This window comes from Salmonella sp. SAL00653 (assembly GCF_046552515.1).
GTDB lineage: Bacteria > Pseudomonadota > Gammaproteobacteria > Enterobacterales > Enterobacteriaceae > Salmonella > Salmonella enterica.
Window position 1 is genome coordinate 1 of record NZ_JBGDTY010000021.1, and the last position, 82,380, is coordinate 82,380.

90 protein-coding genes and 4 pseudogenes are annotated in these 82,380 nt (G+C 52.4%); 28 read left to right on the forward strand and 66 right to left on the reverse strand.

Annotated features, from left to right (window positions below; all coding sequences use genetic code 11):
- From ACLJRU_RS20620 to ACLJRU_RS20680, 13 genes are all read right to left on the reverse strand, one after another.
- On the reverse strand, window positions 1–578 hold a 578-nt coding region (locus ACLJRU_RS20620; protein WP_410957044.1), incomplete at its 3' end, for a prophage tail fiber N-terminal domain-containing protein.
- A gap of 53 nt (window positions 579–631) precedes the next feature.
- Complete coding sequence (locus ACLJRU_RS20625; RefSeq protein WP_000178849.1) at window positions 632–874, reverse strand: hypothetical protein; 243 nt, start codon at window positions 872–874, stop codon at window positions 632–634.
- Window positions 875–912: 38 nt separating this feature from the next.
- A complete protein-coding gene (locus ACLJRU_RS20630; protein ID WP_023234884.1) occupies window positions 913–4,275 on the reverse strand; it encodes a host specificity protein J in 3,363 nt (1,120 codons plus the stop codon).
- Window positions 4,276–4,337: 62 nt separating this feature from the next.
- Window positions 4,338–4,985 (reverse strand): tail assembly protein, encoded by a 648-nt coding sequence (locus tag ACLJRU_RS20635; protein ID WP_023236538.1) that lies wholly within the window; start codon window positions 4,983–4,985, stop codon window positions 4,338–4,340.
- Entirely contained in the window at window positions 4,883–5,620 is a 738-nt protein-coding gene (locus ACLJRU_RS20640; protein ID WP_000662740.1) for a C40 family peptidase, read from the reverse strand. Before ACLJRU_RS20640 ends, ACLJRU_RS20635 begins: the two co-directional genes overlap by 103 nt.
- Window positions 5,621–5,626: 6 nt before the next feature.
- On the reverse strand, window positions 5,627–6,325 hold the full coding sequence (locus tag ACLJRU_RS20645) for a phage minor tail protein L (RefSeq protein WP_001539790.1): 699 nt from the start codon (window positions 6,323–6,325) through the stop codon (window positions 5,627–5,629).
- Window positions 6,326–6,334: 9 nt separating this feature from the next.
- Window positions 6,335–6,664: a phage tail protein gene (locus tag ACLJRU_RS20650; protein WP_000447370.1), complete on the reverse strand. Its 330-nt coding sequence runs from the start codon at window positions 6,662–6,664 to the stop codon at window positions 6,335–6,337.
- Window positions 6,665–6,666: 2 nt separating this feature from the next.
- Window positions 6,667–9,708, reverse strand: coding sequence for a phage tail tape measure protein (locus ACLJRU_RS20655; RefSeq protein ID WP_001539789.1), 3,042 nt, complete (start codon window positions 9,706–9,708; stop codon window positions 6,667–6,669).
- Window positions 9,680–10,018: a phage tail assembly protein T gene (locus ACLJRU_RS20660; RefSeq protein ID WP_077905885.1), complete on the reverse strand. Its 339-nt coding sequence runs from the start codon at window positions 10,016–10,018 to the stop codon at window positions 9,680–9,682. Before ACLJRU_RS20660 ends, ACLJRU_RS20655 begins: the two co-directional genes overlap by 29 nt.
- Complete coding sequence (gene gpG, locus ACLJRU_RS20665; RefSeq protein WP_000479607.1) at window positions 10,015–10,410, reverse strand: phage tail assembly chaperone G; 396 nt, start codon at window positions 10,408–10,410, stop codon at window positions 10,015–10,017. Before gpG ends, ACLJRU_RS20660 begins: the two co-directional genes overlap by 4 nt.
- A 50-nt stretch (window positions 10,411–10,460) precedes the next feature.
- Entirely contained in the window at window positions 10,461–11,207 is a 747-nt protein-coding gene (locus ACLJRU_RS20670; RefSeq protein ID WP_000971954.1) for a phage tail tube protein, read from the reverse strand.
- Window positions 11,208–11,214: 7 nt separating this feature from the next.
- Complete coding sequence (locus ACLJRU_RS20675) at window positions 11,215–11,616, reverse strand: phage minor tail U family protein (RefSeq protein WP_000033885.1); 402 nt, start codon at window positions 11,614–11,616, stop codon at window positions 11,215–11,217.
- On the reverse strand, window positions 11,613–12,191 hold the full coding sequence (locus tag ACLJRU_RS20680) for a phage tail protein (protein WP_000677089.1): 579 nt from the start codon (window positions 12,189–12,191) through the stop codon (window positions 11,613–11,615). Before ACLJRU_RS20680 ends, ACLJRU_RS20675 begins: the two co-directional genes overlap by 4 nt.
- 105 nt (window positions 12,192–12,296) lie before the next feature.
- Between ACLJRU_RS20680 and ACLJRU_RS20685 the strand changes: the two genes are divergently transcribed.
- Entirely contained in the window at window positions 12,297–13,427 is a 1,131-nt protein-coding gene (locus ACLJRU_RS20685) for an RNA-guided endonuclease InsQ/TnpB family protein (RefSeq protein WP_001539782.1), read from the forward strand.
- 32 nt (window positions 13,428–13,459) lie between these two features.
- Here ACLJRU_RS20685 and ACLJRU_RS20690 read toward each other — a convergent pair whose 3' ends face one another.
- The 26 genes and pseudogenes from ACLJRU_RS20690 to ACLJRU_RS20815 all read right to left on the reverse strand — a co-directional run.
- The gene (locus ACLJRU_RS20690; RefSeq protein ID WP_001539781.1) at window positions 13,460–13,843 is read right to left on the reverse strand and encodes a head-tail joining protein; all 384 of its coding nucleotides are present in this window, start codon (window positions 13,841–13,843) and stop codon (window positions 13,460–13,462) included.
- A gap of 10 nt (window positions 13,844–13,853) precedes the next feature.
- Window positions 13,854–14,213 carry a DNA-packaging protein FI gene (locus ACLJRU_RS20695; RefSeq protein ID WP_001539780.1) on the reverse strand — a complete coding sequence of 120 codons (360 nt, stop codon included), beginning with the start codon at window positions 14,211–14,213 and terminating at the stop codon, window positions 13,854–13,856.
- Between the two features lie 57 nt (window positions 14,214–14,270).
- Window positions 14,271–15,299, reverse strand: coding sequence for a major capsid protein (locus tag ACLJRU_RS20700; RefSeq protein WP_000522566.1), 1,029 nt, complete (start codon window positions 15,297–15,299; stop codon window positions 14,271–14,273).
- Between the two features lie 54 nt (window positions 15,300–15,353).
- Window positions 15,354–15,701, reverse strand: a complete 348-nt coding sequence (locus ACLJRU_RS20705; RefSeq protein WP_001539777.1) for a head decoration protein — start codon at window positions 15,699–15,701, stop codon at window positions 15,354–15,356.
- Between the two features lie 12 nt (window positions 15,702–15,713).
- Window positions 15,714–17,210, reverse strand: coding sequence for a S49 family peptidase (locus tag ACLJRU_RS20710; RefSeq protein ID WP_006669512.1), 1,497 nt, complete (start codon window positions 17,208–17,210; stop codon window positions 15,714–15,716).
- Window positions 17,200–18,780, reverse strand: a complete 1,581-nt coding sequence (locus ACLJRU_RS20715) for a phage portal protein (RefSeq protein WP_000831820.1) — start codon at window positions 18,778–18,780, stop codon at window positions 17,200–17,202. Before ACLJRU_RS20715 ends, ACLJRU_RS20710 begins: the two co-directional genes overlap by 11 nt.
- Window positions 18,777–18,980 (reverse strand): phage head-tail joining protein, encoded by a 204-nt coding sequence (locus ACLJRU_RS20720; protein WP_000201415.1) that lies wholly within the window; start codon window positions 18,978–18,980, stop codon window positions 18,777–18,779. The genes ACLJRU_RS20715 and ACLJRU_RS20720 overlap by 4 nt, the downstream gene beginning before the upstream one ends.
- Complete coding sequence (locus ACLJRU_RS20725) at window positions 18,964–20,895, reverse strand: phage terminase large subunit family protein (RefSeq protein ID WP_001539769.1); 1,932 nt, start codon at window positions 20,893–20,895, stop codon at window positions 18,964–18,966. The genes ACLJRU_RS20720 and ACLJRU_RS20725 overlap by 17 nt, the downstream gene beginning before the upstream one ends.
- A complete protein-coding gene (locus ACLJRU_RS20730; protein WP_001102154.1) occupies window positions 20,867–21,412 on the reverse strand; it encodes a terminase small subunit in 546 nt (181 codons plus the stop codon). Before ACLJRU_RS20730 ends, ACLJRU_RS20725 begins: the two co-directional genes overlap by 29 nt.
- Before the next feature lie 258 nt (window positions 21,413–21,670).
- Window positions 21,671–22,174 carry a hypothetical protein gene (locus tag ACLJRU_RS20735; RefSeq protein WP_023234883.1) on the reverse strand — a complete coding sequence of 168 codons (504 nt, stop codon included), beginning with the start codon at window positions 22,172–22,174 and terminating at the stop codon, window positions 21,671–21,673.
- A gap of 102 nt (window positions 22,175–22,276) precedes the next feature.
- On the reverse strand, window positions 22,277–22,819 hold the full coding sequence (locus tag ACLJRU_RS20740; protein WP_001539764.1) for a DUF2514 family protein: 543 nt from the start codon (window positions 22,817–22,819) through the stop codon (window positions 22,277–22,279).
- Complete coding sequence (locus ACLJRU_RS20745; RefSeq protein WP_001539762.1) at window positions 22,816–23,430, reverse strand: glycoside hydrolase family 19 protein; 615 nt, start codon at window positions 23,428–23,430, stop codon at window positions 22,816–22,818. The genes ACLJRU_RS20740 and ACLJRU_RS20745 overlap by 4 nt, the downstream gene beginning before the upstream one ends.
- Window positions 23,430–23,711: a phage holin family protein gene (locus tag ACLJRU_RS20750; RefSeq protein ID WP_000226307.1), complete on the reverse strand. Its 282-nt coding sequence runs from the start codon at window positions 23,709–23,711 to the stop codon at window positions 23,430–23,432. The genes ACLJRU_RS20745 and ACLJRU_RS20750 overlap by 1 nt, the downstream gene beginning before the upstream one ends.
- Window positions 23,698–24,087 (reverse strand): phage holin family protein, encoded by a 390-nt coding sequence (locus tag ACLJRU_RS20755; protein WP_001294873.1) that lies wholly within the window; start codon window positions 24,085–24,087, stop codon window positions 23,698–23,700. Before ACLJRU_RS20755 ends, ACLJRU_RS20750 begins: the two co-directional genes overlap by 14 nt.
- 109 nt (window positions 24,088–24,196) lie before the next feature.
- Window positions 24,197–24,508, reverse strand: a pseudogene (locus tag ACLJRU_RS20760) (site-specific DNA-methyltransferase); the annotation flags it as partial.
- A gap of 79 nt (window positions 24,509–24,587) precedes the next feature.
- The gene (locus tag ACLJRU_RS20765; protein WP_001539755.1) at window positions 24,588–25,007 is read right to left on the reverse strand and encodes a hypothetical protein; all 420 of its coding nucleotides are present in this window, start codon (window positions 25,005–25,007) and stop codon (window positions 24,588–24,590) included.
- A 225-nt stretch (window positions 25,008–25,232) separates the two neighbouring features.
- Window positions 25,233–25,811: a DUF1133 family protein gene (locus ACLJRU_RS20770; RefSeq protein WP_001539753.1), complete on the reverse strand. Its 579-nt coding sequence runs from the start codon at window positions 25,809–25,811 to the stop codon at window positions 25,233–25,235.
- 14 nt (window positions 25,812–25,825) lie between these two features.
- Window positions 25,826–26,815, reverse strand: a complete 990-nt coding sequence (locus ACLJRU_RS20775) for a DUF968 domain-containing protein (RefSeq protein ID WP_001539752.1) — start codon at window positions 26,813–26,815, stop codon at window positions 25,826–25,828.
- Window positions 26,816–26,822: 7 nt separating this feature from the next.
- Window positions 26,823–27,683 carry a KilA-N domain-containing protein gene (locus ACLJRU_RS20780; protein WP_001539751.1) on the reverse strand — a complete coding sequence of 287 codons (861 nt, stop codon included), beginning with the start codon at window positions 27,681–27,683 and terminating at the stop codon, window positions 26,823–26,825.
- A 16-nt stretch (window positions 27,684–27,699) separates the two neighbouring features.
- Entirely contained in the window at window positions 27,700–28,089 is a 390-nt protein-coding gene (locus tag ACLJRU_RS20785) for a RusA family crossover junction endodeoxyribonuclease (protein WP_001539749.1), read from the reverse strand.
- Entirely contained in the window at window positions 28,086–28,739 is a 654-nt protein-coding gene (locus ACLJRU_RS20790; RefSeq protein WP_001539748.1) for a phage N-6-adenine-methyltransferase, read from the reverse strand. The genes ACLJRU_RS20785 and ACLJRU_RS20790 overlap by 4 nt, the downstream gene beginning before the upstream one ends.
- A complete protein-coding gene (locus ACLJRU_RS20795) occupies window positions 28,739–29,221 on the reverse strand; it encodes a PerC family transcriptional regulator (protein ID WP_023234881.1) in 483 nt (160 codons plus the stop codon). The genes ACLJRU_RS20790 and ACLJRU_RS20795 overlap by 1 nt, the downstream gene beginning before the upstream one ends.
- Window position 29,222: 1 nt before the next feature.
- A complete protein-coding gene (locus ACLJRU_RS20800; RefSeq protein ID WP_001539747.1) occupies window positions 29,223–30,041 on the reverse strand; it encodes a helix-turn-helix domain-containing protein in 819 nt (272 codons plus the stop codon).
- Window positions 30,038–30,262: a hypothetical protein gene (locus tag ACLJRU_RS20805; protein ID WP_000620702.1), complete on the reverse strand. Its 225-nt coding sequence runs from the start codon at window positions 30,260–30,262 to the stop codon at window positions 30,038–30,040. Before ACLJRU_RS20805 ends, ACLJRU_RS20800 begins: the two co-directional genes overlap by 4 nt.
- Window positions 30,259–30,944: pseudogene (locus ACLJRU_RS20810) on the reverse strand (Rha family transcriptional regulator); the annotation flags it as partial. The gene ACLJRU_RS20805 and the pseudogene ACLJRU_RS20810, both read right to left, overlap by 4 nt.
- A gap of 175 nt (window positions 30,945–31,119) precedes the next feature.
- Window positions 31,120–31,749: pseudogene (locus ACLJRU_RS20815) on the reverse strand (Rha family transcriptional regulator); the annotation flags it as partial.
- 123 nt (window positions 31,750–31,872) lie between these two features.
- Between ACLJRU_RS20815 and ACLJRU_RS20820 the strand changes: the two are divergent.
- The gene (locus ACLJRU_RS20820; protein WP_108429764.1) at window positions 31,873–32,103 is read left to right on the forward strand and encodes a type II toxin-antitoxin system RelE/ParE family toxin; all 231 of its coding nucleotides are present in this window, start codon (window positions 31,873–31,875) and stop codon (window positions 32,101–32,103) included.
- On the forward strand, window positions 32,093–32,401 hold the full coding sequence (locus tag ACLJRU_RS20825) for a helix-turn-helix domain-containing protein (RefSeq protein WP_000147078.1): 309 nt from the start codon (window positions 32,093–32,095) through the stop codon (window positions 32,399–32,401). The genes ACLJRU_RS20820 and ACLJRU_RS20825 overlap by 11 nt, the downstream gene beginning before the upstream one ends.
- A gap of 18 nt (window positions 32,402–32,419) precedes the next feature.
- Here the strand turns inward: ACLJRU_RS20825 and ACLJRU_RS20830 are convergent, their stop codons facing one another.
- The 3 genes from ACLJRU_RS20830 to ACLJRU_RS20840 all read right to left on the reverse strand — a co-directional run bounded on the left by ACLJRU_RS20830 (window position 32,420) and on the right by ACLJRU_RS20840 (window position 33,543).
- Window positions 32,420–32,596: a DUF4222 domain-containing protein gene (locus ACLJRU_RS20830; RefSeq protein ID WP_001525520.1), complete on the reverse strand. Its 177-nt coding sequence runs from the start codon at window positions 32,594–32,596 to the stop codon at window positions 32,420–32,422.
- Between the two features lie 139 nt (window positions 32,597–32,735).
- Window positions 32,736–33,290 carry a YmfL family putative regulatory protein gene (locus ACLJRU_RS20835; RefSeq protein WP_000509731.1) on the reverse strand — a complete coding sequence of 185 codons (555 nt, stop codon included), beginning with the start codon at window positions 33,288–33,290 and terminating at the stop codon, window positions 32,736–32,738.
- 28 nt (window positions 33,291–33,318) lie between these two features.
- The gene (locus ACLJRU_RS20840; protein ID WP_001191666.1) at window positions 33,319–33,543 is read right to left on the reverse strand and encodes a helix-turn-helix domain-containing protein; all 225 of its coding nucleotides are present in this window, start codon (window positions 33,541–33,543) and stop codon (window positions 33,319–33,321) included.
- Between the two features lie 97 nt (window positions 33,544–33,640).
- Here ACLJRU_RS20840 and ACLJRU_RS20845 point away from each other — a divergent pair, with 97 nt between their 5' ends.
- On the forward strand, window positions 33,641–34,336 hold the full coding sequence (locus ACLJRU_RS20845) for an XRE family transcriptional regulator (RefSeq protein ID WP_001020640.1): 696 nt from the start codon (window positions 33,641–33,643) through the stop codon (window positions 34,334–34,336).
- 334 nt (window positions 34,337–34,670) lie between these two features.
- Here the strand turns inward: ACLJRU_RS20845 and ACLJRU_RS20850 are convergent, their stop codons facing one another.
- A complete protein-coding gene (locus ACLJRU_RS20850) occupies window positions 34,671–34,868 on the reverse strand; it encodes a hypothetical protein (protein ID WP_001624554.1) in 198 nt (65 codons plus the stop codon).
- Between the two features lie 557 nt (window positions 34,869–35,425).
- On the opposite strand from ACLJRU_RS20850, the gene ACLJRU_RS20855 reads away from it, so the two are divergent.
- From ACLJRU_RS20855 to ACLJRU_RS20875, 5 genes and pseudogenes are all read left to right on the forward strand, one after another.
- Window positions 35,426–35,782, forward strand: a complete 357-nt coding sequence (locus ACLJRU_RS20855) for a hypothetical protein (protein ID WP_001539742.1) — start codon at window positions 35,426–35,428, stop codon at window positions 35,780–35,782.
- 57 nt (window positions 35,783–35,839) lie between these two features.
- Window positions 35,840–36,667, forward strand: coding sequence for a YfdQ family protein (locus tag ACLJRU_RS20860; protein WP_023234876.1), 828 nt, complete (start codon window positions 35,840–35,842; stop codon window positions 36,665–36,667).
- Between the two features lie 136 nt (window positions 36,668–36,803).
- The gene (locus ACLJRU_RS20865) at window positions 36,804–36,962 is read left to right on the forward strand and encodes a hypothetical protein (RefSeq protein WP_000008355.1); all 159 of its coding nucleotides are present in this window, start codon (window positions 36,804–36,806) and stop codon (window positions 36,960–36,962) included.
- A gap of 68 nt (window positions 36,963–37,030) precedes the next feature.
- Window positions 37,031–37,276 carry an excisionase gene (locus tag ACLJRU_RS20870; RefSeq protein WP_000939947.1) on the forward strand — a complete coding sequence of 82 codons (246 nt, stop codon included), beginning with the start codon at window positions 37,031–37,033 and terminating at the stop codon, window positions 37,274–37,276.
- Window positions 37,257–38,384: pseudogene (locus ACLJRU_RS20875) on the forward strand (site-specific integrase). The gene ACLJRU_RS20870 and the pseudogene ACLJRU_RS20875 overlap by 20 nt, the downstream one beginning before the upstream one ends.
- A 111-nt stretch (window positions 38,385–38,495) precedes the next feature.
- Here ACLJRU_RS20875 and icd read toward each other — a convergent pair.
- Window positions 38,496–39,746 carry an NADP-dependent isocitrate dehydrogenase gene (gene icd / locus ACLJRU_RS20880; protein WP_023234874.1) on the reverse strand — a complete coding sequence of 417 codons (1,251 nt, stop codon included), beginning with the start codon at window positions 39,744–39,746 and terminating at the stop codon, window positions 38,496–38,498.
- Window positions 39,747–39,917: 171 nt separating this feature from the next.
- Between icd and ACLJRU_RS20885 the strand changes: the two genes are divergently transcribed.
- The 9 genes from ACLJRU_RS20885 to ACLJRU_RS20925 all read left to right on the forward strand — a co-directional run bounded on the left by ACLJRU_RS20885 (window position 39,918) and on the right by ACLJRU_RS20925 (window position 48,023).
- Window positions 39,918–40,499 (forward strand): 23S rRNA pseudouridine(2457) synthase RluE, encoded by a 582-nt coding sequence (locus tag ACLJRU_RS20885; RefSeq protein ID WP_023234873.1) that lies wholly within the window; start codon window positions 39,918–39,920, stop codon window positions 40,497–40,499.
- Window positions 40,496–40,825, forward strand: coding sequence for a lysozyme inhibitor LprI family protein (locus ACLJRU_RS20890; RefSeq protein WP_000825957.1), 330 nt, complete (start codon window positions 40,496–40,498; stop codon window positions 40,823–40,825). Before ACLJRU_RS20885 ends, ACLJRU_RS20890 begins: the two co-directional genes overlap by 4 nt.
- Before the next feature lie 11 nt (window positions 40,826–40,836).
- On the forward strand, window positions 40,837–41,298 hold the full coding sequence (locus ACLJRU_RS20895) for an NUDIX hydrolase (RefSeq protein ID WP_000476069.1): 462 nt from the start codon (window positions 40,837–40,839) through the stop codon (window positions 41,296–41,298).
- 53 nt (window positions 41,299–41,351) lie between these two features.
- Window positions 41,352–42,458: a tRNA 2-thiouridine(34) synthase MnmA gene (gene mnmA, locus ACLJRU_RS20900; protein ID WP_000004540.1), complete on the forward strand. Its 1,107-nt coding sequence runs from the start codon at window positions 41,352–41,354 to the stop codon at window positions 42,456–42,458.
- Window positions 42,459–42,544: 86 nt separating this feature from the next.
- Complete coding sequence (gene hflD / locus ACLJRU_RS20905) at window positions 42,545–43,186, forward strand: high frequency lysogenization protein HflD (RefSeq protein WP_023236528.1); 642 nt, start codon at window positions 42,545–42,547, stop codon at window positions 43,184–43,186.
- 3 nt (window positions 43,187–43,189) lie between these two features.
- On the forward strand, window positions 43,190–44,560 hold the full coding sequence (gene purB / locus ACLJRU_RS20910) for an adenylosuccinate lyase (protein ID WP_000423763.1): 1,371 nt from the start codon (window positions 43,190–43,192) through the stop codon (window positions 44,558–44,560).
- A 126-nt stretch (window positions 44,561–44,686) separates the two neighbouring features.
- A complete protein-coding gene (gene phoP / locus ACLJRU_RS20915) occupies window positions 44,687–45,358 on the forward strand; it encodes a two-component system response regulator PhoP (RefSeq protein ID WP_023234872.1) in 672 nt (223 codons plus the stop codon).
- Entirely contained in the window at window positions 45,358–46,821 is a 1,464-nt protein-coding gene (gene phoQ, locus ACLJRU_RS20920) for a two-component system sensor histidine kinase PhoQ (RefSeq protein ID WP_023234871.1), read from the forward strand. The genes phoP and phoQ overlap by 1 nt, the downstream gene beginning before the upstream one ends.
- 80 nt (window positions 46,822–46,901) lie before the next feature.
- Entirely contained in the window at window positions 46,902–48,023 is a 1,122-nt protein-coding gene (locus tag ACLJRU_RS20925) for a cupin domain-containing protein (RefSeq protein ID WP_023234870.1), read from the forward strand.
- A 39-nt stretch (window positions 48,024–48,062) separates the two neighbouring features.
- On the opposite strand, the gene ACLJRU_RS20930 is transcribed toward ACLJRU_RS20925, so the two are convergent.
- Window positions 48,063–49,397, reverse strand: coding sequence for a hypothetical protein (locus tag ACLJRU_RS20930; RefSeq protein ID WP_011264257.1), 1,335 nt, complete (start codon window positions 49,395–49,397; stop codon window positions 48,063–48,065).
- A gap of 3 nt (window positions 49,398–49,400) precedes the next feature.
- Complete coding sequence (gene pepT, locus ACLJRU_RS20935; protein WP_023234869.1) at window positions 49,401–50,630, reverse strand: peptidase T; 1,230 nt, start codon at window positions 50,628–50,630, stop codon at window positions 49,401–49,403.
- 250 nt (window positions 50,631–50,880) lie between these two features.
- Between pepT and potA the strand changes: the two genes are divergently transcribed.
- From potA to potD, 6 genes are all read left to right on the forward strand, one after another.
- Window positions 50,881–52,017 carry a spermidine/putrescine ABC transporter ATP-binding protein PotA gene (potA, locus tag ACLJRU_RS20940; RefSeq protein WP_000531607.1) on the forward strand — a complete coding sequence of 379 codons (1,137 nt, stop codon included), beginning with the start codon at window positions 50,881–50,883 and terminating at the stop codon, window positions 52,015–52,017.
- A complete protein-coding gene (potB, locus tag ACLJRU_RS20945) occupies window positions 52,001–52,864 on the forward strand; it encodes a spermidine/putrescine ABC transporter permease PotB (protein ID WP_001539726.1) in 864 nt (287 codons plus the stop codon). Before potA ends, potB begins: the two co-directional genes overlap by 17 nt.
- A gap of 328 nt (window positions 52,865–53,192) precedes the next feature.
- Window positions 53,193–54,203, forward strand: coding sequence for an SPI-2 type III secretion system effector SifA (gene sifA / locus ACLJRU_RS20950; RefSeq protein WP_023234867.1), 1,011 nt, complete (start codon window positions 53,193–53,195; stop codon window positions 54,201–54,203).
- A gap of 90 nt (window positions 54,204–54,293) precedes the next feature.
- On the forward strand, window positions 54,294–54,464 hold the full coding sequence (locus ACLJRU_RS20955) for a hypothetical protein (RefSeq protein ID WP_153810775.1): 171 nt from the start codon (window positions 54,294–54,296) through the stop codon (window positions 54,462–54,464).
- A gap of 55 nt (window positions 54,465–54,519) precedes the next feature.
- The gene (potC, locus tag ACLJRU_RS20960) at window positions 54,520–55,299 is read left to right on the forward strand and encodes a spermidine/putrescine ABC transporter permease PotC (RefSeq protein ID WP_000580299.1); all 780 of its coding nucleotides are present in this window, start codon (window positions 54,520–54,522) and stop codon (window positions 55,297–55,299) included.
- Window positions 55,300–55,323: 24 nt separating this feature from the next.
- Window positions 55,324–56,370, forward strand: a complete 1,047-nt coding sequence (gene potD / locus ACLJRU_RS20965; protein WP_000759329.1) for a spermidine/putrescine ABC transporter substrate-binding protein PotD — start codon at window positions 55,324–55,326, stop codon at window positions 56,368–56,370.
- Between the two features lie 81 nt (window positions 56,371–56,451).
- On the opposite strand, the gene cobB is transcribed toward potD, so the two are convergent.
- The 5 genes from cobB to lolC are packed head-to-tail and all read right to left on the reverse strand — an operon-like array spanning window position 56,452 to window position 61,369.
- On the reverse strand, window positions 56,452–57,273 hold the full coding sequence (cobB, locus tag ACLJRU_RS20970) for a Sir2 family NAD+-dependent deacetylase (protein ID WP_001191855.1): 822 nt from the start codon (window positions 57,271–57,273) through the stop codon (window positions 56,452–56,454).
- Window positions 57,274–57,291: 18 nt separating this feature from the next.
- Entirely contained in the window at window positions 57,292–58,203 is a 912-nt protein-coding gene (gene nagK, locus ACLJRU_RS20975) for an N-acetylglucosamine kinase (protein WP_000291242.1), read from the reverse strand.
- A gap of 28 nt (window positions 58,204–58,231) precedes the next feature.
- Entirely contained in the window at window positions 58,232–59,476 is a 1,245-nt protein-coding gene (gene lolE / locus ACLJRU_RS20980) for a lipoprotein-releasing ABC transporter permease subunit LolE (RefSeq protein ID WP_000168091.1), read from the reverse strand.
- Window positions 59,476–60,177, reverse strand: a complete 702-nt coding sequence (gene lolD / locus ACLJRU_RS20985) for a lipoprotein-releasing ABC transporter ATP-binding protein LolD (protein ID WP_001539722.1) — start codon at window positions 60,175–60,177, stop codon at window positions 59,476–59,478. The genes lolE and lolD overlap by 1 nt, the downstream gene beginning before the upstream one ends.
- The gene (gene lolC / locus ACLJRU_RS20990; RefSeq protein ID WP_001518787.1) at window positions 60,170–61,369 is read right to left on the reverse strand and encodes a lipoprotein-releasing ABC transporter permease subunit LolC; all 1,200 of its coding nucleotides are present in this window, start codon (window positions 61,367–61,369) and stop codon (window positions 60,170–60,172) included. Before lolC ends, lolD begins: the two co-directional genes overlap by 8 nt.
- A 337-nt stretch (window positions 61,370–61,706) precedes the next feature.
- On the opposite strand from lolC, the gene mfd reads away from it, so the two are divergent.
- Together mfd and ACLJRU_RS21000 are read left to right on the forward strand one after the other, a co-directional pair.
- Complete coding sequence (gene mfd, locus ACLJRU_RS20995) at window positions 61,707–65,153, forward strand: transcription-repair coupling factor (protein WP_001114323.1); 3,447 nt, start codon at window positions 61,707–61,709, stop codon at window positions 65,151–65,153.
- 147 nt (window positions 65,154–65,300) lie between these two features.
- On the forward strand, window positions 65,301–66,266 hold the full coding sequence (locus tag ACLJRU_RS21000; protein ID WP_000482970.1) for a L,D-transpeptidase family protein: 966 nt from the start codon (window positions 65,301–65,303) through the stop codon (window positions 66,264–66,266).
- A gap of 96 nt (window positions 66,267–66,362) precedes the next feature.
- Here the strand turns inward: ACLJRU_RS21000 and bhsA are convergent, their stop codons facing one another.
- Window positions 66,363–66,620 (reverse strand): multiple stress resistance protein BhsA, encoded by a 258-nt coding sequence (gene bhsA, locus ACLJRU_RS21005; protein ID WP_000800134.1) that lies wholly within the window; start codon window positions 66,618–66,620, stop codon window positions 66,363–66,365.
- 241 nt (window positions 66,621–66,861) lie between these two features.
- On the opposite strand from bhsA, the gene comR reads away from it, so the two are divergent.
- Window positions 66,862–67,497 carry a TetR family copper-responsive transcriptional repressor ComR gene (gene comR, locus ACLJRU_RS21010; protein WP_000205985.1) on the forward strand — a complete coding sequence of 212 codons (636 nt, stop codon included), beginning with the start codon at window positions 66,862–66,864 and terminating at the stop codon, window positions 67,495–67,497.
- A gap of 73 nt (window positions 67,498–67,570) precedes the next feature.
- Here comR and ACLJRU_RS21015 read toward each other — a convergent pair whose 3' ends face one another.
- The 8 genes from ACLJRU_RS21015 to hinT form a co-directional block, all read right to left on the reverse strand.
- Window positions 67,571–68,110: a glycine zipper 2TM domain-containing protein gene (locus ACLJRU_RS21015; protein WP_001043452.1), complete on the reverse strand. Its 540-nt coding sequence runs from the start codon at window positions 68,108–68,110 to the stop codon at window positions 67,571–67,573.
- A gap of 178 nt (window positions 68,111–68,288) precedes the next feature.
- Window positions 68,289–69,593, reverse strand: a complete 1,305-nt coding sequence (gene ndh, locus ACLJRU_RS21020) for an NADH-quinone dehydrogenase (protein ID WP_000211053.1) — start codon at window positions 69,591–69,593, stop codon at window positions 68,289–68,291.
- Window positions 69,594–69,846: 253 nt separating this feature from the next.
- Window positions 69,847–70,389, reverse strand: a complete 543-nt coding sequence (gene ycfP / locus ACLJRU_RS21025; RefSeq protein WP_000587945.1) for an alpha/beta hydrolase YcfP — start codon at window positions 70,387–70,389, stop codon at window positions 69,847–69,849.
- A gap of 24 nt (window positions 70,390–70,413) precedes the next feature.
- Complete coding sequence (nagZ, locus tag ACLJRU_RS21030; RefSeq protein WP_000529340.1) at window positions 70,414–71,439, reverse strand: beta-N-acetylhexosaminidase; 1,026 nt, start codon at window positions 71,437–71,439, stop codon at window positions 70,414–70,416.
- A 10-nt stretch (window positions 71,440–71,449) separates the two neighbouring features.
- The gene (gene thiK / locus ACLJRU_RS21035; protein WP_001257334.1) at window positions 71,450–72,274 is read right to left on the reverse strand and encodes a thiamine kinase; all 825 of its coding nucleotides are present in this window, start codon (window positions 72,272–72,274) and stop codon (window positions 71,450–71,452) included.
- Window positions 72,255–72,884, reverse strand: a complete 630-nt coding sequence (gene lpoB / locus ACLJRU_RS21040; protein ID WP_000164362.1) for a penicillin-binding protein activator LpoB — start codon at window positions 72,882–72,884, stop codon at window positions 72,255–72,257. The genes thiK and lpoB overlap by 20 nt, the downstream gene beginning before the upstream one ends.
- Before the next feature lie 13 nt (window positions 72,885–72,897).
- Window positions 72,898–73,272: a YcfL family protein gene (locus tag ACLJRU_RS21045; protein ID WP_000589563.1), complete on the reverse strand. Its 375-nt coding sequence runs from the start codon at window positions 73,270–73,272 to the stop codon at window positions 72,898–72,900.
- A gap of 2 nt (window positions 73,273–73,274) precedes the next feature.
- Complete coding sequence (gene hinT, locus ACLJRU_RS21050; RefSeq protein ID WP_023236523.1) at window positions 73,275–73,634, reverse strand: purine nucleoside phosphoramidase; 360 nt, start codon at window positions 73,632–73,634, stop codon at window positions 73,275–73,277.
- Window positions 73,635–73,975: 341 nt separating this feature from the next.
- On the opposite strand from hinT, the gene fhuE reads away from it, so the two are divergent.
- Window positions 73,976–76,150: a ferric-rhodotorulic acid/ferric-coprogen receptor FhuE gene (gene fhuE / locus ACLJRU_RS21055; RefSeq protein ID WP_001539713.1), complete on the forward strand. Its 2,175-nt coding sequence runs from the start codon at window positions 73,976–73,978 to the stop codon at window positions 76,148–76,150.
- Window positions 76,151–76,235: 85 nt separating this feature from the next.
- Here fhuE and ptsG read toward each other — a convergent pair whose 3' ends face one another.
- From ptsG to pabC, 6 genes are all read right to left on the reverse strand, one after another.
- Window positions 76,236–77,669, reverse strand: a complete 1,434-nt coding sequence (gene ptsG, locus ACLJRU_RS21060; RefSeq protein ID WP_000475705.1) for a PTS glucose transporter subunit IIBC — start codon at window positions 77,667–77,669, stop codon at window positions 76,236–76,238.
- Between the two features lie 294 nt (window positions 77,670–77,963).
- Window positions 77,964–78,761, reverse strand: a complete 798-nt coding sequence (locus tag ACLJRU_RS21065) for a metal-dependent hydrolase (RefSeq protein ID WP_000480268.1) — start codon at window positions 78,759–78,761, stop codon at window positions 77,964–77,966.
- Window positions 78,762–78,771: 10 nt separating this feature from the next.
- On the reverse strand, window positions 78,772–79,776 hold the full coding sequence (holB, locus tag ACLJRU_RS21070; protein WP_000872451.1) for a DNA polymerase III subunit delta': 1,005 nt from the start codon (window positions 79,774–79,776) through the stop codon (window positions 78,772–78,774).
- Window positions 79,773–80,414 (reverse strand): dTMP kinase, encoded by a 642-nt coding sequence (gene tmk / locus ACLJRU_RS21075; RefSeq protein WP_000535396.1) that lies wholly within the window; start codon window positions 80,412–80,414, stop codon window positions 79,773–79,775. The genes holB and tmk overlap by 4 nt, the downstream gene beginning before the upstream one ends.
- The gene (gene yceG, locus ACLJRU_RS21080; protein ID WP_001525192.1) at window positions 80,404–81,426 is read right to left on the reverse strand and encodes a cell division protein YceG; all 1,023 of its coding nucleotides are present in this window, start codon (window positions 81,424–81,426) and stop codon (window positions 80,404–80,406) included. The genes tmk and yceG overlap by 11 nt, the downstream gene beginning before the upstream one ends.
- A gap of 2 nt (window positions 81,427–81,428) precedes the next feature.
- On the reverse strand, window positions 81,429–82,238 hold the full coding sequence (gene pabC, locus ACLJRU_RS21085) for an aminodeoxychorismate lyase (RefSeq protein WP_001539711.1): 810 nt from the start codon (window positions 82,236–82,238) through the stop codon (window positions 81,429–81,431).
- Between the last annotated feature and the right edge of the window lie 142 nt (window positions 82,239–82,380).

Sequence of the window (82,380 nt, forward strand, 5' to 3'; positions counted from 1 at the left end):
GCTGTGTCAGCCGACGCCGCGCTGGCTGATGCCTCCCCGGCTTTTGTGGTCGCCGTACCTGCGCTGCTCTCCGCAGACGCTGCGGATGAGGCCGCCTGTGTGGCTGATGCGTCTGCCGCTCCGGCTGCACTAGCTGCTGCCGTGGCGCTTTCCGCTGCCTGACCTGCTGATGTCTGCGCCTGTTCAGATGCCTGCCCTGCGGTAGTGGCATTCCGCGACGCCTCCGATGCCTGGCGGGCAACTTCCTCCACCATCGCTTCAAAACGCCGCAGCGCCTCCGGGCGGACGTCGTCTTCCGTCATGGCCCCCAGAAAATCATTCAGGGTGCCCGGCTTTGAATCATCGTAGACCGTAATAACTCCGGCATGTGACGGGGGATACCCTTCCACCAGGAGTGTGACAGTGTACTGCCCCTGATCCACATCCATGCTGTAACGCCCGGCTTCATCCGGATTTTCCGATGCCACCGTATTCACGACCACCGTCGTACTGGTCCGGCTGGCTTTCAGCTGAATGGTGCAGTTCTGTACCGGCGTTCCCGTACCATCTTTCAGTACGCCGGAAATAAGTACTGGCATATTACCTCCATAAAAAAGCCCGCCCGCAGGCAGGCTTCAGATTCATTCACGTCTCAGCACTGATTATCCGGGTCACGTAAATATGCCGGCAGCGAACACTGGACGCTCCGCGTGATTGTTTTTCCCTTTGCCTCGCGGTGCTGTTTCTGCCCACGGTCGGTGCCGGTATAAATCCGGGTCTGGTTTTCAATATTGCTGTTGCCGCTTCCTCTTCCGTTATCGGCAACGGCAGCAGTGGAAAATAAAACGGACAGGGAAAGCCCTGCCGCCAGAGAAATTACGCGCGACATAGTCATATTTGTTCCTCGTTAAACGAAAGGGACCGGAAATCCGGTCAGTTTGTGAAGTTGCTCCCCGACCGGGAAACCATCACCAGCGGCCAGACGGAAGCAGACGTGGTGTACTGCCCACGGACCCTCAGAGAGACGCTGATATCCACGACAGGTGAAGTGGTGTAGACCGAAAAGACAACGGTCTGATACATGGCCGGAAGCCCTGCGGTATACGGCATAACCTCCCCCGTTTTCACCTGGCCGTTAATATTTATCGTGACTGTGATGGCACCGGAGCCACCGTTACGCTCACAGTTAGCCATCACCGTGATGGTTTTCCCTATCTGATAGGTGGCGCTGTCGGTATACCGTGTTGAGGTGCTGCGTTCGTCGTTCGTCGCCCTGATGCTCACGCCCTGCATGACTTTTGAGCCGCAGATATCACCGACAAACTCTCTCGCTTCTATCACGCCAGAAAACTTACCGGAGGTGGCATTGATTTCTCCCGTAAACGAGCCAGACACAGCGTTAATATGCCCGCTGATATCCGCATTTTTCGCAGTCAGCTTTCCATCCGGCGTCAGGGAAAATGCCGGAGGATTCCCGCCACTGGTAATGGTCGGCGCGCTCAGATATTTCAGAAACACCTCGTTCATGATTATCTGGTCGCCCTGCATGACGAATCCGGGCGTCTCGTTTCCGTTTGCCGGGTTAATATAAGCAATGCGATCCGCCGCCACCAGGAACTGGCTTATCTTCCCGTCAGGCGTGTCTTCCATGCTCAGTCCAAGTCCGGCCACATAATATTTGCCGTCTTTGGTCTGCTCTATTTTGACGCCCCACATGGCGTTCCATTTATCGTTAGCGTCCTGCCACTCCTTCGAAAACTGCTGCAGTTTGCTGGCGTTATCCTCCGTCAGTTCTACTTTTTCCAGCAGCTCCTTACCCAGGTGACTTTCAGTTATCTGCCCTTTGAAAAAATCCAGATAGCCTGCGGCATCGTTGCTGGCCTGCCCGGTCGCCTCCACGAATGCGGATTTACCGACCTGATTTACCGCCCGGATATAAAAATAGTAATCCCTGCCGGGCCTGATATTCACGCTGGCCGCTATCCAGTACAGCGCTGTTCCCAGATATCGTGTGGCGTTTTCCACCTGATGGATATCCGTAATCCGTGCGTCTGAAAACCAGAACTCATACTGCACCGTCGGGTCGTATACCGCCTGACGCGGTGTGGCTGTAATCTGGAAATAGCCAGGGGTAAGCTCGATAAATGATGGTGCCGCCGGCGCGGAGATGCTGAACTGTGTGCTGGCCGGGTCTCCCTGTTGTCCCTGGCTGTTCACCGCCCTGACGGACAGGGTGTAGTGCCCAGACGTCAGCCCCCGGAACCGGTACTGCGTATCCGGCGTTCCTGCGCTGCTTACCAGCCGGTCACTGCCATCTTCCGCCGCCACGTTCAGGCGCAACGAAAAAGAGACGCCCTTAACGACTCGCGGTGTGTCCCAGCGCGCCAGTACCTGATACTGTCCCTCCTCCGCCAGAATTTCTGTGGTCAGATGCTGTATCGCCGGGGGAACGGTGCCGTGAATCGTTCCGGGCTGCGGGTCGAACGATGCCCCGTTGTCCACGATGGACTCTTTTTCCGGCACATGCTGTACGGCGGTGATGGCATACGTTCCGTCGTCGTTTTCCCGGATAGCCACACACCGGAAGAGACGCTGGCGCAGCGACGGCAGTTTCAGCCCCCAGACGCTGTATTCCGCCACACCGTCCGGTATCCTGCTGACCTGAACCTGCACACCGTCGGTAACAGACTGCACGTCCACGCTGACCGGCAAGCCTTCGCCATCCACCAGGCTTATCAGCGTGGTGCCGGACGACGGCAGGGTAATCGCCCTGTCAAGGGTCAGAATGCGACGGTCGCGGTCAACGGACAGAATCCGCCCGCCCAGACTGATGCCGGCATAATCTTCGTCGCAAACCTCAATCACATCACCAGGAACGTGGCGCAACCCCTCCGCCCCCACACTAAAATCAACCGTCTGGGTTTCCAGCAGCTCCGTTTTTATCAGCCACAGCCCGGCGCGGTGCGCCTGCCCGCGACTGGTACAGCCAAACGCATCCATTTTTACCAGATTGCGTCCGTAGTGACTGATGGCGACCGTGTCTTCCACCAGTTCCGTGGACGTCTGCCAGCCATTATCAGGGTCAGTCCAGTTCACCTCTACCGCATTATGGCGGTCCTTCCTCGCACTGAAGCTGTAACGGAACGGTGTACCCTCATCCGGCATCACCACATTGCTGCGGGTATAGGTCCAGACTGTATCCGATGGCCTGTCCTGCACGAAGGTCAGCCTCTGCCCGTTCCACACCGGCATACAACGCATGGCGGAGCAGAAGTCGGTCAGCACATCCCACGCCTTACGCTGCTGCGCCAGATACGCATTAAAGGTCATACGCGGCTCTGTCCCGCCGAATCCGTCAGGGACCATCTGGTCGCAGTACTGGCCTATTGCATACAGCGCCCACCTGTCCACGTCCGCCGCGCCGATTCGCTGTCCCATGCCATAACGGGGATGTGTCAGCACATCCCATAGACACCACGCCGGACTATTGCTGTATGCAGGCTTGAACGTGCCGTCCCAGATGCCGCTGTAAGTTCGCGCTACCGGATCGTAATTCGACGGCACCTGAATAATCCGCCCGAAAAAATGGTAATTTCGCGTCACCTGCTGGCTGCCGAACTGCTCAGACTCCACCTGCAGGCCAATCACGGCAGTGTTGGGATAGCGCTGCCGGACATCAATAATCTCGGTATACGACGACCAGACCGTGTTGTTCTGTAACTGGTCAGTGGTACTGTCTGCCGTCACACGTACCATCCGGATACCGAATGGCCGGGGAGGGAGATTATCCACTATCACCGAGGCCAGATACTGTGTGGTTGTTTTCCCGGTAATCGTAATTTCTTTTTCCACCACCCACTGACCATAGCGCTCAAGATGGATTTGCAGTCTGACGGATGTCGGATTACGGTCGCCCTTGCTGTTGGCCTCCACCAGTGACTGCACGCCGAACGTAAAACGCAGGCGGTCAATATTTGCAGCCGTGATGGTCCTGGTCACCGGATTGTCGTGTCTGACCTGTACACCAAGCACCGTCTCGGCGCCGGACGATTCAAATCCCTCCAGCGGGGTCTGTTCCTGCTCACCGACGCGGTATACCACCTTCACGCCGTGGATATTCGTGTTACCGTCGCGGTCCACCACCGGCGTCTGGTTTACCAGAACACTTTGCAGACCGTTCACCGGGCCTTCTATCGGTCCCTCGCTGATGGCATCGATGACGCTCAGCAGCTGCGTGGATTTCAGGTTATCCGGTGCCTCGCGGGGCGTATGCCCTTTTCCGCCGCCCTTTCCCATTTATTAACCCCATAAAACGACAAAACCGCCCGGAGGCGGTTCTGTCTGAATCTGTTCTGTTGTCAGCGGCCAATCACTACAACCTGACCACCATCGCCTTCATCAGCGGTACTGACTTCCTGGGAAATCACGCGTGACCCCACCTGCATCTCGCCGTACAGCACCGGCAACGTGTTACCGTTGGCAACCATGTTATCCAGCGACGAGAAATACGTGTTCTGCCTGCCGTTATCGGTCTGCCTCATTTCGGACATTTTGGGTTTTGGTGCCAGCATCTGCGCCACACCACCCAGAATCATCGACGCCCCGGTCATATACATGCCGGATATCGCCGCCGCCCCCAGCCAGCCTGCCGGGTTCCACCAGGCAACAGCAATCAGCGCCGCACCAAGCACCGCCTGAAACACCCCGCCAGATTTGGCCCCGGCCAGACGCGGCACAATATGAATCACCGCGCCAGGCGGCAGCGGATCATGCAGGCTGGTTGTCAGGGTATCAGCCGTAACATCGTCTCCGGCTATGCGTACCTGATACCAGCCGTCGTTCAGTTTCTGCCGGAGACCTGGCAACTGTACCGCCAGTGCCCGGACAGCTTCAGCACCACTGGCTACCTGCAGGCTGACGCGGCGGCAAAATCGTTGCAGATCCCCGTAAAGGCAAATTCGCGCCATGCCCGGTGTCGCCAGATGGAGTGCGTGCGTCGTTGCCATTTGTCGGTATACCTCTCACGTTTACTCAGTTGTTCAGGAATATGGTGCAGCAGCTCTCCGTCGCCGCAGTAAATCGCTGCGTGGTTCGGAACGGAGGAGCCAAAGCAGCAAATCAGCACGTCGCCGGGCTGCGCACTGGCTGCGCTGACACGGTAAAATCCCGTCGTCTCCAGATTATCCAGATAGAGATTGTCACCATGCCGCCACCAGTCGTCGTCCCGGTGAAAATCCGGCATATCAATCCCCGCCAGATGATAGGCATCACGGAACAGCGTGTAACAGTCAAAAACCCCATGTTTAAACTGTCGTCCGGTCAGGTGTGGCACACAGCGGAATTTATGTACCTGGCCGGCGCATACCAGCCACCACGGCAGGTCACTTTGAACCTGCAGCCTGCGATCCACATCGCTCAGATACGGCTGGCCGCCAGGATGGCTGTGAACCAGCGCCACAATATCCCCCTGCGTTTCAGCCCTCAGCCAGTCCTCCGGCGCCATACGGAAATAATCCTCCGGCGCGGCAGAAATATTCACACAGGGGAGATACCGTTCTCCCGCCTGTGTTCTCACCACGAAGCCGCACGACTCCGCAGGCGCACACCGTCGGGCGTGCGCCAGAATATCCTGTTCTTTCATGATGATTTACTGTGAAAGTTTATTAATGGAGAGGAAACCGCCAAAGTTTCCGGTATTGTTACGCAGGGCGCATCCCCGGGCGCAGCGGCTGCAGGCATCTTTTGCCGGATCGGCGGTAGGATTATCAAATTCATCTGCGGCAGCTGGTCCCGTATAACCGCATTCGTCAGAGCGGTATATCCATGTACAGGTATTGGCCAGCATAATTCGCCCGGGGAAGACACATCCGTCCGTTTCAGTCGGTGTTGCCAGGACAAATGTCGCACTTACCGCCGTCAGATCACTGCACTGCTCGATCACCCATCGGCTTACGGATTCCTGCTCCGGGTCAGCATCCTGGTTGCCGTTTTGAAAATTCACGGCATCGAGAAACCGGGCATATACTATCCTGCGGATGACCGTCGCCCCAACCAGGCTATGCAAATCCTCCACCATTCCGGTCACCATACCGTAAAGATTGGATACCTTCAGTGACGGGCGCGCAGCTGCGCCTTTGCCGTTCATTTCAAATCCGCAACCGTCTACAGGATAAACGTCATATTTCCGTCCCTGCCAGGTAACCGCCTCCCCCTTTTCATTCGCCTCGTTACAAAAAAAATAACGATCACCGCCAGACTGTGTCAGATCGATTTCCCACAAAGTGATCCTGGCGGACTGCGCCAGTTTAGCGGCTTCGTTCAGCGTATCCTGCGAAATGTCCTGCATCACTCCTCCTCAGATAACAACCTGTTCAAAAGTCGTGGTCACAGTCACCCAAAGAGAGCCAACGCTAATCGACCATTTGCGGCAAATCACCCGAATTTGTGTCCAGGTATAAGGCGGTGTCCAGAGAAAGGATTTCACTCCACCGTGGCGGGATAAAAATGCCTCAAGGTTCTGATGTTCTCCCTTACGAATCCGGACCGTTACGTTATACTTCGCCAGATGGTTGTTCAGCCCGGCTGGACGCCGTTGTTCATACCCGTCACCCAGTTTTATGGAGGTGACTTTTGGTTCTGATTCCACTGTCATATCAGGGCGGATCTTCCAGTTAAATGTTTCCATTGTTATCGCCCTCCTCCAGCAATACCCCCGTCACGCGACTGCTGTTGCCAGAAATCAATGGCGGCTTTTTTTCCAATGTTATATACGGCCTGTAATGCCTGCGGACCAATCTGTCCGTTGCCGGCGTCGTTGTGGATTTCAATGTTGTACTCAGGCGCAAACATCGCCATCCCTCCTGAACCGGCTGCCACGACACCCAGCTTACCGTCTGCACCACGACGAAGTGGTAATATTGCCTCCGGTCCTGCCTCGCCCATCACCCCGGCACCTTTGGCAAAAGCAAAAAATGTCGGGCGATTAACAATGCTGCCGCTGTATCGGCTCAGTTCAGAAGACTGATAAACTCCACCAGTCGCATTGGCTGTCACACCAAATCCCAGAGCAGATCCGATTCCCTTTACAGCCTGCATCATTGCCATACGTGCTGAAATTTTTGCCAGATCTGACACGATGGATGCGGTGAAAGATTTAAAGTTTAGTTTTCCAGTGGTAACGAACGTCGCCAGCCCGTTGCCCATACTGTTGAATGCCGATGTGAACATTTGCTCCGTTGCGCCCGCCACGTTGCTGCCCTGCGCCATAAAGTTATCCAGCGCACGCGACGCCCCCAGAGTCCAGTCTCCCTGCGCAGCGTCCACTTTCGAATTGTAATCCGCCCACTCAGCCAGCCGGCGATTGAGACTGCCCTTCAGCGCCTGCTCAGCCTGACGATATTCGTCAGAACCGTATGTCCCCTTTGCCTTACTGTCGCGCTTAAGCTGCTCCAGTTGTTCCTGGTAGCGCTGCTGAATTTTCAGACGCTCTTCGTACCGACCTCGTTGCTGATCGCCCATACCCATTGTGGCCAGCGCCATTGCGTGCTGCTGCCTGACGCGGGATTCTTCGTCAGCGAGCTGGCTGGTTAATGTGAGCGTCTTTTTCTTCAGTTCATTAAGGGCATTCTGGTGTTGCAAATCCTGTTGTGAGATATCCAGCTTCTGTAGCGCAAGCGCAATTTCATCCTTATGTGCCAGTACGCTTTGTTCATCCGCCGTCAGTTTTTTACCGGACAAATCAGCGATGCGCTGCTGAAATGACAAAAGCTGCTTATGCGCTTCCGTCATTTTTTCGGTCGTGGAAAGCTTCGCGGCGGCAATCTGCCCTTCAGTCTGCGCCTGTTGCTGGCTGTACTGCAAAAGCAGTCGCCTGGCCTCGTCGTTGTGGTAAGTCTTTGGCTTTTTCGCCTGTTGTGACAACGCCTTTTTATGACGTTCATTTTCGCGCTCCAGTGCGGCATTGCGTACAGCAGCATCGGCATACTGCATGGCGGTAATGCGCGCCACCTCCCGTTGGTGCCGCAGGGATTCAGTTTCATTATCCCGGTTCAGCGCGGCGTTCTGCTCGTTCCGACGTTTCTGCGTTTCCTGATAATTACGCTCTGCCTGCGCCTTCGCATCCAGCAGGTCCTTCTGGCGTTTCTGTTCCTGAAGTTCGTTCAGTTGCTGCTGATCGTATTCAGTCTGGGAGGAAGACACCGTCCAGGGCGTTTTTCTGTCGCGCGCGATTTTTTCCTGCAGTGTCGCGATCTTTTCATCGAGCGTGTCTTCCCGCCCGATATCCAGCATCCGATCCCATGCCCACTTCGCCGCATCACCGACAGCATTCCATGCTCTTTCAATCCAACCCAGATTGTCGTGTACGTCCCCCATCCGCTTATTCATTTCTTCCGAATACGCGGACATGGCAATTTTCGCGGCATCAGCCACTCTTCCCTGCTCGCCCAGTACCCTGATTTGTTCAAGCTGGGTGGCTGTCAGAAAATGCAGTGTCCTGTCCAGTTCTTTCGCCGCATTCACCGGATCATCCCGCAGGCGTTTAAACTGGCGGATGGTTTCATCCACTGATTGTCCCACGTTTTCCTGCATTCTGGTCGCGGTACGGGATACCATTGCCACTGCCTGCCCGGTAAACGCTCCGCTACCGACCACCTGTGCCAGCACGCCTGCAGCATCGTGCTGCGTGACGCCATTTCCGGCGAGCGACTTCGCCATCGCATTAAGCTGGCCTGTGTTTTTTCCGGCATAACTCCCGGTCAGAATAAGCTGTTTATTGAACGTCTCGCTTTCTTTAGCTCCTTCATAGTAGGCCTTGCCCAGCCCGTAAACAGCAGCAGCCACGCCGCCAACCAGCCCGCCGAGCATCATGCCCTTCGGAGACATCAGTTGTTCGATCCACCCGGCGCGGTTAGCGAGCGTGATACCACTTCCCCGCAGTGCCCCGAAATTCCCACGGGCCAGCTCACCAGCCAGCACGCCCAGTTCACGACGGGCAGCAGCGCTTTTCAGTCCTAGCGTATGGGTGGCAGTTCCGGTACGCTCCAGTTTACGGATATAAATATCTGCGGCGCTGCTGACACCCAGTTCAGCCGCCTTCACCCGCAGCAGCTCGGTACGGGAGAGGCCCTGTACCGTCGTCTGCTCTTTCAGGCGGCGTATAAACTGTGCTTTTTTCTGCGTGGCCAGCGCTTCGGCATCGGTAAGCTCACGGGTCTTCCTGGCGGTTTCAGACACCAGCGCCAGATAATCGCCCTGTGAGATATCTCCGCGTCCTTTCGCCTGTCGTACCTGCGCCTGGATACGCTGCAGCTCCTGCAGACCACCGCTTAACTGTTTTACACTGTCAATCTGGCGGTAAAAAGCAGCACTTGTCCTGTCCTGTGCTGCCGCCACAGCCGCTGACTGCGCCTGTTCCTCACGCAGTTTCCTTCCCAGTGCCTCCACCCGCTGTCGCGTCTGATCCACATCCGCCGCCAGACGCGTACTGGCCGCTGCGCTTTTCTCCACAGCGGAACTGTACGCGGTACTGCTGGCAGTCACCTGCTCCAGACCGGCGGACGTCCGGCGCGTCGCCTCCGTCTGCTTATCCAGAAAACGCTGCATCCGGGCCGCTGAACGTTCTGAGTCACCAGCCGCATCGTTCAGCAATTTTTTAATGCGCGGAACTTCGTTTCGGAACTCTGCGCTGTCGATACTTAAATCAATGACCAGGTTCGCTATCTGGTCCATAGCGGACACCTCCGGTAATACCTTCGCCCAGGATCATCAGTTCATCATCCGTTTTTTCGTGCAACGACTCAGGATCAGTGATCAGGCTGAACATTTCTGCATCGTGATGCGTGCCTGTAACCAGTCCGGAAATCAGCGATTTCAGCGTTGCAAACTCCGCATCCAGCAACATGTCACTGAAGCTGTTCTTCACGAAATGCTCCGCCCACTCACCCAGCTCTGTCGCACTCATTTCCGCCAGCATCTGCCGCCAGTCTGGTCGCCGGAACTCACGCGCGAGCCGCATCACAAACGCCAGCTCCCGGTTCAGGACTTTTCCGGCGTGGTCGTGTCCTTTTCACTCCCGCTGTCGTCTTCCTGCGATGCCGGAAGACGCATACCACTCAGGGAAAGAACCATATCAGCGCCACGTCCCAGCGCCTCATAAGACCATTCCAGTCTGACGGACTCATACAGAGCGCGGGCCTCCTCCTCTTTTTTGCTCTCACACAGGGAGCGGGATACCAGCCATGCATTAATATCCACCCCCATCTGCATAAATTCTGTCTGACGCTCTGCTTCCGTCAGGGTTTCAGGCTGTGCGTCATAGTCTGCCGTCCGCTGCTGAATAAACTTCAGATAATCCACACGTTGCAGGGCAGAAAGCTCACTGAGCACGATGGAATGCCCACCGTAGTTAAAGGTGTCTGTATTGAGAAACATGATGATTTTCCATAGAAGCCCCGGAACCGGGGCGGACTGATAAGAGAGGGTTATGACGCCGTCACTGTCACTGCTGCCACCGCGACAAGACTGCCGTCACTGCTGATGCCAACAATATTCACGCTGCCCGCCTTCACGCCTTTAACCGTGGCCACATTATCCTTCAGCGTGACGGTGGCGATCAGCGGATCGGCGGTCGCAACCTGCAGCGTTTTATCTGACGCGTTATCAGGTTTTACCGTAAATGTCAGCGTGGTGGTGGCTCCGGCAGCCACCGTGGCACTGGCCGGCGCAACAGTCACTCCGGATACGCTGACTACGTCAGGTGTATCCTCCTCCGCAAGAGAAGGACGCCCGACGCCGGTGATTTTTACGCTGCGTGTCATCACCTCTTTGGACGTCACGGTTTTACCCAGTGAACTCAGCCAGCCGCGGAACACATCAACCGTCCCGTTAGGATACCTGATACGGAAGGCGCGAACTTCGCCGGTGTCAAACAGCTCAACCAGTTTTTTCTGTCCGGTCTCACCGGGTTTCCAGGCCAGCGTGGCCGTGGTGTCACCGACGCTTTTCTGCCCCTGCGTAGTGCTTTTCCAGTCGGCATTTTCATCATCAAGATAGTCATCGTCTTCCGCATCTGCACTCATTTCTCCGGGCTGCAGATCCTTAATACCTGCCAGTCGCAGCCAGTCATCATCAGCCAGTGGATTTTTAAACGCATCGCCGCTGCCGGTATACAGCCAGAATGTGGTTCCGGCGCCTTTCGTTTTTACCAGTGGGTTTGGTGTTCCCATCATATCCTCCTCAGTTGGTATAGGTGATCCGGTAAGTAATTTCTGCCATCCCCCACGTTGCCATTTCGCTGTCACGCTGGTAGTCATAACCCAGCGGGGTCATGGTATCGATAAGGCGCTCCAGACCACTAACCTCTTCCAGCGCAGGAAAGATTTTTTCTTCCATCCAGATATCAAGCTCTGTATCAGGAGCCTGAGCCCTCAGAAAAACTGCCGTATGGAGAGTAGCCTGCCAGTCATCCTCATCGGTCATAAGGCCTGTATACTGTGCGTCTGTCAGCCAGACAGCTATTGCGGGTAAATCTTCCTGTTCTACGAAAGCAGGAAGTCCATCAAAAAGAGTGACAGGTGCGCCAGTCACGGATTCCAGCTTTTCCAGAACGGCCCGGCGGATTAATGTGTGTTTGCTCATCGTGAAAGATAAAGCCTCAGTTGTTGTTTCAGGGCATACCCCAATTGCTTCGGTATTTCCTCGTCAATCAAGCTTTGTGTGGCGCTTTCGAATGCCTGAGTCAATGGTCCGGAAAGAGGAATTTTCACTACATCAATTGGATAACGGTTTTTCCCGTTAACGCGTCGCATAACATGCCAGCGTCCGTTAGCCAGTTGCTGAATAAAGGCATCCCGGAACAGATATGGCCCGATTTTCAGCACACTTCCACGATACAGCAGTTTGCCCCTCCGTTTGCTCATCCTGACCTGTGCAGCGCCCAACTTTATGGCGGGAAGGTTTCCCCGGTTAATCCGTATCCGGGCAGAGCGTTTACCGTCTGTACCGGCTTTAAATAACCTCACCCTCTGGCGAACCAGCTTCAGCGGAAGTCCTCTTACCTGGTTATCTCCGGCGACAGTCTCCCGCGCCACCTTACGGGTTGCCACTGAAACAGCTTTCTGCGCCACGCGATTCACAGCCCAGATACTGGCCCGGGGAACCATCTGTCGGTCAAGGCTGTTCAGATTCCGGATCGCATTTTCAAGCCCTTTCATCAGAATGCCTCCGGGAAACCCCGGCCTTCAGGCCGGGGAGGAAAGGAGGCGGTTTTCCGGCTAACTGTCTTTTGCATAATCACATTTTCCTCTTTATGTGAGGCTATGAAACGCGCATATAAATACCGGTTTTACCCCACGACTGAGCAGGCTGAGCTTTTAGCTCAGACGTTCGGTTGTGTGCGTTTCGTCTACAACTCCATCCTCCGCTGGCGTACCGATGCGTACTACGAGCGAAAGGAAAAGATCGGTTACCTACAGGCCAACGCTCGCCTTACGGCGCTGAAAAAGGAGCCGGAATTTGCCTGGCTTAACGACGTTTCCTGCGTTCCCCTCCAGCAGTCTTTGCGCCACCAACAAACCGCCTTTGCTAACTTCTTCGCCGGACGGGCTGCATATCCGGCTTTCAAAAGCAAACGGCACAAGCAGGCGGCTGAGTTCACTGCGAGCGCGTTTAAATACCGCGACGGCAAGCTGTACATGGCAAAGAACAAAATCCCCTTAGACGTGCGCTGGAGTCGTCCGCTGCCGTCCGTGCCGTCTACCGTCACCATTTCCAAAGATGCCGCAGGGCGGTACTTTGTTTCGTGCCTTTGCGAATTTGAATCCGCATCACTGCCGATCACCTCTTCAATGGTCGGCATTGATGTTGGTTTAAAAGATTTGTTCGTCACCGATACCGGATTCAGGTCCGGCAATCCCCGCCATACCGCTAAATACGCGGCTCGCCTGGCACTACTCCAGCGCCGGTTAAGCAAAAAGGCCAAAGGCTCAAAGAACCGCGCCAAAGCCCGCTTAAAGGTGGCCCAACTCCACGCGAAAATTGCTGATTGCCGACTGGATGCCCTGCACAAGGCATCCCGCAAACTGATTAACGATAACCAAGTTGTTTGCGTCGAATCCCTGAAAGTGAAGAACATGCTCCGCAACCCGTCGCTATCCAAAGCGATAGCAGACGCGAGCTGGGGCGAACTTGTGCGCCAGCTCCAGTACAAAGGCGAATGGGCCGGGCGGTCAGTAGTCGCCATTGACCAGTTTTTCCCGTCCTCAAAACGCTGTAGCTGTTGCGGTTTCACCATGAAAAAAATGCCTCTTGATGTTCGTAAATGGCAGTGCCCTGAGTGCGGAACTGACCACGACAGGGACGTTAACGCGGCACGTAATATCAAAGCTGCCGGGCTGGCAGTGTTAGCCCACGGAGAGCCTGTAAATCCTGAATCACTCAAAGCGGCTTAGGTTCGGCTCGTTGAAGTGGGAATCCCCGTCCTTCAGGGCGGGGAGCAGTCAAACATTCCTCCCGTCCTGCGCCGGTTATCCGTCGGCGGCTCCCCCCTGCCCAGCAGAATAATACTGCTGTCTCCACCAGCCGGAGTGATGCGATCCACCCAGAAGGTGTCACCGAGAATGGTTAGTGTGTCCGGGCGCTTCAGATGGACTGTCAGGGATGTTTTGACAAAAAATGTAGGCTTGTCCACCTCAATCCGGACACCTCCGGCGGCATACGACACACTTTCAGGATCGTCAAATACGCCCGTAAGCGTGGCCCCTGCCAGAACGCCGGAGGTTATTGTTGCTACCGTTCCCATCACCCGGAGGATGGCATCATCAGCCTGAGAAATCGCGGTATCAAACAGGTTTTCGGACTGCGACATATCGCCACCCTTACAGTTCAATAATAAGTCCTGCAGCAATCAGCTCGTCCACATCGTGTTGCGAAATACGCGCCGGGTTTCCCGCCATAACCATATCCAGTTCCCGGTTACTGTCCGGATCGATAGCGCAGATGTGTAGTGTACGAAGCGCCCTGATAAGTACCCGTTCGGATCTTTGCCCGATCCCGGGCGGCACTATGGGTTCATCACTGTCATTTTCCACAACAGACAAACGCTCCGCCTCCGCTTCCTCTTCCCATTCCATGACACGCTGGCTGAGTTCAGCGGCGCTCCCGGACACATCCGGATCACGCCCAAGCCGCGTCGCAAGCTCCCGCAGACGCTGTATATTCTCTTCTTTTGTTGCCATAAAAGATCCTCCCGCAATTTGTAACAATAAAGGCCTGAATCAGGCCTTTTGGGATGCTTAACCGACGGTGACAATGACAAACTCATCCGGGTCCGGCAGGACCATCAGCGGCGCAGACTGCGTCATGGTATATTCATTCGCCGGGTCCCCCACCGTCAGCCAGTGTTTGGGATAACGGGTGGCGGCAACGATACCCTCCGCGAGCGCCTGTGAATCCTGAATGGCACCATAGCAGCGGATACCTTCTGCCGCCGTATTTCCCAGAACCAGAGTCCCTTCAGGCAGGTAACGCTTTTCGGTCCCGTTATCAGCAACATAGGATGTTTTAGCCACCACAATGGCCAAATCTCCGTAATACCCCTTGAACGACACCACAGCCCCAAGGTCCTTAACCGCCGTTTCCAGCTGAGAATTTGAACCGCGGCGTGTATCCAGTTTTTCACGGAACAGCTTAAAGCCGTTCAGCAGACGCCAGACTTTCCCGTCCATCACGGCAATATTGATCAGACCGGATGCCTGGTCGCAGTACATATCCAGATCATAAGTCGGGTCAAAGGTTTCCCTGTCCTGCTCTGACCATTTTTTACCTGTGGCCTGAATAATGTTATTCCCGGCGGAGCGACCAAAATCCACCTCCACGGTGTCAAACTGCTCGCCCTGCATGGTGTATTTCCCGTTCAGCACCGCACTGACGGCCTGCATCTCCTCCACCTGGACGATGGCCTTCTCTTCCTGCTTCAGGTTATCGGTCAGAATGCGCAGACGACGGTAGGCCGGATCGTTAAGCCTGGCCGGGTCTTCACCCGGCAGACGCTCAACAACCTGCGCATAGTTAACTTCATGCTTCGGTTTGACATACCCCGGACGCAGTACGCGCGTTTCCCCACCGCGGTTACGCAGAACCTTCCCTCCAACCACCGGAGATACATAAGCGGCAATCGGCGTTTTTCCGGTAATTTTGTCCAGCATGACTTCCTGGGTAGGAAATGTCACAGTACGGCGAAAAAACAGGCTCAGGAAGAGTGGGTTAAATTTAACTTTCTGCTCGGTATAACCCAGCAACTGGCGGGTGGTAAACAATCCCATAAATGGTGTCCTCCGGACGTTAAATACGATAAAGGCCGCTTCGCGGCCTTCTTATTACGGTAAAGCGGCGTGACTGACGGCGCTTCCGGCGAATGCATTTGCCTGCTTAATGGCATCCACACTCTTCGGCCATACCAGTGATTCTGTGGCAAAGGTGCCGCTCTTCCAGTACGTCAGCAGGTTTTCCGACCCGTCCAGCGCAAGAGCCAGAACCCCGACCGCCGTTCCGGCCTTCTGCCCGTCCCAGGCCACCAGTTTCCCGGTGGTATCATCCAGCATCAGGGGCGTCAGCATCGGTGTGGCCGCCGTTATCCCGCTGACTCCCGTTGCGGTATGTGCCGGATCGTTACCGGCGAAAATGCGGTTATCCGCACGTTTCTCAATAGTGGTGGTAAATGACATGCTGTCTCCTTATCAGGTGGCTGAAGTACCGGGAATACTCATCAACAACGTCGTTTCGGTATCATTACTGTGGCCTTTGCCGCCGGATATGGGGCCCGGGGAATGAGACTGCATGAAAGCATCAAATGCGTTGTTCATGCTCAGCCCCGCATTACCGGATTTGTCCGGAGCGGCAGCCAGCAGGTCACGGGCCTGATCTGTGGTCATACCAGGCATGACAGCCAGTTTTTCCGCCAACTCTTCACGGCCTTTCGCCTCATCAAGCGCCATCACGGCATCATGAAGTGACGTTGCCGCAGCGATCGGCGATGCTGCCAGAATGGTTCTGGCCTGTTCCACCGTCATCTCCGGCATGGCCGCCAGTGTCTGTGCGAGTGTTTCCCGACCACCAGCTTCTTCCAGGGCAAGGATACGGTCAGCGGTGCTGGTCGTATCCGCCGGCGCGGCGGCAGCCAGAATAGACTTCGCCTGAGCAACGCTCATTCCCGGCTGCCCGGCCAGCATCTGTGCCAGTGCCTCATGCCCCCTGGCCTCCGGGCAACCCAGAATTCCCATTACGCGCTGGTTTTCCTGCGTGACAGCGTCAGCTGCACTTAATTCAGGCATAGTGCCTCCTGTCTTGTTACTGTTGATAGCTTCTGCCATCACGCCGATGGCGTCAGCAGCATTCACCATTCCATCTGCCAGTCCGGTAGTGATAATGGCCTGCCCGTCATACACTGCCGCCTCCGTCGCCATTACCGCATCGACAGACAACCCCGTGTACCGGGCCACTTTTTCTGCAAACATCTTTCTGGCCTCGTCCATTCGCTGCTGGTAGTCGGCATAGACGCTTTCCGGTAATTTCTGGCTGGGCGTCAGATCAGCCTTGTGTGCGCCAGAATAGATAAGGGTGATATCGATCCCTTCCTGTTTCAGTTTTTCGGCGTAGCTGGTATGCGCCATCACCACACCAATTGATCCCATTCTGGACGTCTGGGTCACAAGGCGGTGCGAACAGGCTGCCGCCAGCAACATGGCCGCCGAACAGGCTGTTTCATTTGCCAGTGCCCAGACAGGTTTCTGTTCGCGCATCCGGTAAATCATGTCAGCACAGTCAAACGCCCCGGCAGCCTGACCGCCGGGACTGTCAATATCCAGCAGAATGCCTTTTACCTCCGGATCTGAAACCGCCTGTTGTAGCCGGGCAGTGACACCGTCATAGCCGGTCATCCCTGAAAAGGGACGCATTCCGCCGAGTTTATGAACCAGTGTTCCGGTCACGGGTAATACCGCAATACCGTTCACTACCTGATAAAAACGTGCCTGCGGCTTTCCGGTCGCCATAAAATCGCCTGTGACCAGTGCCATATCCGACTGATCCAGACTTTCGTTATTACCGGGAATGTGCAGGCTGTTAATGCCTGACTCCCTGCCCAACGCGCAAAAGAAAACCCGCGCATAGGCGGGTTCAAGCAGCAACGGAGCACTGGTTGCCTGGCTGATGATGTGCGGGAGATTACGTTGCACGCTTTTCCTCCTCCGTCTGACGGCTCGCCGCGATCTGTTGTTGATAGGTATCGGTGATCCATACCGGACGCGAAAGTCCGGCTGTCCGCCGTTCTTCGGATTCCCTGACCTGCTGGCGGAATATCTCCTGGTAATCCTCGCCCATAATGGCGAGCTCTTTTTCATAGGTACTCAGCCCGGCCTCAATACGCATCACGGCTTCCTGAACCTCCTTGAGTCCGTCAATCGCCATACGTCCGGCACCAATCCACTCCGATCGGCTCCAGCTGGATCGGGCCTCCCAGAAGGAAAACCTGGCCCGGGGTGCCCGGATAACTCCCCGTATCAGCGCCTCCTCCAGCCAGCAGGAAAACATTTGTGTCGCCAGCCGTCCGGCAATGAACCGGCGCCGCCCCAGGAAATAGCGCCAGGACTCATTGGCAGATGCGCGGGCGCTGGAATAGCTGACCTGAGAATAATCACGCGAAAGCTGCTCATAAGAGACCCCCAGCCCGGCGGCAATATACCGTAGCAGCGCCTGCTCCAGCGCTGAAAAGCCATTATCGGAATCCTGCGCAGTCTGCAGATTCAGCTCATCACCCGGGTACAGGTGGGGAATTTTTACACCGCCCAGTTTGATACTGTTGGTACTGTAATAGCGGGCATAATTTGCGAGCATGTTAACAAGGGGCGTATCTTTGTTATCTGCCGCCGTGATGTATTCAAAGGCTTTCTCGGAATCGAGTTCGCTTTCTATCGTGGCGGCGTACATGGCTTTGACAATCGCGGACTGAAGCTGCGTTGCCTGCAGGGTATCAAGCATCTTCAGCCGCTCCATCACACTGTAAAACTGATTGGCACCGCGCGTCTGTCCGTCCTCAACCGGCTCGAAAATATGTAACATCGCGGGTCGTCCGGACGGCAGAAAACGAGGAATACGGGTCCAGCGCTCCCCACCAGCCACCGGCCAGTCGTCATCACAGACATGATAGGCGAGGGCTTTTCCATTCCGGTCCGTTTCCACCCCTGCGCGAAGCTGGCGGTTTCCGCGGGCATACCCCGGTGTGTCAACCCGTTTCGGACTGACAGCCTTGAACCGGGTACGGAAAACCTGCGTGGTTTCAGCGTCCCAGACAGGCTGGAGAAAAATTTCACCATTAAAGGCGTGAACGCCCACGCCTTCACGGATGAACTCTGTAAAAGTCCGCTTCCCCTCGGCATCCATTTCGCCAAAAATACCATCGCAATACTCTGTCCATGCAGCTTCAACCTCATCCACAAAACTCTTCGCTGCGCTCTCACGCATACCAAGATAGCGCCAGTTTGGACGATAGCTGATAAGAAACAGGTGTCCGACAATATGATCCTTGTGCAGCGCCACCGCATTTGCTGCAATACCATTATTACGGACCAGATCATCAGCCCGCGCATTGCCGAGGCGCAACGAAGGCAGCAGCGCGGCATCCACGCTTTCCGCCGGGGGCATCCAGTCAGCCATCTGTCCGCCGAAACCGATCCCCCCGCCGGTGTATCCCAGACTTTCCCGCAGCGGCGTGCCGTGAACATCCACCAGAACCGGGGTGCGCTTCACAGTCTCACCCCCACAGGTGCCCGGCGGCGACCATTGCACAGTGACGCCTCAAGTTCCGCGACATATTTTTTCAGATCCCCCACCGATGTCGCGGTAAATTCAACCCGTCGCCCGTCTTTCTGAACCGTCGCCACCCGTTTTCCCGTCATCAGGTCATGCAGCGCGACGCGGGCTTCCTGTAGCTCAGTGATTGTTGCCATTAACTCCTCCTGCCAGCATTGCGGCCAGTTGTTCAAGTGTCGGGGTATCCTGCTCTTCGCTTTTCCTTGATGTCGCCAGCGCCTCCAGATCCAGTTGCCAGCGCTGCACAGACACCCGTAACGCTGCACTGGCATAGACAAGACAATCCAGCGCTTCGTTACGACGTCCTTTGGCATCCCATAACAGCCGGAATTTTCCGTTAACCAGTTTCTCCACCAGCTCTTCGGCTACCAGTTGCTTCGCTTCCACCTCCGTAAAAACATCCGGATTATCCGGAAAGCGGATCGCATAAGGCGTGGCTTCGTCGGCAGGCGCAGTAACCGCCCCCATTCTGGCGTAAAGCATTTCTTTGGCAGTATCAGTACCGATTTCGCACAGGAATACCCCGCTCTGGTTGCGTTTTTTAGGCATGGTAATAACGGGTTTTCCGTAAACGGAGGCCCCTTTGACAGGCAGCACGCGGAAAATGCCGTGTTTTTTTGAGCGTTTATAGACGATTTCTGCATCGATACCGCCGATATCCCAGCAGATACGGGAAATGGAAATATCCGTCCCGTCAGCATGACGATATTTTTTATTAATGACGGCATCCACACGTTGCAGGGTATCTTCATCATCATGCCGTCCCATGATAATTTGCTTATCAATAAGGAAAGCCTCTTCGCCCGGCGCCCAGCCCCAGACATACATTTCATAACGGTTACGCTGGGAGTCGATACCAGAGGTCAGATACACCACCCGCTCCGGAACCGGCGCCGCATAATGAATCACTTTTTCCAGCAAAAGCTCATGGCTGAGTTTTTCGGCCACCGCCTCTTCATAAGGCTCGCCCAAAGTGGTGTTTATAAAGGTTTTCACACCATTTGGATCTTTCAGCGCATCCAGCCAGTCATAAATAATCTGTATCCAGGTGGTAAAGGGACTGTAAGCCGTCCAGATATGAAAGGTAATGGATCGTGGCGGAGGAACCTCCTCACCGGACGCGCTGAAATAAGCCAGTCCATCGCGTGTCCACATGCCTGTGTTATCGCAAATCCAGCGGCCTGCTTTCTGATCAAGTTCCGATTGACGGATCACGCATCCATTATGTTCACAAAGGTAATACACCGTCTCCGGCTTGCTTTCCTCCCATTTCAGACCGAACGGCGTACTGCCATCACCGAATTTAAGGTACTGTTCTTCGCCACAGTGCGGACACGGTACATGAAAACGCATAAAATGCGCCGATTCATTTGCCGCCTTTTCAATCTGGCATGACCCTTTGACTTTTGGTGTGGAGCCCCGAATGGATTTAGGCCAGACAGAACCTTCAATACGTTTATCCCCCAGCAGCGTCGGCGAACCTTCTTTCTCGACATCCGGCTCAAAAGATGACAATTCGTCATAGCAGACCACATCCACCGATTTTTCACGGTAGTTTTTGGCTGCTGCACCACCGAGGCACCAGAACCCTACACCGGAAGAAAAGCGTTTCAGGGTGAGCGTATTATCACGATGTTTACGCCCGAACCAGGGGGCCAGCTCCAGCAATACAGGAACATCCCTGATAGTCGGCTCCACGTGGGATTTCATAAAATCCTCAGCGGATGAGTCGGTCGGCTGGAACAACAGGCTGTTGCGCGACTTGTGCTCTATGAAATAGCCTTCTACCCCCAGCAACATTTTGGTATAGCCCACGCGGGCAGACTTAATGAGGTTTACAACACGGATCAGTTCATACCCCATCGCGTTCATTATCGCTACCTGAAACGGCAGCGTTTCCCATTTGCCGGGGGTGTAGGAGGACTCTTTTGGCAGATAGTAATACTCATCAGCCCACTGCACGGTGGTAAGCGGTACTGGAATATGAAGCGCTATCAGCCCGTTAGTTATGGCTCTGTTGGCATTATTCGCCCTGCGCTCTCCGGAAATCATCGGTCCACTTCTCCACATCCGCTATCGTGGCGGCCCTGCCTGACGCCCTGGCGATTTCCGTTCTGACCACATCGATGTGCGACTGGCACAGATCAGGATATTTGCGCTGTAATACCAGCGGTATCCTTGACAGTATCCCTGCTATTTCCTGAGCCACCCGTTGCAGGATGTAGGTGAACAGTTCGGTCTCAAGAACCAGCCCTTCGCGCTCAGCATTTTTAAGTTCCTGCGCATCCGCCTGGGCTTTTGTCAGGCGGTAGCGCTCATAGTCGATGGTGCCGGGATTAAGCTCTGATTCCGCAGCGGCACGTAAATCATCAACCTCTTTACGCAGCTTTTCATTTTCAATAGACGCATCACGCTCCGCGTACCATGAAATCGCTGCCGCGGTGTCGAACACTGCTTCGTTACCTTTTCCTCCTCCGGAAACAAGTGGCAGCCCCTGGCTTTGCCAGGCTGTGACAGTTCTGACGTCACAACCAAAAATTTCAGCCAGTTTTTTTTTGTTCACGTTCATGGAAAAGTCTCCCGGAAACAGGAAAGGATCTGCGATCTTCGTTTTTAACTAAAAACGTTATTCAGCAGATCCTTTCTTTTTTCTAAAAAAACCTTTAAAAACAGTTAATAAACGATAAGAAGAACGGATCTGGCTTTTCCCTGAAAATTTTCATAAGGAGTGAAATCCTGCGACGCTGCCGCCCCGTAATGTCCCGGACTGCCGGAAAGGACCCGTAAAGGTTGATGTCCTCCCACGGATTAGCCCCTGCTGAAATGCTTACTTACGTAACCGTTCCAGCAAATCTTTCTCAAATATCCCGGTACTTTTACACTCAACCGGCTTCACCTTATCGTTACCGTCGGCAGTATCCAGTCCGGCAGTGCCTGTCACCATTACCGAAACATTACTGCCTTCACCGGCACTCCAGACCTGCGCGACGATACGGTAATGCTCCTGGATATTTTGTGTCTGCGGTAACAGTGAACAGTCCAGATACAACGAACTCAGTTCCGGGTCATCCCCTGTAACGGCGATAATACCTGTGGTCTGGTCGTTAACACTGGCTGTGATGGCCTTCTCCCTGAAATACAGCGCCACGGCATTCAGCAACTCATCCGGTTTACGGTTACCGATGAATGAGGTTGATATCTGTTCGCTCATCCCTGGCTGCTGCCCGGCCTGGCTGTCCTGCTGTTGCTGCCCTCCTGTTTTAACCGGACCATACACAGTAATGCAGCCGCCAAGACAAATTGCGGCAGCGGTGGCTAATATACGGCGCATAGTCATTACCGATAATAAAGCGTTGTACAACCGGCGAGGGACACACATACCAGGGCCAGTACGAATAATTTTGCCTTCATTAATTTTCCTTGTTATCAGGTTTCAGTTCTGCCCGGTCACTTTGTCCCAGGTACGTTCGCATGTGCTTCCGGCGACATAACGCTCATCAGCCTCTTTTGCGAACTTTCCCGCCAGATCATCAGCTTCGCCAAGCAACTGGGCGAGCAGTATTCCGGTCTCGGCTTTTGCCTGGCTTGCTGCGGCAAGAGCGGAAAGCCTGCCGGTTTCACTTCCTGCGAGCTGCCGTTGTACTGCTGCGAGCTGCTGTTGCAGCCCACCGCGAGCACGCTCAGCAGCATCAGCATCGGCCTGTATTTTTGCCAGTTCTTCATCGGCTCTTTTCCGTTCTTCATCTGCGGCGTGCTGGCGACGCTTCTCTTTCGCTCTTTCGGTTACTTCTTGCTGCAATGCGGCGGTCGCATCGGTAAGATCTCGTTGCGCCCATTGGAATTTCCAGGATGAATCTGCCTTCTGATAACCTCGTGAATAACACCAGTACGCACCAGCACATAACAAAAAAGCCACCAGCAGTATTTCTGCTAATGGCTTCCAGAATTTTTTAAGCAATTTCAGCAGTACTATCATACGAGCACCGATTTTGCTTTCTCAAAGCGCTCCCTCCGATCACCAATACTGTTCTGTCCTCCGTTGATTATCTGCGTAACGCGTACCATGTCGCCGGAGTATTTCAGACACCCTTTAGCCACAAAAAACCACGCTGCGGATCGGGCGGCATGACGTTCCAGCTCAAGCTGTCCCGGATTCGCCACCAGATCCAGTTTCAGGGCAACGCCACATCTGGTGTAATTCTCCAGCCCGGTAATCTGGATAAGCCCACGCCCGCGATACTTCCAGCCATCTCCGGCGTCTTTGTTACCCATGCGGCCACCGTAAACCAGATTGGCTATTTGTGGCTGGTGGGCAACCTGGCGATCATCAATACGCCCCAGCATTTCGCACTGATACGGCGTCAGGCGTTTACCAAACATCTTCTTCAGCGCCTCCACCGAATAATTGAAGCTTTCCTTCAGAACAGTAAATCCTGCTGATTCATGTCCCGTTTGTGCAATAAACATGGCCTGATCCAGTGGCGCGGTAATACCGAATTCGCTCATTGCCGCCGTAATATGCGGATACCAGCGCGCAGAAAGCCCGGCGCTAATACCAGCCGCCTGCTGAAATTGTTGTTGATTCATCAGTGCCTCAGTGCATCAACCAGACGCGCCACATTACCGCGAGCCCACAGCACAGCGGCGCAGATAAGGATATTCACCATCACCACCAGCCAGTGGGATGATTCATATAAACCAAAAACAAACCGGAAAGGGACGCTGGCATATACCAGCACCATGACATAGGCCAGTAACGAAATCAGGGGGCGGTGTGTCGCATCACCGCGTCGGTAAAACATCAGAACGATTACTATTACCCCACAAATTACGGCATTCAGAACTGCAGAAGGGTCATTTGCTACCATTTGATCCCCCTCCCCTGATACGAGAAAGAATACTGAACAGGCTGTTCAGATCCTGACTGTTAAGAAAAGTGAGAAACTTTATACACATTGCAGAAATAATCACTGCGCCAAGAGCATCCAGTGGTTTTTCATAATGCGTTATTGCCGCAAGCTTAGTACCTATCAGCCCGGCGCCAAGCACTCCCACAATAAATGATGTAATAAAATAAGCGACCAGCCTGATGCGTCCGATGTTGGTTGCCGTGGCGACATAAAACACCGCGCCGGCAAAAGCACCGAATACCACACCATAATCGGTTCCGGTCGCCAGACCGAATACACTGGCCCCCATTAATCCACCAGCCAACACTGTCGCACTGGATACAGGTTCGGACATTAAGCCCCCTCTTGTTATGTGAGTCCTCTCAGAAATGAGGGGAAGGAGATCACCTGTAGGCGATCGGAATGTGAGCCTTTAGCCCGATCAGGCTCACATTGTGAGACCTTTAACGTTTTGCCAAAGCCTCTACCTCACTGACCGTCTGACTAAACCTTTCTGTTTCCAGTTCAACGCTAATCGCACGCCGCCCTGATAACAGCGCTGCCTTTACGGTTGAACCGGAGCCCATGAAAAAATCAGCAACAAGATCGCCGGGTTTACTGCTGGCATTAATAATTTGCAGCAGCATATCAGCTGGTTTTTCACATGGATGTTTTCCTGGGTAAAACTGAACAGGTTTATATGTCCAGACATAGGTGTAAGGTATAGATGCTGAAACAGTGAAATAACGCCAGAACGATTTGTACTCTTCCAGCAGTTATGACTATCTGCGACTTAAGAAATGCCAGGTAGTTTCGGATACAAAAACCCGCGCAATGCGGGTTTTCCAGGTTGCGTTAAAATTCTGCTTTCATCTGACCGGGGAATTTCTTAGTTGCAGCGTAATAGCTTCCAAGTGTGTAGGCTTTCATTTGTTGTTCGGTATCAACTTTACACGCTGCATTATAGCAAGCACCACTCACCATTCCAAAAGACACGCCCTTGCTTGAGAGATCTGATTTAACTTCCTCTATGTTATTTTTCCCCATAGCTACTACACATCCCGTCACGATATATCTTGCCTTAGCATCATCCATGCTCAGAATAACCGTATTGCCCAACTTACTATAGCCATCGTTTTTATAAACACCCATTGCAAACTCACGACACTCAGCATAATACGGGCTTGATTTTACTTGTGTATAGTCGGGTAATTTCATCCCTGCGCAACCAACTATACTAAAACCGATCGCTGTGATTAGTATTTTTTTCATCATACTGATATCCCAAAACATCCTATGAACTCATTCATTTAATAACGATTCCCTCGTTGGATCGTAGATATACGTTTTTGTCCAACCACCAAAAATGATAAAAAGATTTTTTTAGGGATACCAACGCATTTTTCTGTTTTGTGATGTTTCAGGTACAAAAAAAACCCGCTCAGTGGCGGGCTTGTGTGTGTTGCTCAGTTCGCTTTACCGTCCCGAGCCTATCACAATTCAATCATTTACTGGCTCACTTTTCAAGTAAAATCTGTCGCTATTTGTGCCAAATTTGTCACACATTGGCGCGTATAGCATGGATTCGGCAAGACTTAGCCAGGAGTCAATACGTCGGCGGCAAGTCATATAACACCATTCCGGGTGTTTTACCTGTAGTTCTTCAGCCATAAGGCGTTTGCTCTTACGCAGGCGATATCGATTCACTATGATGCTGTAAAGCCCTGAATGACCTTCTCTAACCAGAGTGGTGCCAATAACACCGTCTATTTTCAATCCCTCCTCGTCAGAACAAAATGCTAATCCTGACTTATTTTTGCTGTCGAGTATTTCACGAAGAAAGGCCTCCAGCTCTGGCTTAGTGATACCAGATTTTTTTATCCGACGAAGAGCGTCGTTAATAGCGGTTTTAGTTATCTTCCCGGATGACAGAAGCTGGTTAAACATATTCCCACCACTACCACCACCAATATATGACCAGCGCCCCCACATTCGAAGCTTGCCTTGTATCCAGATACTTTCAAGAGTCCGGAGGCGAACCATTTCACCAGACTTACCAACTTCAGAAGGATTAATCATTAAGCGTTCTCCATTTACGCCAGCACGCCAATTGCCAGCGCGCGATCGATAAAACGAAATATCAACTCCAGTTGAGAGCCGTATTTCTCTTCGAATGCCACGGTATCCGCATGTAACTCATTGTGATGCGTTCTGCACAACGGCAGCACAAAGAGGTCATGCGCCTTTGTTCCCATCCCTCCCTGACCGTGGCCTATCAGGTGATGCGGATCATCCGCCTGCTTCCCGCAGCACGCGCACGGCTGGGATTTAACCCAGCGGGTATATCTCTCATTGACCCATCGACGGCGTTTCGGACGTAACATGAAGCTTTCCGGCGATTCCGGATCAACCCTGAGCACCAGTACCTTTTTCGCCTTATCCTGTACAATGCTGGTGGCAGGCACCGAGGGAACAATTTCACTTTCACGGGTAGCTGACTGGACAATTGCCTTCGGCATCCTTAATGCTTTTCTCGCTGCGCTCTCGGGTAAGACTTCTGCCAGGTCATTGCGTACCATCCACCAGCACAGTTCCGGGAGCGTGACTGCGTGCATATCGTCAAAACCCAGATCACGACAAACAACCGATAAAACCCATTTTGTCGTGTTCTCCACAGCTATTGATTCCAGCCGTTCCGTAAACTGTTCGCGCAGCAGGTTATCGCAGTGCCAGCACAGTCGGATTGCCCCCGGGGCGTGGCGCATGGTTGTCATCTGTTCGCTGTGCCAGTCTGAATGCGGCCACTGACAGCCATTCCCCCGGAGTAGCCAGCTTTCCAGACTATCCAGACCACCAGCACGATAAATAACCGACTCATTACGGAACACATCACGAACAGCAGGATCATCCGCCAGCGGCTGTGATACCGCCGGGACCGCGCCGCTGGCGAAAGATGAAAATTGCTCCGGCTCTGGTTCAAGCAGAACACGCCCCTGCATAAACAGGGGCATCAGTTCCGATCCCGGCCTGAACAATACAACGCCCATACGAGGAGCAATTTCAGGGGTCAGTAACGCTCTCACGATCACCTCAATGAACGGTATCGAGCAGCTTCAGCAGCTCAGGGAATTTGGATTCGAAGAAATGCGGCTGCGTCTCGCGAGGGTTTGCCGGGCTGGTGATGTTTTTGCCGAACATGCAGCCTTTCGCCGTCAGCGACCAGAATTTTTTAATGCCGTTAATCGCGGAGCGACTGTAACGCTCACGATGTTCAACAACACCCAGCTTTGCTAACTGCTGATACGCCTGATTAGCCGTCATCCGGATACCATGCTGTTTTAACAGCGCGCTCAGTGCCAGCGTCGGGCGGCTTGAACCATCCAGCGCGCCAGCCGGAGCATCAATGGCATATTGTGGCGCCAGGTTAGGTAGTCCCACTGCCTCCTGGAGTTTCTGGCACGCGCCCAGTACCGATGAATTGGACAGGTTTAACTCTTTGCGCATAAAACCCAGCAGAATCACCCCCGCCTGCATCTTATCGGCAGCCATACCAGAAGATGTTTGTGGCGCACTGGTAATCCGATCGAACGTGCGGATCACCTTGAGATGGAAAGACGGACTGATCCACATTGCATAAGCAAATACCAGTTCTTTGCATACGTATGTACCTTGTTCAGCACCACCGCGAACAGTATTTACTGGAGCACGTGCCAAACTTCGGGTATCACTACCGCCCTGAAAAAAGCTAACAGATTGATTTTGTTCCGAGGGTGGAATTCCGCCCTCGGTGAAAAGTTGCTCAATCAGTTCACGGGTTTGCTTATTATCAAGCCAGTACTTCGGACGGTATTTCTGCTCTCCACCCGCAGCCCGGTGCAAATCGTTAAGACAATAGCGCCCATGAACGTCGCGGCGAACTTCGATACCATCAATGACCATTAAATTATTCATGCTTCTTTCTCCATTTTCAGGCGGCTGCACCCGCCCTTGTTTCAAATTTCGTGATCGTGATTTCTACCTTCCCCTTCGGGAAAACTGGTCCCCACTCCACCAGCATTCTCTTTACCTGGCTGTCGTCCTCCCAGACTCCTGCGTGAGTCAGTGCGTCGAACAGCGCTTTGTTATAATTGTCCAAATCCCTGATCCGCTTATCTGGCGGATACAGGATGATTTCTACCGCTGCATGGGTTGATGTCGGTTTCGGTAGTCGGCGAAGTTGCTCAATGATGGCGGCACACGTTGCGCTCCGAAATTTGCGTCCCGCCACACTTATCAGGCTCTTTCCGGCAAACGGCCCTTTGTTGGGATGACGCCAGTAAGTGTTTACGCTCGGTGGAAATGGCAGGGTCAGCTTCATACCGCCACCTTCCCGACCAGGCGTTTCGCTTCGCGGTGGATCTGCGCCAGAAACGCTTCGCCACCAGCTTCAAGCTCATCACGCCCGATATAGCTGATCGCTGGCCCTTTCCAGGTTTTATCGAATACAGCGATCGCCCCCGCAAAGAAAGCGCCGGTAGGCACCTGTTTTTCATCTTTCGGGATAAACCATGCCGGCAGTTCGAAACCAATTCGGCCACGAATAAACGCGATATGGTCTGCATCTTCCGGCCACCATACTTCGCTGATGGCAGCTTTGATCAGGAAAACATAGCGCCCGCCCTTATCCCGCATAGCGCTGGTATGCCTCATGATGTATCGCATACCTGTGATGTATTGCCCTTCATGCTGGCTGGCGCGACTGTAAGGAGGATTACCAAAAGCGGCCCCGTTGAGTTCAGCCAGACGATCCGCCCAGTCATGCGCCAGCGCGTTATCTTCCGCTGTGTAATAGTCCTCACATTTGGCGTTTTCATCGTCCGAGAAAAGATCGAGAACAAACGGACCAAACATGGCATTTATGCCCCAGTAAATGTTGTCCGGCGTGCGCCACTGATCGCCGACTTCTTTCAGTTCGTGCGCTGATTTGTTGCGCAGTTCTGCCAGCGCCTGGCAATATTTATTGCTCATTAAGACCCCACATAATTCCCTGACAGATACCACTCACTACCTGATGCAACATGCTTTCTGCTCTTCCGCAAACACCGTTCACGGCGCGCCAGAAAGGCGCTACGTTCCGACGGGATATGACTCTCCCGGAATGCCTCCATCCATACCGTAGCTGCACGACGGAACAACCCTCCCGACTCCAGTGTTTCTGCCTGACGTATCAGATGCATAATCACCTGCGGGTCGTTGGTTCCGACATAAAAGCTCCGCACAGGTTTAGTCCCGATATCTGGCTCCTGATCCGGCTGTATGTCTGTCTCAAGAGCAAAATGCCTGCGAGTTTTACCTTCAAAGCGATGAGCAACACGCCCGCACTGGCGTAACTTACTTGCCGACTGCAGGACGCTTTTACGCGGGAAATCTGCAAAAGCATTCGCTATATCGCTGGAAGTACATCCCGGATGGGATTCAATGAATTTCTGAACGTCTCCCATAAGACTCATATCACCCCCTGAACCCTGTCGGGATCTGGCTGTAATCCACATTCCCGTAGCTGGATTTGAACATCGGATCTTCACGTCCAGGACTAGGTGCAGCAGGAACAGCCCATAACTCCCCAAAATGACGATCGGGACCAAAAAACGTGGTGGCCTGTTTCACGAATTGCGTGCCGCTGTTCCCCGTTGCAGATACCCATCCCGCATAACGCGTTACGCCTTCCAGCATGGTTTCAGCATTTACCCCCTCTTTCAGACGGGCTTTCCAGGCTTTGTAGGCTGCTGATTTTGAATTTCCACCTGCACGTTTTGGATATGCCAACCAGGCCTGCTCGAACTCTGGTGAATATTCCTGCCGGGCAGAACAGACTGACGCAGACGCGTAAGCAGATGCGCCAATGGTTTTTGATTCATTGACTGGTTCTTTGACTGGTTCAAAAGAGTGACTGGTTCTGGGTGAATCTCCTTCACTACCCCCTGGTGCAACTCCTGCACTACCTAGTGAATTTGCTGCACCAGGTAATGAATTATTTGCACTCCCCCCTAGTGAATCTCCTGCACCATCAAGACGAAGGAGGTAAATATTACTTGAGTTACCTTTTTCACCTTTCCGGGTGACTTTTTTTACCAGACCGCACTCACAAAGTGCCGAAATATGATTCATCACAGAGCGTTTGCTAATCTCGCACTGATCAGCGATATGCTGGTAGCTGGGCCAGCACTCGCCATGATCACTGGCATTATCAGCCAGCTTAATCAGAACCAGTTTTCGTAATGGATTACCCACTCGAATTTTCATCGCCTTAACCATCAGTTCCATGCTCATGCAGCACCTCCGAGATGCTTCATGTTTTTGCCGGAACGAAAGGCAATAAGAGGCATGTTGACGCGGTAATTACGCCCAAGAGGCTCACAGACAACCTTCTGACACTCGCGATCGACCAGGCTAATACGCAGAACGTACCCTTCTGGTGTGCTGTACCACTGTCCTGGACGAGGGCAATGAAAACGTTGGCTGGTGAACCGCTTAAAAATATTCCGGATCATTTGCGCCCCCTTACCTCTGAACGGTTCAGTGTCATATTGATAAGGCTCGCAAGCGCCGCAGCGTCATTGATGCGGTCGTACAGGCTTACGGCCAGCGGAGATTCCGCTTTTTCCAGCATGGGATAAAGCTGCTGTAACCAGACCTGATGAATGGATGAAATGTAGGAATAAAGAACGCTGGCATTATGTGCTGCATCGCTCAGCACCGATGGAGCTGAAAGCTGTCTCTCCATCTGGTCAAAAGCTTTGATATACGCTTCTTTGAAACGGGCCGCTCGTTTACCCGTAAAACTCATGGCCAGGAACGCAAAACCGTTTCTGGTGATGTGATAACACTGTAACTTACGCCCTGTTACATCGGTGTATTTGCTGAGCGAGAAATTTCGCTCGGTAAATTCGACAGAACAATCCAGGCGGGAAATCTTAGCCAGTACGTCTTTATGTGGCTTATGGAAATAATCGGCAACAGCCAGTGAGGAAGTAACGACTTTGCCATCAATAACGCAAAGTTCAGGTTGATCGAGGGTTGGGATGGTAGTCATAACGACAGCCCCTGTGATGAGTTTTGACTTATCACCACAAGCTGCTGCTAAACAACTGGTGGTGACCTGAGCAGGGTTAGCAGACCGGTCATCACAGAACCCGGCGAGCCTTTCGGCTCCCCTACCCAAGCCACCATAATTCAAATGTGACGGGGCATTGCACACAAAAAAACCGCAGGCGCGGTTGTGCGCTGTGATGTGTTCCAGGCTGCTAAACCCGGTTGCTGGATTTACAGCAACGCGAGAAATATAACCCGGAACACCAGCAAGGCGCAACAAGCGGAGATAGTCAAAAAGGGATAACGCCGTAATGCAGCGTTTCTCCATCTGGTTAAAGGCATTGATGTATGCCTCTTTGAATTGGGCGGCGCGTTTGCCCGTAAAGCCCATAGCAAGGAAAGCAAAACCATCGCGTGTGATTTGATAGCATGGGAGTTTGCGAGTACCGCCGTTGGGCTGATTTATTGAAATCGATGTAAACGCAAAATTGCGTTTACGAAATAGAGTGGAACATTCGAGAGATTCTATTTTACGGATAACATCAGCGTGACGCTTGATGAAGTAGTCGGCAACAGCCAGGGAGGAAGTAACGGCTTGGCCGTTAATAATTCTAATTTCAGGTTGAGCGAGGGTTGTGACAGTAGCCATAGTGGCAGCCTCTATGTTGAATTCAATGAACTCACCACCAAGGCTTTCCACGACCTTATAGGTGGTGAGACGTACAGGGGTGGAAATACCGGTCAACATAGAACCCGGCCCAGCCGAAACTGGCCCTGCACGCCCCACCATAATTTGGGCGTAGCAATGCTCATGACAAGAAAAAACCGCATGAGCGCGGTTGTGCTCTATATTGAATTCCGGGTTTCCACGCCCGGCACCCGCTTTATAAGGTGCCTGAATAGTGTAACGTCCCGGAATTGCAGAATCAATACATTGTACAAACATAACAATTTTGTTATGTTTACATCTATGAACTACACTATTGAGTACTACAACGAGGAAGTCCGGATTGAGGTGGATCAGCTTCCATTGAGTATGCGAGCCAGATATCAGCACCTTGTTGAACGAATGAAGGTGTATGGCAGCAATCTCGGAGAACCTCACACCAGCGCCTTTGGTGATGGGCTTTTTGAGCTTCGGATTAAAGGTAGCGATGGCATCGCTCGCGTTTTTTACTGCACCCTGGCAGGGAAGCGCATCGTCATGCTGCACAGCTTTATAAAGAAGACGCAGAAAACCCCTGTAGCTGAACGCAAAAAGGCAGAAACCAGAATGAAGGAGGTTAAGCATGACTGGTAAACGTAATGCGCCAACTATAACGCACGATGAAATGGCCGCTAAATGGATGGAAGACCCAGCGTTCAAAGCTGAATATGACGCCATTGCTGATGAGTTCGCGTTGCTTGACGAAATGCTGGCCGCACGTAAAGAAGCAGGTCTCACCCAGGCTGAAGTTGCTGAACGGATGGGAACAAAAGCCACTGCTATAACCAGAATGGAAAGCAACCTTGCTGCTGGCGTCAGCGGACCATCTTTTACTACGCTGAAAAAGTTCGCACAGGCAACCGGGAAAAAACTCCAGATCCGCTTCGTGTAAACTTCTACTATTGCGCCGTCACTCTGGCGGCGCTTCACACTCAACAAAATCACGTCTGAATTTCCACAAAGGGCTAAAACACTCATGCGGATAGCCCTTGCGCAGATAGATAACGCGCTCAGTTTCTGGTTCCCAGCGAATGACATGGACATAAAGTCCCCTTCCATCCCGAAACCAGCGGTTAAGTTCCTGCACGATTCATCCCCCACGGTCAGGCTGTGTTCCCTGTGGTTATGCACGACCAGGCTATTTGGTAATCTGCATTCATGACGCAACGGCCGGTACTCATACATCCCCGGTTGTTGCGACAAACGGTTATTTACCGTTAAACTGTTCATGCGTTGGTTTTCTCCATAAAATTTGACGCCACGGCGCCCGGAGCTGCACACTCGCGGGCGTCACCCTTTTCTGGCGCGCAAAAAACTCTGTATACCAGTGTCGAATGCTGTTGCAGCTTTGCGATCGCCTGATACAACTCCTCATCAATCACGGCTTTTTCATGTGGCTCAATAACGCCATCTTCGATAGCCACCCTGATTTGCTGGGAATAACTGGTGATCTGCTCAATCGCTTCCAGCAGGCGCTGATTAATATCTGCGTTATCCACTTCTTCCATATCTGCCAGCGGAACAAAAACGCCACCTGATGCCCTGGCTACTGAATGTGCCAGGTGATAGGTTCCTCCGGCACGTTGCAGTACCAGCGCCCACCCAATCGGGAAGATTTGATCACCACCAGTACGCAGGCGGTTAAACAGAGCATCTTTGGTGACATCCAGCCATTCCGCAGCTTCTTCATAACCGCCATGCAGACTGGAAATCGTCTTTTTAATCGCAGCCACCAGCCAGCGGGGCTGCTTTTCAACTTTCCATTCAGGTTCATGTCCCACGGATCTACTCCTTCTGCTGTGGTGGCGGTCAAATCGCCGAATCACTAAGCTGATATCTGTTTGGATACAAAATTTGCATCTCGCTAATTTCTCCGGCGTAAAATTGAGCCAGGCGCTCAGCAAGCTCTGTTGAAGGAGCCTGCTCGCATCTTTCAACCCGGCTTAATGTTGCAGGATCAACCTGAACCCCTTTAGCGACGTGCTGTAACGTATAACCATGCGATTTCCGCAATTTTCTCAATGGTGATTGCATAAAACCTCCTTCTTTTGCGCGTGTCGCATGTTATTTCATACAGCAAACTTGCGCAAGTTGATTTGCACAATGCGCAAAAAATTAATGTAATGAACGCATGAATATAGGAAACCGTGTCAGACAACTTCGCCGCGCGAAGAACATGAAAATTGCTGAGCTAGCAGAAGCCATCGGCGTGGATGCCGCAAACATCTCTCGTCTGGAGACTGGCAAGCAAAAGCAATTTACCGAACAAACACTTTCTAGGCTGGCTGACTGCTTAGGTGTTGATATAGCAGAACTCTTTACCTCAGACTCAAAAGGTAATACTGTATGTAAACACAGTGATATGAGGAAGGATTCAGCTAACGTGAAGGATTTGTTCCGTATCGAGATACTGGATGTCAGTGCAAGCGCCGGTAATGGACTCATTCAGGGCGGTGATGTTATCGATGTAATCCATGCTATCGAATATAACAAGGACAAAGCATTAGCTATGTTTGGCGGGCGCCCTGCCGCTGAGCTTAAAGTGATTAACGTGCGCGGTGACAGCATGGCGCCAACAATTGAACCGGGAGATCTTATTTTTGTCGATATAAGCATCAACCAGTTCGATGGTGATGGCATCTATGTATTTGGCTTTGATGATAAAATATACGTAAAAAGGCTGCAGATGATCCCCGATAAATTATTGGTGATATCTGATAACACTAACTACAGGGAATGGAGTATTACCAAAGACAACGAGTGCAGGTTCGGTGTTTTTGGCAAGGTTCTGATAAGCCAGACGCAGTCACTCAAACGACACAATTAATAGAAAGCGTCGACAAGGCCACCATTATGGTGGCTTTTTTTTTGACTCAAAATTGCACATATCGCAATTTTATACTTGCGTAATGTGCAATTTAAATGTAATTTGCACTCATAGAGCAGCGAACAGGCAGGACGCCCACGAAGTAGCCGCAGGTGGCGTATGAATAACCGGATGATTCGCGAATGATTTAACTAAGGTATGGATATGCAACAAGAAAGATGGGTGATTGAAATTTCTGATGGGCGCTACGCGTTCACCAAAGAAATTAACGGGAGCATTGATGAAAGTTACGCCCCCGTATGCAAGGCGAAAGCTGCAGTGTTCGCATCAGCGATTATTCAAGGTTTTCAACCACCACGTGACCTTCGGAGTTGCGATAAACAAGCTGGTTGAATTCTACCTGGATTAGATTTTCCCCTCGTTGTTTAAGGCGATAGAAATCTAACCCACTGAATGAAATTTTAGTGTCGCGCGGGTAGTGCTTTAGACGGTCAAGCAACTCACCCACAGTAATAAGATGTTCATCAAGCATAAAAATATCCTCAAGTTGTAGAGACTTAAAGGATACCACCGAGCCTGATGTGGTGAAAAGACAGGCACACAACGATGAGAGTATTGACGAGCAAGGCATAAGTGCTGGTTCGATTCCAGACAGACCTCTTTAGTGAGGTGGGTTGGGCAGAGAAAAGGTCCGTTCAATTCGGACACCGGTAATGCTCTCATCGTTGTGGTAATCCGCGAAATGGCGCGGCGGTAAGTATGGCGGGTTTTTCTCCATTTGTACCCAGTAGGACACCGGGTTGTCAGGTTGACCATGCGCCTGAGTGACAGCCACACCACAACGTTATTGCTGTGTGAAGTCTTGTCGGCGTCCGGCTCTTCCAACAACAGGAGGAAGGCGACAGTGTTCTGCCGTGACGCCGACCTTTTTACACAACAGAAAAGAGCATCTCCGTGCGACGGACTCATTACCCAATCCACCCGGAAAGCTGTTACAGCAGGTGCTCTTTTCTGTTTTGTGGAGAAACCAACTGGCGGTGGCAACCGCCATATTGAGGGGTTAACGATGAATGATGACCGCATGACCGCATGACCGTAGTGCCCGACTTTCTGGGCGAACTGGATGCCGGCGTGTTCATGAACAAAATCGCGGCAGCGCTGAATACTGTCGGATTAGGCGTTCTGAATAACGGCAATAAAGGCAAGGTAGTGCTCACCTTTGATTTTGAGCGCATGGGAAATTCAGTCGAAGAGAAGCGCGTCAAAATTAAACACAAGCTGCAGTACAGCACTCCGACGCCACGCGGTAAAGCGTCAGAAGAGGACACAACAGAAACCCCAATGTGGGTTAACAAGGGCGGAAAGCTCACCATACTGCAGGAAGATCAGGGTCAACTGTTCAGTATTAAAGGCACTACTGACGGAAAGCTTAAAGCGGCTCAGTGAACCGCAGCTAACCAATTCACTGCCACCACTTCGATCATTAATTAATAAGGAATTTTTATGTCTCAGTTAGACAGCGGCACTTTTCAGCAGGTAAAAGACCTGGTTCTTTCTGGCTATCACCTGAACGATATTCAGGGGCTGGCTTGCCCGACAGCATTATTGCCTGCCGGGACAGGTGTTGAAAGCCTCGAACGCTTTGCTCTGGAGCGTTTCCGCTTCCGCGGCGCCATGACTACCACCAGCATTGAAGACTTTGTCCGTTATTCAAAGGGCTATGCCAGTGCAACCGAAAAAGCACGCTGCTTTATTGATGCTGACCATATGACAGCTCGCTCAGTTTTCAATATTGGTACGCTTGATAACCCCGGTCATGCAGACAACGTTGCTTCTATCACGCTGAAACAGACTGCACCATTCCGCGCCCTGCTCCAGATCAACGGGGAACGCCTGAAACAAAAACAGATCGCCGAATGGCTTGAAGACTGGAGCGATTATCTCCTGGCGTTCGATTCTGACGGTAACACAATGCAGATTTCACAGGCTGCCCAGGCTGTTCGCCGCATTACGATCCAACAGGCAACCCAGCAGGATCATGAAGATGGCGATTTCAGCGGTAAGAAATCCCTTATGCAAAGCATTGAGGCCAGCAGCAAAGACGTTATGCCGGTGGCTTTTGAGTTCAAATGTGTTCCGTATGAGGGTCTCGGTGAACGTGCGTTCAGCCTCCGCAACAGCCTGCTGACCGGTGATGAACCTCGCTTTGTTCTGCGTATCGTACAACTGGAAGCGCAGGAAGAAGCGATCGCCAGTGAATTCCGCGACCTGCTTATCAGCAAATTCGACGGTGAATCAGTAGAAACGTTCATCGGTAACTTTAAAGCGTAATTGCTCTGCATTAAATCCCCGGCGCCGCGGGGATTTATTGAAGTGTAATTCTGTTAATTATCGCCACCCGGCGAGGGATTCGCACAACCAAAATTCACGCGGTGCAGCGCGAAATAAATTATAAGGAGAACCAACGATGAGTTTTATTCAAACACTTTCAGGTAAACAATTTGATTATCTCAGCGCAACTATTGACGACATTGATATTGAAGATATCGCCGTGGCGCTTTCCAATATTTGCCGCTTCTCCGGAAATGTTCCTGAATTTGTTTGTGGAAGCGCTTTGAAGAACTAATTCCTACCACCAGCACTGATATTTGATGTTACAGCCCGGGTGCAGCCGGATTATATGGAGAAATCACCATGCTTCAGATGATGACGTTAGAAGAATGGGCCGCAGAGAAATACCGGAGTAATCCACCGAGCATTAATACATTACGACGGTATGCCAAACAAAGCATGTTCACTCCCCCAGCCCAGAAAGAAGGAAAATTCTGGCGTGTGCGAGAAGATGCGGAAATAACCGGAAATATAACTCAACCAGTGATTAAAAAATCAGATCCGCCACTGCTTCAGAGGATATTATCCGATGGCTGCCAGACCACGTAAAAACAATGTCAAGGTGCCAAACCTTTACCCATTATACAGTCGCAAAGTTAATAAAATTTACTGGCGATACAAACATCCCGTTACTGGGAAATTTCATAGCCTCGGAACAAATGAGGAAGAGGCTATTGCAATAGCAAGTGAGGCAAATGCCCGTCTGGCTGAACAGCGTACGCGCCAGATATTAGCAATCAGTGACAGGATCGCCAGCAGTAAAGGAAAGGCTATTACCACATCAACGTGGCTTGATCGATACTGGAAAATCCAAGGCGAAAGACTGGAAAGCGGAGATATAAAACCAAATACCTATAAACAAAAAGCCAAGCCCGTTACCCTACTTCGGGAAAGGGTTGGTATGAAGATTATTTCGTCAGTAGATGTTCGTGATATTGCTGAGATTCTTGAGGAGTATATTTCAGATGGACAGCCGCGAATGGCGCAAGTGATTCGTTCTGTATTGATCGACGTTTTTAAAGAGGCACAGCATTTCGGGGAGGTTCCACCGGGCTATAACCCTGCCCTGGCAACAAAACAGCCACGGCGCCGTATCACGCGCCAGCGTCTAAATCTGGAGGAGTGGCAGCGAATTTTCAATATCGCCGACGCAAACCACCAGTACATGGGGAATGCTATGCTGCTCGCGCTCGTCACCGGCCAGCGTCTGGGGGACATTTCGAAGATGAAGTTCAGTGATATATGGGATGATCAACTGCATATTGTTCAGGAAAAAACTGGAAGCAAGATAGCCATTCCACTTTCACTTCGCTTGAATGCCATTAACTGGAGTCTGCGGGATGTTGTGACACGTTGCCGTGATTATGCTGTAAGTCCATATCTTGTTCACTTCTTCCGGACTACGTCGCAAGCAGAGCGTGGGGCGCAAGTAAAGTCCCACACCATTACCATGAATTTCAGCAAAGCTCGGGATAAAGCAGATATTGACTGGGGATCCGGCACTCCAGCTACCTTCCATGAACAGCGCTCACTTGCTGAGCGACTTTACGAGGCTCAGGGGATTAATACTCAAAAGCTGCTCGGACATAAATAGCCAAATCAGACAGCCCGTTATCATGACGATCGGGGTAAAGGATGGACTATTATTGCGGTCTGAATTGAGGGAGTTTTGATAAATTTTTTTGATAAAATTTTGATAACCGTTCGAATACTAATAATAAAAACGGGGACGTTAAGTCCCCGTTTTTGTTTTTAACAATTATCGTTATTACATATTCGCGATAATCGCGTCGCCAAACTCACTACATTTCAGCAGCTTAGCGCCTTCCATCAGGCGTTCAAAGTCATAGGTCACGGTCTTCGCGGCAATCGCGCCTTCCATACCTTTAACAATCAGATCCGCCGCTTCGAACCACTGCATGTGACGCAGCATCATCTCCGCAGACAGAATAATGGAGCCTGGGTTGACTTTATCCTGGCCCGCATATTTCGGCGCAGTCCCGTGAGTCGCTTCAAACAACGCGCATTCGTTGCCGATATTCGCACCCGGTGCAATACCGATACCGCCAACCTGAGCCGCCAGGGCATCGGAAATATAGTCACCGTTCAGGTTCATACAGGCGATAACGTCGTATTCCGCCGGACGCAACAGGATTTGTTGCAGGAACGCATCGGCGATAACGTCTTTAACCACGACCTCTTTACCCGTGTTCGGGTTCTTAATTTTCAGCCACGGACCGCCGTCAATAAGCTCACCGCCGAACTCGTCGCACGACAACTGGTAGCCCCAGTCTTTAAACGCGCCTTCGGTGAACTTCATGATATTGCCTTTATGTACCAGCGTGACGGAATCGCGATCGTTGGTAATAGCGTATTCAATCGCCGCGCGAACCAGACGTTTAGTGCCTTCTTCAGAACACGGTTTGATACCGATACCGCAGTGCTCCGGGAAGCGAATTTTCTTCACGCCCATCTCTTCGCGCAGAAACTTGATCACTTTCTCAGCGTCTGCAGAGTCAGCTTTCCATTCAATTCCGGCGTAGATGTCTTCAGAGTTTTCACGGAAGATGACCATATCGGTCAGCTCCGGATGTTTCACCGGACTTGGCGTGCCCTGATAGTAACGAACGGGACGCAGACAAACGTACAGGTCAAGCTCCTGACGCAGGGCAACGTTCAGAGAGCGAATACCGCCGCCAACCGGCGTGGTCAACGGACCTTTAATCGCTACGCGGTAATCACGAATCAAATCAAGGGTTTCAGCGGGGAGCCAGACATCCTGGCCGTAAACCTGTGTGGATTTTTCTCCGGTGTAAATTTCCATCCAGGAAATTTTACGCTCGCCTTTATAGGCTTTCTCGACGGCGGCATCGACCACTTTAAGCATGGCTGGAGTGACATCAACACCGATACCATCGCCTTCAATAAACGGGATAATCGGATTCTCAGGAACGTTGAGTTTGCCGTTTTGCAGGGTGATCTTCTTACCTTCCACCGGAACAACTACTTTGCTTTCCATTCACCTCTCCTTCGAGCGCTTCTGGTTTGCTCGTCTGTCATCGCGCTGCATGTGCAATGGCGTCCTGCTGCACGACTGCGTTAGAGCAATTTTTTGTTAATGTTTTGTAATGAGCATGTCAATACTACCCTATTGTTTGCCGCCATGAAAGACACTCATTATTGCGCTATAATGCGGCAATTAATAAGTTCTGAAAACACCATGCAAAAAACTTCTTTTAGAAATCACTACGTTAAGCGATTCAGCTCACGACAAGCATCTAAATCACGGAAAGAAAACCAGCCAAAACGCGTGGTTTTGTTCAATAAACCTTACGATGTGTTGCCGCAGTTCACGGATGAAGCAGGTCGCCGCACGTTAAAAGATTTTATTCCTGTGCAAGGCGTTTATGCCGCAGGCCGCCTGGACTGCGACAGCGAAGGGCTTTTGGTGCTGACTAATGACGGCGTGCTGCAGGCGCTTCGTACTGGCGTCACGCTCAACGATGGCCCTACCCTGCCCGCCGGTATTGAGATTGTCGCGGAGCCTGACTGGCTGTGGCCGCGCACCCCGCCGATTCGCGAACGGAAGAATATTCCCACCAGTTGGCTAAAAGTCACCTTATATGAAGGCCGCAACCGCCAGGTAAGACGCATGACAGCGCATGTCGGTCATCCCACTCTACGATTAATTCGTTACAGCATGGGCGACTACACGCTCAACGGCCTCGATAATGGACAGTGGCGCGAGATCGCACAGGAGAAAGACAGATGAAACGGCTTCTCATTGCTTTTGCTTTATTAACACCGTTATCCGTTAATGCGGCCAGCTTCGACTGCCAGAAAGCGCAGGCTGCGGATGAAAAGGCTATCTGCGCGCACCTGACGCTGAATGATAAAGACGTGGAAATGCACACCAAATATCAGTTTCTGAAAGGGTTGTTCGCGATGGGCAGTCGCGGCGCCCTGCAGGACGCCCAGCAGAGCTGGCTTAAACAGCGTCAGCAGTGCAAGGCCGACGTCACCTGCCTGACAAAAGCTTATAACGAGCGTCTGAAACAGCTTGACGTGATCTATGACCACATTGATAAACCGCTTTAATAAGGATGCCTATGTTCAAGCCGCACGTGACCGTTGCCTGCATCGTACATGCCGAAGATAAATTTCTGGTGGTGGAAGAGACCATCAACGGTAAATCGTTATGGAATCAACCTGCCGGACACCTGGAGGCAGATGAAACGCTGGCGCAGGCCGCCGCGCGTGAACTGTGGGAAGAGACTGGCATCACGGCGCAACCACAGTATTTTATCCGTATGCATCAGTGGATTGCGCCGGATAAGACCCCGTTCCTGCGCTTTTTATTCGCTATCAAGCTTGATCATATTTGCGCGACCGAACCCCATGACAATGACATCGATTGCTGCCGTTGGGTGAGCGCCGACGAGATTCTGAACGCGCCGAATTTACGTTCTCCGCTGGTGGCTGAAAGCATTCGCAGTTATCAAACGGGACAATGTTACCCCTTATCTATAGTGGGCGAATTTAACTGGCCGTTTACAGAGGGTGTCAAGTAAAGGGCTGCGTGGTAGAATACGCCGCCTTGAAGTTCAATGTCGCGAGTATTCCAATGTCAGAAAGCCCAAAAAAAGTGATCGTCGGCATGTCCGGCGGTGTCGACTCCTCCGTTTCCGCCTGGCTGTTGCAACAACAGGGTTATCAGGTAGAAGGCCTGTTCATGAAGAACTGGGAAGAGGACGATGGTGAGGAATACTGTACCGCGGCAGCCGATCTGGCTGACGCGCAGGCCGTGTGCGACAAGCTTGGCATTGAACTGCATACCGTTAATTTTGCCGCAGAATATTGGGATAACGTCTTTGAACTGTTCCTTGAAGAGTACAAAGCGGGCCGTACGCCGAATCCGGATATTCTGTGCAATAAAGAGATCAAATTTAAAGCCTTCCTTGAATTTGCCGCAGAAGATTTAGGCGCCGACTATATCGCCACCGGTCACTACGTCCGTCGCGCGGATGTAAACGGCAAAAGCCGGTTGTTGCGCGGGCTCGACGGTAACAAAGATCAGAGCTACTTCCTCTATACGCTTGGCCATGAGCAGATTGCGCAAAGTCTGTTCCCGGTTGGCGAGCTGGAAAAACCGCAGGTGCGTAAAATCGCCGAAGATCTGGGGCTAGTAACCGCAAAGAAAAAAGATTCTACCGGTATCTGCTTTATCGGCGAGCGCAAATTCCGCGACTTTTTAGGGCGCTATCTGCCTGCGCAGCCGGGGAAAATCATTACCGTTGACGGCGATGAAATCGGCGAGCATCAGGGTCTGATGTATCATACGCTCGGTCAGCGTAAAGGGCTGGGAATCGGCGGCACCAAAGACGGTAGCGAAGACCCCTGGTATGTGGTGGATAAAGACGTTGAAAACAATGTGTTAATTGTCGCCCAGGGGCATGAGCACCCACGTCTGATGTCGGTAGGCCTCATCGCCCAGCAGCTACATTGGGTCGATCGCGAACCGTTCACCGGCACTCTGCGCTGTACGGTAAAAACCCGCTACCGCCAGACCGATATTCCGTGCACGATTAACGCGCTGGATGACGATCGTATCGAGGTCATTTTTGACGAGCCGGTTGCCGCCGTTACGCCGGGCCAGTCCGCTGTCTTTTACAGCGGCGAAGTCTGCCTGGGCGGCGGCATTATCGAGCAGCGACTGCCGCTGACGGTCTGATTATTCAATACACAACATCATTCAAGTCGCCTCAAAGCGGCTTAAAAGATGAAGTGTATTTTATTTGATACAAGGAAGCAGTGATTGTGGCAAAGAATTATTATGACATCACCCTCGCTCTGTCTGGCATTTGCCAGTCGGCACGCCTGGTACAACAACTGGTGCACCAGGGGCACTGTGATGCCGACGCGTTGCACGTTTCACTCAACAGTGTCATTGATATGAATCCCAGTTCTACTCTGGGCGTGTTCGGCGGCAGCGAAGCTAACCTGCGTCTTGGTCTGGAAACACTGCTCGGCGTGCTGAATGCCAGCAGCCGACAAGGACTTAACGCCGAACTGACGCGTTATACGCTTAGCCTGATGGTGCTGGAGCGCAAGCTGTCATCCGCCAAAGGCGCGTTGAATACGTTAGGCGATCGCATTAACGGCCTGCAGCGCCAGCTTGACCATTTTGATTTACAGTCAGACACGTTAATGAGCGCCATGGCGGGCATCTACGTGGATGTGATTAGCCCATTGGGCCCGCGCATTCAGGTGACGGGCTCCCCGGCCGTTCTGCAAAGTCCGCAGGTGCAGGCCAAAGTCCGCGCCTCGCTACTGGCAGGCATCCGTGCAGCCGTGCTCTGGCATCAGGTAGGCGGTGGTCGCCTACAGCTTATGTTTTCTCGTCATCGCCTGACGACTCAGGCAAAACAAATTCTTGCTCATTTAACCCCGGAGTTATGATCTATGGAATTATCCTCACTGACCGCCGTTTCCCCTGTCGATGGACGCTACGGCGATAAAGTCAGCGCGCTGCGCGGAATTTTTAGCGAATACGGTTTGCTGAAATTTCGTGTACAAGTCGAAGTACGTTGGCTGCAGAAATTAGCCGCGCACGCAGCGATCAAGGAAGTTCCTGCTTTTGCTGCCGACGCAAACGGTTACCTGGATACGCTTGTTGCAAACTTCAATGAAGAAGATGCCGCGCGCATTAAAACCATTGAGCGTACGACTAACCATGATGTGAAGGCAGTTGAGTATTTCCTGAAAGAAAAAGTCGCCGCGATCCCGGCGCTACATGACGTTTCCGAATTTATCCACTTTGCCTGCACTTCTGAGGACATTAACAACCTGTCGCACGCGTTAATGCTCAAAACCGCGCGCGATGAAGTGATCCTGCCTTACTGGCGTCAGGTGATTAACGCAGTTAAAGATCTCGCCACGCAGTATCGCGACATTCCTCTGCTCTCCCGCACCCACGGCCAGCCGGCAACGCCTTCCACTCTGGGTAAAGAGATGGCGAACGTGGCGTATCGGATGGAGCGTCAGTTCCGCCAGCTCAACCAGGTGGAGATCCTCGGTAAAATTAACGGCGCCGTAGGCAACTATAACGCGCATATCGCCGCCTATCCGGAAGTTGACTGGCATCAGTTCAGCGAAGAGTTCGTCACCTCTCTGGGCATCCAGTGGAATCCTTACACCACCCAGATTGAACCGCATGATTATATTGCGGAACTGTTTGACTGTATCGCGCGCTTTAACACCATCCTGATCGATTTCGATCGCGATGTCTGGGGCTATATTGCGTTGAACCATTTCAAACAGAAAACCATCGCCGGGGAGATCGGTTCTTCTACCATGCCGCATAAAGTTAACCCCATTGACTTTGAAAACTCAGAAGGCAACCTCGGTCTGTCTAACGCAGTGTTGCACCATCTGGCAAACAAACTGCCGGTTTCCCGCTGGCAGCGCGATCTGACCGACTCAACCGTCCTGCGTAACCTGGGTGTCGGCATCGGCTATGCGCTTATCGCTTATCAGTCCACCCTGAAGGGCGTCAGCAAGCTGGAAGTAAACCGCGATCATCTGCTTGACGAACTGGATCACAACTGGGAAGTATTAGCCGAACCGATCCAGACCGTCATGCGCCGCTATGGTATTGAAAAACCATATGAAAAACTGAAAGAGTTGACCCGTGGCAAGCGTGTTGATGCCGAAGGAATGAAACAGTTTATTGATAGTCTGGCCCTGCCGGAAGCAGAAAAAACGCGCCTTAAAGCCATGACGCCGGCAAATTATATCGGTCGCGCTGTGACTCTGGTCGACGAACTTAAATAATGCCTGCCTCACCCTCTTTTCTTCAGAAAGAGGGTGACTATTTGTCTGGTTTATTAACTGTTTATCCCCAAAGCACCATAATCAACGCTAGACTGTTCTTATTGTTAACACAAGGGAGAAGAGATGATGCGCGTACTGGTTGTAGAGGATAATGCATTATTACGCCACCACCTGAAGGTTCAGCTCCAAGATTCAGGTCACCAGGTCGATGCCACAGAAGATGCCAGGGAAGCTGATTACTACCTTAATGAACACCTTCCGGATATCGCTATTGTCGATTTAGGTCTGCCGGATGAAGACGGCCTTTCCTTAATACGCCGCTGGCGCAGCAGTGATATTTCACTGCCGGTTCTGGTGTTAACCGCGCGCGAAGGCTGGCAGGATAAAGTCGAGGTTCTCAGCTCCGGGGCCGATGACTACGTGACGAAGCCATTCCACATCGAAGAGGTAATGGCGCGTATGCAGGCGTTAATGCGCCGTAATAGCGGTCTGGCCTCCCAAGTGATCAACATCCCGCCGTTCCAGGTGGATCTCTCACGCCGGGAATTATCCGTCAATGAAGAGGTCATCAAACTCACGGCGTTCGAATACACCATTATGGAAACGCTTATCCGTAACAACGGTAAAGTGGTCAGCAAGGATTCGCTGATGCTTCAACTGTATCCGGATGCGGAACTGCGGGAAAGTCATACCATTGATGTTCTCATGGGGCGTCTGCGGAAAAAAATACAGGCCCAGTATCCGCACGATGTCATTACCACCGTACGCGGACAAGGATATCTTTTTGAATTGCGCTAATGAATAAATTTGCTCGCCATTTTCTGCCGCTGTCGCTGCGGGTTCGTTTTTTGCTGGCGACAGCCGGCGTCGTGCTGGTGCTTTCTCTGGCATATGGCATAGTGGCGCTGGTCGGCTATAGCGTAAGTTTTGATAAAACCACCTTTCGTTTGCTGCGCGGCGAAAGCAACCTGTTTTATATCCTCGCCAAATGGGAAAATAATAAAATCAGCGTTGAGCTGCCTGAAAATCTGGACATGCAAAGTCCGACCATGACGCTGATTTACGATGAAACGGGCAAATTATTATGGACGCAGCGCAATATCCCCTGGCTGATTAAAAGCATTCAACCGGAATGGTTAAAAACGAACGGCTTCCATGAAATTGAAACCAACGTAGACGCTACCAGCACGCTGTTGAGCGAGGACCATTCCGCGCAGGAAAAACTCAAAGAAGTACGTGAAGATGACGATGATGCGGAGATGACCCACTCGGTAGCGGTAAATATTTATCCTGCCACGGCGCGGATGCCGCAGTTAACCATCGTGGTGGTCGATACCATTCCGATAGAACTAAAACGCTCATATATGGTGTGGAGCTGGTTCGTATACGTGCTGGCCGCCAATTTACTGTTAGTCATTCCTTTACTGTGGATCGCCGCTTGGTGGAGCTTACGCCCTATCGAGGCGCTGGCGCGGGAAGTCCGCGAGCTTGAAGATCATCACCGCGAAATGCTCAATCCGGAGACGACGCGTGAGCTGACCAGCCTTGTGCGCAACCTTAATCAACTGCTCAAAAGCGAGCGTGAACGTTATAACAAATATCGCACGACCCTGACCGACCTGACGCACAGTTTAAAAACGCCGCTCGCGGTTTTGCAGAGTACGTTACGCTCTTTACGCAACGAAAAGATGAGCGTCAGCAAAGCTGAACCGGTGATGCTGGAACAGATCAGCCGGATTTCCCAGCAGATCGGCTATTATCTGCATCGCGCCAGTATGCGCGGTAGCGGCGTATTGTTAAGCCGCGAACTGCATCCCGTCGCGCCGTTGTTAGATAACCTGATCTCCGCGCTAAATAAAGTTTATCAGCGTAAAGGGGTGAATATCAGTATGGATATTTCACCAGAGATCAGTTTTGTCGGCGAGCAAAACGACTTTGTCGAAGTGATGGGCAACGTACTGGACAACGCTTGTAAATATTGTCTGGAGTTTGTCGAGATTTCGGCTCGCCAGACCGACGATCATTTGCATATTTTCGTCGAAGATGACGGCCCAGGCATTCCCCACAGCAAACGTTCCCTGGTGTTTGATCGCGGTCAGCGCGCCGATACCCTACGACCAGGACAAGGCGTGGGGCTGGCTGTCGCGCGCGAGATTACGGAACAATACGCCGGGCAGATCATTGCCAGCGACAGTCTGCTCGGCGGTGCCCGTATGGAGGTCGTTTTTGGCCGACAGCATCCCACACAGAAAGAGGAATAAACATTTCTGTGCGTTCTTCCACGCATCTCGTTAAGCATCCGTTATAATCGGTGTCAGATACCAGCCTGCGGATACTTAACATGGAATACCAATTAACTCTTAACTGGCCCGACTTTCTTGAACGCCACTGGCAAAAACGCCCGGTGGTCTTAAAACGTGGGTTTAGCAACTTTATCGATCCGCTCTCGCCGGATGAGCTGGCGGGGCTGGCGATGGAAAGCGAAATCGACAGCCGTCTCGTTAGCCATCAGGATGGCAAATGGCAGGTCAGCCATGGCCCTTTCGAAAGCTACGATCATCTGGGTGAGAGCAACTGGTCGCTGCTGGTACAGGCGGTAAACCACTGGCACGAACCCGCCGCCGCCTTGATGCGCCCGTTCCGCGCTCTGCCGGACTGGCGTATCGACGATCTGATGATCTCCTTTTCCGTTCCCGGCGGCGGCGTTGGCCCGCATCTGGATCAGTATGATGTGTTTATTATCCAGGGAGCCGGTCGCCGTCGCTGGCGCGTGGGCGAAAAGCTGCAAATGCGTCAGCACTGCCCACATCCCGACCTGTTACAAGTCGATCCGTTCGAGGCCATTATTGATGAAGAGCTGGAGCCGGGCGACATTCTGTATATTCCGCCAGGATTCCCGCATGAAGGCTATGCGCTGGAAAACGCCATGAACTATTCGGTCGGTTTTCGCGCGCCCAATAGCCGTGAGCTGATCAGCGGTTTTGCCGATTACGTCCTGCAACGGGAGTTGGGCAATACATACTACAGCGATCCGGATATGCCGTCCCGCAAGCATCCGGCGGATATCCTGCCGCAGGAGATGGATAAACTGCGTAATATGATGCTCGATTTGATCAATCAACCCGCGCATTTCCAACAGTGGCTTGGCGAGTTTCTCTCTCAGTCACGCCACGAACTGGATATTGCGCCGCCGGAGCCGCCGTATCAGCCTGATGAAATTTACGATGCCTTAAAGCAAGGCGAGGTATTAGTACGTCTCGGCGGGCTTCGCGTATTGCGTATCGGCGATGAGGTCTATACGAATGGCGAAAAAATAGACTCTCCGCATCGCCCCGCTCTGGAGGCGCTCGCCAGTCATATTGCACTGACCGCTGAAAACTTCGGCGATGCGCTGGAAGACCCGTCCTTCCTCGCGATGCTGGCGGCGCTGGTGAATAGCGGGTACTGGTTCTTCGAAGGATAAGAACATCGCAATGCCCGGCGACCGCCGGGCTGACGCAAACTATCCACAACGATCGCCACCAGGTTTGGCGAAATCGTTATATTGCGGATCGCCCGGATAAATCGAGTGGGCCATTCGATGGCGAAATGACATTTGCCGATAGCGCCGCGCCAGTACGTTATCTCCAAGACCTTCGGCAATATTAGCCAGTTGCTGTAATCGTTCATACTGCATCTTTGCTGGATAAGCTACGGCATCAAGCGCAAAGGCGCGTTCCGCAAAGTCTTTTGCTTGTTCAAGCTGTTGATTATTCTTATAAAGCAGCGAAATACCATACAACACCATGGATACGTCGGACTGCCGACGTTTATATTCTTCCAGAAATGGGAGATAGGGGGAGGTACTGTCCAGGTCGATGTTTTCGGGCAAATAAAAGCGTAATCGTGATATTACCGTCGCCATTGGCGTTAAACGGCTCTGGTAATACGCGATAAGTTTAAGGTAGAGATCTTTCGCTTCCTTATAATGATGGCCCTGTGCATAAAAGCCAGCAAGATTATTGCTGTCAACCGTCATTTCGCCGAATTCGGCGCCATAAAGCGTTTGCTCAATTTTTAGCGCCTGACTTAGCGCATTAATCGCCTCGCTAATATGCCCTGCATTATAAGCAATATCCGCTTTCTGCTGCAAAAAAGAGGCGACGCGCTCACGATTATCCCAGGTTTTATCCCGTAAAATAACGTTCAGCCACTGCCGCTCCGTTGCGTCTATCTTCGCCAAATAATAGGCTTTACGCGCACTATCACATTCGACATCCCGCTCTTCCAGCGCATCAGAATAAGCATCGCGCATCCTGTTTAAGGTATAAACCAATGTCTCCGTCGATGCCTTTTTGTCTTTAAGACGCCACGTTAATGCCTGCTCTTGCCAGGCTATTCGCTGACGGTAATCAACCTTAATCTCGTATCGCCACTGCTCTGTAGATGAATACTCTATATGGCGATCGTCACTGTAAACATAAAAGGCCGCCAGGTGTTCAAACATATCGGCCCGATCGCCCGGATAAGTGCCCGCCGGAAATGTTTTCATTATTGCCCGCGCTCGCAGCAGCATTTGCGGCGTTAATTCAGGTTTACCCAGCCATTGATAAATATCACTTTGTAATAGCAGGCTACGAACAAGCTGTATTGAGCGTTTGCCATATTGCCGCGAGGCCAGCCTCACCGCATCATCAATAAACGTCATGCAGGTTTCATTGCCGGTCATAAAACATGCTGCAGATTGTTGCTGGCGCTGGGACCAGGAAGGCGTATATTCGGCGCTCCAGGCAGAAAAATTGATGGCGGAAAATATCCCTCCATAAATAATAAAACGCTTCACCACAATGCGTAACATTCGCTACTGGCCGCGCTTCGCCGTCAGCTCCGCGATACGTACAATCACCTGTACCGCTTTTTCCATCCCCTCCAGCGTCACAAACTCATGTTTACCATGATAGTTATATCCGCCGGTAAAGAGATTAGGACACGGCAGGCCCATAAACGACAGTTGCGCCCCGTCTGTACCGCCGCGAATTGGTTTCATCTCCGGCGTAATATGACAGTCACGCATGGCCTGCTGGGCGATATCGAGAATATGCGGATGCTCAACCACTTTTTCGCGCATATTGTAATAACTGTCTTCAATCACCAGTTCGATATAGCAGTCCGGATGCAGCCCCTTACCGACTTTTTTGGCAATCTCCATCATTTTGCGTTTACGCGCTTCAAACTGCTTACGGTCGAAATCGCGAATGATGTAGTGCATTTCGGCCCGGTCAACGGTGCCTTTCATGCTGGCCAGATGATAAAACCCTTCGTAACCTTCGGTGGTTTCAGGCGCTTCATCCGCCGGCACTTCCGCGTGAATCCTCGCCGCCAACGACAGCGCATTGACCATCACGCCTTTTGCCGTACCGGGATGCACGTTATTGCCGACGATTTTGATATTCACCGAGGCGGCATTGAAGTTTTCAAACTCCAGTTCGCCCACGCCGCCGCCGTCGACCGTATAGGCCCACTGCGCGCCAAAGGCCTCAACATCGAAGTGCTTCGCGCCTTTCCCTACCTCTTCGTCAGGCGTAAACGCCACTTTAATTTCACCGTGGGGAATAGGATTACCTTTCAGCACCGCCAGCGCGGTCATGATCTCCGCAACGCCGGCTTTATCGTCCGCGCCCAGCAATGTCTTACCATCGGTAGTAATCAGCGTCTGTCCCAGTAATTGATGCAGTACCGGGAACATCACGGGTGACAACACCTCATCGCCAATCCCTAATGCTATATCGCCGCCGCGATAATTCTCGACAATCTGCGGGTTAACGTTTTTACCGCTGAAATCCGGAGAGGTATCCACATGGGAGATAAAACCAATGGCGGGAATATCCCCCTCAACATTGGCCGGGAGCGTCGCCATCAACGTCCCTTTTTCACTTAATGTAATGTTAACCAGCCCCATCTCTTCGAGCTGCTGTTTGAGCAAACGTAGTAACTTCCACTGCCCCTCAGTGCTGGGAACCTGCCGAACACCCGACGTTGATTGGGTATCCAGCGATACGTAGTGTAAAAAACGCTCAAGTAGTTTATCCATGCAGTCACCCTCACTTTTCGTGACAACATTATTAATAAGCAAGAAAAGACAAATATTGCGTCAGGTCACTTTTATCCCTGCAAACAAGAATATTTCACTTTGACACGCTTTCTGACTATAAAGCTAAGTCAGTAATTCGCAACAAGGATTGGCGATCACAGTGGTTTGCCGTAGAATGACCGCCCTCATTAAGAGTGATTAAGGTGGTTAACCACAAACCCCGCAGCGGTCAGCCATCCGTTGCGTTTACATGGGACAGAGTAAGAAATTGAATAATCAACCGCGTTCGCTTTCACCGCTGGTGCTTTTGTCTGGAATTAGCAAAAGTTTCGATGGCAAAGAGGTCATTTCGCAACTGGATTTGACCATTAACAATGGCGAATTCCTCACGCTGCTTGGCCCTTCCGGCTGTGGTAAAACAACCGTTCTTCGCCTGATTGCCGGCCTGGAAACCGTTGATGCCGGGCATATCATGTTGGATAACCAGGATATCACCCACGTTCCCGCCGAAAATCGTTATGTAAATACCGTATTTCAAAGCTACGCTTTATTTCCGCATATGACGGTGTTTGAAAATGTCGCGTTTGGCTTACGGATGCAAAAAACGCCAGCCGCCGAGATAGCGCCTCGCGTGACCGATGCGCTGCGTATGGTGCAGCTTGAAGAGTTTGCACAACGTAAACCGCACCAGCTTTCCGGCGGACAGCAGCAGCGTGTGGCTATCGCTCGCGCGGTGGTGAATAAACCTCGCCTGTTATTACTGGATGAATCGCTTTCCGCGCTGGACTATAAATTGCGCAAACAAATGCAGAACGAGCTTAAAGCATTACAGCGTAAACTCGGTATCACGTTTGTTTTTGTCACTCACGATCAGGAAGAAGCGCTCACCATGTCCGATCGTATCGTGGTAATGCGTAATGGCGTGATTGAGCAAGACGGCACGCCGCGTGAAATCTATGAAGAGCCAAAAAACCTGTTTGTCGCCGGTTTTATCGGCGAAATTAACCGCTTTGACGCAACCGTCATTGAACGGCTTGATGAACAGCGCGTCCGCGCCAGCGTAGAAGGTCGGGAGTGCAATATATACGTCAATTTCGCTGTCGAACCGGGCCAAAAACTGAACGTCCTGCTGCGACCGGAAGATCTACGCGTCGAAGAGATCAACGATGATAACCACATCGAAGGGCTTATCGGCTACGTGCGCGAGCGCAATTACAAAGGTATGACGCTGGAGTCGGTGGTTGAACTGGAAAATGGCAAAATGGTGATGGTCAGCGAATTCTTCAACGAAGACGATCCTGACTTCGACCATTCACTTGACCAAAAAATGGCCATTAGTTGGGTAGAAAGCTGGGAGGTCGTACTGGCTGATGAAGAACACAAGTAAATTCCAGAATGTAGTGATTGTCACTATCGTCGGTTGGCTTGTGTTATTTGTTTTTCTGCCCAACCTGATGATCATTGGCACCAGCTTTCTGACCCGTGACGACGCCAGTTTCGTCAAGATGGTCTTTACGCTGGATAACTACGCGCGCCTGCTCGATCCGCTCTATTTTGAAGTGCTCCTGCACTCTCTGAATATGGCGCTGATCGCCACCCTCTCCTGCCTGGTGCTGGGCTATCCTTTTGCCTGGTTTCTGGCGAAGTTACCGGAAAAGATACGTCCGTTATTGCTGTTTTTGCTGATTGTTCCTTTCTGGACCAACTCACTGATCCGCATCTATGGGCTGAAAATATTCCTGAGCACTAAAGGTTATCTCAATGAATTCCTGCTGTGGCTGGGCGTGATTGATACACCGATTCGCATCATGTTCACCCCGAGCGCCGTTATTATCGGCCTGGTTTACATTTTGCTGCCATTTATGGTCATGCCGCTCTACTCCAGCATTGAGAAGCTCGACAAACCACTACTGGAGGCCGCACGCGATCTCGGCGCCAGTAAAATGCAAACGTTCATCCGCATCATTATTCCATTAACCATGCCGGGCATTGTCGCCGGTTGCCTGCTCGTGATGCTACCGGCAATGGGCCTGTTCTACGTCTCCGATTTAATGGGTGGCGCGAAAAACCTGCTGATTGGTAACATCATTAAGGTACAGTTCCTGAATATTCGCGATTGGCCGTTTGGCGCGGCTACCAGCATTACGCTGACCATTGTGATGGGACTCATGCTGTTGATTTACTGGCGGGCTTCCCGCTTATTGAATAAGAAGGTGAGTGATATAAGCGATTAATTGCGCAACGCTAACAAATCCACACGCATCCAGGCATGAAGTTTATTCAAGGGTAAACTTCATGCCTTCGGCATAAAAAACGCATGAAAGAAGTTGCCGCCAGTATTGCAAATCTACAACATCATCCGCAGTAGTCCTTCTTTTATTTTTACCTATAGCGACGCTATCACAGACAGTAATGCGTTTATACGCGAAGCTCTCAGGTTTTATACTGATTGCCAGTCTCTTTTAAAAATTATATTATATCCGATACGCCCGCAGTTGAGATAAAAAGGGTCGATTTAATCAATTATGTAGTCATTTTTACTCCAGTATAAGTGAGATTAATATGCCGATTACTATAGGGAATGGTTTTTTAAAAAGTGAAATCCTTACCAACTCCCCAAGGAATACGAAAGAAGCATGGTGGAAAGTTTTATGGGAAAAAATTAAAGACTTCTTTTTTTCTACTGGCAAAGCAAAAGCGGACCGTTGTCTACATGAGATGTTGTTTGCCGAACGCGCCCCCACACGAGAGCGGCTTACAGAGATTTTTTTTGAGTTGAAAGAGTTAGCCTGCGCATCGCAAAGAGATAGATTTCAGGTTCATAATCCTCATGAAAATGATGCCACCATTATTCTTCGCATCATGGATCAAAACAAAGAGAACGAATTGTTACGTATCACTCAAAATACCGATACCTTTAGCTGTGAAGTCATGGGGAATCTTTATTTTTTAATGAAAGATCGCCCGGATATTTTAAAATCGCATCCACAAATGACGGCCATGATTAAGAGAAGATATAGCGAAATCGTAGACTACCCCCTCCCTTCGACATTATGTCTCAATCCTGCTGGCGCGCCGATATTATCGGTTCCATTAGACAACATAGAGGGGTATTTATATACTGAATTGAGAAAAGGACATTTAGATGGGTGGAAAGCGCAAGAAAAGGCAACCTACCTGGCAGCGAAAATTCAGTCTGGGATTGAAAAGACAACGCGCATTTTACACCATGCGAATATATCCGAAAGTACTCAGCAAAACGCATTTTTAGAAACAATGGCGATGTGTGGATTAAAACAGCTTGAAATACCACCACCGCATACCCACATACCTATTGAAAAAATGGTAAAAGAGGTTTTACTAGCGGATAAGACGTTTCAGGCGTTCCTCGTAACGGATCCCAGCACCAGCCAAAGTATGTTAGCTGAGATAGTCGAAGCCATCTCTGATCAGGTTTTTCACGCCATTTTTAGAATAGACCCCCAGGCTATACAAAAAATGGCGGAAGAACAGTTAACCACGCTACACGTTCGCTCAGAACAACAAAGCGGCTGTTTATGTTGTTTTTTATAAAATCAGACGACGCTTTCTCAGACGTCACGTTCAGGGTTTACTCACGTACTTCCTGTTTGCCTACTGAGTAACCTCTTGCCAGGCGCAATAATGCCGCATATGACCGGATCGGATGAGAATAGTCATTTAAATGGCCTTTTTTTCCCCGCTCGTCTGGCAATTTGTTGTAAAATTCGCGGCTTCAAGCGGCAGCTTGCTTCTTCCTGGCTGCTGATAACCGCGAGACGTTTTGGAGAGAGTTTGGAGAAGAGAAAAAATTGATCATTTTCAATACTCTAAAAGCACCCCATCCTCTGAATAAGAAGGTGGAACTTGAATGATCGGTCGGCTGCTCCGTGGCGGTTTCATGACTGCCATCTATGCGTATCTGTATATTCCCATCATTATTCTGATCGTGAACTCCTTCAACAGTTCGCGGTTCGGCATTAACTGGCAGGGCTTTACCACTAAATGGTACGAACTACTGGTCAATAACGACAGTCTGTTGCAGGCCGCTCAACATTCACTGACGATGGCGATTTTTTCAGCGACCTTCGCCACGTTGATTGGCTCGTTAACCGCGGTGGCGCTTTATCGCTACCGCTTTCGCGGGAAGCCATTCGTCAGCGGGATGCTGTTTGTAGTAATGATGTCGCCGGATATCGTGATGGCGATCTCCCTGCTGGTGCTGTTTATGTTACTCGGCATTCAACTGGGCTTTTGGTCGTTGCTGTTCTCGCACATCACCTTTAGCCTGCCGTTTGTGGTCGTCACGGTCTATTCGCGCCTGAAAGGCTTTGATGTCAGAATGCTGGAAGCCGCAAAAGACCTGGGGGCCAGTGAGGTAACGATTTTACGCAAAATCATTCTGCCGCTGGCGATGCCGGCGGTGGCGGCGGGCTGGTTGCTGAGCTTTACGTTGTCGATGGACGATGTAGTGGTCTCGTCGTTTGTCACCGGGCCGGGCTATGAAATTTTACCCTTAAAGATTTATTCCATGGTAAAAGTCGGCGTTTCACCAGAAGTGAACGCGCTGGCGACCGTTTTATTGGTGCTGTCTCTGGTAATGGTCATTGCCAGCCAGCTTATTGCTCGTGATAAAACCAAGGGCCGATAAGGCCCGTAATTCAGGGGACGTTAAATGAAAAAATGGTCACGCCACCTGCTCGCGGCGGGCGCCCTGGCGCTGGGTATGAGTGCCGCTCATGCCTCCGACAACGACACGCTCTATTTCTATAACTGGACTGAGTATGTACCGCCGGGCCTGCTGGAACAGTTCACTAAAGAGACAGGCATTAAGGTGATTTATTCGACCTACGAGTCGAACGAAACCATGTATGCCAAACTCAAAACCTATAAAGATGGCGCGTATGACCTGGTTGTTCCTTCTACATACTATGTCGACAAAATGCGCAAAGAAGGCATGATCCAGAAGATCGATAAGTCGAAATTAACCAATTTCCACAACCTCGATCCGGAAATGCTCAACAAACCGTTTGACCCCAACAACGATTATTCTGTTCCGTATATCTGGGGCGCAACGGCGATTGGCGTGAACAGCGATGCTATCGATCCAAAAACCATTACCAGCTGGGCTGACTTGTGGAAACCGGAATATAAAAACAGCCTGCTTTTAACCGACGATGCGCGAGAAGTCTTCCAGATGGCGCTGCGCAAGCTAGGTTATTCCGGTAACACTACCGATCCGAAAGAGATCGAAGCGGCATATGAAGAGTTGAAAAAACTGATGCCGAACGTAGCGGCCTTCAACTCCGATAATCCGGCGAATCCGTATATGGAAGGGGAAGTCAACCTGGGTATGGTGTGGAACGGTTCGGCCTTCGTTGCTCGTCAGGCTGGCACGCCGCTGGAGGTCGTCTGGCCGAAGGAAGGCGGTATTTTCTGGATGGACAGCCTGGCTATTCCGGCGAACGCGAAAAATAAAGAGGGCGCGCTGAAGCTAATCAACTTCCTGCTGCGTCCTGACGTCGCGAAAGAGGTGGCAGAAACCATCGGCTACCCTACCCCCAACCTGGCGGCGCGTAAGCTGTTAAGCCCGGAGGTCGCCAATGATAAGTCGCTCTATCCGGATGCGCAAACCATCAGCAAAGGCGAGTGGCAAAACGATGTCGGCGACGCCAGCGCCATTTATGAAGAGTATTATCAGAAGCTAAAAGCAGGACGCTAATTCAGCCAAAGCGCCTGTCAGGCCTACAGATGAACGTAACGTGAAATGTAGGCCGGATAAGGCGTTACCGGGCAAACAGCACTACAGCCCTTTCAGGAATTTATCAACAAATTCCGGCACAACCTGGCTTGCCGGGCCGTAGTGCTTCTCTTCAAACTCGCTGCCGACCTGGCTTGGCTCAAGATTCAGTTCCACCGTATGTGCGCCGTGCAGTTTTGCTTCATGCACAAAACCCGCAGCCGGATAGACATGACCGGATGTGCCAATGGCGATAAAAATATCCGCCATCGACAGCGCCATATAAATTTCATCCATGCCAAGCGGCATCTCGCCAAACCACACCACGTGCGGACGTAGCGGCGCCGGGAACTGGCAGCAGTGACATTTATCTTCCAGCATCACATCGCCGTTCCATTCCAGAATCTGGCCGCTTTGCGAACAGCGCACCTTCAACAGCTCGCCATGCATATGAATGATGTTGCGATTGCCCGCGCGTTCATGCAAATTGTCGATGTTTTGCGTCACCAGCAAAAAGCGATCGCCAAGCGCTTCTTCAAGCTTCGCTAACGCTAGATGCGCCGCATTGGGTTGTATTTCCGGCTGTTGAAGCTGCTGACGGCGGGCATTATAAAATGTCTGCACCAGCCCCGGATTACGGGCGAATCCTTCCGGCGTGGCCACATCTTCAACCCGATGCTCTTCCCAAAGGCCATCCGCCGCGCGAAACGTACGAATACCAGACTCTGCAGAAATTCCTGCACCTGTAAGGACTAATACTCTTGGGTTTTCCATCATTTCCGGCACCACTCTGTCTCTGAAAAAGATCCGCTGGCGCAGACGTTCACGCAACAGACGTTTATTTTTACGAAAGCGGCTTAATCGATGAAACCGACGCGACTGCATAACAACCTCTTTTTTTGATTAGTCGGTAAGATGTAAAAAAGCAGCACCGCGCATCCCACCTGCATCCCCATGCCGCGCACGCTCAATGCGCGGCGCGCGGGCAACAGGGAGGAGATGGCGCGGCAGTCTTTCCGCCAGTTGCGTTGTTATTGCCGTAAAGTTCGATAGTCCGCCGCCGATCACCAATAAATCGGGATCGACAATCGTCAGTATATTCCCCAGACAAACCGCCAGTAAATCCAGATAGCGCTCAACATGCGCGTGCGCCTGCTCATCACCCTGCTCCCACAACGCGATAATCTCCGGCGCCTGCAGCGATTGATCATAATAATGCTGATATAGCCACGCAAACCCACGCCCGGACAGATAATTCTCAATGCAGCCCATCTGGCCGCATCCACAACGGCGGAGAGGAAAATCAAACCCCATCAACGTTAGCGCGTCAACCGGCAAACGCATATGGCCAAACTCGCCGGTGATATAGCTCTGACCGGTAATCGGCTTCCCGTTTAGCACTAGGCCACCGCCGACGCCGGTGCCGAGGATAAGCCCCATAACCAAAGGATATTGCGTGAATTCATCATCCCAGGCTTCGGACAAGGCAAAACAGTTAGCGTCATTGTCCAGACGCACATCGCGATCCAGTCGGGCGCTGAGATCGGCGCGCAACGGCTTACCGCTGGCTGCCGGGACATTCGCGGCGTACAGCGTGCCGTCTTCAGTTTCCGGCATACCGGGTATGCCAATCCCTACCGACCCTTTTACGCCAAATCGCTGGTCGGCTTCCGCGACCAGTTCGCACACGGCGTCTAAAAAGGCGCTATAGCTGGTATGGGGCGTGGGAACCCGTTTTTCCCACTGCAGCCGCCGCGTTGAGTCAAATGCGCCTAACGCAATCTTTGTTCCGCCAATGTCAAACCCGTAATACATCACCGCTCCTTGTTTTTATATTCCGCGATTACTGGCCGCTCAATACTCGCGCAGGGTCAATGTTGCTCGCCCGCCGCGCCGGATACCAGCTCGCCAGTAAGCTTAACAACAACGCCGTGACCAGTACGTAAACAACGTCCAGCCAATGTAATTCGGATGGCAGGAAGTCGATAAAATAGATATCGCCGGACAAAAACTGATGCCCGATCGCCTTTTCAATCCCATTAATAATGGCGGTAAGCTGAAGTGAAACGACAACGCCGATCGCCACACCAATCAAGCTGCCCAGCAAACCCGCCAGTAGCCCGTACCAGACGAAAATGGCACGAATCAAACCATCTTTCGCCCCCAGCGTTCTTAATACCGCAATGTCGCCGCTTTTGTCTTTTACCGCCATCACTAAGGTGGAAACGATATTAAAACAGGCCACGCCGATCACCAGAATCATCGCCAGATACATAATGGCGCGAATCATCTGGATATCGCGATACATATAGCCGTAGGTGCCGATCCAGCTCTTAATGTAGACATAGCTGTTAGTCACCTCACCCGCGTCACGCACCAGTTTGTTCGCATTAAACACGTCGTGGACTTTAAGCGCGATACCGGAAACGCTGGACCCCATATCCAGATACTGCTGCGCATCCTCAAGCGGGATCATGGCGAAGCTGTGATCGAGCTGGCCGCTCAGTTGCAGAATCCCGATGACATGCAAACGCACGCGTTTGGGCTGGAGCAGCTTATGGTCGGCATTCGCATTGGGGATCATGATGGACACCCAGTCGCCCTGTTTCACGTTCAGCGCATCGGCGACGCCTTTACCGATAATGATCTGCTGCTCGCCCGCTTTGAAATGATCCCAGGCGTGATTTTGCACAAATGACGGTAACGCGCTAAGCTGCTGCTCTTGCTTAGGGTCGACGCCTTTAACCTGAATGGCGCGCAAATTCGCTCCGCTCTCTACCAGGCCGGTAAAATTGATATACGGCGCGGCGGCGGCAATGCCCGGCACCTTCTGCACTTTTGCCAGCGCTTCACGCCAGTTGGTCCACGGCTGATTGACCGCTTCAATCTCCCCGTGCGGAACCACCGCCAGAATACGGTTATTTAACTCGCGTTCGAAACCGTTCATCGCGCTTAAACCGACAATCAATACCGCCACGCCCAGCGCGATACCGATGGTAGAAATGACGGAAATGAGCGAAACCATACCGCCGCGCCGCCGTCCACGGCTGAAACGCAAGCCAATTAACAATGATAAAGGCGACGCCATTACTCCGCCCCCATCAGACTCAGTTCCGCCGTCAGGCGGCCATCGCGCATCTCAAGCTGGCGGCTCATACGTTTCGCCAGTTGCAAATCGTGAGTCACCACCAGAAACGCGGTTCCCTGCAGACGATTTAACTCGCCCAAAAGCTCAAAAATACTGTCGGCATTACGCGCATCCAGATTACCGGTCGGCTCATCCGCCAGTACCAGACGCGGATTATTCACCAACGCGCGCGCTATCGCGACACGCTGGCGCTCACCGCCGGAAAGTTCCGAAGGTCGATGGGTTGCGCGATGCTCCAGCCCTACGGCGTGCAGCATTTCTCGCGCCCGAGCATCAATCTCCGCCGGTTTCTTTTTGCCAATCAATAATGGCATCGCCACGTTTTCCAGCGCCGTAAAATCCGGCAGGAGATGATGAAACTGATAGATAAACCCCAGTTTCTGGTTACGTAATTCCGCTTTTGCCGCAGAAGAGAGTTTGCTCATCGGCTGGCCGCTAAAAATCACATCGCCAGAGGTAGGCGTATCCAGCCCGCCTAACAGATGCAGCAACGTACTTTTACCCGAACCGGAACTGCCGACGATCGCCATCATTTCGCCTTCGCCGATACTGAAGCTGATATCGTGCAACACGTCGGTTTGTACGGTGCCTTCCTGATAGCGTTTGCACAGGTTGTCGCATTGCAACAGGATCTTATTCATAACGTAAAGCCTCAGCGGGTTGAGTGGCGGCAGCGCGCCAGGAAGGATAAAGCGTAGAAAGCAGCGCGATGGCCATTGCCACCAGAGCGATAACGATCACCTGTAACGGCTCTATCGCCACGGGCAACGCAGCGCCATCCAGAAACGCGCCGATGATCGGCATCAGGTTATTCAGTTGGCTGGCAAGCAATGCGCCCAGCGCGGCGCCCAACAGCGCGCCGATAATCCCGGCGCTGGCGCCCTGCACCATAAAGACCATCATAATTTGTCGCGGCGTCAGCCCTTGAGTTTGTAAAATCGCCACTTCGCCCTGCTTCTCCATGACCATCAGGCCCAACGAAGTAATAATGTTAAAAGCCGCGACTGCCACGATGAGACTCAGCAACAATCCCATCATGTTCTTTTCCATGCGCACAGCCTGGAACAACTCGCCTTTGCGTTCGCGCCAGTCCTGCCACTTCGTGCCTTGCGGCAGCGTCTGTTGGCTGAGGGTATCGACTTGCAGCGGTTCATCCAGCCACAGACGCCAGCCGGTAATATTGCCTGCCGGATAGCGCATTAAACGCGACGCGTCCTGAATATTGACCAGCATTTCATAGCCATCGACCTCGCTATTGGCGGCAAATGTGCCAATCACCGTAAACAGACGCTGGCTGGGCAGACGTCCCATTGGCGTAAACTGGCTGGCAGATGGCACCATTAGCCGAATCTGATCGCCGCGGTTGACCCCTAACTGTCCGGCGAGCTGCTCGCCGAGGATGACATTATACTTACCCGGCTGTAATTCGCTTTGCTTCACATTGACCAGATACGGCGTTAATGGATCTTTTTGCGCCGGATCGATACCTAACATCACGCCAACCGCAACGCTACGCGCGCTTTGCAGTACGACATCGCCCGTCGTCAGCGGCGCAATACGGTTAACGCCTTGCAGATTCACCGCTTTTTCCGGCATCTGATTCGGGTTAAGAGAGCCATGTTCAGCAGAGAGGATGGCCTGAGGCATCAAACCAAGAATGTTATTTTGCAGTTCGCGCTCAAAACCGTTCATCACCGACAATACCGTGACCAGCGCCATCACCCCCAGGGTAATGCCGATAGTGGAAAGCCAGGAAACGAAGCGACCGAAGCGATCTGCTGCACGCCCGCGCATGTAACGCAGGCCGATGAATAGAGCGACAGGTTGATACATGTAATCCGTCTGGTTGCTGTTAGCAAAGTCCCGAGTATATAAGCGAAAGCGGAATGCGTAAATGTCTGAACCGTAAGAGTTCGTCAGCGTTATTCTGAAAAAGGCCGACAAATCAAGTCACTTACATGTTCATACTTTACCTGTTCGGCGTATTATCCGGCGGATTCAATTTGCTAATAAACAACGATCGCGGATAATAAAGAACATTGCTTATCAGTCATATGCCCCTGAATACCTGAGTCCTTCATGCTGTCCTGGCGCGCAGCCAACCATGAAACAGCCTGAAGGGTGACGCGTAGAGTGCGGCGTAAAACAAAAAGAGATACTGACAACCGTTATGCCTGAAAAACAACGTTACACGCTGCCGACAAAAGCGGGCGATCAGCGCCAGTTGGGCGAACTTACCGGTGCCGCCTGCGCTACGCTGGTGGCGGAGATAGCCGAACGCCATGCCGGTCCGGTGGTACTCATAGCGCCTGACATGCAAAATGCTCTGCGATTGCATGATGAAATCCGCCAGTTTACCGATCAGATGGTGATGAACCTGGCGGACTGGGAAACGCTACCGTATGACAGCTTCTCCCCGCATCAGGAAATTATCTCTTCGCGCCTGTCCACGCTCTACCAGTTGCCGTCGATGCAGCGCGGAGTCTTGATTGTACCGGTAAACACCCTGATGCAGCGCGTTTGTCCACATAGCTATCTGCATGGTCATGCGCTGGTGATGAAAAAAGGCCAGCGGCTGTCCCGCGACGCTCTGCGCGCGCAGCTTGACAGCGCCGGTTATCGGCATGTCGATCAGGTGATGGAGCATGGCGAATACGCGACGCGCGGCGCGCTGTTGGATCTCTTTCCGATGGGCAGCGAACAGCCTTATCGCCTCGACTTTTTTGATGATGAAATCGACAGCCTGCGTCTGTTTGACGCGGATACCCAGCGTACGCTGGAGGAGGTCGAGGCCATCAATTTGTTGCCCGCGCACGAATTTCCTACCGACAAAGCCGCTATTGAGCTTTTCCGTAGCCAGTGGCGCGATACCTTTGAGGTAAAACGCGACGCCGAGCACATCTATCAGCAGGTCAGCAAAGGCACTCTGCCCGCCGGGATCGAATACTGGCAGCCGCTCTTTTTCAGCGAACCGTTACCGCCATTATTTAGCTACTTCCCCGCCAATACTCTGGTGGTGAATACCGGCTCGCTGGAAACCAGCGCCGAACGCTTTCAGGCCGATACGCTGGCGCGTTTTGAAAATCGTGGCGTCGATCCTATGCGCCCGCTTTTGCCGCCGGAAGCCCTCTGGCTACGAGTGGATGAGCTCTTTTCCGAGCTTAAACGCTGGCCTCGCCTCCAGCTTAAAACCGACCATCTGCCGGAAAAAGCCGCCAATACCAATCTCGGTTTCCAGAAATTACCGGATTTGGCTATCCAGGCGCAGCAGAAAGCGCCGCTGGACGCGCTGCGTAAGTTCCTCGAATCTTTCAGCGGTCCGGTGATTTTTTCGGTGGAAAGCGAAGGACGTCGCGAAGCGCTGGGAGAACTCCTGGCCCGCATAAAAATCGCGCCGAAGCGGATATTACGCCTGGACGAGGCGCAGGATGCGGGACGCTATCTGATGATTGGCGCCGCAGAACATGGCTTTATCGACACCCAACGCAATCTGGCGCTGATTTGTGAAAGCGATCTCCTGGGTGAACGGGTCGCGCGTCGCCGCCTGGATTCCCGCCGCACGATCAACCCGGATACGTTGATTCGTAACCTGGCGGAGCTCCACGTCGGTCAACCGGTAGTGCATCTGGAGCACGGCGTCGGACGCTATGCCGGCATGACCACTCTGGAGGCTGGCGGCATCAAGGGTGAGTATCTGATGCTCACCTACGCCAATGACGCCAAACTGTATGTGCCGGTCTCCTCATTGCATCTGATTAGCCGCTATGCTGGCGGCGCGGAAGAAAGTGCGCCGCTGCATAAACTGGGCGGCGACGCCTGGTCGCGCGCCCGGCAGAAAGCGGCGGAAAAAGTGCGCGATGTCGCAGCGGAACTGTTGGATATTTATGCGCAACGGGCGGCAAAAGAGGGTTTTGCCTTTAAGCATGATCGTGAGCAGTATCAGTTATTCTGCGACAGCTTCCCGTTTGAAACGACGCCCGATCAGGCACAGGCGATTAACGCCGTATTGAGCGATATGTGCCAACCGCTGGCGATGGACAGGCTGGTGTGCGGCGACGTCGGCTTCGGCAAAACCGAAGTGGCGATGCGCGCCGCGTTCCTGGCGGTGGAAAACCATAAACAGGTAGCGGTACTGGTGCCGACCACGCTGCTGGCGCAGCAACACTATGACAACTTCCGCGACCGTTTCGCCAACTGGCCGGTACGCATTGAGATGCTGTCCCGCTTTCGCAGCGCCAAAGAGCAGACGCAAATCCTGGCGGAAGCCGCCGAGGGTAAGATCGATATTCTGATCGGTACGCATAAACTGCTACAAAGCGATGTGAAGCTGCGCGACCTCGGCCTGCTGATTGTCGATGAAGAGCACCGTTTCGGCGTGCGCCACAAAGAGCGAATTAAGGCGATGCGCGCCGATGTCGATATTCTGACGCTCACGGCGACGCCGATCCCGCGGACGCTGAATATGGCGATGAGCGGTATGCGCGATCTCTCCATTATCGCCACCCCCCCTGCCCGTCGTCTGGCGGTAAAAACCTTTGTCCGCGAGTATGATAGCCTGGTAGTAAGGGAAGCGATTCTGCGTGAAATCCTGCGCGGCGGTCAGGTTTACTATTTGTACAATGACGTCGAAAATATTCAGAAAGCCGCAGAGCGGCTGGCGGAACTGGTGCCGGAAGCGCGAATCGCTATAGGCCACGGGCAGATGCGCGAACGTGAGCTGGAACGGGTCATGAATGATTTCCACCATCAACGTTTTAACGTGCTGGTGTGTACTACCATTATCGAAACGGGGATCGACATTCCCACCGCTAACACGATCATCATTGAACGCGCGGATCATTTCGGCCTCGCGCAGTTGCACCAGCTGCGTGGCCGCGTTGGGCGCTCGCACCACCAGGCCTACGCCTGGCTGTTGACGCCACATCCTAAGGCCATGACCACCGATGCGCAAAAACGGCTGGAGGCGATTGCGTCGCTGGAGGATTTAGGCGCCGGGTTTGCGCTGGCGACCCACGATCTGGAGATCCGCGGCGCGGGCGAACTGCTAGGCGAAGAGCAAAGCGGCTCAATGGAAACCATTGGCTTCTCACTCTACATGGAACTGTTGGAAAACGCCGTTGATGCGCTGAAAGCAGGCCGCGAACCCTCGCTGGAAGATCTCACCAGTCAGCAAACGGAAGTCGAGCTGCGAATGCCGTCGTTACTGCCGGATGATTTTATTCCGGATGTTAATACCCGGCTGTCATTCTATAAACGCATTGCCAGCGCGAAGAACGAAAACGAGCTGGAGGAGATCAAAGTGGAATTGATCGATCGCTTCGGCCTGCTGCCCGATCCGGCGCGTAATCTGCTGGATATCGCCCGCCTGCGCCAACAGGCGCAAAAGCTCGGCATCCGAAAACTGGAGGGTAACGAGAAAGGCGGAACGATTGAGTTCGCCGAGAAAAACCACGTTGACCCCGCCTGGCTTATCGGGTTGCTGCAAAAACAGCCGCAGCATTTCCGTCTGGATGGTCCGACGCGCCTCAAGTTTATTCAGGATTTAAGCGAACGTAAAACGCGTATAGACTGGGTACGCCAGTTCATGCAGCAACTGGAAGAAAACGCTATTGCATAAGCGTCAGGCCGGGCGTCATTACTCTGCGTCCGGCCTAATCTTTACAAATTCTTTGCACTTCCCTGCAGTTCCAGACACAGCCAACCGCCATAATTCTTATTTCCTCTTTTATAAAAATAACCACATAATAATCATGGGTTTATTATAATGTTCAACAATACGCGACTCTCTCGCTGGTGGGCGTTGCTTGCGCTTACCGCGACCATCATGCTTGCCCTTCCCGCGCAGGCGAATACGTGGCCTCTTCCGCCCCCCGGCAGTCGACTGGTGGGAGAAAATAAATTCCATGTCGTTGAAGACGACGGCGGCTCGCTGGAGGCGATCGCCAAAAAATATAACGTGGGCTTTTTAGCCCTGTTACAGGCCAACCCCGGCATTGATCCTTACGTGCCACGCGCAGGCAGCGTGCTGACGATTCCGCTGCAAACGCTGCTACCGGACGCGCCACGTGAAGGTATCGTCATTAACCTCGCGGAATTACGGCTTTACTATTATCAACCGGGGAAAAATACGGTCACGGTCTACCCTATCGGGATTGGCCAACTGGGCGGCGATACCCTGACGCCAACGATGGTGACGACCATTTCGGATAAACGCGCCAATCCAACCTGGACGCCGACCGCCAATATTCGCGCCCGTTATAAAGCGCAAGGCATCGATCTCCCCGCCGTGGTGCCTGCCGGTCCCGATAACCCAATGGGGCATCACGCGATTCGTTTAGCGGCCTACGGCGGCGTCTATCTGTTACATGGCACGAATGCCGATTTTGGCATTGGTATGCGCGTCAGTTCCGGCTGTATCCGTCTGCGCGACGGTGATATAGAGACATTGTTCCGTCAAGTCACGCCGGGAACCAAAGTGAATATTATCAATACGCCGATTAAAGCCTCGGTGGAGCCAGGCGGCGTGCGACTGGTGGAAGTTCATCAGCCGCTGTCTAAAAATATAGGCGACGATCCGCAGGTGTTGCCGATTGTGCTGAATGGCCCGATGCAGACCTTTAAGGACGCGCCGCAGACCGACGCCGCGGTGATGGAACATGTTATGGAAGTGCGCTCCGGAATGCCGGTGGATGTAACCCGTCAAGCAGAGGCGAAACCGCAGTCGCTGTAAGCGTGAATAGCTGACCGACAAAAAAGCCTCGCGATGCATCGCGAGGCTTTCTCTTTTTATTGTGGCAATCGCAGCGGCATTAATGAGGGTTAATGCTTACTTATAGATTACCGCCGTACCGTGGAGGGTATTCGGGCCGGTAACAGAGGTAATACGGAAAGACTTCGCCCCCATCTCCTGCGCTTTTTGCGCCAGCTGATCTTCCAGCGAGCCCAGATTCGTGCCGCCATTCGCGGAAATGGTGCCGAACTTCTGTTGACCTTCTGGCGTTGCCTGAACTTCAACGGCGGCGAAGCTGGCGAATGAGAGCGAACTTAGTACCGCAGCAGCGATGAGGTTTTTTACGTTTTTCATAGTGATGACCTTTAGCAGATGAATGGGTGTCGTAAGAATTAACTTAACGATCGATAAATTAATCATAGATGTGATCTACATCACACGTCAATCTATTTTTATAATGATCATTATATAATTTATAAAGATGTTATTTTTCATGTGAATAGAATTGATTTATTTTTCTAATGAATACTCTGGAGCCAGAAGTGGTTTGTTTTTATAATAGAGAGACCGCTCTTTAAACAGGTACAACGGCATCATGACAACGGATACCACAAGTTGCGCGAAGAAAAGCCGTGGCCGACCAAAAGTGTTCGACAGGGAAGCCGCGCTTGATAAGGCCATGACTCTCTTCTGGCAGCACGGCTATGAAGCAACTTCGCTTGCCGATCTCGTAGAGGCTACCGGGGCGAAAGCGCCTACTCTCTATGCGGAATTCACTAACAAAGAAGGATTATTTCGCGCTGTCCTGGATCGCTACATCACTCGCTTTGCCTCAAAGCACGAAGCCCAGCTCTTTTGTGAAGAGAAAAGCGTGGAATCGGCGCTGGAAGATTACTTCACAGAAATTGCCGCCTGCTTTACCAGTACAGACACGCCGGCTGGCTGCTTTATGATTAATACGTCCGCCACCCTCGCCGCCTCCTCGCGCGATATCGCCCGCACGGTAAAATCACGCCACGCCATGCAGGAACAGACGCTCATCCAGTTTCTGCGCCAACGTCAGGAGCGCGGTGAAATTCCGGCGCACTGTAACCCGCAGGCGCTCGCGGAATATATAAACTGTATTTTACAGGGAATGTCGATCAGCGCCCGTGAAGGAGCCACCTTCGAACAACTGATGCAAATTACGCGTACGACTCTGCGCATCTGGCCTGAACTGCTCAAGCCCTGAACGACGTAGCTTCGGATAAAAAAAGCCCCTCAGCCTGAGCGAATGAGGGGCTAACTTGCAGAGTACAGCTTTTTTATGCTTTGTTATTCAGAACCAGTTGGCCATTGCCGTCGAGGGGAATTTGCGTTCCGGGGTCTTTATCCATGCGGATTTTGCCCTGCTGATCGCCAATTTTGTAGGTCACGTCGTAGCCAAGCATCTTTTCAGATTTGTCATACACCGTCTTACAGCGTTGCTGCGTGGTAGTGTAGGTATCACTTTCCTGCATTGATCCCTGGATTTGATTGCCAGCATAACCGCCGCCCAGCGCCCCGACGACCGTCGCCACATCTTTACCACGACCGCCGCCAAATTGATGTCCAATCACGCCGCCTGCTACTGCGCCAAGCACCGAGCCGGCAATACGGTTTTCGTCCTGAACCGGTCTACGATGCGTGACCGTGACATTACGGCACTCCTGACGCGGCGTTTTTACCGTCTCTTTAATCGGTTTAGCCGATATCACCTGCGCATACTGCGGACTACGATCAAATACGTTGAGACTGGCCACTGCCGCCACACCCAGCGCAGCCGCTACGCCAATCCCTATACCCGCCAACATTGATTTATTCACGGGAGTTCCTCCTTCGTTGCTATTGGTAACAATTTTGCAACCAGTATGCGAACAAAGCCAATCGGAATGAGGATGAAAAATGCGGGATGAGGCGGTAAAGCTGAAGGATTCGGACAACTCCGAAGCAAGAGATGGAGAAGCGCTCACCGGCGCGAGCAGCCGGTGAGGCGCAGAGAAATTAATGCAGTTTCAGGCGCGGACGAATGACGCGGTTAATACTGCCCACCAGCATCATCAGGCCGGTTTTAAAGTATCCATGCAGCGCTATCTGGTGCATACGGTATAGCGAGATATACACGAAGCGGGCGATACGTCCTTCAATCATCATTGAACCGCGGGTCAGGTTCCCCATCAGACTACCCACGGTAGAGAAGTTGGACAGAGAGACCAGCGATCCATGATCTTTATACTGGTAAGCTTTCAGCGGTTTGCCATTCATCTGCGCCAGAATGTTATTCATCGCGCAGGTAGCCATCTGATGCGCCGCCTGAGCGCGAGGCGGCACAAAACCTCCTTCCGGACGTGCGCAGGAAGCGCAGTCGCCAATCGCATAAATATCAGGATCGCGCGTGGTTTGCAGCGTCGGTTCCACCACCAGTTGGTTGATGCGGTTCGTTTCCAGACCACCAATTTCTTTCATAAAATCTGGCGCTTTGATACCCGCCGCCCACACCATCAGATCGGCCTGAATATATTCACCTTCTTTCGTATGCAGACCGCCTTCGTCGGCGCTGGTGACCATAGTTTGCGTCAACACGCGAACGCCCAGTTTGGTCAGTTCATTATGCGCGGCGCTGGAGATACGCGGCGGCAACGCAGGCAGAATACGCTCGCCAGCCTCAACCAACGTCACGTTCAGCGCGTCGTTGGTCAGCCCCTTATAACCATAGCTATGCAGCTGTTTTACCGCATTATGCAGTTCAGCCGACAGCTCAACCCCCGTCGCACCGCCGCCAACGATGGCGATATTGACCTTACCGTTCGCGCCCAGATTAGCCGAATACTTGAGGAACAGGTTCAGCATCTCCTGGTGAAAACGGCGCGCCTGATGCGGGTTATCGAGGAAGATACAGTGCTCTTTCACGCCCGGCGTGTTGAAATCATTAGAGGTGCTGCCCAGCGCCATCACCAGCGTGTCATACGCGATTTTGCGCTCCGGCACCAGCAGTTCGCCCTTTTCATCACGCAACTCGGCAATAGTGATGGTTTTCGCTTCGCGATCGATATCCATCACCGACCCCAGCTGGAACTGGAAACCATGATTGCGCGCATGGGCCAGATAGCTCAGCGCATCCACGCCTTCGTCCAGAGAGCCAGTCGCCACTTCGTGCAGCAATGGTTTCCACAGATGGCTGTGATTTCTGTCTACCAGCGTGATTTTCGCTTTTTTCTTGCGCCCCAGTTTATGGCCTAACTGCGTCGCCATTTCCAGCCCGCCAGCGCCGCCGCCAACAATCACGATCTTTTTTAATGGTGTAGTCAACGTGACCCCCTTAAATTTATCAACCAATTGTTAATTAAAAGTTATTGGTATAGCCTTTAATTAACAACAAGTTACGTTAATGAGAATAAGCTTCTGATATGAGAATAGCATGAACGGTGCATTGGTCATACCAAAATTGATGTGCATCAAGTTTTCATGCTGAAAAGATAGACAGTTTGCGAGAATTGAGCATAAAAAAACCAGCCGCAAGGCTGGTTATCCGGTCACTGATAACGCCATATTGCCGGGGGCGTTACCCCAGCGTTTTAAACGCTTTGATACGTTGCAAGTGCGGCGAAATATTTTTGAATTTGTGAGTCTGTTCCTCATCCCACACAATTTCATAATACGGGTGAAGCGCTTGCGCTGAGCGTTGGCTGTCCAGCGCTTCGTCATGACGCGAGAGGATCACCAGACAACGATCGCGATTTTTTTCGCGAAAGTTGGTCACGCACTTTGTAGCGATGTCCGCATATTCTTCCGGGCGATCGATTTTCCCCTCCATGTTTTCATAGGGGAACAGGTTCGGGTTAAAAACCACCTGACGGATATCGCACAAAAAGCCAATCCGCTCCGCCCAGTAACCGCCCAGCCCCACGCCACAGATTAAAGGGCGCTCGTCCACATTCAACTGCAACATTTTGTCCACTTCTTTCAGCAGATGCTGCATATCGTGCTTAGGATGCCGCGTACTGTAGCTTACCAGCCGAACATCCGGGTCGATAAACTGTAATTGCAACACTTTTTCATGGTTGCCCGGACTATTTGAATCAAAACCGTGTAAATAAATAATCATCTGGCACCCTCACGAAAACTCGAGTTAATGACCTGCTTTTTCTTCCTGCCAGCGTTCATGTAACTGGTTGAGCTGGGCGCTGGCTGTTTTCCAGCGTGCTGAGTCCATGAGCTCCCGGCGTGAAAATGAACCTTTATGATACAAACGTGTAACACGCTCTGCTTTGATCGGCGACAGATTATCCAGCACGCTGACTGCGCCTTTACGATTATTGCAGACCAGAATCATATCGCAACCCGCATCCAGCGACGCCTGAGCGCGCTCAGCATAGCTGCCCATAATCGCCGCGCCCTCCATAGACAGATCGTCGGAGAAAATGACGCCGTCAAAGCCTAGCTCCTGACGCAGCACAGTTTTCAGCCAGTACGGCGAACCGCTTGCCGGACGCGGATCGATAGCGCGGTAGATCACGTGGGCAGGCATAATCGCATCCAGTTTATTCTCGCTAATCAGCGTGCGGAACACCGACATATCTTTGCCACGGATGTCCGTTTCAGGACGTGGATCGCACGGCGTCTCTTTGTGGGAGTCCGCCGTGACCGCGCCGTGGCCGGGGAAATGCTTACCGGTCGTTTTCATCCCGGCGTCATGCATACCGTCAATAAAGCGTGTTGCCATTGCCAACGCTTTTGCGGGATCGGCATGATAAGAACGCTCGCCAATTGCCGCGCTGATATGCCCGACGTCCAGCACTGGCGCAAAACTGATATCAATATCCATCGCGATCATTTCGCTGGCCATCAGCCACCCTGCCTCCTGCGCCAGTCGTCCCCCCTCTTCCAGCCCATGCAGCGCAAAAAAAGATTGCGCCGCGGGCAGGCGGGTAAACCCTTCACGGAAACGCTGTACGCGCCCGCCTTCCTGATCGACGGCCACCACCAGATGGTTACGCGATGCCGCCCGAATCTGGCGCACTAATTCGCGCAGCTGTTCCGGGTCATGGTAATTACGCGTGAACAGAATAAGCCCGCCAACCAGCGGATGCGCCAGTATCTCGCGCTCCTCCGCATCCAGCTCACATCCTTCGACATTCAACATTACTGGGCCCACACTGCTCTCCTTATCCTTTCATACGTAGCTGGCGCCAGGTTTCATCGGCCAACCTGATAAATTGTTGCTCGCCGGTTTGTCGCCAGCGGTATTCGAACCACCCTGCTTTTAGCATAATGACCCAGGGGTGCCATAATCGTATCTGTCGCCATAGCTGCCGGGCGTCGATTCGCGCGCACGCGGCATAAGCGTTTGCCAGTTGTCGGTGCTGGCGTTCATCCTCAACCCATACTGCCGCCAGCTCCAACGCAATATCGCCGTCACCGGCATACTCCCAGTCAATCAGTCTCAACCCGGCGGACGTTAATACTATATTGTCGCCATGGACATCCATATGCAAAGGCGCGAGCCGCAGCGGGCGAGGTTCACCGTTTTTTTGCAACTGTTTGAGCCGCCGCAACCAAAACGGCGTACGCCTTGCCGGATCGCAACACGACCAGTACTGCGCCAATAGTGGCGATAGCGCGATACGCCAGCCAAAACGCGGCTGTTGATGCAAATGATACAGTAAGGCCGCCAGTTCGTCGGCATCTGGCAGAGCGGAATTTACCACACCATGCAGATATTCTACCGCCATCCAGCCTGGCGTATAAAAAAGCGCTCGCGGCGCAAGACTGGCCGGCAATTGGGATAAGGCGCGGTAATGACGTAAAAAATGGGCTGGTGGAGCGTCGGGGTCGTGATGACGGCGCAGCACGACACGGTGAGTATCGTGGGCAATAATACAGCTCCCGCCGCTTAGCCCCTGCGATGCGGCGACGGCGGGACGATACTGGGGAAAATAGCGCGACAGGATCTCGTCGCGCGTTAAGGGATTATTGTTGTTGGACCGCACCTTTACCTGACCAGATTATCTCGCCAGTTTGCACCAGCATTAACTGCATCTGTAATGCAGGCGCGTTAACGTTACCGGATGCGCTGGAGTAAAGTACATATTGCGCCCCGACATTGCGCGCAATGCCAATAGCTTTACTGCGCGTTCCCAGACTATCCTGCGGAGACAACCCTAACTGCTGTTTTGCCATCGAGAGTTGCTGTACGGAGACCAGAGTAAATTTACCGTTGTTCGCCAGCGCATTACGTAACGTTTCCGTTGCCTCGTTCGCATTTAACGACCCATTCGTCCGGTTATTCACGCTGTCGACAAGCAATACGTTTCCGGCCGTCACGCCATCAGCCTGCAACATTTTGCTGACCAGCGGTTGCATCGCGCCGTTCCAGTCATAGTGGCGCACCTTAGGCGCTGGCTGGCCCGTTTGATCTTCATGTTCGATCGGCCCCGGTTGCTGTGGAATGGTTGGCACAGACGGCACAACAGGCGGCTGCGCGGGTTGTTCTGGCGCTGGTTTTACCTCTTCAACTGGCGCAGGTTGACGTTGCGCCATACACCCGGAGAGAAATATCGCCAGCGCAGCAATGGCAGCGTAGCGATGCATTTTTGTCATCAAAATTCACTCCTCACAAATAAAGATAAAGCCTGACCTTATGCGCCCCCAGATAATTGGCGCTGCCAAATAGCGTTACCGACGAACGCGCGGGTATGGTTACGCTACGCGGCGCCTCCAGCGGATGCATCTCCAACCCCCGCGCGTCATACCAGTAAAACCGATAATGAACGGTTATGGGCTCTTGCCTTTCGTTATAGACGCGGGAAGAGGCTGATGGCTGGATATCAGACGCCGTCAGTTCAGGCGGCTCTGCGGTGACGCCCGCCGCCAGAACCGTGGACTCCATCACCAGCGACTGCGCGTCGCTTACCGGAATTTCAGGGTGTGACCGGCAGCCGGTAAGCAGCAGCAAGCCCAGAGAAACCGCGATGCATCCTTTGATCATACTTACAAGCCTTTATGCGCCAGCATCGGGCCTAGCGGGCGGCCGCCCAGTAGGTGCATATGGATATGATAAACCTCCTGGCCCCCATGACGGTTGGTATTCATGATTAAACGATACCCATCTTCGGCAATGCTTTCTTGTTCGGCGATTTTCGCCGCCACGGTGATCATCCGACCTAACGCCTGTTCATGTTCCGCCGTCACGTCATTGACGGTTGGGATCAGGATATTGGGAATAATCAAGATATGCGTCGGCGCCTGCGGTGAAATATCACGAAAGGCGGTGACCAGCTCATCCTGATAAACGATATCCGAAGGGATTTCACGACGAATAATTTTGCTGAATATAGTTTCTTCTGCCACGACGTTTTCCTTTTTCATAATAGCCCTTGCAGCGCACATGCTACGCCGAGCCATACTGCGAGTATAGAGTATGAGCGAGTTACCGACGCTCTTTCAACTTTAACCCACGATTTATTAAGCGAAAAATGACTACATGCTGGACTTACCGCCATATCCCCCTGCCATGACGCCTTTGTACGCTTAAAAAATATTTCTAGTTTCCCTGGTTATACCGTTTTACACATTTAATACAAATGCGTATATTTCTCATTTGCATTTTTATGCGCATTAACTAGCAAAGAATGAAACGGTTCAACGTCATACGTCCTGAACTTACCCCAATAACAAGCAAGGATTTTCAGATGTCTTTCATTCAATACCGCCGGGACAAACACCTTCCGTCCACCGCCGCACCGTCGCTGTTAGCTATGGGTATGGCGATGGCATTTATGCCTGCCGCCTTCGCGGCTGAGGATACCGTTATTGTCGAAGGCGCGACGACCGCTGACGCCGTAAACCGTGAAGAACAGGATTACAGCGTGAAAATGACCGCAGCGGGCACCCAAATGCCGATGACTCAGCGCGATATCCCGCAGTCGGTCAGTATTGTCAGCCAGCAGCGTATGGAAGACCAGCAGTTGCAAACCCTGGGCGAGGTGATGACCAATACGCTGGGGATCAGCGGAAGCCAGGCTGACTCCGATCGCATCAGCTATTACTCGCGCGGGTTTGAAATTGACAACTATATGGTTGACGGTATTCCAACGTATTTTGAGTCCCGCTGGAATCTGGGCGATGCGCTAACGGATACCGCGCTGTATGAGCGCGTGGAGGTGGTTCGCGGCGCGAATGGGCTGATGACCGGAACCGGCAATCCTTCTGCCTCAATTAATATGATCCGTAAACACGCCACCAGTCGGGAGTTCAAAGGTAACGTCTCCACAGAATACAGTAGCTGGAATAAGCAGCGTTACGTCATGGATCTGCAAAGTCCGCTCACCGCGGACGGCAATGTCCGTGGGCGCATCGTGGCGGGTTATCAGAATAATGATTCCTGGCTGGACCGCTATAACAGTGAGAAAGCGTTCTTTTCCGGAATTATCGATGCCGATCTGGGTGCAACTACCAGCCTTTCAGCCGGTTATGAATATCAAAAAATTGATGTCAACAGCCCGACCTGGGGCGGTCTGCCGCGCTGGAACACCGATGGCAGCAAAAATAGCTATGACCGCGCGCGTAGTACCGCCCCGGACTGGGCTTATAACAACAAAGAGATAAATAAATTCTTCGTCACGCTTAAGCAGCGTTTTGCCGAAAGCTGGCAGGCGACCCTGAATGCGACCCATACTGAGGTCAAATTCGACAGTAAAATGATGTATATCGATGCGTTAGTCGATAAAGAGACAGGTACGCTGGTGAGTCCTTATGGCGCAAGCTACCCCGTGGTCGGCGGTACGGGCTGGAACAGCGGCAAGCGCAAAGTAGATGCCATAGATCTCTTTGCCGATGGCGCTTATGAGCTGTTTGGCCGCCAGCACAATATGATGTTTGGCGGCAGTTATAGTAAGCAGAATAACCGCTATTTTAGCGCCTGGGCGAACGTCTTTCCGGACGACATTGGCAACTTCAGCGCCTTTAACGGTAATTTCCCCCAAACCCACTGGGCGCCACAAAATCTGGCGCAGGACGATACCACGCATATGAAATCGCTGTATGCCGCTACGCGCATTTCGCTGGCCGACCCGCTGCATCTGATTCTTGGCGCTCGTTATACCAACTGGCGTGTTGATACACTGACCTACAGCATGGAGAAAAACCATACCACGCCGTATGCCGGGCTGATTTATGATATCAACGACAACTGGTCCGCTTATGCCAGTTATACCTCTATCTTTCAGCCGCAGAATAAACGCGACAAAGCGGGTCAATATCTGGCTCCGATTACCGGTAATAACTATGAAGCGGGCCTGAAGTACGACTGGATGAACAGCCGCCTCACCACCACATTGTCCGTGTTCCGCATTGAGCAGGATAACGTCGCTCAGGCAACCACTATTCCCATCCCTGGCAGTAATGGGGAGTTTGCCTGGAAGTCTACTGACGGAACGGTGAGCAAAGGCGTCGAATTTGAAGTGAACGGCGCAATTACCGATAACTGGCAGATGACTTTCGGGGCTACCCGGTATGTTGCCGAGGACAATGAAGGTAACGCCGTGAACCCTAATCTCCCGCGCACCAGCGTGAAGTTATTCACCCGCTATCGTCTGCCGGCGATACCGGAGCTGACGGTCGGCGGCGGTGTGAACTGGCAGAATCGGGTTTACAAAGATACCACGACGACGTACGGCACTTTCCGCGCCGAACAGGGCAGCTATGCGCTGGTCGATCTGTTTACCCGCTATCAGGTGACGAAAAATTTTTCCGTACAGGGAAACATCAACAACCTGTTTGATAAAACCTACGACACCAATATTGATGGTTCCATTGTTTACGGCGCGCCGCGTAACGTCAGCCTCACCGCCAATTATCAGTTCTGATAAACTGTCGGAGAGCGGCATGTAAAGCGCCATTAAAAAAAGGCAGCCGAATGGCTGCCTTAATTCTCCCCAACATCATTACTGCTTAGCTGTTACGGATGTACTCATCCATTTCCGTTTTCAGGTTATCGGATTTCGTACCGAAAATAGCCTGAACGCCGGAACCCGCGACGACAACGCCTGCTGCGCCCAGTTTCTTCAGGCCAGCCTGATCCACTTTCGCTACATCGGCTACGCTCACGCGCAGACGCGTGATACAGGCATCCAGGTTAGTGATGTTCTCTTTACCGCCAAACGCCGCAACCAAAGCCGGCGCCATTTCGCTGGTCGCGCCCGCTTTTGCGTCATCAGTAGTGTCTTCACGACCCGGCGTTTTCAGATCCAGCGCTTTGATCAACACGCGGAACACGGTGTAGTACACAATCGCATAACCGGCGCCAACAATCGGGAACAGCCACAATTTGCTGCTGTTACCGGACAGCACGATAAAGTCGATCAGACCGTGGGAGAACGACGTACCGTCACGCATCCCCAGCAGGATACAGATCGGGAATGCCAGACCTGCCAGAATCGCATGAATAATGTACAGGATCGGCGCCACGAACATGAAGGAGAACTCGATAGGCTCGGTAATACCCGTCAAAAACGAGGTCAGCGCGGCGGAAATCATGATACCGCCCACTTTTGCGCGGTTTTCCGGTTTAGCAGAGTGCCAGATAGCAATGGCCGCAGCCGGCAGACCGTACATTTTGAACAGGAAGCCGCCAGACAACATACCCGCCGTCGGGTCGCCCGCCATATAGCGCGGAATGTCGCCGTGGAATACCTGACCCGCTGCGTTGGTGTATTCGCCGATCTGCATCTGGAAAGGAACGTTCCAGATATGATGCAGACCAAACGGCACCAGGCAACGCTCGATAAAACCGTAAATACCAAACGCGACAACCGGATTCTGATAAGCCGCCCACTGCGAGAACGCCTGGATAGCCGTACCGATTGGCGGCCATACGAAAGACAGCACCACACCGGTAAAAATAGCGGCCAGACCCGAAATGATCGGCACGAAGCGTTTGCCCGCAAAGAAGCCCAGATACTCAGGCAGTTTGATACGGTAGAAGCGGTTAAACATATACGCTGCGATCGCACCGGAGATAATCCCCCCGAGAACACCCGTATCAGCAAGGTGTTTAGCGGCGATCTCTTCAGCAGGTAAATGCAGAACCAGCGGCGCAACCACAGCCATGGTTTTCACCATGATGCCATACGCTACTACCGCCGCCAGAGCCGAAACGCCGTCGTTGTTGGTGAAGCCCAACGCCACGCCGATAGCGAAAATCAGCGGCATATTGGCAAAAACAGATCCGCCCGCTTCTGCCATAACGTGCGATACAACGGCTGGCAGCCAGCTGAAGTTAGCGGAACCGACACCCAGCAGGATACCTGCGATAGGGAGTACGGATACCGGCAGCATCAGCGATTTACCGACCTTTTGCAGGTTAGCAAATGCATTCTTAAACATAATTGAGAGTGCTCCTGAGTATTTGTGCTTTTCTACGTTCTCACGCATTGGCGAGGGGGGAGAACCCCGCCGTGGACAGGACATCTAAGTGCCCTTTTATTCATTACACAGAGTAAAATAAATACGTCTGATTTTGTTTGACGGCTATCACGTTTCAGCGCCAGATAGCCTAAAAAGTATCACATTCTGCCAAAATGAGTTTCCGAATGTTTCCATAAGCTCGTTCACCGCCCCTTTTGTGGCGGTGAACTTTACGCGCTTTGCTTATTAATTACGAGCTTTAAAAAAACTCGTTTAACGGATTGATGACAGGCGAGACGCGTCAATATGGAACAGGCGAGCAAAGTTATCGGTGGTGATCTGCGCCAGTTCTTCAACGGCAACCCCTTTCAATACCGCCATATATTCTGCGACGTCGCGTACCATCGCAGGCTGGTTCTCTTTACCGCGATGCGGCACCGGCGCCAGATAAGGAGAATCGGTCTCGACTAATAACCGATCCAGCGGCACATAGCGCGCCGCATCACGCAACTGTTCAGCGTTACGGAACGTTACGATGCCGGAAAAAGAGATATAAAACCCCAGATCCAGCAATTTGCCGGCCGTTTCTCTGTCTTCTGTAAAACAGTGTAGTACGCCGCCGCAATCCGTCACTTTTTCTTCGCGCAGGATAGCCAGCGTATCGGCACGCGCGTCGCGAGTATGGACAATCACCGGTTTATGCAATTCGCGGCCAATCTGGATATGATGAATAAAAGACGCCTGCTGGCGGATTTTGGTCTCAGGCGTGTAAAAGTAATCAAGCCCGGTCTCGCCCATCGCCACCACATCGTCTTCTGCAGCAAGGAGGCGCAGTTCTTCTACGTCATATGCTTCATCCTGATTTAACGGATGCACGCCGCAGGAAAAGACCACATTATCGCGCTTGCCCACCAGCTCGCGCATATGGCGATACCCCGGCAGCGTCGTCGCCACCGCTAAACAGAACTTCACATCGCGCGCGGCGGCTTTCGCCAGCACATCGTCCACGTCCTTATGCAAAGATTGATAATCCAGACCATCAAGATGGCAGTGTGAGTCGACTAAAAACATAATGTCTCTCTCAAAGATGAGGAACAGGCAACAAGGTGCCTGGTTGCAGGTAATGCTCGATGCGGAGAATGAGATCGGTTAATACCAGTTCGCGATTTAATCCGGTCACATGAAGTAATTGATCACGACAATGGCAAACATCGTTCAGGATTGCCTGAATACGCACCGGGGATAGCGGCCCCGCCAGCGCGGCAACAACCGCGTCCGCATCAACGTTTGTCAGGTACGACGCGCCGTGCTGACGTTTCAGCGCGTCTACCAGCAGCGTTGCCAGCCAATGCAGGCGCGCCGGGGCTTGCTCATGATTGAGCGCCGTTAATAACGCATACCAGTCGCCCGTATGCAAACTGTCCATTAACGCCTGACACAGCGCCTCACGCTGCGCCCAGCGTTCAGACTGCAACAGCGCCAGCGCGGCGCCGGGCGACCCCGCATTCAGACGTAGCGCCGTGAGCAATGCTTCTTGTGACGCCGTCACTTCTCGCGACAGCCATGACATCGCATACGATTCGGACGGCGGCGCCAGATGATGCAGCCGGCAGCGGCTGCGTAATGTCGCCAACAGACGAGCAGGCTCCGGGCTGGCAAGGAAAAACCAGGTTTGCTCCGGCGGCTCTTCCAGCGTTTTGAGCAACGCATTGGCGGCGGCGTCGGTTAATAGCGCCGCATCCGCAATCCACACCACCTTCGCGCCGCCCAGACGGGAGTGCTCGTACAATTTCTCGCTGACCTCGCGTACCGCATCTACGCCGAGGCTGCTTTTGCCTTTATCCGGCGTCAGCGTGTAATAGTCCGGATGCGTGCCAGCCTGCATAAGCTGACAGCCACGGCAATGCCCACAGCTTTTGTGGCCCTCAGGCTGCTGGCATAACAGATAACGGCTCAGCGCATAGCACAGCGCCTCGTCGCCCATGCCAGGTAAGGCCTGAATCAGTAGCGCATGGTGCCCACGTCCCGCCTGGTAACTTTCTACCAGTTTTTCATAGGCGGGCCGTAACCATGGATACCATTTCATGCCGCTTGCTCCTGCACCCACTTCGTCACCGTGGCGCGAATGTCGCGCATGACGGCATCCAGCGGCTGGGTCGCGTCAATGGTGCGGATACGCGAGTCTTGCGCCGCCAGTTCCAGATAGCGCGCGCGAGTCCGGTTAAAGAAATCAAAAGATTCCTGCTCAATGCGATCCAAATCGCCGCGCGCTCTGGCGCGTTTTAGCCCGACTTCCGGCGTGACATCCAGATACAGCGTCAGGTCAGGACGAAAATCGCCCAGCACGGCATCGCGTAGTGTCGCCAGCATGGTTTGATCAATGCCGCGCCCTCCCCCCTGATACGCCTGGGTCGAGAGATCGTGGCGATCGCCGATCACCCATATGCCTTGCGCCAGCGCGGGTTTGATTACCGTTTCGACGAGCTGTACGCGAGCGGCATAAAACATCAGCACTTCCGCTTTATCGGTAATCACTTCGTCGCCTACCGATCGGATATCCAGCACCAGACTTCTTAGTTTTTCGGCAAGTTGCGTCCCGCCCGGCTCTCGGGTAAAAATCATATTACGAATACCCAGTTGCTCAAGGGTCTCCACCACCACGTCGCGCGCAGTGGTTTTTCCGGCGCCTTCCAGGCCCTCGATGACGATATAATTACTGCCCATTTTTTTCCTTAAGCACTTTCAGGTACTCCTGCACTGACCGATTATGGCTGGCAAGATTGGTGTTAAATGTGTGACCGCCTTTACCGTCGGCCACAAAATAGAGATACGGCGTTTTCGCCGGATGCGCCGCCGCCTGCAATGACGCTTCGCTGGGCGATGCAATCGGTCCTGGCGGCAGCCCGGTTATGGTATACGTGTTATAAGCCGTCGGCTTTTCCAGATCCGCACGCGACAAGTTACCATTATAACTCGTCCCCATTCCGTAAATCACGGTGGGATCGGTCTGAAGGCGCATACCGATTCTCAGGCGATTAATAAAGACTGAGGCCACCTGATCGCGTTCGCTGGCGACAGCCGTTTCTTTTTCAATAATCGAGGCCATTGTCACCAGTTGGTTCTGATCTTTATAAGGCAGCCCCCCGGCCCGGCCTTTCCAGACAGTATCGACAGCTTTCACCATCTTTTGGTGCGCTCGCTTGAGAATAGCGACATCGCTGGTGTTGGCGGTATACATCCAGGTATCGGGCCAGAACCACCCTTCTACCCATTCCGGATGCGCAAGCTTTAATGCCTGAGCGACAGTGGCGTAGTCATCATCCGGCAATGTATGGCGAATATACGGCGCCTCTCGTAGCTGTTTTAGGTAGTCGCTAAGGCGCATCCCTTCCACAAACCGCAACGGGAATTGCGCTTCTTTGCCGCTCTCCAGCAACTCAAGCATCTCCCGTACGGTCATCCCCGGCGTAAAACGGTAAGTTCCCGCTTTAAAGTGCGATAACTCAGGCTCCACGCGCAGCAACCACTGAAATACCCGGGGGCGATTAATGATTTTTTCATCATAAAGCTGGTCGCCAAGCGCCAGCCGCCCCGTTCCCGCCTTGAGCGTAAAGATAGTCTCGTTTTTAATAAGTAACGTGCTGTTCGCCAGATGGCGAACTTTCCACATCCCCACGCCCGCGGCAATACCCAGCACAACCAACAGCAGAAGGAAAACGCCTGACAATTTTTTCATAACTAATTCGGATGCTCACAAAATGGGGCTAAAAATTGAAACAGTGTTCGCGAAGAATACGACGCCCCGTGATAGGCGCGTATGGGAATAATCGGCATTAGCGCGTTGCAGATGATAATCTCATCCGCCTGCCTGACTGCCTCCTCTCTCGCCTGTACTTCAAGAACCTGGAAAGGAGATTGCGCCAGTTGGCGTAAACAAAATTGTCGCATAATGCCGTTCACCCCGGCCTGATCCAGACGCGGCGTAAAAACAATGTCGCCTGTACGCCAGAACAAATTAGCCGCACAGCATTCCGTAACCCATCCCTCGCTGTCAAGAACCAGCGCCTCATCGGCGTCCGTCTGCTCAAGATGAGAGCGAATCAACACCTGTTCGAGGCGGTTCAGATGTTTTAATCCGGCAAGATAAGGATTGCGCCCAAGCGGTATGGGACTAAGGGTAAGAGTGATGCCTTGCTTACGCCACTGAGAATAATAAGCGGGATAAGCAGAAACGGAGAGGATTCGGGTAGCTGCCTGACAATTCATGGCGCTGTATCCCCGGCCGCCGCTACCACGGCTAATGATCACTTTCAACACGCCTGAATCATGCCCTGTGGCCAACATTGTCATCTCTTGCCGAAGGGTCGACCAATGGCTAAAAGCGATCCGTAATTTTTCACAGGCAACCTGCAAGCGCTGAAGATGCGCTTCCAGATGGCAAATGTTGCCATCAACAATACGTGCGGTCGTAAAACTGCCATCGCCGAACTGCGTCGCCCGGTCGCTTACAGCAAGTTGATCCTGCGCATGGCCATTAATTAAAAACATAGTGGCTCCTTATCCGTCGCCTGCTAGTGTGGCAGGATGAATAACGCAGAACAAGAGGTGATATGCTGACTAGTCCTGATATAGGTTGACAGTTTTTTGTCTGTAAAACGCCTGATGAACATCATCGGGCGTTTTGTATTTC

Excerpts from the sequence above, each read along its gene's own strand:
- ACLJRU_RS20845 (WP_001020640.1), top strand. The coding sequence starts at position 33,641 with ATGAATATAGGAAACCGTGTCAGACAACTTCGCCGCGCGAAGAACATG.
- potC (WP_000580299.1), top strand. The coding sequence starts at position 54,520 with ATGATCGGTCGGCTGCTCCGTGGCGGTTTCATGACTGCCATCTATGCG.
- yceG (WP_001525192.1), bottom strand. The coding sequence starts at position 81,426 with ATGAAAAAATTGTCAGGCGTTTTCCTTCTGCTGTTGGTTGTGCTGGGT.
- potA (WP_000531607.1), top strand. The coding sequence starts at position 50,881 with ATGGGACAGAGTAAGAAATTGAATAATCAACCGCGTTCGCTTTCACCG.
- pabC (WP_001539711.1), bottom strand. The coding sequence starts at position 82,238 with ATGTTTTTAATTAATGGCCATGCGCAGGATCAACTTGCTGTAAGCGAC.
- ACLJRU_RS20740 (WP_001539764.1), bottom strand. The coding sequence starts at position 22,819 with ATGATAGTACTGCTGAAATTGCTTAAAAAATTCTGGAAGCCATTAGCA.
- ACLJRU_RS20635 (WP_023236538.1), bottom strand. The coding sequence starts at position 4,985 with ATGGCAACGACGCACGCACTCCATCTGGCGACACCGGGCATGGCGCGA.
- ACLJRU_RS20765 (WP_001539755.1), bottom strand. The coding sequence starts at position 25,007 with ATGATGAAAAAAATACTAATCACAGCGATCGGTTTTAGTATAGTTGGT.
- bhsA (WP_000800134.1), bottom strand. The coding sequence starts at position 66,620 with ATGAAAAACGTAAAAAACCTCATCGCTGCTGCGGTACTAAGTTCGCTC.
- ACLJRU_RS20675 (WP_000033885.1), bottom strand. The coding sequence starts at position 11,616 with ATGAGCAAACACACATTAATCCGCCGGGCCGTTCTGGAAAAGCTGGAA.
- ACLJRU_RS20780 (WP_001539751.1), bottom strand. The coding sequence starts at position 27,683 with ATGAATAATTTAATGGTCATTGATGGTATCGAAGTTCGCCGCGACGTT.
- icd (WP_023234874.1), bottom strand. The coding sequence starts at position 39,746 with ATGGAAAGCAAAGTAGTTGTTCCGGTGGAAGGTAAGAAGATCACCCTG.
- lolD (WP_001539722.1), bottom strand. The coding sequence starts at position 60,177 with ATGAATAAGATCCTGTTGCAATGCGACAACCTGTGCAAACGCTATCAG.
- ACLJRU_RS20890 (WP_000825957.1), top strand. The coding sequence starts at position 40,496 with ATGAAACGGCTTCTCATTGCTTTTGCTTTATTAACACCGTTATCCGTT.
- ACLJRU_RS20870 (WP_000939947.1), top strand. The coding sequence starts at position 37,031 with ATGCTTCAGATGATGACGTTAGAAGAATGGGCCGCAGAGAAATACCGG.
- holB (WP_000872451.1), bottom strand. The coding sequence starts at position 79,776 with ATGAAATGGTATCCATGGTTACGGCCCGCCTATGAAAAACTGGTAGAA.
- ACLJRU_RS20820 (WP_108429764.1), top strand. The coding sequence starts at position 31,873 with ATGAAGGTGTATGGCAGCAATCTCGGAGAACCTCACACCAGCGCCTTT.
- ACLJRU_RS20860 (WP_023234876.1), top strand. The coding sequence starts at position 35,840 with ATGTCTCAGTTAGACAGCGGCACTTTTCAGCAGGTAAAAGACCTGGTT.
- ACLJRU_RS20850 (WP_001624554.1), bottom strand. The coding sequence starts at position 34,868 with ATGCTTGATGAACATCTTATTACTGTGGGTGAGTTGCTTGACCGTCTA.
- lolE (WP_000168091.1), bottom strand. The coding sequence starts at position 59,476 with ATGGCGTCGCCTTTATCATTGTTAATTGGCTTGCGTTTCAGCCGTGGA.
- ACLJRU_RS20895 (WP_000476069.1), top strand. The coding sequence starts at position 40,837 with ATGTTCAAGCCGCACGTGACCGTTGCCTGCATCGTACATGCCGAAGAT.
- ACLJRU_RS20755 (WP_001294873.1), bottom strand. The coding sequence starts at position 24,087 with ATGTCCGAACCTGTATCCAGTGCGACAGTGTTGGCTGGTGGATTAATG.
- ACLJRU_RS20750 (WP_000226307.1), bottom strand. The coding sequence starts at position 23,711 with ATGGTAGCAAATGACCCTTCTGCAGTTCTGAATGCCGTAATTTGTGGG.
- ACLJRU_RS20840 (WP_001191666.1), bottom strand. The coding sequence starts at position 33,543 with ATGCAATCACCATTGAGAAAATTGCGGAAATCGCATGGTTATACGTTA.
- ACLJRU_RS20930 (WP_011264257.1), bottom strand. The coding sequence starts at position 49,397 with ATGTTACGCATTGTGGTGAAGCGTTTTATTATTTATGGAGGGATATTT.
- potD (WP_000759329.1), top strand. The coding sequence starts at position 55,324 with ATGAAAAAATGGTCACGCCACCTGCTCGCGGCGGGCGCCCTGGCGCTG.
- ACLJRU_RS20735 (WP_023234883.1), bottom strand. The coding sequence starts at position 22,174 with ATGCGCCGTATATTAGCCACCGCTGCCGCAATTTGTCTTGGCGGCTGC.
- ACLJRU_RS20800 (WP_001539747.1), bottom strand. The coding sequence starts at position 30,041 with ATGAGCATGGAACTGATGGTTAAGGCGATGAAAATTCGAGTGGGTAAT.
- fhuE (WP_001539713.1), top strand. The coding sequence starts at position 73,976 with ATGTCTTTCATTCAATACCGCCGGGACAAACACCTTCCGTCCACCGCC.
- ACLJRU_RS20855 (WP_001539742.1), top strand. The coding sequence starts at position 35,426 with ATGACCGTAGTGCCCGACTTTCTGGGCGAACTGGATGCCGGCGTGTTC.
- ACLJRU_RS20795 (WP_023234881.1), bottom strand. The coding sequence starts at position 29,221 with ATGAGTCTTATGGGAGACGTTCAGAAATTCATTGAATCCCATCCGGGA.
- ACLJRU_RS20655 (WP_001539789.1), bottom strand. The coding sequence starts at position 9,708 with ATGGACCAGATAGCGAACCTGGTCATTGATTTAAGTATCGACAGCGCA.
- lpoB (WP_000164362.1), bottom strand. The coding sequence starts at position 72,884 with ATGACAAAAATGCATCGCTACGCTGCCATTGCTGCGCTGGCGATATTT.
- gpG (WP_000479607.1), bottom strand. The coding sequence starts at position 10,410 with ATGTTTCTCAATACAGACACCTTTAACTACGGTGGGCATTCCATCGTG.
- ACLJRU_RS21065 (WP_000480268.1), bottom strand. The coding sequence starts at position 78,761 with ATGTTTTTAGTCGACTCACACTGCCATCTTGATGGTCTGGATTATCAA.
- ACLJRU_RS20745 (WP_001539762.1), bottom strand. The coding sequence starts at position 23,430 with ATGAATCAACAACAATTTCAGCAGGCGGCTGGTATTAGCGCCGGGCTT.
- ACLJRU_RS20705 (WP_001539777.1), bottom strand. The coding sequence starts at position 15,701 with ATGTCATTTACCACCACTATTGAGAAACGTGCGGATAACCGCATTTTC.
- lolC (WP_001518787.1), bottom strand. The coding sequence starts at position 61,369 with ATGTATCAACCTGTCGCTCTATTCATCGGCCTGCGTTACATGCGCGGG.
- mfd (WP_001114323.1), top strand. The coding sequence starts at position 61,707 with ATGCCTGAAAAACAACGTTACACGCTGCCGACAAAAGCGGGCGATCAG.
- ACLJRU_RS20805 (WP_000620702.1), bottom strand. The coding sequence starts at position 30,262 with ATGATCCGGAATATTTTTAAGCGGTTCACCAGCCAACGTTTTCATTGC.
- ptsG (WP_000475705.1), bottom strand. The coding sequence starts at position 77,669 with ATGTTTAAGAATGCATTTGCTAACCTGCAAAAGGTCGGTAAATCGCTG.
- purB (WP_000423763.1), top strand. The coding sequence starts at position 43,190 with ATGGAATTATCCTCACTGACCGCCGTTTCCCCTGTCGATGGACGCTAC.
- ACLJRU_RS20625 (WP_000178849.1), bottom strand. The coding sequence starts at position 874 with ATGACTATGTCGCGCGTAATTTCTCTGGCGGCAGGGCTTTCCCTGTCC.
- phoP (WP_023234872.1), top strand. The coding sequence starts at position 44,687 with ATGCGCGTACTGGTTGTAGAGGATAATGCATTATTACGCCACCACCTG.
- sifA (WP_023234867.1), top strand. The coding sequence starts at position 53,193 with ATGCCGATTACTATAGGGAATGGTTTTTTAAAAAGTGAAATCCTTACC.
- ACLJRU_RS20650 (WP_000447370.1), bottom strand. The coding sequence starts at position 6,664 with ATGGAAACATTTAACTGGAAGATCCGCCCTGATATGACAGTGGAATCA.
- ACLJRU_RS20785 (WP_001539749.1), bottom strand. The coding sequence starts at position 28,089 with ATGAAGCTGACCCTGCCATTTCCACCGAGCGTAAACACTTACTGGCGT.
- ACLJRU_RS20885 (WP_023234873.1), top strand. The coding sequence starts at position 39,918 with ATGCGGCAATTAATAAGTTCTGAAAACACCATGCAAAAAACTTCTTTT.
- ACLJRU_RS21045 (WP_000589563.1), bottom strand. The coding sequence starts at position 73,272 with ATGATCAAAGGATGCATCGCGGTTTCTCTGGGCTTGCTGCTGCTTACC.
- ACLJRU_RS20790 (WP_001539748.1), bottom strand. The coding sequence starts at position 28,739 with ATGAGCAATAAATATTGCCAGGCGCTGGCAGAACTGCGCAACAAATCA.
- mnmA (WP_000004540.1), top strand. The coding sequence starts at position 41,352 with ATGTCAGAAAGCCCAAAAAAAGTGATCGTCGGCATGTCCGGCGGTGTC.
- phoQ (WP_023234871.1), top strand. The coding sequence starts at position 45,358 with ATGAATAAATTTGCTCGCCATTTTCTGCCGCTGTCGCTGCGGGTTCGT.
- tmk (WP_000535396.1), bottom strand. The coding sequence starts at position 80,414 with ATGGGCAGTAATTATATCGTCATCGAGGGCCTGGAAGGCGCCGGAAAA.
- ACLJRU_RS20720 (WP_000201415.1), bottom strand. The coding sequence starts at position 18,980 with ATGGCAACAATCACTGAGCTACAGGAAGCCCGCGTCGCGCTGCATGAC.
- ACLJRU_RS20770 (WP_001539753.1), bottom strand. The coding sequence starts at position 25,811 with ATGATTAATCCTTCTGAAGTTGGTAAGTCTGGTGAAATGGTTCGCCTC.
- ACLJRU_RS20865 (WP_000008355.1), top strand. The coding sequence starts at position 36,804 with ATGAGTTTTATTCAAACACTTTCAGGTAAACAATTTGATTATCTCAGC.
- ACLJRU_RS20955 (WP_153810775.1), top strand. The coding sequence starts at position 54,294 with ATGCCGCATATGACCGGATCGGATGAGAATAGTCATTTAAATGGCCTT.
- potB (WP_001539726.1), top strand. The coding sequence starts at position 52,001 with ATGAAGAACACAAGTAAATTCCAGAATGTAGTGATTGTCACTATCGTC.
- ACLJRU_RS20640 (WP_000662740.1), bottom strand. The coding sequence starts at position 5,620 with ATGAAAGAACAGGATATTCTGGCGCACGCCCGACGGTGTGCGCCTGCG.
- cobB (WP_001191855.1), bottom strand. The coding sequence starts at position 57,273 with ATGCAGTCGCGTCGGTTTCATCGATTAAGCCGCTTTCGTAAAAATAAA.
- ACLJRU_RS20630 (WP_023234884.1), bottom strand. The coding sequence starts at position 4,275 with ATGGGAAAGGGCGGCGGAAAAGGGCATACGCCCCGCGAGGCACCGGAT.
- ycfP (WP_000587945.1), bottom strand. The coding sequence starts at position 70,389 with ATGATTATTTATTTACACGGTTTTGATTCAAATAGTCCGGGCAACCAT.
- ACLJRU_RS21000 (WP_000482970.1), top strand. The coding sequence starts at position 65,301 with ATGTTCAACAATACGCGACTCTCTCGCTGGTGGGCGTTGCTTGCGCTT.
- ACLJRU_RS20730 (WP_001102154.1), bottom strand. The coding sequence starts at position 21,412 with ATGAACGTGAACAAAAAAAAACTGGCTGAAATTTTTGGTTGTGACGTC.
- ACLJRU_RS20690 (WP_001539781.1), bottom strand. The coding sequence starts at position 13,843 with ATGTCGCAGTCCGAAAACCTGTTTGATACCGCGATTTCTCAGGCTGAT.
- nagK (WP_000291242.1), bottom strand. The coding sequence starts at position 58,203 with ATGTATTACGGGTTTGACATTGGCGGAACAAAGATTGCGTTAGGCGCA.
- ACLJRU_RS20670 (WP_000971954.1), bottom strand. The coding sequence starts at position 11,207 with ATGATGGGAACACCAAACCCACTGGTAAAAACGAAAGGCGCCGGAACC.
- ACLJRU_RS20725 (WP_001539769.1), bottom strand. The coding sequence starts at position 20,895 with ATGATTTCCGGAGAGCGCAGGGCGAATAATGCCAACAGAGCCATAACT.
- ACLJRU_RS20680 (WP_000677089.1), bottom strand. The coding sequence starts at position 12,191 with ATGAAAGGGCTTGAAAATGCGATCCGGAATCTGAACAGCCTTGACCGA.
- ACLJRU_RS20825 (WP_000147078.1), top strand. The coding sequence starts at position 32,093 with ATGACTGGTAAACGTAATGCGCCAACTATAACGCACGATGAAATGGCC.
- ACLJRU_RS20700 (WP_000522566.1), bottom strand. The coding sequence starts at position 15,299 with ATGGGATTGTTTACCACCCGCCAGTTGCTGGGTTATACCGAGCAGAAA.
- ACLJRU_RS20685 (WP_001539782.1), top strand. The coding sequence starts at position 12,297 with ATGAAACGCGCATATAAATACCGGTTTTACCCCACGACTGAGCAGGCT.
- ACLJRU_RS20695 (WP_001539780.1), bottom strand. The coding sequence starts at position 14,213 with ATGGCAACAAAAGAAGAGAATATACAGCGTCTGCGGGAGCTTGCGACG.
- pepT (WP_023234869.1), bottom strand. The coding sequence starts at position 50,630 with ATGGATAAACTACTTGAGCGTTTTTTACACTACGTATCGCTGGATACC.
- ACLJRU_RS20925 (WP_023234870.1), top strand. The coding sequence starts at position 46,902 with ATGGAATACCAATTAACTCTTAACTGGCCCGACTTTCTTGAACGCCAC.
- comR (WP_000205985.1), top strand. The coding sequence starts at position 66,862 with ATGACAACGGATACCACAAGTTGCGCGAAGAAAAGCCGTGGCCGACCA.
- ACLJRU_RS20645 (WP_001539790.1), bottom strand. The coding sequence starts at position 6,325 with ATGCAGGACATTTCGCAGGATACGCTGAACGAAGCCGCTAAACTGGCG.